We start from the raw sequence: 113447 nt of genomic DNA, 5'->3' as shown, positions 1-113447 counted from the left end.
GCTGGCACAGGCTCCTGCGCTAGCGGAGTAGAAACTTGCTCCTCTGGCTGAGGCGTACCAAAAAGGGCACGACGCATTTCTTCTTCAGTTAAATCAGAGTTCATAGAACATCTCAAAGGGACGCGTTTCGCTGGGCAAGTTTTAATAAGATTGTTGCTGACTGGTGTTCGAGGAGCCTGCGCGGACGTCAAATCCCCAGTTCGATTTCAAGACAAGAGCCTCGTAAGGCTTGCGAAAGCTTCACCTTTGGCAGCAGTGTAATGAGCCCGTCAACTAAGTTGCTAGCGTGACGTGTGTACAGCGTGATTGTGCCTGCATCAGGCGTTCGACCTGGCACGATGGCACCTACCCGCTGCTGGGCAATTTTCAGTATGCTCATGACGTCCTGACTCACCTGATTGATGGACAGGTGCTCTACCAACGGTCTGGGCGGAGGCGCGGCTCCACATTTCGATGACCGCTTGGAGTAGTCCGTCTGAGCCAAGATGCTCGAGGGCCATTTCCCATAGCTGACTTTCCTGCACCATATCCAGGCGAGGCCTAGTCATAACGGAGTTCCTGCAGCATGAGGCTCTTTCTTGATTGCGAGTTCACCCGGCTCTCAGCCACAGCGAAGCTGATATCACTCGCACTGGTAGCTGAGAATGGACGCGAATTCTACGTGGAATTGCTCGACACATGGCGAGTAGAAGACTGCAGTGATTTCGTAAAGAAAATCGTGCTTCCGCAGCTGTGGGGTGGAAGCTACGCATTGCCCATTGTTGAAGCCAGGATGTCGCTGCTCAGGTTTCTGACGTCGTTCAAAAAGGAGGTCGAGATCGTCACTGATGCTCCCCAGTACGACTGGGAGCTTTTTTGCGATCTGGTCTATGACGGCGGGCGATGGCCCAGAATCGTTCGTAATTTCCCTACTGACGCAACGACACTTACTCCGACTAGCGAGGGCGAGGAGCTGCCCCATCATGCTTTGCTCGACGCCAGGATTATCGCTGGCATGTTTGCTCAGTGATGCCAGGGTACTGTTGCGGCTCGCTAACCTTTACGACGGTGAAGTGACGTCTAAACCTCTAGTTCAGTGCAGGAATTCGTTGAGGTTACGCTTCATGGGCTGGCCATGGTGGTGAATCAGCGTGGGGGCAGCTCAGTGAAGCGAAGTCTGGGATAGATCCTCTGTTCAACCGCGCACTCGGAAATTTGCCAGAATGCCGAAAGGAGTGCTTGCTCTGACGGGCAGTGCCGCGTCATAACCTCGAACTCGTTGTAATCAAATGCCACTACACGTACACGTACATCATCCATGAAATCCAAGATCATGGCCCCGTACTCTTCATAGGTATCGCTAAACAGCTCTTTTACCACCACGACTCCTAAAAGGGGACGTGCTGCAAGATCGATTTTGAGGGGCGTACCATCAACAAGCCGCAGCGCGGGATTCCCCTCACGCTCGATAGTTGAAACTGCGCCACGTAGCTGCGATAGGCCTCCTTTCAACTGACTCAGGGCCTTCTTACGCTTTCGTTCAAGCTTTGTCCCCATCATCTCAGCTGTGTTTGGGCTGTCCTTAGCCTGTAGTAAAAGCGTGACCTCCGTCCCCAAAACAACAGCATCGGTCAGCTCTTCCCCATCGGAGACTTTCACTGGCCCATGGATGATTTGCTCCGCCGAGTAAGCACGCTGGAGCAGATAGATGATATCCAGCTCCTGTAGGTGTCCTGGCTCCGGTCGCTCAAGGTGAGTATTTGAGAAACCCCTGGAACCATGGAAGCCTTGGCGAGTGAGGTCGGTGATCAGGAAGTCGCTTGGAAATAGATCCTCCAAGAGCGTCAACGTTACTGCTCGGCTGTCGTCTTCCCTAGTCGTAAAGCTGAACCAGTCATCTGCCTGCTCCATCATGAGATGCCAGTGCTCCTTCCCCAAGGGATTGACACCCTTTGCATGCTTTCGGAGCTCTTCAAGGCTAGCGTGCGCTGTACTACTAAGAAGCTCGCGATTGTGTTCATCAAAAAAACAGACGCTAAAATGGTCAGGAAGGCTTTTCAGCCCCTCTGTAACAGGATCGCTACCCATCAGGGGTGTTTTAATAGTCAGCGGACTAATCGGGTCATCAAAGCAGGCCGTCAACAGCGTCAGGCCTTGCGCCTCATCAGACTCGTATGGCGCAAGATAGAACTTCAGCTCGCGCTTCTCACGTGCGGCGAGGATAAATTCTTTGCCCGCTTTGACCACGAGCACTGGGCCGTCAGGGCCATCTACAATCCAAAGACCACGACCGAGCGATGCAACGTCCTGAAGCACTTCGGGCTTCATGATGGTTAGGTACATTGGAGCCCCTGATGAAATTTCCCTTCGCGTTGCCGCATGGGCTTAGAACAATTTATCCAAAGGTACGAATACTGAACCTGTCTCAGCAGCCGCCCGCACTTTGCGGTCTATGACATCCGCGAATGGGATGTGCCTCTCTAAAGCATGGTTGATATCTTTTCCCGAAATGCATATCAGACTCTTGCCGCGTCCGAATGCCTCCAGCCCAACGTCAGTGAATCCGTAGTAACTGATAAAAACACCTCGTGTCCAAGCTGCCTTTTGGCTGATCTTGCCTTGAAAAATGTGCAGCTCTCCTGCACCAACAGGGTTCACTACCCACTTCGCCTCAACAAGGTAGATGTCCCCTCGGCATTGGAAGCTTCCATCTATCTGTTCCCCCGTATTCCGAAATGGTGCGCGAGGTTGGAGGTTGGATGCCTCAAACAGCTGCTGGAGGAACGTCTCGAATGCGTAGCCACGTGCTTGAGGAGCGAGCTTATGAATGTCCAATAGGGCCCTCTTCAACTGAGCTGCCTGATCAACATTTACCGGACGCACAGCTGCGAAAGGATCGCCCTTGATGACGTCGGCAGATGAGCCGGATTCCAAGCCTTGAATCAAAGTCAGAAAGCGCCCCTCGGCGTTAACCACAGGCTCATCTTTGTGTTGGTTGGCCAGCGCTGCCTGGCGATATTGCCAGAGTGCTTTGAGCGCTCGCACGCAAGTCGGTGTATCGGCAAGCGTGAGGAAGCTCCGCAGGCGCTTAGCTTTGGATGTACCATCCGCAGTGAACAGCGGATCATCAATATCGATCTCCAGTTCTCCGAGGAAGAACTGGGACATGGTGCGGTCTGAGAAGTCCAACACGTAACCCCCTTCCATCCCAAAAAGAAGGTCGATTAGCTTCATATCCAGTGGTTTGATCTTCGGCATGCCACACGTCCTTGGCTAAGCATAGGGAACCGAGCATACGATATCGCTGAAAGTGTCCAATAACTATCTGCTCCCGAAGAAGTGTTCAAAATCTCGGAGACCGGGTTCAGTGACAACGGTTCTGGGATCGAGCAGGCAACATTGTGCTGGCGTGCGAAATGACAAGCGGAGCACGCAGGCCCGATCAGGGCCGGAGATTTGAGGATGGAAGCCCGAAGGGGCCAAGTCCCGCAACAGCGGGATTGGTACACGACAGCCGTCCCCGAAGCGGGGCAAGCCCAAAACACCGATCAGCGACTACTGGAGGCGATCCGGCGTTGGCAGATACCTGTCTCCCGCTATGCGCATGAACTCATGCAAGCTACGCCGCCCGACGTCACGCCTAAACGTCGCAATGACGTACTTCGAGTTGACCGTGTTGATCACCCAAAACCTGCCTTCCTTCGTTACGGACTGAATGTCTGATGTCCGAATCAGCCTACCATCTGCAAATCGTTGGTACGGCCCAGGGCAAATGTGACCGAACACCACACCAACAGCACTGCACGCATGAATATGGACATTCACCAGGTAGGCCGTGACCAGCCCGTCGTAGTCTTGATTCACTGCTTTGGCGATGCGAAGAAGGTCGAAGTCCGAGTAGCGCTTTTCGTGTAAATCGACTGCGACTGTATTGATGTCGTCCATGGCTACACAGCCTTCGAAGCTGAGGCTACGCCGGTGGTCGCAGCACTGCGCCGATATAGCTCCCTGACCCCAACCAAGGCATCGACATCCAGGTCGCGTTGATGGGTATTGACGTACACATCACCACTCTCGACCTGCAGAACACAGATTGGCACTTCTGCCTGGTTGAACCCCATGGAAAGTGATTTCAGCATTTCCATCTTCCAGCCTGACCCTTTGTTCATCCATGCCGGGGTAACGACCTGGACATCTTCAATGACCATGCTCTCGTCTTGGGAGACCAGCAGCTCTACCAAGCGAGGCTCATCGTTCAGCATCTCTTCATAAGCTACGAACCGTCCCTCATGCCGGCGCTTGAGACTGACGTGATACCAATGAGTAACCAAGGATCGCGACAAGGCGTGAAAGTGAGCGAGACCGTCCCCAAACATACCCACCGGGCCGGCCTGGTCTTGCATGCTAATCCTGAACATCGTGCATCTCGTGTGGAGCAGGCCTGCTTAGCGCCTGCGATTAACATAAGCCGAATATTGTCTTGAGCGATGCGGTCATCTCGCGCCCTTTGCCTACCAAGGCGTACACCGTATTCCGGGTCTCGAACAGGCAAACGCCGTCGAACGACTTGCACAGGGTCGAGCGTACCCAGCCCCCTGGAGGGAACCGGCCCTGGCTGTCGTAGGTGACGCAATGGGAATAAAGGAACATTGTCTGCAGGCCTATGGCGCGTACCCTGGCGAGCGATTCAGGAGGCTCGTCCACGTGAAAGATGAGCCAGTCCTCGACCAAACAGTACGGTTTCCGACCGAAGCGATCCGCCACCAATGCCTCTATTTCGGCTTGAGGTAGCTCTGTTCCGAAGGACGATATCTCACCCTCCCGGAGCAACTCGTGCTCCGAAGAATTACCCATAAATTGATGATCCTCATGACGACAGCAAAATTCAGCGTGCGGCGCACGTGTTGATTGGCGCAGGCAGGCTGCAAATCCCATCGCTATGACTATATACATTTGAATGGGATCAATCAAACGCGGCATACCGTCTCCTTTTGGGGGAGAACAGCCTGGATGTCTTTGCGCAAGGCGTACGCAGCAACATTACAGTGGCTAAGGATGCGGCGGGGCTTATCGCAGACAGAGCTCCAAGCCCAGACCGATCAAGGGCACATCAGCCGATTGGAGGCATCGACTAGATCAGCCAGTGTCGACCTAACTGCTGATATCGCTCAGGCATTGGGGGTAACACCACTTACATTTCTCACACTGGTAGCTGCCTCCCATGAGGGTAAGACGGCACGCTCAGCTTTGAATGAGACGCTCGCTGAATTGCTCGTCTTGGGTGTTCTCGACGAGGTGCTCCCTAGTGAGCCAAACAAACTTGTAGCCCCCCAATCAGCCGCTGCTGCAGAAAAACTGAAGGCGGTACGGGAACTGAAGAATACTGGGCTTTCCCAGTTGGAAGTCAGTCGGCAGTTGGGACTGCCACGCAGCACCGTTGGTCGGCTTTGGCACATAGAGTGAATGCCGGGTGTCCAGCCTCATGCTCCTGTCGAAGTTTCTGGTAGGCAAACATCGCTACATGGGCTAAATACGGAAGTTTACATGGTTAACATCACAAAAAATCAGCATTATGTTCCTCGATTATTAATTAGAAACTTTGCTATCAAAGGCAAGGTTTGGACATACGATAGCTCTCGCGATATTCTTCGCTCCACCAAGCCTGAAGGTGTTTTGTCAGAAAACTTCTTTTACGACAAAGATAACCAAGTTGAAAATTTTCTTTGTACCGTTGAGGCGCTGGCAGCCCCTAAGATTGCTCAGATAATAGCCAGCCCAACTGAGAGAGTTCCGCGTCAGGACATCGATCTTCTTCGTTTTGTTTTGGTTCAGTTAGGCAGAACACCCGGCGCTTACGGGACGGCAAGAGGTAATTTGAAAAGCTACACAGACTCATATGTGGCCCAGCAGCTTAAAATCCTTGGTCATGATCCCAAGGAATTTGAAGGGGTATCGATAGTGCTTGAGGATGAGAAGGATCTGTTAAGGATCTCAGCAGTCGGAAGCGCTTTGAATTGGCCACTCATTCGAGATCTGGAGCCCCACGTATTTATTAACTCAACACCCTTGGATTTTGTACTTTCAGACAATCCATCCTGCTTTTATAATTGGTATTTAAAAGACGAAACTGGTATGTGTGCCACCAGCCTGACGAAGCGGGGGGTACAAATTTTTCTACCCATATCAAATCGCTTAATGCTTACCTTTTATGATAGTCGTACCTATAAGGTGGGCAATGGGCGGGATGGCTTTACCAAGTTAAACTCTACAGAAGACGTCAGGCTATTGAACTCTCTGCAGTTCCGAAGTCGGACGTCGTCAGTGATTTTTAGTTCGAGCTCTCAAGCTCAGTATGTCAAAGACAGTTGCCAAAGGCTTGAGCCAGACTCACTCTTTCAAAGCAATTGGGATACCACAGAGCCCGTACCCATCGGCGGAGATAAGCTCTCAGCCAAACATTTTGTGTGGCGCTCTCAGCTCAGGCTCAGTCGATGGCTGTCAGTGGTCAAGATTAAGAGAAAGGCAAACCGGTTCGGAGATCGCGGGCAGGATCGTGACCCGGAATTCGTAGCGGATTTTAAACTTATGATGGAGAACTTAGAGACAGTACGAGCACAACATAATGGTGGCTCCCTGATGACTTAAAGCTACCTCAAATGAGCGGCCTGCCTTGGCGTTTTTTAGGTCTGAAACAAAGTCATGAGATTTTGGTGGATGTGGTGTGCTACACCAACCTGGGCGCCATCAGTAGGATTTACTATCGAAAAATTTTAGACGACCGATGGCAGACTTTTGGTTTTCTTCTACAGGTAGCTCACAGGAGCTTTTGTGCACAATATCAACTCAAGCGGAGAGTACCTGGAGCGGCTTGTAGCCGAGATATTTCGGGCGCTGGGTTACGAGGATGTTCGCAACAACCCTCAGGCATGACTGCCTTGGAAAGGCATTATGAGATCGACGTTTCCTTTATAAGGGACGGTGAGGTTGGCGTAGCTGAAGTTAAGCACTACAGATATTTATCTCCCCCCACCCCCAGTCTATTTCTGAAGGCTCTCAGACAGGCAGATAGTGTAAGAGAGCTGGTAGGAGCCCGCGTTGCTATCCTTGCTTTTTCGTGCCCATTAACACCCAGCTTGGCGGAGGCTGCGAAGGAATTCCCTCTGGTCGAAATTTGGGATGCTGCGGAACTATTCAGACGCGCGGCTGGATTTCCAGGGCTTACACGGAAGCTGGAGCACTTCTTCGAAGCAACGACATCTCCCTACACCAAGCCAGCCTTGGCGCTAGAAACCGGTCTTTCCGAAACTAAAGAGATGCCCCAAAAGACTGGGCGCCGATTGGCCGATACACTTCTGGGTATTAGACCTGGACGAAAGATGGCGGCTGCTTTCGAGGACGCGTGCATCGCCGCTTTGAAGTATCTGTTTGAAACCGACCTTCATGGATGGCATGAGCAGTCGAATACCGATGATGAGCTTCACCGCAGGGATCTCATATGTCGAATACTTCCTAACGCTGAAATCTGGAAACTCATGCTCAATGATTTGGGCAGCCGGTACGTGATTTTTGAGTTCAAAAATTATACCGACCCAATCACTCAGAAGGAGGTGGTTACGACTGAGCGATATCTGTATCCCTCAGCCCTTAGAAAGCTTGCAATCATGATATCGCCCAAAGGGTGTGCCCCTTCAGCAGACAAGGTTATCCGAGGTGCCATGCGAGAAGGAGGAAAGCTGATTGTTTCACTCACCGTGCCCCAAATAGAGAAATTGCTCATCGCGAAGGATGATGGCGGAGACCCGAATACTTATTTATTCGAACGGGTCGACGAGTTTCTGATGGGGTTGGGCAGGTAGAAATTTTTCAGCTCGGTGGTTGCCTATGCGACGTCTTGAGACTGTGGGGGAGCGCGCAGGCCAACATGGCCGAAGGCGCGAGGATGGAAGCCCTACGGGCCATGACACTGGCGTTAGCCAGGGCATGGTCTACGACAGCAGTCCCCGTCAGGGGCGCTCCATGAATGCGTTGAGTCAGATTTCCTTCAAAAGCATCTCGAGTGTTTGATGCTCCCAGACGGAGAGCAGGGCAACAGGATCAGTCCCATATCGATCACCTGCGTCAAACGACCAGCGCCGCCCATCTGGGCTCACGCAGTTTGCGCAGTAGTCGATCTCATCGCAGTCTTTGTGAATCGAGACCTTCCAACCGTCTACATTGATCTGGAAGTGGCCGGCATAAATCTCGTCCCACGATTCATGACCCACCTTACTCATAACGGTTCGACCAAAAATGGCCTCCCTAAGTACCTGGGATACCTCTCTTGCGGAGAGCTCAGCCGCAGTGTTTTCGCTAACGCTACCTACCTGGGATGAACGCGCTGCCGCTCTGGCCTCTTTCAGCCTTCGCTCAGCGTACATAGCCGGGTCATCAGCTGGCAGCGGGTAGCCTGCAGCAGATAGAGCTTTGGCGCGATCTTCGATGAGCAGACGCTCAGGATCGCGAACCGTTTGGTAGGCTCTGCCTGGTACGCGTCGAGTTGTGTCCATTCCCGGCTCCCCAGAAGGCTGATGACTAAGAGCGACTAAATTACTTTTAGAACGATAACAGAACGCTTCTAATAGCGATGCCGAGCTCCGAATCATGAGGGTAGGATGCGTTGCGATCTATGCTTCATAGAGCCTCAGACACCAAGCAAGCGGAGCGCGCAGGCGTGAGGGATGCGAGCCCGCAGGGGCGAGACACGCCTTGGCGGGGCTCGATTCACGGCAGCCTGACGCCGCAGGCGGCATGCCATCAACGCCAACAAGAGGTAACTCACATGCCCGACGATGAACTCCGCGAACTAGAAGCCAAGAGACGAAAGGCTTTGTGGATGCTATCGAGCATATCCCCAGGCGAGTCGAAGGCGTTCGATGCCTTATCCATCCTTGATGACCTTGAACTTCAAGAGCGAAAAAACTCCCCTCATACGGTCAAGGCCTTTGAGCTCAACCAGCTTCGGGATTGTGTCACGGTGCAGCATCACCATTCCGGAATCGACATCATTTTGGAGCAGACTATTCCGCAGCCCTGGAGGGAGCGTTTCAACCAGGCAAGTATCGGCTCGACCAGGTTGCTTGATGGGCCATACGCCTCGGACTGGTATAAATTCCTGGCTTGCTGGCAATCAGAGATGCAGAATCTCAAGGCACACAGAGCTGCCTGCAGTGAGCCCAAGCTGGATTGATGCAGGCGGAGAATAGACGTGGAACGAGACAACGATGACACTGTGTATTGCGATATCCAAATGCCTGTGGCCCAAGGCCGAGAGCTACTGGAATTAGTGAACGCACTACGAGAATCGAAAGCTCATCCAAGTCTCGACAGAGTCTTCGAACACATGCAAGACGAGCTCGGTACGTCCATCGATATCGTGGACAACCCGCCAACGTGGGGGCCTTGGTGTGAGTGAAACTCCTAGTGGAGCCATCAAAGCTCCGCATCCCAGGCATCCATCGCCTCGCTCAAAGTCGCGTACCAATGGAGTCCACCGCTCTGCAAGGCATTTGCAACTTGCCTGTTGGTATTGCCGTCGACCCAAGTAGGGAGACTCTCTATGGCTTCTGTGAACAGACTGGCTGTAGCGACAGCGGATCGCCCCGTACTTGTAGACTGGAGGCACACGTAGCGCACAGCAGCGCCGGTCTGCAAGCGACGCCAAGCTACCAACTCGATACAGTCCATGGCACTTACTGGAGCCTCTACGGAGGGACTCGCTTCCTGTTCTACCAGAAGGTCTGTCGCTGCCTCGAAAGGTCTCCTAGGCACTTCTGGTTTTTGGACAAGATGCTTCAACTGCTCACGTGAGGCGATTATCTGATCTCGGAGTTCTTCAGGATCGATGGACATCCCGCCCCCCGGTGTCACCCTGAGGGTCTTCAAGGAGTTCGCCGCCAGGATGAACGGCTCTTCGCATTTAAGGGTGTAGCTGATTTCTAAACCCTCCTGACTTCAGCAAGCACCTGGCTATGTAATTGGTTAAATTTCTAAAGCCCAAGGCGGTACCTCGTAAGTGCTCAAGTCGCCCGTTGATAGCTTCTGTTGGACCGTTGCTGGTTCCTGGCCGGTCGAAGTAGGCAAGGATGCTCTCAGCGTATTTTTTCAGCGTTTCCCCCAAGCCTTTCACCTCGATGAGCGCTTTGGGCAAGTCGCTGGCTGTAATGATATTTATGACCTCTTCCATGAGTTTTTTACCACGTTTTCGATCCGGCTCGTTGTAGGCGCTGACCACCCGTTGGTACATGCTCCAGGTGCAATCCACTTCGAGGTGGTGCTCATCTGCAAACAGCTGGAACAGTTGCTTTTTGTTGGCGTCAGACAGGTAGCTGATCCGAGTCAGTAGCGTTCGACGGCTTTTGTAGAGCGGGTCATTTTTACGCCCTCTGCGGCCCAGGATGTCGTGTTGCACACGCCGGCGGCATTCATCCAGCATGTTGCTTGCCCAGCGCACGACATGGAAAGGATCCAGCACGGTTTGGGCTTGAGGCAGGGCTTCTTGCGCTGCAGATTTAAACCCCGTAAAACCGTCCATGGCAATGCTTTCGATCTGGTCACGCCACGATTTGGGGCGACTCTGTAGCCATTGCTTAAAGGCTTGTTTGGAGCGGCCTTCCAGCACATCGAGCAAGCGGGCCGGCCCGTTTTTGTTACGCACGGGCGTAAGGTCAACCACGATGGTGACGTACTTGTCACCACAGCGTGTATGTCGCCAAACATGCTCATCCACGCCCAGCACGGTCACACCGTCAAAACGTGTCGAGTCATTAAAAAGCAGGCGCCGTCCTTCGTTGATAATGGCATTATTAGCGGTGTGCCATGCAACATCAAGCTGGCTCGCAACACGAGATACCGACAGATGATCCAGCACGATGGCAGCTAATGCCCAGCGTATCGCCCCATATGAAAGCTTTGAACGTGGAGGTGCTGCACTGTTTGTATCTTCATGCCAGAAACAGCCGCAAGCACAACGCCAGCGACGGATACGCAGCAGCAATCTGGTTGGTCGTTGTCCGTAAGGTGTGTGAGCAAGATGCCTATCGACAGTACCGCGTGAAACACCAGCAGCCCCGCACTTGGGGCATGGCTCGGGTGCTTTGGTTAAACGACATTCGATGACGGCGCGCTCTGCACAAAGATGTTGTCCAGTGGCAGTCAGGCCGAGGTTATTCAGTTGGCAAAAGCTGGAAAGATCAGGGCTAGAAAAGGTAAGATTGTTCACGTCGGGGGCTTAGTTTTTGTTGGTGTGAGAGCTTACATTTTCTAAGATCCTCGACTCCTTTTCCAGCCGGTCAGATTTTTTCTACACCCTTAAATGCGAAGAGCCGGATGAACTCGCGTTCACGCGCTTTCTCCCACTCAGGGCGAAGGTCGGAGCTGATAAGGTTCCAGAAGCGTGTAAGCAGCAACAAAACGTTCTCCTGACCTAAAGCCCAAGGCTTAAATCCATTGGTTATGAACCATGGTATCTCAACACTACTGCGTGAATGATAGACCCGCCCCAGAATTCGCGGAATCATTCGCGTCCAGGCAGAATTGGAGCGATTCCTTTGACCGTTTTCTCTCTTGCAAGCTCACGAGCAAAATCATCATCCCTTAAAGCCTCAAGCTTCTCCATCTCTACGTTATACTCTTGAATTGTAAGGGTAGAGCCGAGCTGGGCCCTGAGTTTACGAGAGTATTTATCGAACTGCTCCATGGCTCGAATTAGGAAAACATTGCTAACTGTAGTGCTATACCCCTCAATCTCCTTGAATGCTGCATGTACATAGCCCATGATAGTCGCAATTGATTTCTGGCCGGTATACATCTTAACTTCCTCAAGATAGCTTTCATCAGAAAGCAACCTGACTTCAAAGTCTCCTGCGCGCCTATATCTATCCCGCTGTACAAACTCCATTACTAAGTTCGTGATAAACGAGTGGCGAAACATGTGTGCGCATGCTTGCTCCTCGATGCCAGCAAACCTGCGCACTGAACCGATCTCGTTACCAAGGGATGTTTCTGAAAGCGGAGTTCCGGTTGCTGATGATACAAATACGAAACCATGATCATTAATACTAGAGAATTTATTTCTTACAACTTTGTCTCTGTGAAACTCAATGTATGAGATCAGCTCATTGAGGAACATCTTATTTACGGGTATCTCTCTTTCCTCGCTGTCGTCGCCCTTCAGCGTGATAAACCTAAGCATAGGGTGCTTCATCTCATACGCGGTCAGGACATCTACGACCTTAAGACTCGCCACCTCTGAAAGCCTAGCCCCAGAGTTTTCCAATGTTGAGATGAATGCATGCCGCCGAATCTTGATGAACCGTGAGCCCCCCATTTCATCGACAGCGCTCCTGAGCTGGTCGACATGAACAGCAGGAATCGCATTCCGCTCGTGCCTCCTACCACCAGGTGGAAATGCGTGGTGCCAAACACTATGCACAGCATAATCACGACCACGCTTATCTTTTTTCACTGTAACGCTTTTAGTAATCTTTATTCGTCCTCCAATCGCGACGAAATTAGGTTGCTCATAAAGCCCTCCAATATACTTTAGAAAGTCTATACATACAGTCCCAACGTCTACAACGGTGAGTGTGGCCTTCTTCTTCTCACGAAGATTTTTGGGATCTACCTCCGTACCTAGATGATGAATAAACCGTGTAAAGTCGTTATCTGATAGATCTATAAAGTCAATGTTTGAAGCATAACAGAATCTAACCAACTGACTGATTTTTTGAGCGTACTCACCTATCGTCCCACCTTTTCTACCTGTACGCGCTAACCCTTTACGCTTCATCCTATTGGGGCGAACCGTAAGGGAAAGCATGTAGAGATTCGCGGCAAAACAGGGTGCCCCGTTTGGCCAATTGATGAATGTCAGATTGCTCGCATCCCTAGTCACGAGCTTCCCCAGTGCGTTGTGGTCAAACAACTCAAGCTCAGGAACCACTGAATAAAGCTTACGCTCAGGGAAATTACTCACTCCGTACTACCTTTAAAGACTGGATATTCTCGTGAGATGGAATCACGTCAAAAGGAGACTCATTAAGCGAGACTATTGCCAACAGTGCATTTACGGCTTCGCTAGCGCTTTTATTTCTAATAGCCTCACTAGAACCATCCCTGGTTTCTTTGATTCCGGAGATAGCAGTGGAAAGCCCTTGAAGCAATCTGAAATTAGCACGGCGCAGTGCGACCACCGTACATTCTAACTCGCTATTAATTTGCTCCAGCCCATGTTTGGTCTTCTTGGTGGGCTTGTTGCCCCTTTCGGCATACGCGGCAATTGCATCCTTAGCCACGCCTCTAAGACGCTCTAGCCCTGCGAAACCGTGATGACCAAGTAATTCATCGGATTTTTTTTTGAGGGTGTTCAGACTTGTGGAGTCGATAGCGTAATGCTGGCCAGCCAAATCGAACTTGTAAGAAAGCGAAGCCAAAGCCCCCTGATTTTTTAGAGCGGAAGTAACAACCTCATTTGAGACGTATTTTTTAACATCGGCAAGTACGTCCTCTAGCAGAACCTGGCGCGCCTTGATTGACTGATTGTGAACTTGAATTTCCGACCTAGGCTTACCCATGATTACGCCCCCTTTACGTGAACAAGAACCTGCATTTCCTTGCCATAAGCACCAAGAACAAATACAGGCTCAAATTTGACAATGCCTTTACTCATCAAATGCTCTAGATGCTCCGAAAAGGATTCTTGATCTACAAGACGCACATCATCCGTTCCGAACTGCTCCTTCATCAACGCACGTAACGATTTATAGTTATGCACATCACCAGTGAAGAAGTTCTCAGCAATGATTTGAGCTTCCGCCCCACGGAGGGATGCGCCATCTGTGGCATCTGTAATGTACCTCCATGCATGCTCAATATCGTTATGCCCGAGAATCCAACGCAGTGTATCTATGCGTCCTTTGCCATACGCGTGAAAAAATAACAAAGCCGCCACGCGGCGCAACTGGTGTTGCCTGACATAATACCGTAGACCTACCTCATTAACTTCACTCTCGAAGTAGTCACAAAGGAAGTCGAAACAGGTATTCATGCTTGTTTTCGTGGCAGAATATAGTACCTTTCTTCCATGGAGAGAAGGAACAGAGAAAATAGTAGGAGCTTCAGCCGAGAAGCCCGCATCAATCAGCTCCTCTTGAAGCCGCACTAATTGCGCAAGCATCTGTACCGCAAGGGGATCTATAGGCCTAGCATCATACTTACGGAGACCATACGTATTTGTTGTGCTCTTTTCTCTCCTAAACATCAGCCAGGTACTCGTGGAGTCGAATGCTTGTGCTGATGGGATCTGCAAAAGCTCATCGATTCGCCGCGCCATAAGCAAACCAACAACAAATTGAATAACACCAATATAAACATAGACAAGTTCAAGCAGGCCTACATTGGATCTTAGTCGCCCAAAATATTCCTCTTTCGCTCCCTTGCGATTTTCAAGACCACTACCATCGACATCACTTGTATTTCTGCAACCAAGCCCCAGCTTCGTTACGCCGTGACGCTCCAAATCACTGCCAATAATTGAAACAACCTGTTCGTCTGTTAGGCTTGTAAGCGACTTGTCATGCTCGTCACAGTATCGAGCCAACCTGCAAAACCCCTCAACTACGAGAGGGCCAAGCTCGTAATGAAACTCGACAGCTCCTTTGAATAACTTAAAAATAGTGCCGGAAGGCACTGTCACAAAGCGACCAGGCTTGGCTAACTCTGGCGTGTAACCTTTGATTCCATCCAAGACTCGCTCACTAGGCCCTGGCACACCAAGATTTTTAAGCAGCCCCATTCCATATAAGAAATTGTAAAACAGCCTGTACTGGGACTCAGCCATAAGACTCCCCGAACTAGAAGTAACCCTAACCCCCTCCATCTCACGTTTATAGGATTCTCCAAGCGGATAGAAACTGAGGATTTCATGCCTCGGTTTGGCCATGCTGCCACGGATCGTATTTTTGTAAATCTCGTTTGAGATACGTACGGAGTTTACCGTATAGCCAGCACCTCTATGTCCGTCGTAGTGGCCTTTATAATATAAAGCGGCCCGGATACGTGGAATATTTTCAACGGAAACATCAAGCTCGTTAGACTCGAGCTGAGTAGAACTTATCTCTAACATCGACGGATTCACTTCCAATATGGAAGATATCGTCGCGCCTGGGATCTCATTCAACAGGACTTGAGCATACTCACACAATTTCCCTGACCAATCATACAGCGCTTCGGCCACGGAGGATTCTGAAGACAGCTTGTTCAGTATCCATTTCATATCGCCTTCAGACAAACCTGCCAACCCTGCACTTAAAAGTTTAAGCTCGGTCGCGTGAATTAGCAGACAGTCAATGACACCTACCGCTGCGTGAAATTTCCTCCTTAATGTCTCAACACTTTGGGAGTTGGCCATTTCAACCAGGCTATTTCGCGTGGCGCCAATAAGGGAGTATTTAAGACCGTTCAACAGATCTAAGTTTTCGTCATCGGTAAGGTATGAATTATTGTCTAGGGCTACCTTCCAGTTGAGCAGGATAGGATCACCGTTGAAATTTACGCTCCAGATGGAGGCATTAAAATCAGTGGTTAGCCAAGAAGCCTTACGGAACGCTTCTGCCGGTGCCATGCGAGGCTCGTTGAGGAACCCAAGTTTAGATGGAGCATTCATAAACAAACCTCTCCATTGACGCTGCGCTTGCTGTTAGTGACGCCTTGTGTAGATCGCTCCGATAAGTGACATCTCGATGCTTACTGATCTCTCCCTCAAGAAAGCCTGCGTAACTCGCCCAGTAGACTGCCTTAGCATTAACCTTCTGATTGGGTGGCGCTTGTTCAACAGCCAATTTTATCGAGAGCAGCACGCTCAAAATATCGGCAGACACTAACGCATATACAGTCCCGTCGTTCTCAAGCTTTTCATGACGACCCTCTGGATCTTGAAGATACGCAGGAATATCTCCAAAAGCATGATTTACTAGGAAAGTGTCCAATTCATCCACGCTTGAAAAATTGCTTGCCCGAAATAAAAACGGGCTATCTTTAAGACTATGACAAATTAAGACCTTGTTAAATACTCGCATACGCCTTTCATGCAGGAAATCGATAATCACCTTGGGCAGATAGTGATCCATGAGGTTAGGATCGTAGCTATCATGGCCTAAAGCCTGAGATGTAGTTTCAGCGCTATGCGTCTTAATGAATATCTCGGTTACTCTGGATGCGCGTACGGAAGACGCACTCACCATCTCCAAAAACTTAACGAGATCATCTTCAGGCATGTCCGTATGAGGGCGGAACTGAGCTAAAAGATTATTTCTCAAATACGTACCAGGTTTAAGTGTCGACCTCGACCACGGCGTTATGGTGCTTTTGACAGGCGGTGAAAATGCGTTGCCGCATGTAATGAATAGCTTCCTCCATGAGGGATCACCCTGTGATTTCAGATACTCACGTAGGGGCGCAGTGATCTCAATAATTTGGTCGACCAAAGCTTTAGTTTCTGAGGTTAGCGTGATTTTTTGTTCAGACCTTCCTGCCCCCTTACGATCCTTGTACCCCACCAGCTTATATACCGACCCGTCCAGTACGTATCCAGATCTCTGCCCCTGCTTATTCCAAAGATCGAAATCACCCAAAAACTCCGACGTAATTATCGGATGCCTTAGAATAATTAGGAGCTTAAATGGCATTAGACTCCCCGTCAGAGGCATCCCCATATAGCTGGCTAAATCAGAAGCAGGAGTCTGAGAATCTTTTGTATCCACTGACAAGGAAGCGTAGTGGCTGTAAGGCTCTCCGTAGCCGTAGGTTTCGAAAATACAGCAAATATTGGGGATTATTAGTAGGTGCCCCTTCTTCCGTTTAGTCGTATCTACCAACTCCCCATTCGCAGCGAGCTGTTTACGACGAAGAACCCTACTATATAGATCTGCTATCTGAGCTTTGGCCCATCCTTCAATAATCTTCAGCCGCTTAGATATGGAAATGAATAATATCTCAATAGCTTCAGACTCAGTAACATGTAATGGCACCTCCATTACGAGCTTAACTTTTACCTCCGCACCATCATCATTTTTTCTGACATTAGTCGACTGACCATCGATTCGCTTAGCAGGTGCTAACGGCAGTTTCCCTCCCAATGGCTCGGCCCATACGCCTGGAAGAATGAAAATCTTCTCGACAAACCCAATATACTTATTCCAAGTCTTCATTTGTGCGTCGATATCCAGCCCCAGGGCTTCGCCACTCATGAAAAAACTTTCCCTAAAATCCCAGAAGAAATTGTAAATCATTGTCGAATCGTTAAACGTGTATTCAGGCCAGGAATCACTATTCTGACTCAGAAAACCAGCCATCTTATTCGGCATAGTTATCTGTGTAGTTCCATACCCTGAAATATGGAGTCGTAGCTGCTCATACAAGCCGGATGTAAAGTCATGACCATGACTGTTATGAATATTGGCAAAGTGACAATACAACTTGGTGCCTTTACGGTTTTCTACAGGCCATCCAGTCCAATAATTGACTTTACACTGGTCAACCCCAAGGAGTATTTTTTTCCACTTCGTATTATATTTTTTTCTTAGTCCACTTCCACATTCTGTCGGCGGCATGGAAGGGACGTAATTACGTGCTTCGAGCAGAATGTCTTGCAGATAAACGGAAATCTTCGCGCGCGTCACGTCAGACGTGCCGACCAAATCCTGTTCGAACAGCGCTCCTTGAAAACCCGCAACGATGTGGGTCAGCTCTGACGACGAAAGCTTCAAGAAAGACAAGGGCTGGTTGGTGATGTCACAAAAGCATTCGAGAAGCTTCAATGTCGTCGTCGACGGCACCTTCCTACGCTCAGCGCAACGCTGAAACAACTCCACCACATCAGGCGCCAGAGCTCGGAAGGGATAGGTTTCAATGGGCGATCCTTTTTTGACGATTGTCACTTTCAAAATCCGTGGCGAGCTGGCTGTAATGTCTATTCTACAGGCACTCCGAATAACTGACAAAAAAATGCGAATGGCAAAATTTGGGAATTGCTCGATGACATGCTCAACGCCCTGCTGTTCGCTCTGATCGGCATGGAGCTGTTGCTGCTACCGTTCAATTGGCTGCACGTGCTGGCGGCGAGTTTGCTGGCACTGGCGATTCTGCTTTCGCGCCTGCTGACGGTCGCGCCGGCCATCGTGCTGCTGCGGCGCTGGCGCACCGTGCCGCGCGGGACAATCCGGATTCTGACCTGGGGTGGTTTGCGCGGCGGTGTTTCGGTGGCCCTGGCCCTGGCCCTGCCGCTGGGCCCGGAGCGCGACTTGTTGCTGAGCATCACCTACATCGTGGTGCTGTCGTCGATCCTGCTGCAGGGTTTGAGCATCGGCAAACTGGTCAAGCACGTGACCCGCGATGAGCCTGCGCCAGCGGCACAGGCCGAGCATCACTGATTACTTTTTGCTCTTCTGCGGATCAGGCTCTGACGCCTGATCCGCCGTCTTCTTCGGCGGGCCGCTCTCGCTGCGGATCTGCGCGTGGCTGATCAGCGCGAAGATGAAGCTGCCGCCGATGATGTTCCCCGCCAACGTCGGCCCGGCGAACACCAGCCAGAAATCCTTCCACGGCAACTCGCCGGCAAACACCAGGTACGAGACCTCGGCCGAACCGACCACGATGTGGGTGAAATCCCCCAGCGCCATCAGGTAAGTGATGAGGATGATGATCCACATCTTGGCGCTCTCCATGGACGGGATCATCCAGACCATGGTGGCAATCATCCAGCCCGACACGATGCCTTTGGCGAACATCTGGCTGGCGTCGTTTTCCATGATCTTGCGCCCGATATCGAGGAAGGCCAGGTCGGTCTTGCTGTCGAAAATCGGCAGATGGAGCATCACGTAGGCCACGAGCAGCGTGCCGCAAAGGTTGCCGACCAGCACCACCGACCACAGGCGTAGCAATCGCCCGAAATTGTTCAGTGTGGGTTTGGTCATGATCGGCAGCACGGCCGTCAGGGTGTTCTCGGTGAACAACTGCTGACGGGCGAGGATTACCGCAAGAAAGCCAGCGCAATAGCCGAAACTGGCGATCACCTTGAAGCCTTCACCGTCCGGCAGTCGGGAATTGAGCAGTCCCATGGCCATCAGCGACAGGCCCATGGTCAGGCCGGCGGCGAGTGCCGACCACCACAAGGCGGCGACGCTGCGTTCGAGCTCCTGATCGCCCTGGGTGCGGATGATTTCATGCAGCACCGCGGCCCGCGGTGGCTGGTTTTTGTCGACGTCGTGCTGTTCTTCCGGCGACAGGTTGGGGGTCTTGCCGTCTTGCTTGATGTCCATAGCGCTCCGGAACAGGTGATGTGTCATGTAGGTACGACACGCGCGGTTCGGAGCTGTTCACTGACCGTCCAACGAAACTGGCTCTGTAGGAGCGAGGCTTTCCAGCGAAGGGTTCACCTCGGTATTGCTGGTGACACAAATGACGCCTTCGCGAGCAAGCTTCGCTCCTACGGGGGCTCGCATTACTCGCTGGCGACGTCGTCCTTGAACTGGTCTTTGACGTACTTGATCTCGGTCTGGCCGTGCGGCGCGGGCAAGCCGTCTTCACCCAGGTTGACGAAGACAATCTTATCCACCGTCAGGATGCTTTTGCGGGTGATCTTGTTGCGTACTTCGCATTTCAGGGTTATCGAGGTACGACCGAACTCGGTGGCAGTGATGCCCAGTTCGATGATGTCGCCCTGGCGCGAGGCGCTGACGAAGTTGATCTCGGAAATGTACTTGGTGACCACTCGCTGATTGCCCAGCTGGACGATGGCGTAGATCGCCGCTTCTTCGTCGAGCCAGCGCAACAGGCTACCGCCGAACAGTGTGCCGTTGGGGTTGAGGTCTTCGGGTTTTACCCATTTGCGGGTGTGGAAATTCATAGGGGGCTCCAGGATTGAGACGTTTGAGCGATAGGGTTCTGCCCCCAGCTTCAAGTTTTAAGCGCCAAGCTGCAAGTAAATGCAGATTCGCTGTTGCTTGCCGCTTGTAGCTTGTCACTTGCCACTAGCCGGACAAAGGAAGCTATAATCGCCACCGATTTAAAACGGCTACTACCGTTTTCCCGCCACCTGTCCGAGGGGCGCTGCAGCAGGTTCGACCTGTCAGGCTCGGATGGGGCGTTGACTGGCCATGATCGGCCGGACACTAAACGCACAACGGCGCCCATTCGCATACATTACGAATGGAGGCTCATCATGAGCGCTGTTATCACGCCTGCAGATTTTAACGATTACAAAGTGGCCGACATGTCCCTGGCTGCCTGGGGCCGTCGCGAAACCATCATCGCCGAATCCGAAATGCCAGCCCTGATGGGTCTGCGCCGCAAGTACGCCGGTGAGCAGCCACTCAAAGGCGCCAAGATCCTTGGCTGCATCCACATGACCATTCAGACTGCCGTGCTGATCGAAACCCTGGTTGCCCTGGGTGCCGAAGTGCGTTGGTCGTCCTGCAACATTTTCTCGACTCAAGACCAGGCCGCTGCCGCTATCGCAGCTGCCGGTATCGCGGTTTATGCCTGGAAAGGCGAAACCGAAGAAGAGTACGAGTGGTGCCTGGAGCAAACCATCCTCAAAGATGGCGCGCCTTGGGATGCCAACATGATCCTCGACGACGGCGGCGACCTGACCGAGCTGCTGCACAAGAAATACCCGGCGATCCTGGACCGCGTCCACGGCGTCACCGAAGAAACCACCACTGGCGTTCACCGCCTGCTGGACATGCTGGCCAAGGGCGAGCTGAAAATCCCGGCCATCAACGTCAACGACTCGGTGACCAAGAGCAAGAACGACAACAAGTACGGCTGCCGTCACAGCCTGAACGATGCGATCAAGCGTGGTACTGACCACCTGCTGTCCGGCAAGCAAGCGCTGGTCATCGGTTACGGTGACGTGGGCAAGGGCTCGGCTCAGTCCCTGCGTCAGGAAGGCATGATCGTCAAGGTCTCCGAAGTCGACCCGATCTGCGCCATGCAAGCCTGCATGGACGGCTACGAGCTGGTTTCGCCGTTCATCGACGGTATCAACAACGGTACTGAAGCCAGCATCGACAAAGCCCTGCTGGGCAAGATCGACCTGATCGTGACCACCACCGGCAACGTCAATGTTTGCGATGCAAACATGCTCAAAGCCCTGAAGAAGCGCGCTGTTGTCTGCAACATCGGCCACTTCGACAACGAAATCGACACCGCTTTCATGCGCAAGAACTGGGCATGGGAAGAAGTGAAGCCGCAGGTTCACAAAATTCACCGTACCGGCCCTGGCGCATTCGATGCCCAGAACGACGACTACCTGATCCTGCTGGCCGAAGGCCGTCTGGTTAACCTGGGTAACGCTACCGGTCACCCAAGCCGCATCATGGACGGTTCGTTCGCCAACCAGGTTCTGGCGCAGATCTTCCTGTTCGGCCAGAAGTACGCCGACCTGTCGCCAGCCCAGAAAGCCGAGCGCCTGACCGTTGAAGTACTGCCGAAGAAACTCGACGAAGAAGTGGCCCTGGAAATGGTCCGCGGTTTCGGCGGCGTTGTGACTCAACTGACCAAGACCCAGGCCGACTACATCGGCGTGACCGTCGAAGGTCCGTTCAAGCCGCACGCTTACCGCTACTAAGACAAAGCAGCTGCGAGCTTTAAGCTTCAAGCGGCAAGCAAGGTCAAAAGCCGAACTTGCCGCGCGAAGCTCGAGAGCTCTGCCCCTATTCCAAAACAGTTTCAGGCAGCAGGCTCCAGGCACAAGAGATCAGCGCACCTCCGCTTCTCTTGCAGCTCGCAGCTTGCAGCTTGTAGCTGGAGGTTCCCTCCATGTCCCAAGACCGTCGCTACAGCTTCGAGTTCTTCCCTACGAAGACCGACGCTGGGCATGAAAAGCTACTCGCCACTGCCCGTCAGCTGGCCACGTACAACCCCGATTTCTTCTCCTGCACTTATGGCGCTGGCGGTTCGACCCGTGATCGCACGCTCAACACCGTGTTGCAGCTCGAAAGCGAAGTCAAAGTCCCGGCTGCGCCGCATCTGTCTTGCGTTGGCGACAGCAAGGACGACCTGCGCGGCCTGCTGGCTCAATACAAGGCAGCCGGCATCAAGCGTATCGTTGCCCTGCGCGGTGACCTGCCATCCGGCATGGGCATGGCCAGCGGCGAAATGCGCCACGCCAACGACCTGGTTGAGTTCATTCGTGAAGAAACCGGCGATCACTTCCACATCGAAGTCGCCGCCTACCCGGAGATGCATCCGCAAGCGCGCAATTTCGAAGACGATCTGAACAACTTCGTGCGCAAGGCTAACGCTGGCGCCGACAGTGCGATCACCCAGTACTTCTTCAACGCCGACAGCTACTTCTACTTCGTCGAGCGTGTACGGGCGATGGGCGTAAACATTCCGATCGTGCCGGGGATCATGCCGATCACCAACTACAGCAAGCTCGCGCGTTTCTCCGACGCTTGCGGTGCGGAAATCCCGCGCTGGATCCGCAAACAGCTGGAAGCCTACGGCGACGACACCCAGAGCATTCAAGGCTTTGGTGAGCAAGTCATCACCGAAATGTGCGAACGTCTGCTGCAAGGTGGCGCACCGGGGCTGCACTTCTACACACTGAACCAGGCTGAAGCGAGCCTGGCGGTGTGGAACAACCTGAAGCTGCCGCGCTGAAACAGTGCAGCACTCCAATGAAGGCTCTGGCGCAATCCAGGGCCTTTTTTATGGATTGCGCCTCGGGCCAGAGCTTCTGGATCCGATTTCTGGCTCTTTATGACTTCTCGTCGTAATCTCAAGCCATGCCTCTGATCGCACAGTTACTCACCGTGTTTCTTTTCTCTTGCCTGAGCTTTGCCGCCCGGGGCGAGAAGTTGCGCATTGTCACCGAGCCGTGGGCGCCTTATGTCTATGAGGAAAACGGCAAATCCCTGGGCCTGGATTACGAAACCACGGCGATCGTGTTCAAACGCCTGGGGATCGAAGTGGACTGGCAGTTCCTGCCATGGAAACGCTGCCTGTCGATGCTTGAAACGGGCCAGGCGGATGGAGCGCTGGACATTTTTCACAGCGATGAACGCGACGCCACCTTGCTCTACCCCAGCGAACCGCTGTCGGAAGTCGAGTTCGTGATGTTCTACGCTAATGAGCGGCCCCATCCGTTCCGCACCCTCGACGACCTGAAAGGCCTGACCGTCGGCACCTCGCCGGGCTACCTCTATAGCAAGGATTTCAGCGAGTCGACTCTGTTCACCCGGGAGCCGGCGCCAACCCATGAAGCCAACTTCGGCAAACTGGTGCGCGGGCGGATCGACCTGCTGATCACTGATCGCCGGGTCGGGCAGCACTTGCTCGACGAATTGGGCATCCGCGACAAGATCACCGAAAACCCCACCGTCATCAGCCGCCAGAGCCAGTTTTTGGCGGTACGCCGTAACGCCGGTATGGATTTGCTGGTGCAGCGTTTCGGTGCCGAACTCAAGCGCTTCAAGCGCGAGCCCGCCTACGCTGAGCTCAGCGCCCGTTATGGCGCAGGCCCGGGGGTGCAAGCCGCCGCCACCACCACCGAAAAAACCGTTGAGCAGCAGGAAAGCGGCGCGCAGTGATTGCTCTGTTATACTCCGGCCTTCCCGCCAGGCTCACGCCCGGACGCTCGGACTTGTTCAAGGCATCTCGATCCGCTACAGCGCAGCTTTTCAGCCCGCGCGAGCGCTCCAGACGAGCTTTCAAGGCCCAGCAGGACCGGACGGGATTGCGTTCCTCTTAAACGCCATTCGCGCCAGGCAAGACTCCCATTGGGCCAAGCCCTAACTAAAACAGGATTACTCATGTCCTTTGCTTCCCTCGGTCTCTCCGAGGCTTTAGTCCGCGCCATCGAGGCAGCGGGCTATACCGAGCCTACTCCGGTGCAACAGCGGGCTATCCCCGCCGTGTTGCAAGGTCGCGACCTGATGGTCGCGGCTCAGACAGGTACTGGTAAAACCGGCGGCTTCGCCCTTCCGATTCTGGAGCGGTTGTTCCCCAACGGTCACCCGGACAAATCCCAGCGTCACGGCCCGCGCCAACCGCGCGTACTGGTCCTGACCCCTACCCGCGAACTCGCGGCTCAAGTACACGAGAGCTTCAAGGTGTATGCCCGTGACCTGAAGTTCGTCAGCGCCTGCATCTTCGGCGGCGTCGGCATGAACCCGCAGGTTCAGGCCATGTCCCGTGGTGTCGACGTGCTGGTGGCCTGCCCTGGCCGCCTGCTCGACCTCGCCGGCCAAGGCAGCGTCGATCTGTCCCACGTGGAAATCCTCGTGCTGGACGAAGCCGACCGCATGCTCGACATGGGCTTTGTCCATGACGTGAAGAAGGTCCTGGCTCGCCTGCCGAGCAAACGTCAGAACCTGCTGTTCTCGGCGACCTTCTCCAAAGACATCACCGACCTTGCCGGCAAGTTGCTGCACAACCCGGAACGCATCGAAGTTACGCCGCCGAACACCACGGTCGAGCGCATCGAGCAACGCGTCTTCCGCCTGCCAGCCAACCACAAGCGTTCGCTGTTGGCGCACCTGATCACCGCTGGCGCCTGGGAACAGGTCCTGGTGTTCACCCGCACCAAGCACGGCGCCAACCGTCTGGCCGAGTACCTGGACAAACACGGCCTCAGCGCCGTCGCGATCCACGGCAACAAGAGCCAGAACGCCCGCACCAAAGCCCTGGCCGACTTCAAGGCCGGTGAAGTGCGCATTCTGGTCGCCACCGACATCGCCGCTCGCGGCCTCGACATCGACCAGTTGCCACACGTGGTCAACTTCGAGCTGCCGAACGTCGACGAAGATTACGTTCACCGTATCGGCCGTACCGGCCGTGCCGGTCGTTCGGGCGAGGCGATCTCGCTGGTCGCCCCGGACGAAGAAAAGCTGCTGAAAAGCATCGAGCGCATGACCAAGCAGAAGATTGCCGATGGCAACCTGATGGGCTTCGACTCCAGCGCTGTAGAAGCCGAGAAACCGGAAGTTCGCGAGCGTCCGGATGTGCGTAACCCACGCAACCCACGTGGCCCGCGCGGCGACGGCCCGAACGGCACCGGCGGTGGCGGCGGTCGTAAAGACAAGGGCAAGGACAAGGGCGGCAAGGAAAAAGCGCCTGCCACTGGCCGTGGCGATCGCCCGGCCCGTGAACACAAGCCACGCGAAGGCACCCCGGCTCGCGAGCAACAGCGTCCGGCTCCTCGTGCCGCCGTTGATCGTGCTCCGGATGAGTTCCTGGACGACGATGTGGATAACTTCGGTAACCGCGTTGACTACGTGCCTCAAGCCAAACCGGCTCAGGGCCGTGGCCGCCGTCCGGGTGCTCCGGCACCAGGCGCGGCAGCCGGCGCAGGTGCTCCACGCACCGGCGGCAAGCCTCAGGGTCGCCAAAGCGGTCCGCGCAGCAGCGACGGCGCCACCACCGGCACGCCGCCGGCCAAGCGCAGTGGCCCACGTAACGGCGCTCCACGTGACGGCCAGGCCCGTCGTGAAGAGTCGCGCAACCGTCGTCCGGCTCGCACCGACGACCAGCCGCGTTCGGAACCGGCCGTGCAAAACCCGCGCGGCCCGGCACCGAAGATCATTCACAAGGAGTCGAAAACCGATCGTTTCCCGACTCCAGAGCAACTTGATCAACTGCCAGGCCGTCCACGCGGTGAGAAGCCAGCGTTGCTGACCCGCAATCGCTGATTTAGCACTGCCATAAAAAATGCCCCGGCTCTCACGACCCGGGGCATTTTTTTGGCCTGACGCAACCCCCTGTAGGAGCGAGGCTTGCCCGCGAAAGCGCCAGCCGCCTCTCCACAGAAATCCGGTTGCCCCCTTCGCGGGCAAGCCTCGCTCCTACAGGATTTTGGGTGCGACGCAGATTATGTTCGGCCATAAAAAACGCCCCCGATCGCGAGATCGGGGGCGTTTTCGTGTCAGGGGCGAAAATTACTTCGCCTTCACACCTTCAAACGAAACGTACAACTCGACGGCATCGGACGCTGGGCCCAGGTCTTTCTGCTTGCCGAAGTCGGAACGCTTGATGCTGGTGGTGCCTTCGAAGCCGGCACGGTAGCCGCCCCATGGATCCTTGCCTTCGCCCAGGAAGGTAGCCTTGACCACGACTGGCTTGGTCACGCCAAGGATGGTCAGGTCGCCGGTCACGTCGGCAGTGTCTTTGCCAGCGGCGTTTTTGCCGGTGGATTTAACGCTGGTGGAGACGAACTTGGCTTTGGACCCGTCCAGGAAGTCTTTGCTGGCGATGTGCTTGTCGCGCTCGGCATGGTTGGTGAACACACTGGCGGTGTTGACGTTGAACTCGATCTTGCTCGCTTCCGGCTTGGCCGCATCGAAGCTGAACTTGCCGTCGATGTCCTTGAAGGTACCGGTGATGTAGCTGTATCCCAAGTGGCTGATCTTGAAGTCAACGAAGGCGTGCTGGCCTTCTTTGTCGACGACGTAGTCAGCCGCCATCACGTTAGCGGACAGCAGAGCCGAACCGATTGCCACAGCAGCGAGTGTTTTTTTCAACATGCTTTCTATTCCTTTGGAGTCGAGGTTGAACTTCAGGCTTTGCGGCCCAGCATTCGATTGAGGGTCGCATCACGATCGATAAAGTGGTGCTTCAATGCTGCCAACGCGTGGAGACCGGAAAAAATTACCAGCGCCCACGCCAGATACAGATGAATCACACCGGCGGTGTCTGCCTGGTCCGGTAGTCCGGAAACCAGCGCAGGAATTTCAAACAGGCCAAACACCGAAATCCCGACACCGTCTGCGGTGGAAATCAGGTATCCGGCAATCATCACAGCAAACAGGCTGAAGTACAGGAACGAATGACCGAACTTGGCGCCGAGACGCGTCATGCGGCTATACGTTTCCAGTGTCGGCGGTGGCGGGCTGATAAAGCGCCACAACACCCGCAGGACCATGACAGCCAACAACACCAAGCCAATGCTCTTGTGCAATTCCGGCGCGTCTTTGCGCCAGGTGCTGTAGTAGTCGAGACCGACCATCCACAAGCCCAGCGCGAACAAACCGAAGACCGCCAGCGCCACGCCCCAGTGCATGAAGACGCTGACCCAACCGTAGCGGGAAGAAGAGTTACGTAGCTGCATTGCCCAAATCCTGTGAGAACTGCGACCAAGACTATCGAGTTATCTATCGAATTAAAGCGGAAAATTTCGCTTTGAAATATCGAGAAATACGATCAAGAGTCTGAAATAGAGTCGTTAAGGAAAGATTAAAGACCAATGTGTAATAAAAAATGAAGTCCAGCCATGGAACACCTGCGCCACAAGATTTATTCGATTCTTGTGATTGGTTTCTTTCAGGCATAAAAAAACGCGGCATGTCTGCCGCGTTTTTTTGAGTGCCAGAAGCTTACTGCGCTTTGGTTTCCGTCGCCGGGGTCGTAGAAGTTTTTGCCGCTGGTTTCTTCGCGGTTTCAGCCTTCTTCGCCGGTGCTTTGGCCGGCGCTTTTTTGGCTTCGGTCTTGGCAGCAGGCTTTTTCACCGGGGCTTTCTTGGCCGGCTCGGCTTTCACCGGGGCCACAGGCTTCGGCGCTTCAACCGGTGCAGGTGCTGGAGTCGGTGCCGGCGTTGGAGCAGGTGTCGGCGCCACTGGCTCTGGTGCCTTGACCGGTTCCGGCTTCTTGTCGTCATCGGACGAACCACCGAACAGGTTGGTGAAGAAGTTGCCTTTCTTCGCCGCCACCGCGCCGGCCGCTACAGCGGTCGCTGCCGGCACAACCTTCGCAGGCTCAAACGACTTGCCCGCCGCCAGGTCTTCAACCTGACTGGCTGCACGTTGACCAGTGCGCAATGCGCCTTCCAGCGTGCCTGGGTACAAGGTGTCGGTGTGTTCGCCAGCGAACGCTACGCGTTGCAGCGGGCGTTCCCACAGGCGCCAGTATTTGCTGATCTGGCCCGGGCCGAAGGCCAGGTAAGCGCCGCCCATCGACGGGTCGGTGCTGTAGCGGCGGATTTCATAACCGGTGAACGAACCGCGCGCCTGTGGATAAAACGCGTGCAGACGAATCAGCACCTGGTCGACCATCTGCTTATCGCCGAACGCCTGCATCACCCGTGCGTTGTCGCCGGACAGGTTGATCACCACGTTGGCGCCACCCTTCAGCGCCGGCTCGACCCACAACATGCCCAGGCCGGTGTTGCTGTAGATCTCGCCGGACATGCGCGCCTTGCTTTCCCACACTGGCGTCTTGAACTTCAGCATAATCTGGTCACGCCAGCCGTAGTTGGTGCCCTTGATAGCACCCAGGTGCTGGGCGTCCAGCGCCGGGATCATCTGAATCTTGTTCAGGGCGCGCAACGGCACGGCCACCACCACGTAGTCAGCCTGATAGCCAACGCTGCCGACTTTGACGGTCACACCGTCCTTGTCCTGGTTGATGGACGACACCGGAGAGCTGGTCTTGATGGTTTTCAGCTGTTTGACGAAGGCCTGGGCCAGTACCGGGCTACCACCGAGCAGACGCGAAGCGCGCAGGTCACGGTCGGAGACGCCACGGTAAACACGGCTCTGCTGTGCGAAATACAGCAACGACAGGCGCGAAGGTTCGTCGTAACGGGTACGAATCTGCTGGTTCACCAACTGACGTGCCGTGGCTGGCAGGCTCAGACGGTCGAGCCAGTTGGAAACGTTGATCTGATCCAGAGCGTGCAGCGTACTGTTGGCCGCCGGGTTCTGTGGATCTTCGATCGAACGCGCCAGATCGTCCAAGGTCTTTTCGTAGCGCTTGAGGGCTTCAGCGGTGGCCGGTTCCTTGGTGGCCAGGTCGGCGGCGGTGTAATACACGCCATCGATCAGGTAGCTCGGGGTCCGCACGAATTCAGGGGCTGGCGTGGTGCTCAGCTTGAAGGTCGATACGTATTTGTTCAGCACCGGTTGGGTCTTGTCGTTGCCGATCCACTCACTGGTGGCCATACCGGAGCGACCGCCCAGGCTCGGCTTGGCTTCCAGCAGGGTCACCTGCCAGCCTTTGTTCTGCAGTTCATAAGCGGCAGTAAGGCCCGAGAGCCCGCCGCCGATCACGATCGCCGTTTTATCCTTGGCCAGCGCAGACACGCTGAACAGCCCCAACATCACCAGCGCAAAGGCGCGCAGCCAACCAGCAGACATTCAGCGAACTCCGGAAATACACGAGGAAATAGCGGTTTTACGAGTCAGACGACTCAAAGAACCGCGAAGAATACGTCAGCCATCAAAAGGCCGCCAGCGACGTCTATCGACCTATACAAAGTAGCTCAATCGACACAATGGGTTGTCCCCGTGCGATGCATTGCATAGGCTTGCGCGATTGTTTGCCCGCGAAACCAGCGAGCCGCCTCGAGGAGACTGAACATGGGCCTGAATAATCAGTGGATGCAACGCGATCTTGCGGTGTTGTGGCATCCCTGCACCCAGATGAAAGACCACGAACAGCTGCCACTGATCCCGATCAAGCGCGGTGAAGGCGTATGGCTGGAAGACTTCGAAGGCAAACGCTACCTCGACGCCGTCAGCTCCTGGTGGGTCAACGTGTTTGGCCACGCCAACCCGCGCATCAACCAGCGCATCAAGGATCAGGTCGATCAGCTGGAGCACGTGATTCTGGCCGGTTTCAGCCATCAGCCGGTGATCGAGCTGTCGGAGCGTCTGGTGAAGATGACGCCGGAAGGCCTGACCCGGTGCTTCTATGCCGATAACGGTTCGTCCTGCATCGAAGTCGCGCTGAAAATGAGCTTTCACTACTGGCTCAACCGCGGCCAGCCGAACAAGAAGCGCTTTGTCACCCTGACCAACAGCTACCACGGCGAAACCATGGCGGCGATGTCGGTAGGCGATGTGCCGCTGTTCACCGAAACCTACAAGGCGTTGCTGCTGGACACCATCAAGGTGCCGAGCCCCGATTGCTACTTGCGCCCCGAAGGCATGAGCTGGGAAGAACACTCGCGGAACATGTTCGCGGCCATGGAACAGACGTTGGCCGAGAACCACGACACTGTCGCGGCAGTGATTGTCGAGCCGTTGATCCAGGGCGCCGGCGGCATGCGCATGTATCACCCGGTGTACCTCAAACTGCTGCGCGAAGCCTGTGATCGCTATGGCGTACACCTGATCCACGACGAAATCGCCGTCGGCTTCGGCCGCACTGGGACGATGTTCGCCTGTGAACAGGCCGGCATCCGCCCGGACTTCCTCTGCCTGTCCAAGGCCCTGACCGGCGGCTACCTGCCGCTGGCGGCCTGCGTGACGACCGAGGATGTCTACAGCGCGTTCTACGACGACTACCCGACCCTGCGCGCCTTCCTGCATTCGCACAGCTACACCGGCAACCCGCTGGCGTGCGCGGCGGCTTTGGCGACGCTGGATATCTTCGAAGAAGACAACGTCATCGAGAACAACAAGGCATTGGCGCAGCGCATGGCCAGCGCGACCGCGCACCTGGCCGATCACCCGAACGTTTCGGAAGTGCGCCAGACCGGCATGGTGCTGGCCATCGAGATGGTCAAGGACAAGGCAACAAAAGAAGCTTATCCGTGGCAAGAGCGTCGCGGTTTGAAGGTGTTCCAGCACGCGCTGGAGCGCGGCGCTTTACTTCGACCGTTGGGCAGCGTGGTGTATTTCCTGCCGCCGTATGTGATTACACCGGAGCAGATCGATTTTCTGGCCGAAGTGGCCAGTGAAGGGATCGACATCGCGACCCGTGAGGGCATCAGCGTGTCGGTGCCGAAGGACTTCCACCCCGGCTTCCGCGATCCGGGCTGAGTCACCGAAAAACCCTGTGGCGAGGGAGCTAGCTCCCGCTCGGCTGCGAAGCAGTCGTACTCCGGCTTGCGCGTTTTAACTGACAAATCGCGGTCGCCGGGTTTGGGGCTGCTTCGCAACCCAGCGGGAGCAAGCTCCCTCGCCACAAAAGCTGATTGAGCACGCTGCTATATTCGACTTTTACAGAGATCCAAGATGAGACTGTCCCGCTTCTTTATCGACGCCCCCTTGAGCACCGGCGAACACGAATTGCCCGAGGCCCAGGCCCATTACATCAGCCGCGTGCTGCGGATGGCCGAGGGTGATGCGCTGCAATTGTTCGACGGCTCAGGCCATGAGTTTCGGGCCACGCTGGTGGAGGTCGGCAAGAAGCGCGTCGTCGTGCAGATCGATGAAAGCTTCGCCGGGCAAATCGAGTCGCCCTTGCAGATCCACCTCGGTCAGGGCTTGTCCCGAGGCGAGCGCATGGATTGGGCGATTCAGAAAGCCACTGAACTGGGCGTCACCGAAATCACCCCGATCTTCAGCGACCGCTGTGAAGTCCGCCTGAAGGATGAACGCGCCGACAAACGCCTGATGCACTGGCGTCAGGTGGCGATCAGCGCGTGCGAGCAATGCGGGCGTTCAAGGGTGCCGGTGATTCATCCGCCGCTGTTGCTGGCGGACTGGTTGAAGCAGACCGAGGCCGAGTTGAAACTGGTGCTGCATCCGGTGGCTGAGCCGTTGGTGAGTCATGCCAAACCGACAACCTTGGCGTTTCTGATCGGGCCTGAGGGCGGGTTGTCCGATGCCGAAGTCGAGCAGGCCAAGGCTGGCGGTTTTCACGCCGCCCGCCTCGGTCCTCGCGTATTGCGCACCGAAACCGCACCCGTCGTGGCGTTAGCGGTGGCGCAACAACTGTGGGGCGACTTCTAGGTTCTGATCGTTCCCACGCTCCGCGTGGGAATGCAGCCCGTGACGCTCCGCGTCACTGGACGCAGAGCGTTCCTAGAGGCATTCCCACGCAGAGCGTGGGAACGATCTGTCCGCAACTACTGCACCGGATCACTCACCGGTTTGGCGATGATTGCTTTCAGTTCGCTGGTCATCGGGAATTCCAGGTTTAAGCCTTTGGGCGGGATCGGCTGTTGGAACCAGCGGTTATAGATGCCGTTGATTTCTCCCGAGCTGTACAGGTCGGCCAGCGTGGAGTTGACCAGTGCCAGGAACTGCGGATCATCCTTGCGCACCATGCAGCTGTAGATTTCCCGCGACTGCTCCTCACCCACCACCACCCACTTATGCGGATCGCGGGCCTTCGCTCGTTCACCATAGAGCAACGCGTCGTCCATATAGAACGCCGCCGCCCGACCCGACTGCAGCATCTGGAAAGCCTCGCCATGGTCCTTGGCGCTGATCACGAACATATCGATCTTGTGATCGACGTTGTAACTCTTCAGAAACCGTTCATTCGTTGTGCCCGCGGTGGTCACGACGTTCTTGCCGCGCAGGTCAGCGAAACTCTTGATGCCGCTGTCCTTCGCCGTGAGCAACTGACCCTTCACGTAGATAAACCCGTAGGAAAACGCCACTTGCTGCATGCGCTCGGCGGTCACGCCGGTGGAGCCGCACTCAAGGTCGACCGTGCCGTTCTGCACTAGCGGAATGCGCGTTTGCGAGGTCACCAGGTTGTACTTCACCTGCAGATCCGGCAGTTCAAGCTTTTGCTTGATGCGCTCGACAATCTTGCTCGCCAGGTCCACCGAATAGCCCATCGGCTGCCCCGTGTGATCACCCACGTAGGAGAACGGCACCGACGCGTCGCGATAGCCCAGCGTGATGCTCTTGGCATTGGCAACCTTGTTCAGCGTACCGGTCAGTGGCGTTTCGTTCGCCTGGACCTGACTGGCGAGCAGCAGACCGAGGGTGCAGCCGATCAACGTGATTTTTTGCATTGTTATTCTCCGTTGTGGGTTGAGCGATTAGCGGCGCGCTGCGATCACGGTGATTTCCACCAGGACCTCGGGACGGGCCAGTTGCGCCTGCAAAGTAGTGCGGGTTGGCGCTTTGCCCGGTGACAGCCACTGCGACCAGACCTCATTCATGGCGGCAAAATCGCGGCCAATGTCGTTCAGGTAAATGGTCGCGTTGAGCAGATGATCCTTGTCGCTGTCAGCTTCGGCCAGCAACGCATCGATCTTCGCCAGCACCTCGGCGGTTTGGCCGGTGACGTCGAGGCTGTCACCCGGAACCTGTCCCGAGAGAAACACCAGATCGCCAAAGGTCACCGCGCCAGAGAGCCGGCTATTGCTGTTGATACGGTTGATGCTCATCGGTTTTTCCTTTTCAAGTCAGGCGACGCGGGGGGCGAGGCCCTGCATTTCAATCGAGGGTGCGCGCCGGGCGATCAACTCGCTGAGCAACCGGGCGCTGCCGCAAGCCAGGGTAAAACCCAGGGCGCCATGGCCCAGGTTGAGCCACAGGTTGCGGTACGCCGTGGCCCCGATCAACGGCACGCCGCTGGGGGTGGCCGGGCGCATGCCGGCCCATTCGATGGCGGCGGTGTAATCGGCGGCATTGGGTAAGGTTTCCTGCGCCTGGCGCTTGATCAGCGCCAGACGTTTGGGGTCGAGCGCCGGGTCGAAACCGACGATGTCGACCATTGCCGCCACGCGCAGTTGATCACCGATGCGGGCATAAACGATCTTGCGGTTGTAATCGGTGATGCTCAGCTCCGGCGCGCGATGTTCGGTGCGCACGGGCAAGGTCAGGCTGTAGCCCTTGAGCGGATACAGCGGCAGGTGCATGCCGGGCAGCGCCAGCGCCGGACTGCGATGACCGGCGGCGATCACCAGTTGCTCGACCGGCAGCACGTGTGAACCCATTTCGACAGCCTGCACCGCGCCATCCGCGTGGCGAATGCCGGTGACCTTGCGTCCCAGCAAAAACTCGCAACGCCCCGACGCCTGGAGCCGAGCCAGCAGTTGCTGGCAGAAAGCATGGCAATCGGCGACTTCTTCATCAGGCGTATAAATCGCGCCCACAAACGGCGCCTCGGCAAGCGCAGGCTCCAACTGTGCGCATTCGGCACGCGACAGCACGTGCTGCTGTTGCGGATCGGCCAGGCCATGGCGCGCATGCTCAAAACTCGCGGCTTCACGAAACGTCACCAGTTTGCCGTTGCGCCGCCAAGCGAAGCCGTCGAGACGGTCTTCGTCCCGCCAGCCTTGCAGCGTGGACTGGCTCAGTAGCGCCAGACGCAGCAGGTGCGCGCCGTTGCGCTGATTCACAGAACGACGGCACGCCGCCAGGAAGGACCCCATCCAGCGCCATTGCGCCGGGTCCAGGCGCGGACGCAACTTCAGCGGCGAGTCACCGCGCAGCATCCAGCCAAGCGCCTGCAACGGCACGCCGGCATCGGCCAGTGGCGCGACGTAACGGTAGGACAACTGGCCGCCGTTGGCGAAACTGGTCTCGCTGCCCAGCGAATCCCGGGCCTCGATCAGCGTCACGTCGATGCCGTCGCGAACCAGTGCGTAAGCCGTCGTCAGGCCGATGACGCCGCCACCGATGATGCAAACCCGCTGAGCCATGTCTGTCCTTAACCGTTGTTGAAACAGGCTTCAGGTTAGGACCAGGTGACAGACCTTGAACAATGCATAAAGATGCCTGACCCATAAACAAAGGTTATGGACTTGCCATGCGACTGCGACACATCGAGATTTTCCAGGCCATCCGCCAGACCGGTTCGGTCAGTGGCGCCGCGCAGTTGCTGCACGTGTCGCAGCCGGCGGTGAGCAAAGTGCTGCAACACGCCGAGCAGCAACTGGGCTTCCCGTTATTTCTGCGGGTGCGCGGTAAATTGCAGGCCACGCCCGAAGCGCTGGAGCTTGAGCGCGAAGTCGACAAGGTCACCGAAAGCCTGCAAGGCGTGCGACGTCTGGCCCAGAGCCTGCGCCGCGAGCCGGGTCACAGCGTGAGGATCGGCGCGATCCCGGCGCTGGCCTTGTCGCTGCTGCCGCCGGCCATCAACGAGTGGACGCAACGCTACCCGGACATTGTCTGCGAGCTGTCCAGCGCCCACAGCCGTGAGTTGATGCAGAATTTGTTGATGCGCGAAGTGGATGTCGCGCTGACCTTGCAACCGCCTGATCATCCGGGCCTGAAGGCGCAGCCCCTGGCCTGCGGGGTGTTGGTGGCGCTGGCGCCGTTGGGCTATTGGACCGACGACGCCTTGGGCCAGCCATTACCCTTGATCGAACTGGCCGGCGCGCCGCTGATCGGCCTGTCCAGCGCCGATCCGCTGGCGGCCAGGCTCGACAGCTACCTTGAGGCGGTCGAGCCACCACCACGGGTTCGCATCGCCGTGCAGACCTATTCGCTGGCGCGGGCGATGGTTGAATCCGGTGCCGGGCTGGCGGTGATCGACCCGTTTACCGCGCTTGGCGCATCCCCCGCCACCACGGCGATTCGACCTCTGGCGCCAGCGTTACCGATCACGTTGTATGCGGTCACCCGCGCCGACGAACCGCCGCCCCATACCTTGAGCGATTTGTTGCAGGTGTTCAGCCGACGGGCGCAGGCGCAACTGGATCGCCTGTGTTCCTGAGGGAGCATGCCTGCTCGCGAATGCGGTGGATCAGTCAGCGATGATGTCGACTGACCTGGCGCTTTCGCGAGCAGGCTCGCTCCCACAGGTTTTTCATATAGCTGCGATGCGATCTACAAGACATAAAACATAATCGCCACGAAGTGCAGCAGACTCCCGGCGATCACGAACAGATGCCAGATCCCGTGGGCATGACGCAAACGACTGTCCAGCGCAAAAAAGACAATGCCCACGGTGTACAACACGCCGCCCGATGCCAGCCAGGCAAAACCTGTGCTGCCCAGCGCCGCCAGTAGCGGCTTGACCGCTACCAGCACGATCCAGCCCATCACCGCGTAGATCACGATCGACAGAATCCGCGCTTCCGAACGCGGTTTGATCTCTTGCAGGATGCCGATCAGCGCCAATCCCCAGACAATTCCGAACAAGGTCCAGCCCCACGGCCCGCGTAGCGTCACAAGACAGAATGGCGTGTAACTGCCGGCAATCAGCAGGTAGATCGAAAAGTGATCGACCTTCTGCATGATCGCTTTCTTGCGCCCGCGCACGCTGTGGTAAACGGTCGATGCGCTGTAAAGCACCATCAAGGTAAATCCGTAAATCGCCACGCTGACAATCTTCCACGGGCTGCCGTCCATGCTGGCAATCACCAGCATCCACACCACCCCGACCATCGCCGCCACCGCCCCGACCAAATGCGTCCAGGCGTTCAATCGTTCCCCGTGATACATGTGTCGCCCACCTCAACATTCGTTACAACATGGCGCAAGGCTCAGCCCTTGAGCTTAAAAGCGCAATGTTTCAGATCACAAATCCGCGCATACGTGCACAATCGAGCCATTCGACCAAGAGTCACGCCCATGCTGATCGACGAAGAGTTGACCCTGAAAAAACTCGAGGTGTTCCTCGCCTTCATGCGCACCGGCAACCTGGCCCGGGCCGCCGCCGAGTTGCAGACCAGCAACGTCAGCGTGCACCGCGCCATTCACTCGCTGGAAAGCGCCTTGCGCTGCCCGTTGTTCAAGCACGAAGGCCGCAACCTGACACCGCTGGAAAGCGCTTATGTGCTGGAAGAACGCGCCCAGAAGCTGATTCAGGACGTGGTCGAAACCGTGCGCCTGACCCGCGAAGCGGCCGGGTTCTCCGCCGAACGCTTCAAGCTCGGCTCGTTGTATTCGCTGACGGTGAAGACGGTGCCGCAGCTGATCATGGGCCTGAAAATACGTCGCAGCGAGCTCAACATCGACTTGATCCTCGGCTCGAATTTCGACCTGCTGTACAAGCTCAAGAACATGGAGGTCGACGCGATCCTGGTGTCCCTGGACGACAGCGTCAACGACCCGGACTGCGAGCAGATTCCACTGTTCTCCGATGACATCTTCCTGGCCACGCCAGCGGATTCGAAGTTTGCCCAACGGGCGGAAGTCGACCTGGCCGAAGTGCGCGACGAAACTTTCATCACACTCACTCAGGGGTTTGCCACGCATCAGGACGGCAACCGGGTGTTCAAGCAGGCGGGGTTCGAGCCGAAGGTGGCGATGCAGGTCAACGACATCTTCACCCTGCTGAGCATGGTCAGCTCGGGGGTGGGTTATGCGTTGCTGCCGGGGCGGATTGCGGCGGTGTATGAGAACCGTGTGAAGCTGATTCCGTTGCAGGAAAAGTATCGGTTGCAGCAGCACATTGGCGTGGTGTTTTTGAAAGCCAAGGAGCGCGATCCGAATCTGCTGGCGTTGTTGGCGGAGTGTCGGATGTATGCCAATCGCCAGGCCTGAGACCCTGTCGCGCCCTTCGCGGGCAAGCCTCGCTCCTACAGGTATTGCGCAGATCCTGTGGGCGCGTGGCTTACCCTCTAGCGCATCAGCCCATTAATCCGCGCATGATCAGAAACAGCAACGAAGGCCCGAGTAAACAGCCCAATGCCGTGTAGAACGCGGCGGTCAGGCAACCATAAGGCACCAGTTTCGGATCCGTGGCCGCCAACCCGCCCGCCACACCGCTGGATGTCCCCATCAAGCCCCCGAAGATCACCGCACTGCGTGGGTTGTTCAGACCAATCATCGGCGCCACGAACGGCGTCATGACCATCACCAGAATGGCTTTGATCAACCCTGCGGCAATCGACAGCGCCATGACCTCGGAACTGGCACCGATGGCAGCCCCGGTCACCGGACCGACGATATACGTCACAGCCCCGGCACCAATGGTGGTCAGGCTGACCGCATCGGTGTATCCGAAGGCCATGGCCACGGCGACACCCGCGATGAACGACGTCCCGACGCCGACGAACAACGCCAGTACTCCGACAAAACCGGCACGTTTGAGCTCATCGACACTGACGCCAAACGCCGTGGCCACAATGGCGAAATCGCGCAACATGGCACCGCCCAGCAGGCCGATCCCGGACAGCAACGGGATGTCCACCACGCCTTTCTGGCCACCGGTCAACGCACCACCGACATACGACAACAACAGGCCGAGCAAAATGGCGATGGCCGAGCCGTGCAAGCGGCCTTTGGTGAACGTATTGGAAATCCAGTAGGACACCCACATGGTCACGCCGACAATCAGAAAGCCACTGATCAGGCCGTAACCGGTAATTACCTTCATCATCGATTCGTACATGGCGATCACCCTACCGTCTTCGGAGGAATGACAGAGGCGGGTTCCTTGTTGCCGATGCGTACCAGCACCGGCACCAAGGCAAAGGCGATAACCACCGCTGCCGTCCCCGCCAGAATCGCCATCGGCCCACCCTTGAGTGCGCCATAGACGTTTTGTTGCGCCGCCATGGCGACGACGATCGGAATATAAATTGCGCTCCAGAACTCCACGCCCTGCTCTGTCTTGCCTTTGAACCAACCACTTTTATTCAGGTAACTGCCGAGGCCGATCAACAGCAGCATCGCAATACCTACACCGCCAACGTTGGCCGGTACGCCAATCAGCTTGCCGAGCAGTTCACCGACAAAAATACCCACCAGGGTACAAAAGGCGAGAAACGCCACACCATAAATAATCATTGTTGTTGTCCTCAAAGTGCATCGTCGAATGTTGTTTTTGTTGTTCGAAGGCTTGAGTCGGTGGTCTAGGGTTGGCGGCTTCCCTCCTCACGCAACAGCGCCTGCAAGGTATCGAGGCGAGCACCGTCGAAGGCAATGACGGTGCCCTGCTCGAACACCCGGCGCGCCAGCCCGGTCAGCACCGCACCGGGCGGCAGTTCGATCTGTAGACGTACGCCACGCTCGTAAGCGCTTTGCACCGTGCCGCGCCAATCCACCACGCGGCACATGTTGAAAGCCAGGTCATCGCGCAAGGCTTCGGTGTTGATGACGGGCCGGGCGCGACTGCCGCTCAGGTAACTCAATGTCGGTGTTTTCAGTTGCACATTGGCGAAGGCTTCGGCCAGGGTTTTCGCCGGAGCTTCCAGCAGCGGGCAATGGGAAGGCACGCTGACGGCCAGTCGTTTTGCCAGACCTGCACCGCGACCTCGGGCCAGTTCGGCGACAGCTTTCATCGCCGCATCGCTGCCGGCAATGACTACTTGGTTATCGGCATTGATATTGGCCAGGTAAACCGGCATATCGACGCGGTGAACCTGCGCCAGCAACCCTTCCACTGTCGCCAGATCCAGACCGATGATCGCGGTCATGCCGTAGCCCTGAGGATAAGCCTGCTGCATCAGCTCACCACGCAGGCTGACCAGATGCAGCGCATCGCTGAAGCTCAGGGCGCCCGCCACCACCGCTGCCGGGTAGGCGCCGATGGACAATCCCGCCACGTAATCCGCTGCCATTGATAACTGGCGTGAAGCCGCGACGCCGGCAATCAACAGGCAAAGCTGAACGGCCCTTGTCGATTTCAACGCCTCGGCGCAATCCAGCCGCAACACGTCTTCGCCCAGCACTTCACTGGCCTCATTCACCGTTTCGAGAGGCAAACGGTGGAGCATGCCCGGTTGCTGCGCGCCCTGACCTGGGAACACCAGCAAACTGCTCACGCTGCTTGCTCCCACGGATCAATCACCAGGCAGGCTTCACGGGCGTTTTTCAGCAAAACCCGGCGGGCAGCACCAGCCCATTCGCGCAGGGCGACGGCGCCGAAAGGCGTCTGCAACTGCATGTCTACCTGGCACGCAGCCGTGTCCAGAATCTTCACCAGCGCCTGCGCTTTCAATCGATCCAACGGTTGCGGGGTGCGCAGGATCAAGTCGAGATCACTGCCCTCGTGCAACGCCTGAACACCGCTGGCCAATTCAAACCCGGCGCTGCCGCTGACGCCCCACGCCCAACCGAAGTCATCGAGCATCGGCCGCAAATCATTGAGGGCGCGTACTGCTGGCAGATCCCGCTCGATCAAGGCATGACAAAGATCTTCCGGTCTGACGCGACGAGCAATCGCAGCGATCGACATCACCGTTGCAAACCGCTGCTCACGCAACCGCCCACGTACCCCGACCGCGACGTGATCCGGCGCACTCAACGCACGCCGAACCACCACCGGCTGACCTGCGCTGACCGACTCGATCGCCCATGCAGGCGCGTCCACCGGCAGCTGCTCCGGGGTCATCCCCCAAAGCAGGTCGTGGGCCAGAAACGTATTCACCACTGCGCTCTCAGCAATTGGCGAACGGTGCTTGATGCCGCACGGTTGGTCGCGCCCAAGCGGCTGCTCAGATCACGTCCGCTGGTGGCGACATCGCCAATGGCAAGGTTCAGGCATTCAGTCACCCGCGCCAGATCCGCCGCTGTCGGCTGCTCGATCTGCTCTACCGACAAGGTTTCCCAAAGCAATCCCAGACTCGCATAGCTGTCGATGTCATAAGCCATCGGCGGCACGCTGGAAGCCAGGGCTTCGAGTTCTTCGACGCTGCGCAACGTCACCCGCGCTGCCGATGCCTTGCCCATCGCATGGACCATCACGCCTGGATCACGCAAGGCAATCAAGCGATTGGCCTGATACCCATGGGCCAGAAACGCCCCGGACATCGCCTTGCCCACCAGCAAGCCAATCACCGCATGACCGGCCAACCGGGCGCGGGCATAACTGTCTGCCGCACCCGCCAGGGCCTGATGAATGCCGAGCGCTTCTTCGCGCCGACCGTAAGACTGGCTCGGCACATCGACGATGGCGACCAAGGCGCGTTTGTGCGGTTTATCCGTGTCTTCGGCGATGACGTCATCCACCGCCTTGGCAAGGCCCCAACCTTCCAGCAGACCGACCTCGCCATTGCGGGCGCGGACGAAACGGTTGTCGGGATCAGCCACCACCGCGATAAACCGTACAGACTGATCACCCAATACACCGTCGGCGACCTTCAACGAAGCGGGCAAACCTTCGACCGGTTTCGCGCCCGCACTCAAGGCGTTGAACCAGTTCAAACCTCTCAGGGAATACGAACTCATGAGCGCTCTCCTTGATACAGATCGCGAACCACTGACGGCTCGATTTGCGGTTCGGCGTCCAGACGGGCCAGCCGCTGCAGGAACAGATCGGCCTGACGGCTGCGTTGTTGTGCCGGCAAACCTTGCTTGAGTAACTCACCGACCTGCTGCTGAATCTGCGCCACGTCGTCGGCAACATAACGGTCCACCAAACCGCTGGCAAAACGCTGCTCGCCACCGGTCAGGCTCCAGATAAAAGGACGGTCGCGGGAGTCGTATTCCTCAAGCCCGGCTTCCTGTTCGATCACTTGCGGACCGTTGAGGCCAAGCCGCGCTTCCTGAGTCACCAGCAAATAGCTGCACAACCCGGCGGCAATCGACATCCCGCCAAAGCAACCCACGCTGCCGGCGACTACACCGATAACCGGCTGGTATTGGCGCAGGTCGACAATCGCCGCATGAATATCGGCAATCGCCGCCAGCCCAAGATTGGCTTCCTGCAAACGCACGCCGCCGGTTTCCAGCAGCAACACGGCGCGAGTGGGAATGCCATTGCGGTTGTCTTCGGCGGCGAGTTCCAGCGCACCGGCAATCTTCGCCCCGCCGACCTCACCGAGGCTGCCGCCCTGAAATGCACCTTCGATGGCGGCGATCACCACCGGCAATCCACCGATGCTGCCCTTGGCGATCACCACGCCGTCATCGGCTTGCGGCACCACGCCCTGGCGCGACAGCCATGGCGACATGACGCGCTGAAACGGGTCGAGCAATTCGCGGAAGGTGCCAGGGTCGAGCAAGGCTTTCGCCCTTTGCCGGGCGCCGAGTTCGACGAAGCTGTGCTTGTGTAGGAGTTCTTTACTGTCAGTCATGACCGATCTCCTCAAAGCCTTGTTCCAGACGCAAGCGCACCACGCCGGGGGTCGCGCCGAAATCGTGGATATCAATGGCCATCGCTGGCGGTGTCTGGCCGTCGAACATCCGTGCAAACAGGTGCTGCCAGCGTTGTTCGGCGCCATTGACCGAGGTCTGCACCTTGATCGTCAATTTGCCGGCCTGACCCGGTTCGATCAGCACTTCCAGATCGCCCGAACCGACACAGCCCACCAGCGTGCGGCCCCGTGGCGGCTGCCCGGCGGTGAATTCAAAGGATAAGGTTTCCATCAGAAAGCTCCCGACTCGATGCGGTCGATAAACAGGCAGGCGGCGAGCAAATCCGCGGCACCGCCGGGCGACGCATTCAATGCGATTAATTGTTCGTCCAATTCGTGCAGACGGCGGCGACCGGCGAGGCTGGCGCTGCCGCCCGCATCGAGTACCGCTTGGGCACCAAGCTGCATGGTTTGCAGGCCGTGTTCGCCGGCGCGGTAGAGCACGCAGGTGTCGGCCAGGTTCGTCATGATTGCGAGCAAGGCGTCGAGCCGGGCGTTCTGCTCGCCATGGCCCAAGGCGCGGCTGCGTTTGAGTTGTGGCAGTGCGCGTTGCAGCACCGAAGGAAAGCCGAGTTGGGCTTCTTCACGGGCACCGCGAGCGCCGTAGCGTTGGGCAACCTGGGCGCCATGGCTGAGTGGACGTGGTGCGTAACGGTCGTCGATTAACGCGAGTCGGGCAGCACGCAAAGCAATCGGGCCTGCGGCACTGGATTCAGGCTCAAGCGCGCAGGCGGTGACCAAAAGACCCAAGGCCCAGATCGCCCCGCGATGGGTGTTCACGCCAGCCGTCGTGGCGAGCATCGCTTGCTCCCCTTCCCGACCGATCCGTCCAACGGCTTCACGCAGCGGCACACCAACTTCGCCAGATTCAATGGCCGCTTGCGCCATTTCCTTGAATGCAGGCCACAACGACAGCGCCGAGGCGTGCATCAGCCCGAGGTGCAAATCGGTATGAGCGCCATTGCCACGACGGTCGACCAACGCCGGTTTCGGCGACAGGTCCGCTTCGCCGATCAATGCGTCCACCGCCAGGTCCGCCAGCCGTTCAGCCAGGGAAAGCGTTTTCGGTTGCAGGTTGAATGCGTGCATTACCAGCTCCTGAACTTGGCGGGCGGGTTGTAGAGGCCACCGGACCACTCGACCAGATCAGCCACGCTCTTGGCCGCGAGCAATTCGCGGGTGGCGTCGGTGCGGCGGATGCCGAGGTCTTCGGGCAAGGCGATCAAGCCTTCACGGCGCATGCGTGCGGTGTCTTTCGGGTTGTGGCGCAGGCCGATGGCGGTCACTCCGGCGACGGCGGCGATCATCGCCTGGCGCTCTTCAAGGGAGCGGGCCTTGTACAAATAGGCGATGCCTTCTTCGGTCAGCAGGTGAGTGACGTCGTCGCCGTAGACCATGATCGGCGCCAGCGGCATGCCGCTTTTCTTCGCCACTTCTATTGCATCGAGGGTTTCGACGAAGGTCGGTTTCCCACCCTCCTGGAAGGTCTCGACCATTTGCACCACGAGTTTTTTACCGCGTTCGAGCAACGCTTCGGGCGCGTCGTCATGGCGCATGTCGAGCCAGGCCGGCGTGCTATGACGGCGACCGCGCGGGTCGTGGCCCATGTTCGGCGCGCCGCCGAAACCGGCCAGGCGCCCACGGGTCACGGTGGAAGAATGACCGTCGCCATCGACTTGCAGGGTTGCGCCGATGAACAGGTCCACCGCGTATTGCCCGGCGAGTTGGCAGAACATCCGATTGGATCGCAGAGAGCCGTCGCGCCCGGTGAAGAACACGTCCGGCCGAGCGGCGATGTAGTTTTCCATGCCCAGTTCTGTGCCGAAGCAATGCACGCTTTCGACCCAGCCGCTTTCAATCGCCGGGATCAGCGTCGGGTGCGGATTGAGCGTCCAGTTGCGGCAGATCTTGCCCTTCAGGCCTAGGGATTCGCCGTAGGTCGGCAGGATCAATTCGATAGCGGCGGTGTTGAAACCGATGCCGTGGTTCAGCGACTGAACGTTGTGTTTTTCGTAGATCCCACGGATCGCCATCATCGCCATCAGCACGTGCACAGGCTTGATGTGCCGTGGGTCGCGGGTGAACAGCGGTTCGATATAGAACGGCTTGTCCGCCACCACCACGAAATCGACCCACGACGCGGGAATGTCGACGCGTGGCAGGTCGCTGACATCGTCCACCAGTTGGTTGACCTGGACGATGACAATGCCATCGCTGAAGGCGGCCGGCTCGATCAAGGCGGGGGTGTCTTCGGTGCTCGGGCCGGTGTAGATGTTGCCAGCGCGGTCGGCCATGAAACCGGCCGAGAGCACGACGTTGGGAATCAGGTCGACCACCAGCCGCGCATAGAGCTCGATGTAGGTGTGGATCGCACCGATTTCCAGCAGGCCGTCTTCCAGCAATTGGCTGATGCGCAGGCTCTGGGTGCCGGCGAAGGAGAAGTCGAGCTTGCGGGCGATGCCGCGCTCGAACAGGTCCAGGTGCTCGGAGCGGCCGACGCTGGGCATGATCATGTGCAAATCATGCAGCTTGGCGGGATCGGCCTTGGCCAGGGAGCGAGACAGGAAATCCGCCTGCTTCTGGTTATTGCCTTCCAGCACCACGCGGTCGCCGGGCAGGATCAGAGCTTCCAGTGCCGCGACGATGTTGTCGGTGGGCAGGACCACACCGTCGGCAAGATCCTTGACCAACGCCAGACGCCGCTGCTTTTCGCTGCGCCGCCGCGTCCATCGCGAGTCGGGGGATATTGTTGTTGTCATGACCACTCCACGGGTTCGCTGTCGTGGGAGTCACCTTAGGAGGGTTGAGTGGGGAGCATCAATCAAGCACAGAGACGGATCGTTACGATCAGGGTAATGGTTGACCATGCCGACGCCATCGCGAGCAGGCTCGCTCCCACAGGAGAGCGCATTTCAATGTGGGAGCGAGCCTGCTCGCGAAGAGGCCAGAACGATCACTGCAGTTTTCAACGAGTAATAATTTCAGCCCAGCCATCTGCTGCTGCACACGAATGGCTTTCAGCCCACCGCTACGTAACAGGTTTTCCAGATTCTCGTTGCTGCCCATCCTTGGACTCCAAAGGGTTTTCCCCCATCAGGTTGATCTTGTCCTGCTGCGCTACCCGCACGACGAAGCTGTTTTCAGCCGCCAGTTTTGCGGCCCAGTCTTCGGGGGTGTAGAGCGTCGGATTAAGGACGCGGCCTAATTGCTCCTCCAGAGGCATAAGCCGCTCCATCACTTCACTGTAGTGCAGGCCTTCACCGATCAGCATGAGATCAATGTCACTGGATGCGTTTGCCGAGTCCTTGGCGATTGAACCGTACACAAATGCCCAGGTGATCTGTTCGGCAAAGGGTTGAAGCGCCTGACGCAGAGGCTCGGCAATGCCAAAAGTCTTGCGGGCGATGCCCAACAGCTCAGCATAAATCGGGCACTGCGGATTGGCCTGATAGTGGGTCTGGTTGCCTTGGCGGCTCAGGGTCAACACGCCTGCCTGTTGCAACCGATCCAGCTCTCGCATGAGGCTGCCTTTACCCACTTGAGCCCAGCGGGCGATTTCGTTGGCGTAAAAACTTCGATCGGGTTTGCCGAACAACAAGCCCAGCACTTTTTGCTGAGTGGTCGTGAACAAGGCTTCGCTCAGGGAAAGGTTTTTCACAGTGGCAACCGATGATTCCCAAAAAGGGAACGATAGGTCCCTTTTTGGGAATCTTCAACTTTTGCCGGTCGATTGGAGATTTGTGTTTAAAAGTTTGTCCGCTGCAAGGGTGGGAGGCTACACGGCGTGACGTCGCCACCTACAGCAATGCCGGAAGCCGCTGACTGGTGGGGTTTTGCGCTGAGCTTTATCGTTTGTGAGTCGCTGCCAAATCAGCGATAGGGGCTGGAAACCCCATAAGTGACGGGGCGCAAAAGCGTCCTTCATAACGTATGCTTGCGCACCTTTATTGTGTGCACTCCGTTATGGCGGCTGTGCGCGGGAGACTTAACCGTCTGCCGGGTTTCTCCGTTACCCCGGGTTTCCAGCCGCGTACAGCTGCCACCTATTCGCGTGGAAACCGAATGGGTCAGCCTCAACCCCTGACGGAGATTCACAATGTTCAAAGCCACTCCCAATCCCCCGGAAACCGACACCGATCCCGAGGCAGTCCTCGAAGCCGAAAAACTCAAGGAAGCCGCCGACCGCGCCTTCGCCCATTACTTCCCTCCCGCTCACGAAAAACCGGCCAAACGCCGCAAACACCCTCTCTTCACCGTCTCCCCCGACATCGACACCGAAGCCCTTTTGGCCAACGCCTCCGAAGACTTGCTGTCGATCAGCGCCATTGCGGCCGATCTGGCGGACGATGTTGAAGGTTCGCGCCGGTCGGTAGCCTTGGCGCTCAGTCGAATGGCCGATGGGGTGCAGTTGTTGGTGGAGCGGGCGCTGGATCATAACGAGGCGTTGCAGATGCAGATGCGCGCCAAAGTCTAGTGCACACCCCCTGTGGCGAGGGAGCTTGCTCCCGTTCGGCTGCGCAGCAGTCGCTAAATAATCGGTTCGCCGGAGATTTTGGGGCTGCTTCGCAACCCAGCGGGAGCAAGCTCCCTCGCCACAGGATACGGGTCAGACTAGCCCGGCACTCACCAACAACTCCTCCAGCGCCAGCAAATCAGGCACCTTCGCCACTTGCTCCCCCACCTGCACCGCCGCCTGCTCCAGCGGACACAACGGCACATCGACGTAACTCAACTGACTGTCGAGCTTGTACGACCGCGGAATCCCCTGCACCAACAGCGCAATGAACTTCAGCTCCGGCCGCCCACCGAGGGCATTGAGAATCACGATGCGCGCGCGCTCGCCGATGACGATTTTATTGCCGCACGCCGACTCGAAACTCAGCAACGGAATCTGCCGGTCCCGCCACGTCACCAACCCCAGGTACCACGGCGGTGTGTCCAGATCGAACGCCCCCGGTTGATAGTCAATCAACTCCGCCACCGCCACGTTGGGCAGAATCAGGTTGCGGTCAGCCAGGGGCAGCAGCAGGCCGGTGAGATTGCTGGTGCGATGCTCAAGCATGGGTTTTGCTCCACAACGCGATGCTGTCGAGCAGCACCGATTCCTGGTACGGCTTGCCGAGGTAGTCGTTGACGCCGATGGCCATGGCGCGGTCGCGGTGTTTCTGGCCGGTGCGGGAGGTGATCATGATGATCGGTAAATGCTGCAAACGTTCGTCGCTGCGCACCTGAGTCGCCACTTCGAAGCCGTCCATGCGCGGCATCTCGATGTCGAGCAGCATAACGTCGGGCATATGTTCTTCGAGCAGCAGCATGGCGTCGACCCCATCCTTGGCAGTCAGCACGTTCATGCCGTGACGTTCGAGCAGGCGGCTGGTGACCTTGCGCACGGTGACCGAATCGTCGACCACCAGCACCAGCAGCGGTTTATGCGGCTCGACCTCAACGTCCTGTGTCGCCGACTGTTGCGGCACTCGGGCCTGCATGGCGCGGATCGGCGCCAGCAAATCGAGAATCAGCACCACCCGGCCATCGCCCAGAATCGTCGCCCCGGATAACCCCTGCACCGACGCAAATTGCGGGCCGAGGCTTTTGACCACGATCTCCCGCGTGCCGGCCGTGGAATCCACCTGCACGGCGATGTGCCGCTCGTTGCATTGCACCAGCAACACTGGCAGCGGCAGGCTCTGGCCCAACAGTTTCGGGCGGGTGCTGGTTTTCAGCAGCTCGCCCAGATAACACAGTTCATAACGCTGCCCGGCGTATTCATAAGTCGGCGGATCGAGCCGGTAATGCCCTTCGAGCTCGTTGGGCAGCACGCGAACGATGCCGTCGATGGTGTTCAACGGGATCGCGTATTGATCCTCCAGACACTGCACCATCAGCGCGCGGTTGACCGACACGGTGAACGGGAGGCGAATCCGAAAGTGCACGCCCTGCCCCGGTGTCGAGTCGATGACCATGGTGCCACCGAGCTGCCGGACTTCTTCGTGAACCACGTCCATGCCCACGCCACGCCCGGAAATCTGAGTGATTTTCTCGGCGGTGGAGAACCCCGGTTGCAGGATGAATTGCAGCACATCGCGGTCGCTGACCTCGGCGTCCGGGGCCAGCAAGCCGCGCTTGATCGCCTTGCGCCGCACCGCGTCCAGCGGCACGCCTGCGCCGTCGTCGCGGATGTCGAAAATCATGTCGCCGCCCTCACGGGACAGGTCGAGAGTGATTCGTCCCTGGGCCGGTTTGCCGGCCGCAATACGCACCTCGGCCGATTCCAGGCCGTGGTCCACGGCGTTGCGCAGCATGTGTTCCAGCGGCGCCGCCATGCGCTCAAGCACGTTGCGATCCATCTCGCCTTCGGCGTTGCCGACCACGAACTCAACGTCTTTACCCAGTTCACTGGAGACCTGGCGGACGATGCGCCTCAAGCGCGGCAGCATGCGCTCGAACGGCACCATGCGCGTGCGCATCAGGCCTTCCTGCAATTCGGTGTTGATGCGGCCCTGCTGTTGCAGCAGGTTTTCCGCATCCTGATTGCGTCGATCGAGGGTTTCCTTGAGGTCGAGCAGGTCGGAGGCGGATTCGAACAGCGCCCGCGACAACTGCTGCAACTGCGAGTGACGGTCCATTTCCAGCGGATCAAACTCCTCGTAGCCCAGACGTTCCGCTTCGACTTGCTGGCGGCTGAGAATCCGTCCCTGGGTTTCGGTGTCGAGCCGTCGCAACTGATCGCGCATCCGCTCGATGGTGGTTTCCATCTCGCTCAGGGCCACCCGCGCATCGTTGACCTGTTGCTCGATACGGCCACGGAAGATCGAGGTTTCACCGGCCAGGTTGACCAGATCGTCGAGCAGTTCTGCCGAGACCTTGACCATGTCGACGCCCACTTCGGCTTGCGCCACCGGGGCGTCGGGTTTCGGCGTGGCGGGCACGATCACCGGCGTATCAAGAACAGCGGGATGGCTGAAGTTCTTGATCGCGTCGATCAACCGATCAGCCGGCGGCAAGGGCTGGCCGGCGCGGGCGGCGTCGAGCATTTGCGCCAGTCGGTCATGACTGCTTTGCAGCAGGGCGAACAGCGCCGGGGTCGGTTGCAGCACGCCAGCAGACAGACCTTCGTAGAGAAATTCCAGCTCATGGGCGAGGTCGCCGATGGGGGCAATTTCCACCATCCGCGCACCACCCTTGAGCGTGTGCAGGTCGCGCAGCAGGGTTTCCACTTCCTGACGGTTCGACGGTTCGGCTTGCCAGCGCACCAGCGCCGCGCCGGAGTTTTCGATGATGTCGAAACCTTCCTCAAGGAAGATCTCCAGCAGCTCGGGGTCATGCCCCGGCGAGTCATTGGCCGGCGCAGGTTCCGCCACTTCGGCGGTGTTGGCATTGCCTTGACGGAACTCGCGAATCGCTTCGATCAGCTCGCTCGGGGCGCCCAGGGTGTGCTGGTTTTTCAGCTGTTCGAGCAACACCGCGAGCCGGTCATGGCTCTGTTGCAGCAACTGCGCAAGGGTTTCGCTGTAGCTGTAACGGTGGTCCACCAGGCCTTCGTAAAGACTTTCCAATTCATGGGCCAGGTCGCCGACCGGCTCGACCTCGGCCATCCGCGCGCCGCCCTTGAGAGTATGCAAGTCCCGCTGCAAGGACGACAGCGGCGCGGCGTTGTCCGGGTCGTTCAGCCAGCGCTGCAAGGCCTGGCCAGCACTCTCGAGAATATCCACCGCTTCTTCGAGAAAGATCGAAACGATCTCATCGTCCAGCTCGACCTGAGTCGCGGTCTGTTCCAGTTCTGCGGTGGCGCTGCCCAGTTCGCGGATGCTCAGGGTGCGGCTGCCATCGCTGCGGATCAGGCCCATGGACGATGGATCAAGGCTTTCATCGAGCAGGCCGCGCAAGGCCCGGATGCGTTCCGGTTGCGGGCTGACTTCCTGGCCGGCGGCCAGTTCATCGAGCATATTGATCAGCGCTTCGTGGGCACTTTGCGCCTCGTGGAAAAACCGGTCGCTGACTGCCAGGCTGCTCTCTTCCACCGCGCCGTACAGGTCGAGCAACGCTTCGCACAATTCATCCACCGGATGCAGATCGGCGAGGTGCGCGCCTTCGCCCAAGGTGGTCAATTCGTCCAGCAACGCGCTGAGTTCCTGGCGCTCGCCGGGGTGCTGCTGCCAGCGCTGCAACAGGCTTTCGGCGTCCAGCAGGATGTCCATGCCCTGGGCCAGGAAGTTGTTGATCAGTTGCGGATCACGCTTGATTCGCAGCGCGGTGTTCGGCGCTTTCAACAGCGCATCCAGACGCTCAGCGAGCAGCGCCTTGGTGCGCTCGATCAGCAAATCGGCATCCGGTATTGCGGCCAGCGGATCAGTCTTGAGTTGCCGCAGCCCGAGACGGAACAGACCTTCGGCTTCCAGCAGCAGTTCGACTTCGTCGAGGTCGAGGGCGATCAGGTGCGCTTTGTATTCGCGGGCCAGTTGATCCAGCGGCGTCGCCAGCTCGGCGATCGGCAATACGCCGGCCATCGAGGCGCTGCCCTTCAAGGTATGCAACGCCCGCTGCAACTCGTCACTGGCTTGCAGCGGCACGTGCTCGGCGGCTTGATCGAGGAAACGGTTGAGGCTGGCGAGATGGGTCTCGGCTTCCTTGCGGAAGATCTCCAGCAACAGCGGATCGAGGGCAGCGACGTCCTGGGTGTCCTCATCGCTGGCGGGCGTATCGCCCTTGGCGAGGGCATGGGCGCGAGCGGCCAGTTGGTCGACCTGGTTGTTCTGGCGCTGGGCATTGGCGGCAAACTCGGCCACCAGTTGCGGCAGCAGCTCCAGTGTATCGAGGAGCAATTGTTGCACTGCCGCCCCAGGCGCAACGCTACGCTCCAGCACGCGGTTGAGCAGGTTTTCCACCGCCCACGCCAGCTCGCCCAGCACCAGCGCACGGACCATCCGGCCACTGCCTTTCAAGGTGTGGAAAGCCCGGCGCAATTCACTCAACGCGGCGTTATCGTCCGGGTTGGCCGTCCAGCGCGGCAAGTACTCCCGGAGGATTTCCAGGACTTCATCGGTTTCTTCGAGGAAGACTTCCCGCAGCTCTTCGTCCACCGGTTCTTCGCCGGCGGGCGGTGGCAGCAGGCTGCCCGGAATGGTCAGCGCCGGCGGATTGACCGAAGACACCGGGCTGGCCAGGACATCGGCCAGCGACTGCACGGTATCGGGGTCATCGAGTTCTTGCAGGTCCTGCATCACCTGAGCTTCACTCGGGCTCAGCACATCCTCAAGCATCGGCACCTGTTGTTCACTGGGGAAAAACCCAAGGGACGCCAGGCTCTTTTCCGCCACGTCGAGCAGTTGTTCACCGGGTGCCTCGGGGTCGTCGCTGAGACGCTCCAGGTAATACTCGATGCTGGTGATGACGTCGGCCAGGCTGTCCAGTTCCTGCCAGCCGGGCTGGCCCGGGTCCAGCAGCAGATGCTCGCGAATGAAGTGGTTGCAGGCTTCGATCAGGCTCGCCGCACGACCCAACGGAATCATCGACAGCGCACCGCGTACCTGGGTCAGCAACGCCGGCAAGGCCTGCAAATGCTGGCGATCCCAGTCGGCGTCGATGTAGTCGACGATCATGTCCTTGGCCTGTTGCAGGCAGATGCGCGCTTCCTTGATCACGATCTGGTGGATCTGCGTCAGATCGGTGGTCGGCAGGTGGCTTTCTTCCTGGCTCTCCGGCTCTACGGTGCCGACCATGCCGGCCAGCGTTGCTTCGACGTAGAGCAAGGCCCCGGCAACGTCCATGAGAATGGCGTCGTTGGGTTCACGCTGGCCCTGGGCGAGGCTCAGCACCACCGCCAGTTGATCGATGATGACTTTGCGCGGCTGGCCGAAACCCAACACCGCCAGGGTGTCGGCGATTTGCCGCAACGGCGCCAGCAGGGTTTCGAGGTCCGAGGTGTGCTGGCGGTCGCTGCGCACAAACAGGTCCAGGCGTTCCTTGACCCGCACCAGCTCTTCACACAGCGCGGCCAGCACCGAGCGCATGGCGTCACGGTCCGGTCCGGCCAGGCGGGCGCGTTCTTCGTCGACCATTGCGCTGTCAGGCAGCGCGTCGTCCAGTGAGTAACGATCTTTCATGGTCAGCATCTGCCCGGTGGGATGTTCGGCCTTGGCAATGTAGAACAGCAAACTCTTGAGCAACTCCGGCGGCGCCGGCTGATTGATGCCGCGTATGCCCTGTTCGAGCAAGCGCTTGAGTTCTTTGTCGGCGTCCTTGAACAGGCTGCGCAGCGCCGGGCTGTTGGCAATCGAGCCGCCGCGCATGCCTTCGACCAGCGCCGAGGCGACTTGCCACAACGGGCTCAAAGGCGCGTTGCCGCACAGTCCTTCCAGGCGTGAAAAAACCTTGGTCAGATAGCCAAGGTTAGTCTCGTCATCCTGCTCGCGCAGCAACCCGACCAACGCCATTTGCAGCATCTGCCGCAACTTGCGCAGCACATTGGCAAAATCCGCCGGTTCCAGCAGGGCCAGCGATTCTTCGCCCAACACCGGCAGGTCGAGCAATTGCGGGCTGAACAGGCTGGTTTCCGACAACAGGCTTTCGCCCCGGGCACTGCGTAAATCGTTGATCAGCGGCAGCACCACCAAGGGCAGGTCACGGCGCGCGCCTTGCACCCGGTCGAGGTAGATCGGCAGTTGCCCGAGGGCTTGCAACAGCAGATGAAGCGCCTCGTCGCGATGGTTGATGCGGTCTTGCTGCAAGGCGGTGGCGAGGTGTTCCATTTCTTCGGCGAGCAGGGCCGCGCCGTAGAATTCGACCATCTGCAAACTGCCGTGGACCTGATGGATGCACGCCAGGCAATCGCTCAGGGCGTGCGTCGCCTGGGGATCATCAAGCAGGGTTTCGATCGCTTGATGAGCCACTTTCAGCGTTTCGGCAATCTCGCCTTTGACCCACTCGAGGGCCACATAGTCGTGCCGATCACCCATAACCACTCCAAATCACTGCTCTACTCAAAAAAACCCGAACGCCTGCGGGCGCTTCACACTTTATCCGCCGCCTGCGCCTTGGCCGCCGGCAAGGTGAAACCGGACACCGAGCGCCGCAGCTGACTGGCCATTTTCGCCAGGTTGCCAATGCTCTCGGCGGTGGCGGTCGAGCCCGACGAAGTCTGCGTGGTGATCTGCTGGATCACGTTCATGGTCAGGGAAATCTGACCGGCTGAAGACGTCTGCTGCTGCGCAGCGTTGGAAATACTCTGGATCAACGCCGCCAGGGTCTTCGACACGCCTTCGATTTCTTCCAGGGCCACACCGGCATCCTGCGCCAGACGCGCGCCGCGCACCACTTCGGTGGTGGTCTGTTCCATGGAAATCACGGCTTCGTTGGTGTCGGTCTGGATCGCTCGCACCAGGGTTTCGATCTGCCGGGTAGCGGCGGACGAACGCTCGGCCAGACGCTGCACTTCGTCGGCTACCACTGCAAAACCGCGCCCGGCATCACCGGCCATCGAGGCCTGGATCGCCGCGTTGAGCGCAAGGATGTTGGTCTGATCGGCAATGTCATCGATCAGGCTGACAATGTCGCCGATTTCCTGAGAGGACTCGCCCAGACGCTTGATGCGCTTGGCAGTGTCCTGGATCTGCTCGCGAATGTTGTCCATGCCGTGGATCGTGTTGTGCACCACCTCGTTGCCCTTGTTGGCGATTTCCACCGAACGTTCCGCCACCGCCGAGGACTCGGCAGCGTTGGCGGAGACCTGGTCGATGGACTGGGCCATGTCGTTGATCGCGGTGGAGGCTTCGCTGATCTGTTGCGCCTGATGTTCCGACGCCTGGGCCAGGTGCATGGCGGTGGCCTGGGTTTCCTGCACGGCGGCGGCGACCTGGCCGGCGGTGAGGTTGATGGTCGCCACCAGGTCGCGCAGTTGATCGACGGAATAGTTGATCGAGTCGGCGATGGTCCCGGTGAAGTCTTCGGTCACCGAGGCCGTCACGGTAAGGTCGCCGTCGGCGAGGTCTTCGATCTCGTCGAGCAGGCGCATGATCGCGGTCTGGTTGCGCTCGTTTTTCTCGGCGGTTTCGCGCAGCTGGCGGTTGGTTTCGCGCACCATCACCAGGCCGATAAGAATGATCGACATCAGCGCCAACAAGCCCAGCACGTAGCCGCCAATGGTGTCGGTGTCGCGCCCGCCGGCAAGGTTTTCGAACCCGCTGGCCAGGTGCGAGGCTTCGTCGAGCAGGGTCTGTGACAAGGTGAAGATGTTGGTCGCCGATTCGCGAACCTTGAACAGCTCCGGCGAGGTTTCGAGGATTTCATCCACAGAGCCGGAAACGAATTCGAACAGCTCGGAAATCTCGGTCAAGCGGGCCCGCGCATCGCGGTCTTCGACCTGGCTGACCCGCAGCGACGTATTGCCCTGGAGCATGCCATTGAGTACCTGGCCGAATCGGGCAGCGTCGCGACCGAACGCGTCGGCGGCCTGTTGTGAATTTTCATCGCCGGACAGCACGGTGTTCACCGCGCCCAGGATGCGTTCGGCCAGCAGCGACTGACGCTGGGCCATGGCCACCTGAGCGGCCGGCGCGCCGCGCTGCAAGAGGATTTCGACGACTTTTTCGTATTCGACCTGCAACTGCGGCACGGTTTCGGCCAGCGTCGCGGCGACCTGATGCAGCGAGAGTACGGTCTGCTCGCTGGAGAGGATGGCGTCAGTGTTTTTCAGCAGCCGTTCCCAGTCCAGCTGAACGGCGCGCATTTCCGGGCGCACGGCGGACGGCGCTGGCGGCAGGCCGGTGGCCGGGTCGCCCTTCTTCAAGTAACCCCAGCGTTGGGCGAAGTCGTTGCGTGCATCGCTCAGCAGCTTGAACGCTGCCGCCTTGCCGGCAGCGGCTTCGGTGGCGTTTTTGGCGATGCGTTGGGACAGCACGCGCAGTTCGCCGGCGTGGCCGATGTACTGTTTGTCATACGTGGCTTGCGTGTTGAGGTAAGCGAAGTTGGCAAACAGCAGCATGATGAAGATGATCAGCGCGATGAACAGCACGATGATCTGCGAGCGGCTGCGCGATCCTTCTGGCTTGCCTGTTTTTGTTTTTATCATCGGTCCTCGCCTGTACTGCCTGATTCAACGACGCCCTTGTAAGAGCGAGGCTTGCCCGCGAAGCAGGCGCTACGGTCTTACGGGAACACCGCGTTTTCGTTCTTCGCGGGCAAGCCTCGCTCCTACAGGATTGCGGCGTCGCCTTGATTACAGCGCTACATGCATAAAGCTTTGCGACTGCGCCAGCGTAAACGGGCTGAATATTTGCCACGTCTGCTCACGCTGAAACCGGCCCTGGACGAACGCGGCAATCGGCCCGTGCAGATCGGCCATCGACACCGGTTCCAGACTGTCCTGGGCAAAGTGCTGCAAGCCGAAGACTTCGTCGACCATCAACCCGGCAAACACTTCACCGTGCTCCACCACCAACACCCGCCGCTGTTTGCGCAGGGTCGACTGCTCATGTCCGAAGAAGCTGCACAAATCCATGATCGGCAGCAATCGTCCGCGCAAGTTGGCCACACCCTTGACCCAGGGTTTGACGCCCGGCAACTGGGTGAAACGCGGTTCGTGCAGGACCTCGCTGACTTCGCCCATGGGCGCGACGTACCAGTTTTCGCCCAAGCGAAAGCCGATGCCGCTCCAGCGGTCCTGTCGGGTTGGCTGGGATGGCAGATCCGCCGCCAGCAGACGACAGCGCTGATCAATCTGCAGCAGCAGTTCGAAAGCCGTCAGCGACTCGGTCATGGCCGGACGATCAACCGGCCAGCACGTTGTTCAGGGTTTTGATCAGGGTCTCTTCGTCGACCGGTTTGGTCAGGTAATCCTTGGCGCCCTGGCGTGTGCCCCAGACTTTGTCGGTTTCCTGATCCTTGGTGGTGATGATGATCACCGGGATATGCCCGGTTTCCGGGTCTTTGGTCAACTGGCGGGTCGCCTGGAAACCGTTGAGGCCGGGCATGACGATGTCCATGAGCACCGCGTCGGGTTTTTCCTGACGGGCCAGGGCCACGCCGTCGGCGCCGTTTTCGGCTTTCAACACTTCATGACCGTGCTTTTCCAGCATGCCGGTCAGTTTGTACATTTCGGTCGGCGAATCATCGACGATCAGAATACGTGCCATGGTCTTCCCCATTCTTGTCAACGCCGGGCCCGCTGGCCGAGCGTCACTGTGCGTGTCCTACTGCGGCAAAACGGCGGCGAAGCCCGGTACATGGGCCTGGATCGCGTTCAGCAGTTCTTCCTTGCTGAAAGGCTTGGTCAAAAACTGGTCGGAGCCGACGATGCGCCCCTTGGCCTTGTCGAACAGCCCGTCCTTGGACGACAGCATAATCACTGGCGTGGACTTGAACGCACTGTGGTTCTTGATCAACGCGCAGGTCTGATAGCCATCCAGGCGCGGCATCATGATGTCGACAAAGATGATGCCAGGATGGTTATCGGCAATCTTGGCCAGGGCATCGAAACCATCGATGGCCGTGATGACTTCACAACCCACGTTTTTCAACAGCGTTTCGGCGGTACGACGAATCGTCTTCGAATCGTCGATCACCATGACCTTCAAGGCGCTGGAATGCTGTTCCATAAATGCTCTACCGTCGCCTTTGCGAATCAAATTGTCCGTTTACGGACCTTCGGTGGCTCGAAACCCTTGATGTTCAAGGGCCAGCACGACATGGCAGCCTTTTTAGCACAGTCTCCAACACCAATCTATCGGGCGACTGACACGGTGGTTTTTCCTTGACCGGGAACACACTGGGCGCCAATCTGACGCCACTTTTTCGTGTCCATCCGGACCACCCCAATTCGAGGAAAAACCCATGAGCGTTCGCGTCGGGATTGTCATGGACCCTATTGCCAGCATCTCCTATAAAAAGGATAGCTCGCTGGCCATGCTGCTGGCCGCACAGAAGCGCGGCTGGGAACTGTTCTATATGGAACAGAGCGATTTGTACCAGGCCGAAGGTGAAGCCCGAGCGCGGATGCGTCCGCTGAAAGTCTTCGCCAACCCGGAAAAATGGTTCGAACTGGAAGCCGAGACCGACGCGCTGCTGAGCGATCTTGACGTGATCCTGATGCGCAAGGATCCGCCATTCGACATGGAGTTCGTCTACTCCACGTACCTGCTGGAGCAAGCCGAGCGCGCTGGCGTGCTGGTGGTCAACAAGCCGCAAAGCCTGCGCGATTGCAACGAAAAGCTGTTCGCCACGCTGTTCCCGCAGTGCACGCCGCCGACCATCGTCAGCCGTCGCCCGGACGTGCTGCGCGAGTTCGCCGATCACCACGGCGATGTGATCCTCAAGCCGCTGGACGGCATGGGCGGTTCGTCGATCTTCCGTCACACCGTCGGCCACCCGAACCTGTCGGTGATCCTCGAAACCCTGACCTTGCATGGCAAGCAGCAGATCATGATCCAGGGTTACTTGCCGGCAATCATCGATGGCGACAAACGCATCCTGATGATCGACGGCGAACCGGTGGATTACTGCCTGGCACGCATCCCGGCCGCCGGTGAAACCCGTGGCAACCTGGCGGCCGGCGGTCGTGGCGAAGCCCGCCCGTTGACCGACAAGGATCGCTGGATCGCTGCTCAGGTCGGCCCGACCCTGCGTGAGAAAGGCCTGCTGTTCGTGGGTCTGGACGTGATTGGTGAGCACCTCACCGAAATCAACGTCACCAGCCCGACCTGCATTCGCGAGATTGATAATGCGTTTGGCACCGACATCGGCGGCATGCTGATGGATGCCATAGAGAAGCAGCTGCAAGCCGCAAGCCGCAAGCCGCAAGCTTGAAGCTGACGCCCTACAGCTTGTCGCTTGATACTTGTAGCTTGAAGCTAAAAACCAACATTGCGTTATCATGCCGAGCCCGTAAAAACGCGATGTTGGTTTTTTTGTCATGACACTTCCGTCCGATCTGCCCCCTGAACTCGCCCATCGTGGCGTGCGCCCGGCCGATCGCCTCGGATTTACCCTGTTTCTAGCGGCGCTGATTCACCTGGCCTTGCTGTTGGGCGTCGGGTTCACGATGGTCGAACCCAAGCAGATCAGCAAAACCCTGGAAATCACCCTCGCCACCTTCAAAAGCGAAAAGAAGCCTGCGAAAGCTGATTTCCTTGCCCAGGAAAATCAGGAAGGCAGCGGCACCCTGGATAAAAAGGCGATTCCCAAGACCACCGAGGTCGCGCCCTTCCAGGACAACAAGGTGCAGAAAGTCACGCCACCGCCGGCCGCCAAGCCGCCAGTGCCGGAAGCTGCGCCCAAGGCTGCCGTGACCACGGTCGCGCCGAAGCCGAAAAAAGCCCCGGCCAAGAACGAAGAGATCAAGCCGATAACCAAGCCTGCGGTGGCGGCGCCGACGTTCGACACTGAACAGCTGTCCAGCGACATCGCCAGCCTGGAAGCGGAACTGGCCAACGAACAACAGCTGTACGCCAAGCGCCCGCGCATCCACCGCCTGAGCGCTGCTTCGACCATGAAAGACAAGGGCGCCTGGTATAAGGACGAATGGCGCAAGAAGGTCGAGCGCATCGGCAACCTGAATTACCCCGACGAAGCGCGGCGCAAGCAGATCTACGGCAATTTGCGCCTGATGGTTTCGATCAACCGCGATGGCTCGCTGTATGAAGTGCTGGTGCTGGAATCCTCCGGGCAACCGTTGCTGGATCAGGCGGCGCAGCGGATTGTGCGGCTGGCGGCACCGTTTTCACCGTTTACCGGGGATTTGTCGGACATTGATCGGCTGGAGATCATCCGCACGTGGAAATTCGCCCGTGGGGACCGGTTGTCCAGTAATTGATCAATTGATTTGTAGTGATTGAGCCGGCGCCTTCGCGTGCAAGCCTCGCGTCTACAGGTCATGCGCCACTTTTGCGGTACATACCGAACCTGTAGGAGCGAGGCTTGCCCGCGAAGAGGCCCTCAAGCAAAACCCGGATCAAAAGACACCCGCCCAGGCATTTCCTGTGCATCCCCAGCTTGTCAGTTCGCCCCTCCAACGCCACACTAGCGCTCATGAAGAACGTCAGCCCCAGCTACCTCAAGCATCACTTCCTGATCGCCATGCCTCACATGGCCGACCCGAACTTTGCGCACACCTTGACCTACATCGTCGAGCATACGGCCAATGGTGCCATGGGGCTGGTGGTCAACCGCCCGCAAGACCTGAATCTGGCCGATATCCTCGAGCAATTGCGCCCCGACATCGAACCGCCGGTGCTCTGCCAGCATGTGCCGATCTTCATCGGCGGCCCGGTGCAGACCGACCGTGGTTTTGTCCTGCACCCTTCGGGCAAGACCTTCCAGGCGACCGTTGATCTGGAAGGCGATCTTTCCTTGTCCACCTCCCAGGACGTGCTGTTCGCCATCGCTGACGGTGTCGGCCCGGCCAAAAGCGTCATTGCCCTCGGTTACGCTGGCTGGGAAGCCGGACAGCTTGAAGCCGAACTGGCGCAGAACGCCTGGCTGACCTGTCCGTTTGACGCCGACATCCTGTTCAACACCAGCAGCGAACTGCGCCTGGATGCAGCGGCCAAGCACCTCGGGGTCAATCTCAGCCTGCTGACCAGCCAGGCGGGCCACGCCTGATGGCTCTGCGACTGATTCTGGGTTTTGACTACGGCACCAAACAGATCGGCGTTGCGGTCGGCCAGGTGATTACCGGTCAGGCCCGCGAGCTGTGCACCTTGAAGGCGCAAAACGGTATTCCCGACTGGAACCAGGTCGAAGCCCTCATTAAAGAGTGGAAGCCTGACGCCGTGGTCGTCGGCCTGCCCCTGAACATGGACGGCACGCCGAGCGACATGTGCCTGCGCGCGGAGAAATTCGCCCGCCGGCTCAATGGCCGCTACAACCTGCCCTTCTATACGCACGACGAACGCCTGACCACCTTCGAAGCCAAAGGCGAGCGGCGTGATCGCGGCGGGCAAAAAGGCAGTTACCGCGACAACCCGGTCGACGCCATCGCCGCCGCCCTGCTATTGCAAGGCTGGCTCGACGAAAACACCGCACTGTTCGAATCCTGAAGCGCCGTCACAGCGTCTCTCTTAGCTAGAACCCGAGCCAAACCCCGCACGCACCGGCTCGGGCCCAAGAAGGAGCAACCATGAGCCTGCCCAATCCCGCCGAACTGATCAGCCAGATGGCGATCCGTCTCAAGGCACATCTGGAACACCGTGGCATCAGCGAACCGCGTTACATCGGCATTCGTACCGGCGGCGTCTGGGTCGCCCAGGCGTTGCTCGATGAACTGGGCAGTGATGCGCCCCTCGGCACCCTGGACGTGTCCTTCTACCGCGACGATTTCAGCCAGAACGGCCTGCACCCGCAAGTGCGCCCGTCCGCCCTGCCGTTCGAAATCGAAGGCCAGCACTTGGTGCTGATCGACGACGTGTTGATGAGCGGTCGAACCATCCGCGCCGCCATGAATGAACTGTTCGACTACGGCCGCCCGGCCAGCGTGACGCTGGTGTGCCTGCTGGACCTGGACGCCGGCGAGTTGCCGATCCGCCCGAACGTGGTCGGTGCGACGCTGACGCTTGCGGCCCACGAGCGGGTAAAGCTGTCCGGCCCGGAGCTCAAGCTCGAACTGCAAGACCTCGCCCTTTAATCCGCCCTATTGAGAGTCCCCCTCGCGATGACGCCTCTAGAAACCAAGCGCCCGCTGCAGCTCAATGATCAGGGCCAGCTGCGCCACTTCCTCTCGCTCGACGGTTTGCGCCGCGAGTTGCTGACGGAAATCCTCGACACCGCCGACTCGTTCCTCGAAGTCGGCGCCCGGGCGGTGAAGAAAGTCCCGTTGCTGCGCGGCAAGACCGTGTGCAACGTGTTCTTCGAGAACTCCACCCGCACCCGCACCACCTTCGAGCTGGCGGCCCAACGGCTATCGGCCGACGTCATCACGCTGAACGTGTCGACCTCGTCGGCGAGCAAGGGCGAAACCCTGCTCGACACCCTGCGCAACCTGGAAGCCATGGCCGCCGACATGTTCGTCGTGCGCCACGGTGATTCCGGTGCGGCGCACTTCATTGCCGAACATGTCTGCCCGCAAGTGGCGATCATCAACGGCGGCGACGGCCGTCATGCGCACCCGACCCAAGGCATGCTCGACATGCTGACGATCCGCCGGCACAAGGGCGGCTTTGAAAACCTCTCCGTGGCCATCGTCGGCGACATCCTGCACTCGCGGGTGGCGCGCTCGAACATGCTGGCGCTGAAAACCCTCGGCTGCCCGGACATCCGTGTGATCGCGCCGAAAACCCTGCTGCCGATCGGCATCGAGCAATACGGCGTGAAGGTGTACACCGACATGACCGAAGGCCTGAAAGACGTCGATGTGGTGATCATGCTGCGCCTGCAACGCGAACGCATGACCGGCGGCCTGCTACCGAGCGAGGGCGAGTTCTACCGCCTGTTCGGCCTGACCACCGCGCGCCTGGCCGGGGCCAAGCCGGACTGCATCGTCATGCACCCGGGGCCGATCAACCGTGGGGTGGAGATTGAGTCGGCGGTGGCCGACGGTCCGCACTCGGTGATCCTCAACCAGGTCACCTACGGCATCGCGATTCGTATGGCCGTGTTGTCCATGGCCATGAGCGGGCAGACTGCGCAACGTCAATTCGAGCAGGAGAACGCCCAGTGAAGCTCAGCATTCTCGGCGCACGTGTCATCGATCCGGCCACAGGCCTGGATCAAGTTACCGATATTCATATTGAAGCCTGCAAAGTCGTTGCCCTGGGCGCCGCACCCGCCGGTTTTGTGCCCGTCGACACCATTGACGCCAAAGGCCTGGTGGCCGCCCCTGGCCTGGTTGACCTGAACGTCGCCCTGCGCGAGCCGGGCTACAGCCGCAAAGGCTCGATCATCAGCGAAACCCGCGCCGCTGCGGCCGGTGGCGTGACCAGCCTGTGCTGCCCGCCGAAAACCAAACCGGTGCTCGATACTTCGGCCGTGGCCGAACTGATCCTCGACCGCGCCCGAGAGGCCGGGAACACCAAAGTCTTCCCGATCGGCGCCCTGAGCAAAGGCCTGGACGGCGAACAGCTGGCCGAACTGGTCGCCTTGCGCGATGCCGGCTGCGTGGCCTTCGGCAACGGTCTGGAGAGCTTCCGCAACACCCGCACGTTGTGCCGGGCGCTGGAATACGCGGCGACCTTCGACCTGACGGTGATTTTCAACTCTCAGGATCATGATCTGGCCGAAGGTGGCTTGGCCCACGAAGGCCCGACCGCCAGTTTCCTCGGCTTGCCGGGCATTCCGGAAACCGCCGAGACCGTGGCCCTGGCCCGGGACCTGCTGCTGGTCGAGCAAAGCGGCGTGCGTGCGCACTTCAGCCAGCTCACCAGCGCTCGCGGCGTGGCGCTGATCGCTCAGGCCCAGGCCCGTGGCCTGCCGGTGACCGCCGATGTGGCGTTGTATCAACTGATCCTGACCGACGAAGCGCTGATCGACTTCAGCAGCCTCTATCACGTCCAGCCGCCGCTGCGCACCCGCGCCGACCGCGATGGCTTGCGTGCAGCGGTGAAGTCGGGCGTGGTTTCGGCCATCTCCAGCCATCACCAGCCCCACGAACGGGATGCCAAACTGGCACCGTTTGGCGCGACCGAGCCGGGCATCAGCAGCGTTGAACTGCTGCTGCCGCTGGCGATGACACTGGTGGAGGATGGGTTGCTGGATCTGCCAACGTTGTTGGCGCGCCTCAGCACCGGGCCTGCCGAGGCGTTGCGCTTGCCGGCGGGCAAGTTAGCCGTAGGCGGGCCGGCGGACATCGTGCTGTTTGATCCAGCGGCTTCGACCGTGGCCGGTGAGACCTGGCTGTCCAAGGGTGAAAACTGCCCGTTCATTGGGCATAGCCTGCCAGGCGTCGTGCGCTACACCCTGGTGGATGGGCGGATCAGCCACCAGTCTTGAGACTGAGCTGTCCCAATCGCTAGCAGGGCTAGCTCCCACGCAGGATCTGTGAACAACACAAATCCCCTGTGGGAGCTAGCCTGCTGGCGATGGCTTACTGGAAAGTGCCGCGATTCTGCGCGTTACGCACAGACACCTGGTCATTCAGCGTCCAGAAGTCATACAAAACCCCCAGAAAGAACAACCCGCCCGTCACCAGGTACAGCAATCCGCTGAGCCACTTCCCCTGATACATCCGGTGTACGCCGAAGACACCGAGAAACGTCAGCAGAATCCACGCCACGTTGTACTCGATGGGCCCGGCGGTAAAACGCAGGTCCGCTTCACGGTCCATGGCCGGGATCAGGAAGATGTCGATCAGCCAGCCAATACCCAGCAAACCGAAGGTGAAAAACCAGATCGTCCCGGTCACCGGCTTGCCGTAATAGAAGCGGTGAGCCCCGGTAAAACCAAAAATCCACAGCAGGTAGCCGATCACTTTGCTGTGTGTATCTTGCTGCTGGCCAGCCTGTTGATAGGTGTTCATGAAGGACCTCGATTCACACGATAGATAAATATTCTTGAATTCTTTGTGACTTTTTTACAGATTGCCGACGTATGGCACATGCTACCTTCGGTTGCGTCAAAGCCTTATACCACCTGACTTCTGTCCGACAATTGCGTCCATTTGCCGCTTATTTGGTTCCGTTGACCACAAGTTGAATCGACCAACGGCCTCGGAAGGGCAAAAAAAGCTGTTATAAAGTTGCGCGCTAACCCATATGAGCCTTGCCTAATGCGTCCATTTTTCAAGACATGGCTAACCATTTGCCTTTTGATGCCACTGGCCGCCCACGCCACCAATCGTGAGCAACGTCTTCCAAACGTTAATGGTTACACCCAAAAATCCCATGTTTCTGCTCCTTCGAGCAAAAACAAGAAAACCGAAAAACGTGCTCCACAGCTGGCTAGTAAAAGCAGCCTTGTTCCGCCGATGGCGACCAAGGAAAGCAGCAACGTGCTGAGTCGCGCCGTCAACGTCCTCGGTACACCTTACCGTTGGGGCGGCAGCAGCCCAAGTAAAGGGTTCGATTGCAGCGGCCTGGTGAAATACGCGTTCAACGACGCCACGTTCGACCTGCCACGCACGTCCAATGCCATGGCCAGCGGTCATGGCGAGAAAGTCGATCGCAAGGATCTGAAGCCGGGCGACCTGATTTTCTTCAACATCAAGAGCCGTCGGGTCAATCACGTTGCCATCTACCTGGGCAACGACCGTTTTATCCACGCACCGCGCCGTGGCAAGTCGGTGACCATCGACACCTTGAAGAAACCGTACTGGGAAAGCCACTACGTGGTTGCCAAGCGGGTTCTGCCGAAAGAGAAGAACACACTTCAGGTTGTTCAGCGCTGATCTGAAGTCCCGGGGTCAGACCCGGCACTTGCTTCGGTCATGACGCCCTCTTCGCGGGCAAGCCTCGCTCCTACAGGTCACGTGCCATTTTTTGCGGCACATGCCTGACCTGTAGGAGCGAGGCTTGCCCGCGAAGGCGTTTCTGGCCTCCTCAGAAGTTATCCGGCGTCCGCGCCTTCTCCCGGGCATGCTCCCGGCTGATCAAGCCCTTGGTCACCAAATCCTTTAAGCACATGTCCAGCGTCTGCATCCCCAGGCTGCCCCCGGTCTGAATCGAGGAGTACATCTGCGCCACCTTGTCTTCGCGGATCAGGTTACGGATCGCCGACGTGCCGAGCATGATTTCGTGCGCCGCAATGCGCCCACCGCCGATCTTCTTGATCAGGGTCTGCGACACCACCGCCAGTAACGACTCGGACAGCATCGACCGCACCATCGATTTCTCGTCCCCCGGAAACACGTCCACCACCCGGTCGATGGTCTTCGCCGCTGACGTGGTGTGCAGCGTGCCGAACACCAAGTGACCGGTCTCGGCGGCGGTCAATGCCAGGCGAATGGTCTCCAGGTCACGCATTTCCCCCACCAGAATCACGTCGGGGTCTTCCCGCAGCGCCGAGCGCAGGGCCGTGGCGAAGCTACGGGTATCACGGTGGACTTCGCGCTGATTGATCAGGCATTTACGCGATTCATGGACGAATTCGATGGGGTCTTCGATGGTGAGGATGTGGTGATGGCGATGGTTGTTCAGGTAATCGATCATCGCCGCCAGGGTGGTGGACTTGCCGGAACCGGTGGGGCCGGTCACCAGCACCAGGCCGCGCGGCGCCTCGGTGATCTTGCGAAACACCTCGCCCATGCCGAGGTCGTCCATGCTCAGGACTTTCGACGGGATGGTCCGGAATACCGCACCCGCCCCCCGGTTCTGGTTGAAGGCGTTGACCCGGAAACGCGCCACGCCGGGCACTTCGAAGGAAAAATCAGTCTCCAGGTGTTTCTCGAAGTCCACCCGCTGGGTGTCGTTCATGATGTCGTAGATCAGCTCATGCACCTGTTTGTGGTCCAGGGCCGGCAGGTTGATGCGCCGCACGTCGCCGTCGACGCGAATCATCGGTGGCAGGCCGGCAGACAGGTGCAGGTCGGACGCGCCCTGTTTAGCGCTGAAGGCCAGCAGCTCAGTGATATCCATAGCGCTCCTCAATTCCAGTAGAATGCCGCCAACCTTCAAACCGCCGGCGCCTCTTTGATGTCCACGATAGCAGACAACATTCTTCAGGTTAGTTCGCGCATCCGCGCCGCCGCCCTTGCCGCCCACCGCGACGAGCACAGCGTTCAACTGCTGGCGGTGAGCAAGACCAAGCCTGCCGAGGCCGTGCGCGAGGCGTATGCCGCAGGCGTGAGCGATTTTGGCGAGAACTACTTGCAGGAAGCCTTGGGCAAACAGCTCGAATTGGCCGACCTGCCCTTGATCTGGCACTTCATCGGCCCCATTCAATCGAACAAGACTCGCGCTATCGCCGAGCACTTCGCCTGGGTGCATTCCGTGGATCGCTTGAAAATCGCACAACGCCTGTCCGAACAACGCCCTGCCGATCTGCCGCCCCTGAACATCTGCATCCAGGTCAATGTCAGCGGTGAAGCCAGCAAATCCGGCTGCACCCCGGCCGACCTGCCGGCCCTGGCCAAGTCCATCAGCGAATTGCCGCGCATCAAGTTGCGAGGGCTGATGGCGATCCCTGAGCCGACTGAAGATCGCGCCGCCCAGGATGCCGCTTTTGCTGCCGTGCAAAGCCTGCAAGCCAGCCTGAATCTGCCGCTAGACACACTTTCCATGGGCATGAGCCACGACCTCGAGTCGGCCATCGCCCAGGGTGCCACTTGGGTCCGCATCGGTACGGCCCTGTTTGGCGCCCGCGACTACGGTCAACCATGACAATGGCTGACGCCTCTCTTGATAAGGACCTGACATGAGCAAGACTCGTATTGCCTTTATCGGTGCCGGAAACATGGCCGCCAGCCTCATCGGCGGTCTTCGCGCCAAAGGCCTGGACGCCGCACAGATCCGCGCCAGCGATCCGGGCGCCGAAACCCGCGCCAAGGTGCAGGCTGAACATGGCGTTGAAGTATTCGCCGACAATGCCGATGCCATTCAAGACGCTGACGTTGTGGTGCTGGCGGTCAAGCCGCAGGCCATGAAAGCGGTGTGCGAAGCGATTCGCCCAAGCCTGAAACCGAATCAACTGGTGGTTTCGATTGCGGCCGGCATCACCTGCGCCAGCATGAACAACTGGCTCGGCGCCCAGCCGATCGTGCGCTGCATGCCCAACACCCCGGCGCTGCTGCGTCAGGGCGTGAGCGGTTTGTTTGCCACGGCCGAAGTAAACGCTGAGCAACGTCAGCAAGCCGAAGAGCTGTTGTCGGCCGTCGGCATTGCCCTGTGGCTGAACGAAGAGCAGCAACTGGACGCGGTCACCGCCGTTTCCGGCTCGGGTCCGGCGTACTTCTTCCTGCTGATCGAAGCCATGACCGCCGCTGGCGTGAAACTCGGCCTGCCAGCGGACATCGCCGCACAATTGACGGTACAAACCGCGTTGGGTGCCGCACACATGGCGGTTGCCAGTGATGTCGACGCTGCTGAATTACGCCGTCGCGTGACGTCCCCGGCGGGCACCACGGAAGCAGCAATCAAATCGTTCCAGGCCGGCGGCTTTGAAGCGCTGGTCGAAAAAGCACTCGGCGCCGCTGCGCACCGTTCGGCCGAGATGGCTGAGCAACTTGGCCGCTAATCAGCTCTTACAAAGGAATTAATGATGCTTGGACTCAATGACGCTGCCATTTTCATAATTAAAACCCTGGGCAGCCTGTACCTGCTGATCGTACTGATGCGCTTCATCCTGCAACTGGTTCGGGCGAACTTCTACAACCCGCTCTGCCAGTTCATCGTTAAGGCCACCCAACCGCTGCTCAAGCCGCTGCGCCGGGTCATCCCGAGCATGTTCGGGCTGGACATGTCGTCACTGGTATTGGCTCTGATCATTCAAATGCTGCTGATCGCGGTGATCCTGCTGCTCAAAGGCTTCATGGTCGACTGGCTGTTCCTGGTGCCATGGGCCCTGATCGCGCTCTTCTCTCTGTTCTTGAACATTATTTTCTGGGCGATGATCATCAGCGTGATTCTGTCCTGGGTCGCCCCAGGCAGCCACAACCCAGGTGCAGAACTGGTCACGCAGATCACTGAACCGGTACTCGCCCCGTTTCGTCGGATCATTCCGAACCTGGGTGGCCTCGACATCTCGCCGATCTTCGCGTTTATCGTGATCCAGTTGCTGCAAAGCTGGCTGATCCCGCGCCTTGCGAACTTCGCCCTGATGCCGATGGGGCTGCTCGGCCTGATCTGATGAGCTACTTTCGCTGGGACGGTGATGATCTGATTCTGGAATGTCACCTGCAACCGGCAGCCCGCAGCGATGACTTCTGCGGGCTGCACGGGGATCGGCTGAAGATTCGCCTGACCGCACCGCCGGTCGAAGGCAAGGCCAACGCGTATTTGATGGCGTTTCTGGCCAAGGCGTTTGGGGTGTCCAAGAGTCAGGTCAGTTTGATCAGCGGGGAGTTGAACCGGCAGAAGCGGGTGCGGATCTGTTCGCCGAAGAAGCTGCCGGATTTGCCGGATCTGCTGCGTCCGGCGGGTTAACCGCGTCATCGTTCTTCGCGGGCAAGCCTCGCGCCTACAAGTTGACGCAATCCCTGTAGGAGCGAGGCTTGCCCGCGAATGCCGCGTCTCGGTCCAGCTGAATGAAATCAGGCCCGCCCTTTGCTTGCCGCTGACCCCACCGGTCTTTAGACTTACGCCTCATTTCAACGAGAGCAGGGTCGATGCCAACTGCCTTTCCCGCCGATTCTGTTGGTCTGGTGACGCCGCAAGTGGCGCACTTCAGTGAACCCCTGGCCCTGGCCTGTGGCCGTTCGCTCCCAGCTTATGACCTCATTTACGAAACCTACGGCACGCTGAACGCCACGGCGAGCAACGCCGTGCTGATCTGCCACGCCTTGTCGGGTCACCATCACGCTGCCGGCTTCCACAGCCCCGACGACCGCAAACCCGGTTGGTGGGACAGTTGCATCGGCCCCGGCAAGCCGATCGACACCAACAAATTCTTCGTGGTCAGCCTGAACAACCTCGGCGGCTGCAACGGCTCCACCGGCCCCAGCAGCATCAATCCGGAGACCGGCAAGCCGTTTGGCGCTGACTTCCCGGTCCTGACCGTGGAAGACTGGGTGCACAGCCAGGCGCGCCTGGCCGACCTGCTCGGCATTCGCCAATGGGCCGCCGTAATCGGCGGCAGCCTCGGCGGCATGCAGGCGATGCAGTGGAGCATCACCTACCCCGACCGCATTCGTCATTGTCTGGCCATCGCCTCGGCCCCCAAGTTGTCGGCGCAGAACATCGCCTTCAACGAAGTGGCGCGCCAGGCGATCCTCACCGACCCCGATTTCCACGGAGGCTCGTTCCAAGAGGCGGGCGTGATCCCCAAGCGCGGTTTGATGCTGGCGCGGATGGTCGGGCACATCACCTACCTGTCGGATGACTCGATGGGTGAGAAATTCGGTCGTGGCCTCAAGAGCGAAAAGCTCAACTACGACTTCCACAGCGTCGAATTCCAGGTTGAAAGCTACCTGCGTTATCAGGGCGAAGAGTTCTCCGGGCGTTTCGACGCCAACACGTACCTGCTGATGACCAAGGCGCTGGACTACTTCGACCCGGCAGCCAACTTCGACGATGACCTGGCGAAAACCTTCGCCAATGCCCAGGCCAAGTTCTGCGTGATGTCTTTCACCACCGACTGGCGCTTCTCCCCTGCCCGCTCGCGGGAACTGGTGAATGCGCTAATGGCGGCCAAGAAGGACGTTTGCTACCTCGAGATCGACGCTCCGCAAGGCCACGACGCCTTCCTGATTCCGATCCCGCGTTACTTGCAGGCCTTCAGCAATTACATGAACCGCATTACGTTGTGAGAAAGCCATGAGAGCTGATCTGGAAATCATCCAGGAATGGATCCCCGCTGGCAGCCGCGTGCTCGACCTCGGTTGCGGTGACGGCGAACTGCTGACCTGGCTGCGCGATAACAAACAAGTGACGGGCTATGGCCTGGAAAACGATCCGGACAACATCGCCGAATGCGTGGCCAAGGGCATCAACGTGATCGAGCAGGACCTGGACAAGGGCCTCGGCAACTTCGCCAGCAACAGCTTCGACGTCGTGGTCATGACCCAGGCGCTGCAAGCCGTGCATTACCCGGACAGGATCCTCGACGAAATGCTGCGGGTCGGCCGCCAGTGCATCATCACCTTCCCCAACTTCGGTCACTGGCGCTGCCGCTGGTACCTGGCGAGCAAGGGCCGGATGCCGGTGTCGGAGTTTCTGCCATACACCTGGTACAACACGCCGAACATCCACTTCTGCACCTTCGAAGACTTTGAAGCGTTGTGTCGCGAACGTGAAGCCAAGGTCATTGATCGGCTGGCCGTGGATCAACAACACCGCCACGGGTGGGCCAGTAAGCTATGGCCTAATCTATTAGGTGAAATCGGTATTTACCGCGTCAGCAGCCCAGGGTTGCAGGATCACAAAATCGCGGTCTGAACCACGACATTCCAAGGAGAACGATCATGGGTCGTCTAGCGCTGTTTGTACTTACTGCCTGCCTGAGCGTCACGGCCATGGCCGCCGACGTCATCAAAGGTGATCGTCAGGAGAAGTTTGGTGATGTGACGGTGCATTACAACACCTTCAACTCTACCTTTCTGACCCCTGATATCGCTAAAGCCGCGGAGCTCACCCGCAGCAAGAATCAAGGCGTGATCAACGTGTCGGTAATCAAGGAAGGCAAACCCCAGATGGCTCAGGTCAGCGGGACGGTCAAAGACCTGACCAGCCAAAGTGTGCCGCTGAAATTCAAACAGATCACCGAACAGGGCGCGATCTACTACATCGCCCAGTTCCCGGTGGATCAGCAGGAAGTCCGCACCTTCGAGATCAAGGTGCAGAACGGCGATAAAATCAACACCATCAATTTCAACCAAGAGCTTTTCCCCGGCGAATGATGAACTTCACGCAACTCGTACTGGCCAGCCATAACGCCGGCAAACTCAAGGAACTCCAGGCCATGCTCGGCGAGTCGGTGCAACTGCGCTCGATCGGCGAGTTCAGCAGCGTCGAGCCTGAAGAAACCGGCCTGTCGTTCGTCGAGAATGCCATCCTCAAGGCCCGCAACGCCGCGCGCATCTCCGGTTTGCCGGCGCTGGCCGACGATTCCGGGCTAGCGGTGGATTTCCTTGGCGGTGCGCCGGGTATCTATTCGGCTCGTTACGCGGATGGCCAGGGTGATGCGGCGAACAACGCCAAACTGCTCGAAGCGTTGAAGGATGTGCCGGAATCTGAGCGCGGCGCACAGTTCGTCTGCGTGCTGGCGCTGGTGCGACATGCCGACGATCCGCTGCCGATCCTCTGCGAAGGCCTGTGGCACGGGCGCATCTTGACGGCGGCCAGCGGTGAACACGGGTTTGGCTACGACCCGCTGTTCTGGGTGCCGTCGCGCGATTGCTCCAGCGCCGAGCTGAGCCCGAGCGAGAAGAACCTCATCAGCCACCGCGCCCGTGCAATGGATCTGCTGCGCCAGCGTCTAGGCCTGATATGACCCACGACTCATCCGCGTCACCGCTGATTTTCGGCGGTGCCGCCCCCTCGCCTCGGGCCGCGCTCCCCGTGCTGCCGCCCCTTGCGTTGTACATCCACATTCCGTGGTGTGTGCGCAAATGCCCTTATTGCGACTTCAACTCCCACACTGCCAGCCCGGTGCTGCCGGAAGAAGAGTACGTCGACGCGTTGCTGGCCGACCTCGATCAGGACCTGCATGCGGTTTACGGTCGTGAGCTGAGCTCGATTTTCTTCGGTGGCGGCACGCCGAGCCTGTTCAGCGCCGAAGCCCTGGGTCGTTTGCTCAAAGGCGTCGAGCAGCGGATTGCGTTCGCCAGCGACATCGAAATCACCCTGGAAGCCAATCCGGGAACGTTCGAGCAAGAGAAATTCGTCGCCTACCGCGCGCTGGGCATCAATCGCCTGTCGATCGGCATCCAGAGTTTTCAGGAAGAGAAGCTCAAGGCCTTGGGGCGGATTCACAACGGCGACGAAGCGGTGCGTGCTGCCGGCATGGCGCGTCAGGCCGGGTTCGATAACTTCAACCTGGACTTGATGCACGGCTTGCCGGATCAGTCGCTGGACGATGCGTTGAACGACCTGCGCCAGGCCATCGCCCTGAAGCCGACGCATTTGTCCTGGTATCAACTGACGCTGGAGCCGAACACGGTGTTCTGGAACCAGCCGCCGACGCTGCCGGAAGACGACACGCTGTGGGACATTCAGGAAGCCGGTCAGGCGCTGCTTGCCGAACACGGTTACACGCAATACGAAGTCTCGGCTTATGCTCAGCCTGGTCGCCCGGCGCGGCATAACCTCAATTACTGGAGTTTCGGCGACTTCATCGGCATCGGTGCCGGTGCCCACGGCAAGCTGAGCCATCCGGACGGGCGCATCGTGCGCACCTGGAAAACGCGCCTGCCGAAGGATTACCTGAACCCGGCGAAAAGCTTCAAGGCCGGAGAGAAAGCGCTGACCAACGACGAGCTGCCGTTCGACTTCCTGATGAACGCCCTGCGCCTGACTGAAGGCGTGGAATCGCGCCTGTATCCGGAGCGCACCGGACTGCCGCTGGAAAGCCTCGCCGAAGGCCGGCGGGAAGCCGAACAAAGCGGCCTGTTGCGGGTCGAACCGTCACGTCTGGCGGCGACTGATCGCGGACAGCTGTTTCTCAATGACTTGCTGCAAACATTTCTGAGCTGATTTCAGCCTTAGGGGAAAACGAATGGATTTGATACTCGACCTGCTCGCCACCGTCTCCCGCTGGAGCCGCAGCAACCTGTCGGAAATCTCTCTGGCGCTGGTGGGCTGCCTGCTGGTGTTGTTTGGCGCCGATATCAAAGGCTGGGTCGACCAGCGCCTGGGCAGCATCGCCGGCGCCTTGCGCGTCCCGCTGATGGCATTGGTGTGCATGGTCGGCAGCGGCGTCGCGTTGATCTACGCCACCCCGTGGATCATCAAAGGCCTGAGCCAGTTCAACAACTACAGCCTGGCGCCGGTGTTGTTGGTGGTGCTGGTGCTGATCGGCGTCGTCGCCGACCGCCGCTGACCTTTGACTACACCCAAAACAACTGTGGGAGCGAGCCTGCTCGCGATGACGTCATAACATTCAACATCTTCGTTGACTGTCAGAACGCCATCGCTGGCAAGCCCGCTCCCACATTTTTTGTATTGCGAATGCCCTTTATGGCTTGCCCACGGACTTGGCTTCGCTTCGGATCCTGGCACTGATCCCCATAAAGTCGTGGCAGCCCAACGCTTCGGCCTTGTCCAGATACACAACATTCTGACGGTCGAGCCTGCCACTCTCATTGACTCGGCTCATTGCCAGAATGTAATTGGCCTCGGCCCGGTACTGATCTTCGGTCAGCATCAATGCGACAGCACGCGCCTGCAAGGACCCTATCACTCGTTCTTTTGACAAGCCTGGCTGCAAGTCCTGAAAGCACAGGGCGCGCTTGGCCGGCATCGGATAAAAATCAGCAAAAATATCTGGCTCCTGAAGCAGCTCCTCAAGCGTCTGCAGATATTTCAAGTGTCCGGCATCGCGTCGATCAGACTTCATCGAGTCCTGATCGCACCGATGGAAGTAGGCGACGGCTGCCGCCAAAAAGCCTTGATCCATGGCTTTTTCATAAAGCTCACAGGTTTCCCTGCGCTGTTGTTCGGTAGGGCCCGGTTTGCTCAGGGTATTAGCCAGCAAATAGCTCGCGATGGGATGCCCACCGTCAGACGCCATCTTCAAATTGTATTTGAAGGCCTCCAGATCACCTTCCATGTTGCCTATTTGCTCGGGCTTGTTCTTGAAATCCAACTCCCCGCTTGCTTCCAGCCTGACCAACTCATCCGCGTTACGTTTGATTTGATCAGCTGCATCCTGGGCACGTTGAAAGTAGTCGTCGATCGTCAGCGTCTGTCCGTGAGCCATTGAAGGCAGGGCGATGAACAACAGGATGCAGACGAGGATGAATTTCAAAACCTTGTCTTCCTTTACAATTGGGGGCATAGAGCTTTCGGCGGCCAGACGCCGATCTTGAACACTGCATAAAGCAAATGTGGGAGCAGCCTGCTCGCGAAGGCGTCGTCACATTCAACATTATCGTTGACTGTCAGATCGCTTTCGCGAGCAGGCTCGCTCCCACAGTTTGTAGTGCGTAGGGCTCAGGACTGTTTTTCGAACTTCAGGTCCCAAACGCCATGCCCAAGTCGCTCGCCGCGGCGTTCGAACTTGGTGATCGGGCGTTCGGTCGGGCGCGGGACGCATTTGCCGTCTTCAGCCAGGTTCCGATAACCCGGGGCGACGTTCATCACTTCCAGCATGTACTCGGCGTAGGGCTCCCAGTCGGTGGCCATGTGCAGAATGCCACCGACTTTCAGCTTGCTGCGCACCAGCTCAGCGAACGACGCCTGAACGATACGACGCTTGTGGTGACGACTCTTGTGCCATGGATCCGGGAAAAACAGCATCAGGCGATCGAGGCTGTTGTCGGCCACGCAACGGTTGAGCACTTCGATTGCATCGCAATCGTAGACCCGCAGGTTGGTCAAGCCCTGCGTCAGAACGCCATTGAGCAGCGCGCCGACACCCGGACGGTGCACTTCCACGCCAATGAAATCCTGTTCTGGCGAGGCCGCGGCCATTTCCAGCAGCGAATGGCCCATGCCGAAACCGATTTCCAGCGAGCGCGGCGCCGAGCGACCGAACACTTGGTCGAAGTCTACCGGCGCGTCGGCCAATGGCAGCACGAACAGCGGCGTGCCCTGGTCCAGACCGCGTTGCTGGCCTTCGGTCATGCGCCCGGCGCGCATCACGAAACTCTTGATGCGGCGGTGTTGGCGCTCGTCGCCTTCTTCCGTCTGGATTGGCGTGTCGTTTGATTCAGTCATCAATGGCTCTTACTTGATCAGACCATCCAGCGGCGAGGAGGCGCTGGCATAGAGTTTTTTCGGCATGCGACCGGCGAGGTAGGCCAGGCGGCCCGCGACGATGGCGTGTTTCATGGCTTCAGCCATCATGATCGGCTGCTGGGCGTGGGCGATGGCCGAGTTCATCAGCACGGCTTCGCAACCCAGTTCCATGGCGATGGTGGCGTCGGAAGCGGTACCGACACCGGCATCCACCAGCACGGGAATCTTGGCTTCTTCGAGGATGATCTGCAGGTTGTACGGGTTGCAGATCCCCAGGCCCGAACCGATCAGACCGGCGAGCGGCATGACCGCGATGCAGCCGATTTCCGCCAATTGACGGGCGATGATCGGGTCATCGCTGGTATAGACCATCACGTCGAAGCCTTCCTTGACCAGCGTTTCGGCGGCCTTGAGGGTTTCGATCACGTTGGGGAACAGGGTTTTCTGGTCGGCCAGCACTTCCAGCTTCACCAGATTGTGCCCATCGAGCAGCTCACGGGCCAGGCGGCAGGTGCGCACGGCTTCGATGGCGTCGTAGCAACCCGCGGTGTTCGGCAGGAAGGTGTAGCGATCCGGCGACAGCACTTCGAGCAGGTTCGGCTCGCCTTCGATCTGGCCCAGATTGGTACGGCGCACGGCGAAGGTGACGATCTCGGCACCCGAAGCTTCGATGGCCAGGCGGGTTTCTTCCATGTCGCGGTACTTGCCGGTGCCTACCAGCAAACGCGACTGGTAAGTACGACCGGCCAGGACGAAGGGCTTGTCGCTACGAACGATGCTCATGGGAAATCCTCTGTAGGGGTGAGGTTCTTGCAGAATTCTGTGCCCTTGCGGGCCGGGCGACTAGCCGCCGCCGATGGCGTGGACCACTTCGACGGAATCGCCATCGTTGAGCGTGGTTTCTGCATGCTGGCTGCGCGGGACGATATCCAGATTGAGTTCGACCGCCACCCGGCGTCCGGTCAGTTCCAGACGGGTCAGCAGGGCCGCAACGGTTTCACCGTCGGGCAGTTCAAGGGATTCGCCGTTCAACTGAATGCGCATACCGAATGCCGCCATCATTTTTAGGGGCTGGCATTCTAGCCCGATCAGTCTTGGCGACCCAAGCCATTCGTCATGAAATGGACTGCCCGGTCAGCTCAACCGCCAGGCGGCAAGCCCCAGGCAGAACCAGCCGACCAGGAATGCCAGGCCGCCGAAGGGGGTGACGATCCCCAGCTTGCTGACGCCGGTCAGGGTCAGCAAGTACAGGCTGCCGGAAAACAGCAGGATGCCGATGGCAAACGAAGCGCCGGCCCAAGTGATCAAGCGTCCCGGAATCTGCGTGGCCAGCAGCGCCACACCCAGCAACGCCAGGGTGTGCACCAGTTGGTAGGTGACGCCGGTATGGAAAATCGCCAGGTACTCGGGAGTCAGACGGTTTTTCAGGCCGTGGGCTGCGAACGCGCCAAGGGCAACGCCGGTGAAGCCGAAGAAAGCGGCCAGCATCAGAAAGCCACGCAGCATGAAGAACTCCAGTCAGACTCGATCCACAGGGTCTGTATAATGGCCCGCTCAACGGGTTCGGCCAAGTCATCTCTATGCTGCGTTTATTTTTAAGACGATTTACCAAGGCCGTGCTCTGGTTCGCGGGCGGCAGCGTGCTGCTGGTACTGATCTTTCGCGTGGTCCCGCCACCGGGAACGGCATTGATGGTCGAGCGCAAGGTCGAATCCTGGTTCGACGGCGAGCCCATTGACTTGCAGCGCACCTGGAAGCCCTGGGATGAAATCTCTGACGACCTGAAAGTCGCGGTGATCGCGGGCGAGGATCAGAAATTCCCGGAACACTGGGGTTTTGACTTTGGTGCGATCCAGAAAGCCCTGGCCCATAACGAGCTCGGTGGTTCGATTCGCGGTGCCAGCACTCTGAGCCAGCAAGTCTCGAAGAATCTGTTTTTGTGGTCCGGCCGCAGTTGGCTGCGTAAAGGCCTGGAGGCGTGGTTCACCGGGTTGATCGAGGTGCTCTGGCCCAAGCAGCGGATTCTTGAGGTGTACCTGAACAGCGTCGAGTGGGATGACGGGGTGTTTGGCGCGGAAGCGGCGGCCCGGCATCACTTTGGTGTGAGCGCTAAAGGTCTTAGTCGCCAGCAATCGAGCTTGCTCGCGGCGGTGCTGCCAAACCCGCGGGTGTGGAGTGCAAGTCATCCGACCAACTATGTTGCGCGTCGGGCCGGGTGGATTCGGCAGCAGATGAGCCAGTTGGGTGGCGATAGCTATCTGGTTGGCATTAATGATTCACGCCGGGCACCTTGGTCCCAATAACGAGTCCGAGACGACGCAAATCACCCGTAGGAGCGAGGCTTGCCCGCGAAGGCGGTATGTCAGCCAACCCCTTCATCGACTGATACACCGCCTTCGCGGGCAAGGCTCGCTCCTACAGGAGGCGGCTTGTCACTAGTAGGCACACACAAAAACGCCCCGATCATCACTGATCGGGGCGTTTTTTATTGCCGCTTCGCAGGTCAGGCGGCGATCGACAACTTGAGCTTGTTCATCGCGCTCTTTTCAAGCTGACGAATACGCTCGGCCGACACGTTGTACTTCTGCGCCAGGTCGTGCAGCGTGGCTTTTTCTTCCGCCAGCCAGCGCTGGTAGAGGATGTCACGGCTGCGGTCGTCCAGCACTTCGAGCGCTTCGTGCAGGTTGTGGTTGGAGTTGTCGCTCCAGTCGGCATCTTCCAGTTGACGCGCCGGGTCGTACCGGTGGTCTTCCAGGTAGTTGGCCGGCGACTGGAAAGCGCTGTCGTCGTCCGCTTCCGCGGCCGGGTCGAAGGCCATGTCATGGCCGGTCAGGCGACTTTCCATCTCGCGCACTTCCCGCGGCTCTACGCCGAGGCTTTCCGCCACACGGTGGACTTCCTCGTTGTTCAGCCACGCCAGACGTTTCTTCTGGCTGCGCAGGTTGAAGAACAGCTTGCGCTGGGCCTTGGTGGTCGCGACTTTCACAATGCGCCAGTTGCGCAGGATGAACTCGTGAATTTCCGCCTTGATCCAGTGCACTGCGAACGAAACCAGACGCACACCCATTTCCGGGTTGAAGCGCTTCACCGCCTTCATCAGACCGACGTTACCTTCCTGGATCAGGTCAGCCTGAGCCAGGCCGTAGCCGGAATAGCTACGGGCGATATGTACAACAAAACGCAGGTGGGCGAGCACCATCTGCCGAGCCGCCCCCAAATCCTGCTCATAATAGAGACTCTCGGCCAGTTCACGCTCCTGCTCCGGAGTCAGCAATGGAATGCTGTTCACGGTGTGCACATAGGCCTCCAGGTTCGCACCCGGGACCAGAGCATATGCAGGTTGCAAAGAATTGGTCATACGAAAAAACCTCCGACTTACATAACTCGTGCAGTTCAGCACTGCGAAAATTGACCGGAAACCGAAAGACAAGTTCCCATAAACGCTGAAAGGTCAATACGAGCAAAATGATACTACTTAGGCGCAAGCTCCCTCAGGTGGCGTGCGACTGCAATCCATGCACCGATATACCCCAACAGCACCGCGCCAAGCAAGAGAGACAGACCGTCGGCAACTGGCACTCCGGCCAGCGCAAAATCACTGCCATACAAACCGGCCAGCCCGACAACTGCGTCGTTCAGCCAATCAAGGCCAAACGCCAATACACCCCAGGAAAGAATCCCCGCACCGAAGCCATAAAGCGCACCCATGTACAGAAAGGGCCTGCGCACATAGCTGTCCGTGCCGCCGACGAGTTTAATCACTTCTATCTCTGTGCGGCGGTTTTCAATATGAAGACGAATGGTATTGCCTATCACCAAAAGTAATGCAGAAACCAGAAGCACGGTCAGACCGAAGACAAAACGGTCACCCAGCTTGAGGATCGCTGCCAGACGCTCGACCCAGACTAGATCAAGTTGAGCCTGTTGTACCTTGGGCAGCTCGGAAAGTTTTTGTCGTAATGCTTCAAGCGCGGGCTTGTCGACTTCGTTCGGGGTCACCAGCACCACGCCTGGCAGCGGGTTTTCCGGCAGTTCCTTAAGCGCCTCGCCCAGTCCGGACTGCTGCTGAAACTCCTCCAGCGCCTGATCTCGGCCGATATATTCAGCATCGGCTACGCCAGGCATGCCTTTGATCTGCTCGCGCAACGACTCGCCTTCAGCCGGGTTGGCCTCGAGTTGCAGGTACAGGGAAATCTGCGCCGCTCGCTGCCAGGAACCGCCGAGACGCTCGACGTTACTCAGCAAAAGTGACAGGCCCATCGGCAAGCTCAGGGCGACCGCCATCACCATGCAGGTGAAAAAGCTCCCGATTGGCTGTTTACCCAACCGACGCAAGCTGTCCAGCAGACTGGCGCGATGGCTTTCAACCCAGGCACGAAACAACGTGGCGAAATCCGGGCCGTCGTCATCGTTTCGCTTTTTCTTCTGCGGTTGCGGATCGGCGGCTTTCGGCGCCACGCGCTCGGAAACCTTGGGGCTGCGTGTCGCACTCATACGCCCGCCTCCCCGTCGCCGATCAATCGGCCGCGTTGCAGGGTCAGCATCCGATGACGCATGCGGGCGATCAAGGCCAGGTCGTGACTGGCGATCAGCACGCTGGTGCCCAGGCGGTTGATGTCTTCGAACACGCCCATGATCTCGGCCGCCAGACGCGGATCGAGGTTACCGGTAGGTTCGTCCGCCAGCAGCAAGGCCGGACGGTGGACGATAGCGCGAGCGATGCCGACGCGCTGTTGCTGCCCGGTGGACAGGTCGCCGGGGTACAGATCGGTTTTATCCGACAGCGCGACACGCTCAAGCGCCGAATCCACACGTTTGACGATCTCGGCCTTGGACAGCCCAAGAATCTGTAACGGCAGAGCGACGTTGTTGAACACCGTGCGATCAAATAGCAGTTGGTGGTTCTGGAACACCACGCCAATCTGCCGGCGCAAGTACGGAATCTGCGCATTGCTGATGGTGGCGAGGTCCTGGCCGGCCAGCAGCAATTTGCCGGTGGTCGGACGCTCCATCGCCAGCAGCAGCCGCAACAAGGTGCTTTTACCGGCGCCGGAATGGCCGGTTACAAACAAGAATTCGCCCCGACGGACTCGAAAGCTCAGCTCATGCAAGCCGACGTGACCGTTCGGGTAGCGTTTACCGACCTGTTCGAAACGAATCATGAACGCTCCCGCTCGGCAAACAGTGCCTGGACAAAGGGTTCTGCTTCAAAAGTACGCAAGTCATCGATGCCTTCACCGACGCCGATGTAGCGAATCGGCAAACCAAATTGCTTGGCCAGGGCGAAAATCACCCCGCCCTTGGCGGTGCCGTCGAGCTTGGTCAGCGCCAGGCCGGTCAGTTCGACGGTCTGGTTGAATTGCTTGGCTTGGCTGATTGCGTTCTGGCCAGTACCGGCGTCGAGCACCAGGAGCACTTCGTGCGGCGCGTCGGCGTCGAGTTTGCTGATAACCCGGCGAACCTTTTTCAGCTCTTCCATCAAATTGTCTTTGGTGTGCAGGCGACCGGCGGTGTCGGCGATCAGCACATCAATGCCACGGGACTTGGCGGCCTGTACGGCGTCGAAGATAACCGAAGCGGAGTCGGCACCGGTGTGCTGGGCGATGACCGGGATCTTGTTGCGCTCGCCCCAGACCTGCAATTGCTCAACGGCGGCGGCGCGGAAGGTGTCACCGGCCGCGAGCATGACTTTCTTGCCTTCGAGTTGCAGCTTCTTCGCCAGTTTGCCAATGGTGGTGGTTTTGCCGGCACCGTTGACGCCGACCACCAGAATCACGAAAGGCTTGTTCTGCGAGGTGATTTTCAGCGGCTGCTCGACAGGCTTGAGCATCGCGGCGAGTTCAGCCTGCAGGGATTTGTACAGCGCGTCGGCATCGGCCAGCTCCTTGCGCGCAACCTTTTGGGTCAGGCGCTGGATGATGACCGAGGTCGCCTCGACCCCGACGTCGGCGGTCAGCAGACGGGTTTCGATGTCTTCGAGCAGTTCGTCATCGATGATTTTCTTGCCCAGGAACAGGCTGGCCATGCCTTCGCCAATGCTGGCGCTGGTCTTGGACAGGCCTTGCTTGAGGCGGGCGAAGAAACCGGCTTTGGTTTCTTCGCTACGCGGCGGCTCGGCCGGGACTTCGGCGGGAACTGCGGGCGCGGCGACTACCGGAGCAATGACAGGAGCAGGCGCAGGCGCAGGTGCTTCAACCACAGGAGCGACGAACGCAGGAATCACAGACTCTGGAACAACCGGCTCCGGCTCGGCCACGATAACCGGCGCAACGACAGGCTCAATGACCGGCGTTTGAACAGGCTCAGGTGCAAAAGCAGTCGGTGCAGGAATCGTCGGCGTCACATGCGGCGCCAGCTCATCTTCGACCAAGGCCACCGGCTCTTCCGCCACTGGCAACGTCAGCCACGGCTCTGGAGCGGGTGCCAGCGGATGCTCGGCAATGACTTCGGGTTCAGCCTCGGCGACCGGCTGCAGCACCGGCTCGGCCATCGGCAAGACAACCGGCGCCGGTGCTTCTTCTATTACCGGCGCGGGTGTTGGCTCAGGAATTGGCTGTGGCTGTTCGACGACGGGTTCCTGCGGCTTTTTGCGCAGCCATCCGAACAGGCTTTTCTTCTCGCCAGCCGCAGCTGGGGTCTTCTTGTCGTCGTTGGAACCAAACATGGAGGACGGCTATCTCACGGTAGCGACGCGCCAAAGGGCGCCCCGGCAAATAAATATTCGATGCAGAACAGACTGCGATTGACCCAGCTTGTTCACGCGCAACATTTTGTCGAGGTGCAAACAGCACCTCAAAGGTTGACTAATACGAAGGACTGGTACGGCATCTTCTGCGAAAACGCAGAGTTTAGCTGACAAAACCAAGGTTCCGCAGGTAACCCATGCAACCGTCCGGCCGATCAAAGGCCTGATAGACGTGGCCGCCAGTAATACGGACCAGTATCCTAGCACCCTCTCGCCCGCCGACGCTAAGCCAAGCGGGCAGCTCAACAGGTTTAAAAACGAATGAATGCTTTAGCCCGCCGCGCTGCAGGCCTGCTGCTCAGCACAGTTTGTCTGCCCCTCTCGGCCCTGGCTGCCGATCCACAACCCACCCACGAATTCACTCTGGATAACGGCCTGAAGGTCGTTGTCCGCGAAGACCATCGTGCGCCCGTGGTGGTTTCCCAAGTCTGGTACAAGGTCGGCTCGAGTTACGAGACGCCGGGCCAGACCGGTTTGTCCCACGCCCTCGAACACATGATGTTCAAGGGCAGCGAGAAAGTCGGCCCCGGCGAAGCGTCGCTGATCCTGCGCGACCTCGGTGCCGAAGAGAACGCGTTCACCAGCGATGACTTCACCGCGTATTACCAAGTGCTGGCCCGCGACCGCTTGGGCGTGGCCTTCGAACTGGAAGCCGACCGCATGGCCACCCTGCGCCTGCCGGCCGACGAGTTCGCCCGCGAGATCGAAGTCATCAAGGAAGAACGTCGCCTGCGCACCGACGATAAACCGATGTCCAAGGCCTACGAACGCTTCAAGGCCATGGCTTTCCCGGCCAGCGGTTACCACACGCCGACCATCGGCTGGATGGCTGACCTGGACCGCATGAAAGTCGAAGAGCTGCGCCACTGGTACCAATCCTGGTACGTGCCGAACAACGCCACGCTGGTGGTGGTCGGCGACGTGACCCCGGACGAAGTCAAAACCCTGGCCCAGCGCTATTTCGGCCCGATCGCCAAACGCGATGTGCCAGCGGCGAAAATCCCGCTGGAACTGGCCGAGCCTGGCGAACGCCAGATCACCCTTCACGTACAGACCCAGTTGCCGAGCCTGATGCTGGGCTTCAACGTGCCGAGCATCGCCACCGCCGAAGACAAGCGCTCGGTGAATGCCTTGCGCCTGATCTCGGCCCTGCTCGACGGCGGCTACAGCGGACGCATCCCGACGCAACTGGAACGCGGCGAAGAACTGGTGTCCGGTGGTTCGTCGAGTTACGACGCTTACACTCGCGGCGACAGTCTGTTTACCCTGTCGGCCACGCCGAACACCCAGAAAAAGAAAACCATGGCCCAGGTCGAAGCGGGCCTGTGGAAGCTGCTCGATCAGCTGAAAACCACTGCGCCGTCCGCCGAAGAACTGGAACGCGTCCGCGCCCAGGTCATCGCCGGCCTGGTCTACGAGCGTGATTCGATCACCAGTCAGGCCACCTCCATCGGCCAATTGGAAACCGTCGGCCTGTCCTGGAAACTCATGGACACCGAACTCGCCGACCTGGAAAGCGTGACACCGCAAGACATCCAGAAAGCCGCCAAGCTGTATTTCACCCGCGAACGTCTCAGCGTCGCCCATGTACTGCCACTGGAGACGACTCATGAGTGAGCGTAAAAAATCCCGTCTGGTCCTGATCGGCCTGATCGCAGTCGCCCTGATCGGCTCTGCTGCGTTCTATTTGTCGAAAAGCGAAGACTCCACGGCCAGCGAAGCCCTCGACAAGGCCAAGTCCAGCCAGAAGCTGCAATCGCTGAGTGAACTCGACGGCAAGGCGCCGAGCCACCGTTCGCTCGACGTACAGACCTGGAACACCGCCGAAGGCGCCAAGGTGATGTTCGTCGAAGCCCGCGAGCTGCCGATGTTCGACCTGCGCCTGATTTTCGCCGCCGGCAGCAGCCAGGACGGCAACGCGCCCGGTCTGGCACTGCTGACCAACGCGATGCTCAACGAAGGTGTGGCCGGAAAAGATGTCGGCGCCATCGCTCAAGGCTTCGAGGGCCTGGGCGCAGACTTTGGCAACGGCGCCTTTAAAGACATGGCACTGGCTTCCCTGCGCAGCCTCAGCGCCGCAGACAAGCGCGAACCGGCGCTGAAACTGTTCTCCGACGTCGTCGGCAAACCAACCTTCCCTGCCGACTCCTTTGCGCGCATCAAGAACCAGATGCTTGCCGGTTTCGAATACCAGAAGCAGAACCCGGGCAAACTGGCGAGCCTGGAGCTGATGAACCGCTTGTACGGCGATCACCCCTACGCGCATTCCAGCGACGGCACGGCGACAACCGTCCCGGCGATTACCGTGGCGCAAGTCAAGGCGTTCCACGAGAAAGCCTACGCAGCCGGCAACGTGGTGATTGCGCTGGTGGGTGATTTGTCCCGCGCCGAAGCCGAGGCGATTGCCGCGCAAGTCTCCAGCGCGTTGCCGAAAGGCCCGGCACTGGCGAAAATTGCGCAGCCTGAAGAACCGAAAGCCAGCATCGGCCACATCGAGTTCCCGTCCAAGCAGACCAACCTGATGCTTGCGCAACTGGGCATCGACCGTGACGATCCGGACTACGCCGCACTGTCCCTGGGCAACCAGATCCTCGGCGGCGGTGGTTTCGGCACCCGATTGATGAGTGAAGTGCGCGAGAAACGTGGCCTGGCCTACGGCGTCTATTCGGGCTTCACCCCGATGCAGGCACGCGGCCCGTTCATGATCAACTTGCAAACCCGCGCCGAGATGAGTGAAGGCACGTTGAAACTGGTGCAGGACGTGCTCGCCGACTACCTTAAAATCGGCCCGACCCAGAAAGAACTCGACGACGCCAAGCGTGAACTGGCAGGCAGCTTCCCGCTGTCCACGGCCAGCAACGCCGACATCGTCGGCCAGCTCGGCGCCATGGGTTTCTACAACCTGCCGCTGAGTTATCTGAATGACTTCATGCGTGAGTCGCAGAGCCTGACTGTCGAACAGGTCAAAGCCGCACTGAACAAACACTTGAGCACGGACAAAATGGTCATCGTGAGCGCTGGCCCGACCGTGCCGCAAAAGCCGTTACCGGCCCCTACTGATAAACCTGCCGAGCAGCCGCTCGGGGTTCCGGAGCATTGATGGCCACTCGTCCTAAGAAACCTGTTCACAACGTCCACAACGGCGTGAACCAATTGCGCATCATCGGCGGCGAATGGGGCAGCCGGAAGCTGAGCTTCCCCGACGCCCCGGGCCTGCGCCCAACCCCGGACCGGGTGCGTGAAACCCTGTTCAACTGGCTCGCGCCTTACATCGCGGGCGCCAAGGTGCTTGATCCATTCGCCGGCAGCGGCGCGTTGTTCCTTGAGGCGCTGTCCCGTGGCGCGGCGATGGGCCAGGCACTGGACGCCAGCAACATCGCGGTCTCAAGCATCAAGGAACATCTGGGCACCCTGCGCTGCACCACCGGCCAGATTCAGACGGCCGATGCCTTGCGCTATCTGGAGACCCAGACCGCGACCGCCTACGACGTGGTGTTCCTCGACCCACCGTTCAATCAGAACCTGTTGCCGGCCGTTTGCACGCTGCTGGAAGAGCGCCAATGGCTGGCGGACGATGCGTGGGTTTACACCGAAAGCGAAACAGCACCCTCGACGCTCGGCCTGCCGGCCAACTGGCGCCTGCACCGTGAGCAGAAATCCGGGCGCGTCTACTATTCGTTGTGGCAGCGAAGCACTGAAATATCTTCTTAAAAGAGTAACCTGGACAGGTGAACCGCCTGTCCAGGGTGCCCTCCCGTTTTTTCAAACAGCAACATAACCAGTTTGCTTAGTTCTTTTCCTTTCGTTCACTGTGAACCTGCGAAACAACTCGCATGGACGCAAAGGACTGTTAACGGAATGAAAGCATCAGCTAACGAGACAACTTCCAGTTCAACTACCGAGTTCACACTCGACAATGGCCTCAAGGTCATCGTGCGCGAGGATCATCGGGCACCGGTGGTAGCTTCCCAGGTCTGGTACAAGGTCGGCGCCAGCTACGAGCCTCCGGGTCAGACCGGCTTGTCCCACGCTCTGGAACACATGATGTTCATGGGCAGCAAAAAAGTCGGCCCAGGCAAAATCTTGCCGCTCCTGCGCGAGCTCGGTATCCAATTCAACGCCTTCACCAGCAGCGACTCCACCGCGTACTACCAGACGCTGGCTCGAGATCGTCTGAGCGTGGCCTTCGAACTGGAAGCGGACCGCATGGCCAATCTGCTCCTGCCGGTCGACGAGTTCGTCCGGGAGATTGAAGTCATTAAAGAAGAACGTCGCCTGACCACTGATGACAAACCAATGGACAATGCCTACGAACGCTTCAAAGCGATGGCCTACCCGTCCAGCGGTTATCACACGCCGACCATCGGCTGGATGGCGGACCTCGACCGGATGAAGATCGAAGAGCTGCGCCACTGGTATCAATCCTGGTATGCGCCGAACAACGCCACGCTGGTGGTGGTCGGCGACGTGACCCCGCACGAAGTCAAAGCCCAGGCCCAGCGCTACTTCGGCGCGATCGCCAGACGCGATGTGCCGGCCGCGAAAAGACCGCTGGAACTGGCCAAGCCCGGCCAACGCCAAATCACTCTGCACGTGAAGACCCCACTGCCCAGCTTGATGCTGGCCTTCAACGTGCCGAGCATCGCCACCGCCGAAGATAAACGCTCAGTGAATGCCTTGCGTATGATTTCGGCCCTGCTCGGCAACGGCCATAGCTCACGCATCCCAATGCAACTGCAACGCGTTGAAGAGCTGGTGTCCGACGGTTCGTCGAGTTATAGCGCTTACACCCGGGGTGACAGCCTGTTCCTCCTGTCGGCAACACCCAACAGCCGTAAAAACAAAACCATCGCCCAGGCCGAAGCCGGTTTGTGGAGGCTGCTCGAACAGCTGAAAATCACTGCGCCGTCCACTGAAGAACTGGGACGCGTACGCGCGCAGGTCATCGCCGGGCTGGTTTACGAGCGCGACTCAATCACCCGCCAGGCCACCGCTATCGGTCGACTGGAAACCTTCGGCCTGTCGTGGAAACTGATGGACACCGAACTGGCCGAACTGGAAAGCGTAACGCCAGAAGACATTCAGAAAGCCGCCAAGCTGTATTTCACCCGCGAGCGGCTCAGCGTCGCCCATGTACTGCCGATGGAGGTGGATAAAGAGGATGGAGATGAGTCCGGCGCCGGCAAAGTACCAGACAAGGAAAACTCCGACCAAGGGCTGCAATCGCTGGCTGAGCTCGACGGTCAGGCGCCAAGTCCCCGCACGCTTGATATTCAGGCTTGGAATACTGCCGAAGGCGCCAAAGTGTTGTTCGCCGAAGCCCGAGGGTTACCGATGTTCGACATGCGCCTGACCTTCGCAGCCGGCAGCAGCCAGGATGGAGGCACTCCGGGTCTGGCCATGCTGACAAACTTGATGCTCAACGAAGGTGTTGCCGGCAGGGATGCCAACGCTATTGCCCAAGATTTCGAAAGCCTGGGCGCACAGTATGCCCCCAGCACTGGTCTGGATACGGCGCAGGTCTCCCTGCGCTGCCTCAGCGCCAAGGATAAACGCGATCCGGCATTGACACTCTTCGCCGAAGTCGCAGGCAAGCCGACCTTCCCTGGCGATTCGTATGCACGCCTTCGCAATCAGACCCTCGCCGCTTTCATAGATAAGCAGCATGACCCGAGCAAACTGGCGAGCCTTGAGTTGATGAACCGTCTGTATGGCGATCATCCTTACGCGCACGCCAGCGATGGCATGGCGCAAGCCATTCAGTCCGTCACCCCGACACAGCTGCGCGCGTTCCACGAAAAAGCCTACGCGGCTGGCAACGTGGTGATCGCGTTGGTGGGCGACTTGTCCCGTGCCGAAGCTGAAGCCATTGCCGCGCAGGTATCCGCTACCCTGCCCCAAGGCCCGGCCCTGGCGAAAATCCCGCAACCGATCGAACCCAACGCCAGCATCAGCCACATCGAATTCCCATCGAAACAGACCATTCTGATGCTCGCGCAACTGGGCATCGACCGTGACAATCCAGACTACGCGGCACTGTCCATGGGCAATCAGATCCTTGGCGGCGGCTTTGGCACTCGACTGATGAGCGAAGTGCGCGAGAAACGTGGCCTGACTTACGGCGTGGTTTCGACCTTCACCCCGATGCAGGCGCGCGGTCCGTTCATGATCAAGTTGCAGACCCGCTCCGAAATGAGCGAAGGCACTCTGAAACTGGTACAGGACGTGCTCGCCGACTACCTTAAAACCGGCCCGACCGAAAAAGAACTTGATGATGCCAAGCGCGAGTTGGCTGGCAGCTTCCCGCAGTCCACTGCCAGCAACGCACAAATCGTCTCGAAACTGGCGTCCATCGGCTTTTATAACCTGCCATTGAATCACCTGGACGACTTCATGCAGCAGTCCCAGCGTCTAACCGTAGAGCAAGTCAAAAGCGCATTGAACAAACACCTGAGCATGGACAAATTAGTCATCATCAGCACAGGACCGACCGTCCCGCAAAAGCCATTGCCAGAGCCTACTGGCAAACCTTCCAGGTAATCGCTCAAACTGTCAGGAAACCTGCACCGCATCGGAAAGCAGAAATCCGGGCAAGTGTATTACGCGTTGTGGCAACGTATGGCAGAGATCGCCGGTTAACCGACCGGCCTGAAAAAGGTGCGCACCGGTTGCGCACCGCTGCATCGAGAGCAATCGTGTCCTTTCCGTCAGAACGCTTCACCCCCGCCTTCGGCCTCGGCAACCCGCACCTGCAAACCTTGTGGGGACCGCTGTGGCGCAAAACCACGCACATCGAACGCGAGCGCGAACGCTTGTGGCTTGAGGATGGCGACTTTCTCGATATGGACTGGCACGGCCCGCACACTGCCGATGCGCCGCTGGTGCTGGTGCTGCACGGGCTGACCGGCTCTTCGAATTCGCCCTACGTGGCCGGTGTGCAAAAGGCGTTCGCTGCCCAGGGTTGGGCCAGCGTCGCGTTGAACTGGCGCGGATGCTCCGGCGAGCCGAATCTGTTGCCACGCAGCTACCATTCCGGCGCCAGTGAAGACCTGGCCGAAGCCATCAGGCACCTGCGGGCCAAGCGCCCTCTCGCACCGCTGTATGCGGTCGGCTATTCCCTGGGCGGCAATGTCTTGCTCAAGCATTTGGGCGAGACTGGCAGTGACAGCGGCGTGTCAGGCGCGGTGGCAGTGTCGGTACCGTTTCGTCTCGATCAATGCGCTGATCGCATCGGGCAAGGTTTCTCGAAGGTCTATCAGGCGCATTTCATGCGCGAGATGGTGGCCTACATCAAAAACAAGCAGCGCCAGTTTCAACATGACGGGCGCGAGGATGGACTGGCGGCGTTGGCGGCACTGGGCTCGCTGGAGAACATGCGCACCTTCTGGGATTTCGACGGCCGGGTCACGGCGCCGCTGAACGGTTTCGTCGATGCCGAGGATTACTATCGCCGCGCTTCGAGCCGGTATTTCCTTGGAGAAATTCGCACACCGACCCTGATCATTCAGGCGGCCGACGACCCCTTCGTGTTCCCCCATAGCCTGCCGCAGGCGATGGAGCTGTCCGCCTCCACTCAATTCGAGTTGCAAGCCAAGGGCGGGCATGTCGGTTTTGTCGATGGCTCGTTCCGCCAGCCAGGTTATTACCTGGAACGCCGCATTCCGCAGTGGCTGAGCGCCGTGGGTCGCGGGTAAGCCATGGATGCCGACCAAGGCGAGTCGATCCGATTCTGGCAAACGGCGCCATTGGCCGGCGTCGAGTTATTGTCCGCGCGCTACATCGAACATCGCTTCGCGCCCCACGTGCATGACGGTTATGTGATCGGCATGATCATGGCCGGCGCCCAGCGCTACCGCTATCGCGGCGCCGAACACCTGGCCGGCAGCGGCACGCTGGTGTTGATCAATCCTGATGAACTGCACACCGGCCACAAAGGGACGGAGGATGGCTGGTTGTACCGGGCGTTTTATCCAGACAGCGGGCAGATTCTCTCGCTGCTGGACGAACTGGAGCTGCCGACCAACAACCTGCCGGGGTTTGGCGCGACGTTGTATCGCGACCCGGATCTGGTGAAGGGGTTCTGCCAACTGCATCGCTTGCTGGAAAGTCCGTCCACCGCCTTGCAACAGCAAATGGTCTGGCGCGAGATGATGCTGTTGCTACTACAACGTCACGCCGCCGTGCCGATCGCCGGCAAACCCGGCAAGGAGCACCGGGCAGTCACGCTGGCCAAGGATGTGCTGCATGCACAATTGGCGGCGCCGCCTTCGCTGGAAGAACTGGCGGCACTGGTCAACCTTTCACCGTTCCACTTCGCCCGGGTCTTTCGCCGCGCCACGGGCATGCCGCCGCATACCTGGCTGATGCAGCAACGCATCGCGCAGGCAAGGGCGCTGTTACAGAACGGATGTTTGCCGCTGGAAGTCGCGATGCAATTGGGGTTTGCCGACCAGAGTCATCTGAGTCGGCAGTTCAAGCAGGTTTACGGGGTTGGGCCGGGGGCGTATCGCAGCGCCCGGCAATTATCAGGAAGTTGAGCTCGACACAGGTCCAAAAGTGGGAGCGAGCCTGCTCGCGATGGCGGCGGGTCAGTCAGCACTGATGTTGACTGACCCGCCACCATCGCGAGCAGGCTCGCTCCTACAGGAGAGCAGCGTTTATTCGCCGATGGCGATGCCGTGCGCAGGATCGTTGATCCACTCGCTCCACGACCCGGCATACAACGAGCCCAACGGATAACCCGCCAGGCACAGCGCGAACAGGTTATGGCACGCCGTCACGCCGGATCCGCAATACGCCACCAGATCGGTCGGCGCACGATCGCCGAGTTTCGCGGCAAAGCGCTGCTTGAGCTGATCGGCCGGCAGGAAACGTCCGTCACTGCCCAGGTTCTCGGTGAAGGCTGCGCATTGCGCACCGGGGATGTGCCCGGCAACCGGGTCGATCGGTTCGACTTCGCCCTTGAAACGCGGCAAGGCGCGAGCATCAAGCAAGGTCAGCGCGGGTTGGCCGAGACGTTTTTGAAGCTGTTCGGCGCTCAAGATCAGCGCGTCGTCCGGCGTCCCGGTAAAGGTGCCGCGCGGGGTGTCGCACGCATCCAGGCTCAGCGGCAACCCGGCGGCGTGCCAGGCCTTGAGCCCGCCATCGAGAATAAACACGCCGTCACGCTTGCCCAGCCAGACCAGCAACCACCAGGCCCGCGCCGCGTAGGCACCGGGGCCGTCATCGTACAAAACCACTTCGCTGTCGGCGTTGATGCCCCAGGCTTGCAGACGCTCGATCAACTCTTCAGGTTCAGGCAACGGATGGCGCCCGGTCACACCCTTGACCACTGTCCCGCTCAAATCACGCTCAAGATCGGCAAAACTCGACCCGGCGATATGCCCTTCGGCATAACTACGCTGGCCGTAATCCGGGTCTTCGAGGGCAAAACGACAATCCAGAATCACCAGCCCAGGTGCATCCTTTTTCAGGTCCAACGCTTGCGGGCTGATCAGTTGCGCAATGGGCATAACGGGCTCCTGTGATTAAGTCGGTCTTGAATCCTACTGCACTTCTTCCAGCGCCTGGGCCAGTGGCACGTAAAACTCTTCGTACAGCGCGTTGACCGCGTCGCGAGACTGTTCCGTGACGAAACCGGCCTCAAGCACCAGCACCTGATACACCCCACGTTTAATCGCCTGCTCACTCAAGTGATTGGAGTTTTCCCGCGTGGTGCACAGAAAACGCACCCAGGACGTCAGGATAATCCAGGCATTGAGCGTCAGGGATTCGATCTGGACTTTATCCATTTTGAGGATGCCGGCGTCGACGAAGGCGGCGTAGATGTGGGTGCCATGGATCAGGCAGCGCTGGGAGAAACGCCGATAACGGGCAGCCAGTTCGGGATCGCTGTCTAGCAAATGCTCAAGATCGCGATGCAAAAACCGATAGCGCCACATCGCCGCCAGCAGTTCCTGAAGGTAGAAGCGTTTGTCTTCCACCGTGGACGCTCGGCCCTGGGGCGGGCGCAGGAAGCTGTCCACCAGGCTTTCGTACTCACTGAACAGCACGGCGATGATCGCCTGCTTGTTGGGGAAGTGGTAGTACAGGTTGCCCGGAGAAATCTCCATGTGGGCAGCAATGTGGTTGGTGCTGATGCTGCGCTCGCCCTGTTGATTAAACAGCTCCAGGCTGTTCTGCACGATGCGCTCGCTGGTTTTGATCCGAGGGGCCATGGCTTGAGCTTTAATTCAGAGTGCGTTGGCAGGCATCTTACGACCTATCGGCGAGTGGATAAAACAATGCTGCGCCAGGATGCCATTTGACTTTATAGAGCTTAGACTCTAAAAAGTGCCTCATTACAACAAAAACCGGAGCCGATCATGACCGCCGACATCGCTTATCTGCAGAACCTGCAACAGCCGCTGGACGAGCTTCAGGCCCTGTTCGATGCGCAGCGTGCGGCGTATGCGGCCAACCCGATGCCACCGGCCGCCCAGCGCCAGCAATGGCTCAAAGCCCTGCGTGATCTGCTGAGCAACGAACGCCAGTCCTTGATCGATGCGATCAGCCAGGATTTCAGCCACCGCAGCGCCGATGAAACCCTGCTCGCCGAACTGATGCCGAGCCTGCACGGCATTCACTACGCCAGTCAGCACCTCAAAGGCTGGATGAAGGCCTCGCGGCGCAAGGTCGGTATCGCGTTTCAGCCGGCTTCGGCGAAAGTGGTTTACCAGCCGCTGGGCGTGGTCGGCGTGATCGTGCCGTGGAACTACCCGCTTTATCTGGCTATCGGGCCGCTGGTGGGTGCGTTGTCGGCGGGCAATCGGGTGATGCTCAAACTCAGTGAGTCGACCCCCGCCACCGGCTTGCTGCTCAAGGAACTGCTGGGCCGGATCTTCCCGCAAGACCTGGTCTGCGTGGTGCTGGGCGAAGCCGATATCGGTGTCGCGTTCTCCCGACTGCGTTTCGATCACCTGCTGTTTACCGGCGCCACCAGCATCGGCAAGCACGTGATGCGCGCGGCAGCCGAGAACCTGACGCCGGTGACCCTTGAGCTGGGTGGCAAGTCCCCGGCCATTGTGTCCCTCGACGTGCCGCTCAAGGACGCCGCCGAACGCATCGCGTTCGGCAAGACGCTCAATGCCGGGCAAACCTGCGTGGCCCCGGACTACGTGCTGGTGCCGGAAGATCGTATCGGCGCTTTCGTCGAAGCCTATCGCCACGCGGTTCGCGGGTTTTATCCGACACTGGCCGACAACCCGGACTACACGGCAATCATCAATGACCGGCAACTGGCGCGACTCAATAACTACGTCAGCGACGCCACCAGCAAGGGCGCGCTGCTGATTCCGCTGTTTGATCAGGGCCAGGGCCGGCGCATGGGTCATAGCGTGCTGCTCAACGTCAGCGACGACATGACCGTGATGCAGGATGAAATCTTCGGCCCGCTGCTGCCGATCGTGCCGTACAAGACGCTTGATCAGGCGTTTGCCTACATCAATCAACGACCTCGTCCGCTGGCGCTGTATTACTTCGGCTACGACAAGCACGAACAAAATCGTGTACTCCACGAAACCCATTCCGGCGGTGTTTGCCTCAACGACACCTTGCTGCACGTGGCGCAGGACGATATGCCGTTCGGTGGTATCGGCGCCTCGGGCATGGGCCATTACCACGGCCACGAAGGTTTCCTGACCTTCAGCAAGGCCAAAGGCGTACTGATCAAGCAGCGCTTCAACGCGGCGAAGCTGATTTACCCGCCTTATGGAAAATCCATTCAGAAACTGATTCAGAAGCTGTTTATCCGCTAACAATCGCACCCTCGGGTAATAACAATAATGAGCCCAAGCCTGTCCGATACACCCGCGCTGTCGCGGCGCGGCCTGCTTAAATTCAGCCTCGGCGCGAGTGCTTTCCTGGCCACGGCCGGATTGGGCGCGAGCCTCAGCGGCTGCTCATCGAGCATCCCGGCTAACGGTTTCGCGACCCTGCGCAGCGGCGATCTGTTGTTTCTGCGGGCATTGGTCCCGGTAATGCTCGAAGGCGCCGTGGCCGCCGAAAAAATGCCGGCCGCCGTCGATGGCACCCTGAAAACCCTGGATAACGGCCTGAATCACCTGTCGCCGGAAATGCTCAAGCTCACTCGGCAATTGTTCGACGTGCTGGGGATGGCGGTGACCCGCGGGCCGCTGACCGGGATCTGGGGCAGCTGGGAAAACGCCAGTGCCGATGAGATCCGGCACTTTCTCGATCGCTGGGAAAACAGCTCGTTGAACCTGTTGCGCATGGGGCACAGCTCGTTGCTGCAACTGGTGATGATGGCGTGGTACAGCCGCGCGGAATCGTGGGTACATTGCGGGTATCCGGGGCCGCCTGCCGTTTAAGACTGGGTCGACCCCTTCGCGGGCAAGCCTCGCTCCTACAACGGCTTACGCGGTTCTGTAGGAGCGAGGCTTGCCCGCGAAGGCATCCTCATGAACACCACTGCATCCAAAACCATAACAACTAGAGAACCCGAAGATGCCCGTACCCGACCCGTTCCGCGAAGGCATGGCCCGTGGCTGGAAAACCTACAACGGCTCGCAACTGACCCAGGACCTGACCCTGGACGCGGACGTGGCAATCATCGGCAGCGGCGCGGGCGGCGGGACCACCGCGGAAATTCTCAGCGCCGCCGGCTACAAGGTGTTGCTGATCGAAGAAGGCCCGCTCAAGACCAGCAGCGACTTCAAGATGCTCGAAGACCAGGCCTACACCAGCCTCTATCAGGAAGGCATCGGCCGCATGAGCAAGGACGGCGCGATCACCATCCTCCAGGGCCGCGCGGTGGGCGGCACCACGCTGATCAACTGGACATCGAGCTTTCGCACGCCCGACCCGACGCTTGAGCATTGGGCCAGGGAACACAACGTCAAAGGCCACAGCCCGGCCGAGATGGCGCCTTGGTTCGAGAAAATGGAACAGCGCCTGGGCGTTGCGCCCTGGATGGTGCCGCCCAACGCCAACAACGACGTGATCCGCAAAGGCTGTGAGCAGCTCGGCTACACCTGGCATGTGATCCCGCGCAACGTGCGCGGGTGCTGGAACCTTGGCTATTGCGGCATGGGCTGCCCGACCAACGCCAAGCAGTCGATGATGGTCACGACCATCCCCGCGACCCTGGAAAAAGGCGGCGAGCTGCTGTATCTGGCCCGCGCCGAAACGCTCTCGATCAAGGACGGCAAGGTCACGGGCCTGCAATGTGTGGCGATGGACGACCGTTGCGTCGCACCTACCGGACGTACGATCACGGTCAAGGCGCGGCATTACGTGCTGGCGGGCGGCGGGATCAACAGCCCGGCGCTGCTCCTGCGCTCGGAGGCGCCCGATCCGCACCAGCGGCTGGGCAAACGCACATTCCTGCACCTGGTGAACATGTCCGCCGGGCTGTTCGATGAGGTGATCAACCCGTTCTACGGTGCGCCGCAGTCGATCTATTCCGACCACTTCCAATGGCAGGACGGCACCACCGGCAAGATGTCCTACAAACTGGAGGTGCCGCCACTGCACCCGGCGCTGGCCTCCACCCTGCTCGGCGGTTTTGGCAAGGAAAACGCCGGGCACATGGAAAATCTGCCCCACACCCACGCGATGCTGGCGCTGTTGCGCGATGGTTTCCACCCGGACAGCCCCGGCGGCAGTGTCGAATTGCGCGGCGACAACACGCCGGTGCTCGACTATCAAGTTTCACCCTACGCCTGGGACGGCTTGCGCCGGGCCTTTCACAGCATGGCCGAGATCCAGTTCGCCGGCGGCGCCAACGCGGTCATGCCGATGCACGCCGACGCGCGCTACGTGAAAACCCTGGCCGAAGCGCGCACGTTGATCGACGGTTTGAGCCTTGAGTTGTATCGCACCCGCCTGGGCAGCGCTCATGTGATGGGCGGTTGTGCCATGGGTGAAGATCCGAAAAACGCCGTGACCGACAGCCTTGGCCGGCATCACCAGATCAGCAATCTGTCGATCCACGATGGTTCGCTGTTCCCCACCAGCATTGGCGCAAACCCGCAATTGTCGGTCTACGGATTGACGGCGCAACTGGCGACTTCTCTGGCCGAACGTTTGAAAAACCCATGAAAACGGAGAATATTCCAATCGTCTATAGTGCTTTCTTACCCAACAGGCGACTTGGCCGACCGGGAAGGCTGCGATACCATCCGACTCCCCAACGGACTCCCGCCAGGACGACGCGATGAACCGAGTGTTGTACCCAGGTACCTTCGACCCTATTACCAAGGGCCATGGCGACTTGGTCGAACGCGCCGCGCGCCTGTTCGATCATGTGATCATCGCCGTCGCTGCCAGCCCGAAGAAAAACCCGTTGTTTCCCCTGGAACAACGTGTGGAGCTGGCCCGCGAGGTCACTAAACATCTGCCCAACGTTGAAGTCGTCGGCTTCTCGACGCTGTTGGCGCATTTCGCCAAAGAGAAGAACGCCAATGTGTTCCTGCGTGGTTTGCGCGCGGTGTCGGACTTCGAATACGAGTTCCAGCTGGCTAACATGAACCGCCAACTGGCGCCGGATGTGGAAAGTCTGTTTCTCACACCGTCCGAGCGTTATTCGTTCATTTCCTCGACGCTGGTCCGTGAAATCGCAGCGTTGGGCGGCGATATCACCAAGTTCGTCCACCCTGCGGTGGCGGATGCCCTCACCGAACGCTTCAAGAAGTAACGACCGCTCAAGCGGCGCCCGCGTGCACTGCGGGCGCCAATGCGGCACAATTGCGCGCATTGGTTTATTGCGCCCGGGCCGTCCGCCCTGGCTGGAGTTAGCATGTCCCTGATCATCACCGACGATTGCATCAACTGCGACGTCTGCGAACCCGAGTGCCCGAACGCCGCTATTTCCCAAGGCGAAGAGATCTACGTGATCGACCCGAACCTGTGCACGCAGTGCGTCGGCCACTACGACGAACCTCAGTGCCAGCAAGTGTGCCCGGTGGATTGCATTCCGCTGGATGAAGCGCATCCGGAGACTGAAGAGCAGTTGATGGCGAAGTATCGGATTATTACCGGGAAGGCTTGAGGCAGGCATTTTTGTAGTGCCTGTGCCGGCCTCATCGCGAGCAGGCTCGCTCCCACAGTGGGTTTGTGGTGCTCACATCATTTGATTCACAACACAAATCAACTGTGGGAGTGAGCCTGCTCGCGATGAAGCCATCAGGTACACCGAACATGTAACTGATTCACTCCCGCTGCTCAAACCCCTCCCCGATACACCCCAGGCACCGCACAAATGCGGCTTTCGCCGGATCAACCACCAGCGCCTGTCCCGCATCGCCGATGCCGCCGCCCAAGGCCGTGAACGGCAACGACACCACAAACGCCCCGGCACCGATCACCGTCGCCACCACCAGCAACGGTCTGGCGATCAGCAAGTCACCGAGCATGGCGTAGGCCGGGGGATTCTGGATGGTGTAACGCGGATCACCGCTGCCGCTGCTAGCCGCCAGCGCGGGCGCACCGACGCTCAGCAGCAGCGCAACAACAAGGGTTCGAAACGAATTCATGGCGCGGTCCTTCGGCTAGGCAGTGAGAACACTGACTATAGACCGTCGCACGTATCAGCTCTGGCAGCGTGGGCAAAAGACGCTGGCGCGCTGCCCCAGTTTCACTTCGCGCAGTTCAGTGCCACAGACTTTGCAGGGCTCACTGCCCCGGCCGTAGACAAACAATTCCTGCTGGAAATACCCCGGCTGACCGTCGCCGCCGATAAAGTCCCGCAGCGTCGTACCGCCCCGCTCAATGGCCGCGGCCAGAATGCGTTTGATCTCGATCGCCAGCTTCAAATAGCGCGCCCGGGAAATGCTCTTGGCCTCGCGACGCGGGTCGATGCCGGCGGCGAACAGGGCTTCGGTCGCGTAGATGTTGCCGACGCCGACCACCACCGCGTTATCCATGATGAACGGCTTGACCGCCATGGATCGTCCGCGGGACTGCTGAAACAAGCGATCGCCATCAAACAGGTCGGTCAACGGCTCCGGCCCCAGGCGAATCAACAGTTCGTGGTTGAGCGGATCGAGACTCCAGAGCATCGCACCAAACCGGCGTGGGTCGGTATAGCGCAGGGCCAGGCCGGACTCGAGTTCGATGTCCACATGCTCATGCTTCGCCGCCGGCATACCGACTTCAACCAATCGCAGGTTGCCCGACATACCCAAGTGACTGATCAGCGTGCCCACTTCAGCATTGATCAGCAGGTACTTGGCGCGGCGCTCCACCAGCACGATGCGCTGGCCGGACAGGCGCACATCGAGGTCTTCAGGAATCGGCCAGCGCAATCGGCGGTCACGCACGATCACCCGGCTGACGCGCTGGCCTTCCAGGTGCGGCGCAATCCCGCGGCGGGTGGTTTCGACTTCCGGCAGTTCAGGCATGGTGTTCTCGAATCAGGGCGCTCGAATAAATGCAGCAGCCGATGTTCAGCGGTGGGCGCCGAGGTCACGAATCGTTTGCTTGAGGGTCTCGAAGTCGTAGTCCGAGAGGCCGACATAATCGAGCACCAGATGCCCGATGCTGTTCCATTCGTGGTCTTCGGTCTGATTACCCAGCACCCGGTAGGACGCACAAATGTGCTCGGCCATCTTCAGGATCGCCAGCAGGTTCTTGAGCTGAGCGTTGCGCGAAGATTCGTCGCTGAAGATCGCCAAGGCGTTGTGGTGATTGGCGATCGCGGCGGTCACATGCTCCGGCAGGCGCCAGGACTTGGCCGTGTAATAACCGACCACCGCGTGGTTGGTGTTGAACACCCGGTTCTCGGTGTCGACCACCCGGCATTCGGCACTGGCGTTGGCGTAGGCCTCTTCCAGAACGGTCATGTAGTTGGGGAACCGTTGCAGCATCAGCGGCACGCCGCAGTCGTGGAACAGACCCAACGCGTACGCTTCGTCACCGGCCTGGGCGCCGATGCGCTTGGCCAGCGTCAGACAGGTCATCGCCACGTCCTGAGCCGTATCCCAGAACCGGTTCAGGGTGACGATGGTGTCGTCGTTCATCTCGCCCTTGATCGACTGCGCGTTGATCAGGTTGATGATCGAACGGCTGCCCAGCAGGTTCACCGCACGCTGGATCGAGGCGATCTTGTTGCTCAAGCCGTAATACGGCGAGTTGACGATCTTCAGCAAGGCACCAGAGAGCCCTGGGTCCTGGGAGATCAGCTTCGCGATCACTTCCAGGTCCGGGTCGGGCATGTACTGCTCCATCTGCAAATCCACCATGATTTGCGGCTGGGCAGGCACACTGATGCCTTGCAGGGACTGTTGAATCTGTTCGGAAGTCAGCTCTTGGGACATAAGTACACACTCTGGGCCAGGGGGCGATTCTAACCTTTATAAAGTTGGATCCGACACACCGGCCGACACATTGGCGAAATGTTTCATTTCTGCATAGCCATCGAAATCGCTTTCGCGGGCAAGCCTTGCGCCTGCAGATTCACACGATCCAGCAGGAGCGAGGCTTGCCCGCGAGGAGTCCATCAGCGTTTCATCGCCCGCCCGGCCCGCCGCAAGCCTCAACACGCTATACTCCCGCTCTTTTTTCCGGAGCGACGTCATGTCCCTGCCTAGCCTGCGCCTCAAAGCCAACGCCGACCGTCGCCTGCGAAACGGCCACTTGTGGGTCTATAGCAACGAAATCGATGTAGCGGCGACCCCTTTGCACGGTTTTCAAGCCGGCGACCAGGCGATCCTCGAAGCCGCCGGCGGCAAGACGCTGGGCATCGTGGCCATGAGCCCGAACAACCTGATCTGCGCCCGTCTGCTGTCGCGCGACATCAAGTTGCCGCTGGACAAGTCGCTACTGGTCCATCGCCTGAACGTTGCCCTGTCCCTGCGTGATCGCCTGTTCGACAAGCCGTTCTATCGCCTGGTCTACGGCGACTCCGATTTGCTGCCAGGCCTGGTGGTCGACCGCTTCGGCGACATCCTGGTGGTGCAGATCGCTTCGGCGACCATGGAAGCCCATAAAGAAGACGTGATCGCGGCGCTGACCCAAGTGCTCAAGCCAAGCGGCATTCTGTTCAAGAATGACTCCGCTGCCCGTGACGCCGAAGGCCTTAACCGTTATGTCGAAACCGTGTTCGGCCTGGTGCCGGAGTGGGTCGCGCTGGAAGAAAACGGCGTGAAGTTCGAAGCACCGGTCATCCAGGGCCAGAAAACCGGCTGGTTCTACGACCACCGCATGAACCGCGCACGCCTGGCTCCTTATGCCAAAGGCAAACGCGTACTGGACCTGTACAGCTACATCGGCGGCTGGGGTGTGCAAGCGGCCGCGTTCGGCGCCAGTGAAGTGTTCTGCGTCGACGCGTCGGCCTTCGCCCTCGACGGCGTCGAGCGCAACGCCGCGCTGAACGGTTTCGCCGAAAAAATGACCTGCATCGAAGGCGACGTGTTCGAAGCCCTGAAAGAGCTGAAAGCCAGCGAAGAACGCTTCGACGTGATCGTTGCCGATCCACCCGCCTTCATCAAGCGCAAGAAAGACATGAAGAACGGTGAAGGCGCCTACCGCCGCCTGAACGAGCAAGCCATGCGCCTGCTCAGCAAGGACGGCATCCTGGTCAGCGCGTCGTGCTCGATGCACCTGCCGGAAGACGATCTGCAGAACATCCTGCTGACCAGCGCCCGCCACCTGGACCGCAACATCCAGATGCTTGAGCGCGGCGGTCAGGGCCCGGACCACCCGGTCCACCCGGCCATCGCCGAAACCCGCTACATCAAGAGCATCACCTGCCGGTTGCTGCCAAACAGCTGATGACACCGGTTTGACGGGGAGCCAGAGGGCTCCCCGTTTTATTATCTGTTATTGAATTCCGTTCAAACTTCCTACACTTGCGATCCTACGGACTTGCAGGACGTTTCCCTGCGCCTTTCACTATTCAGCATTCAACTGACAAAACTTGTTCATACCCAAGATCGATCCGACGAAATTACTGGAAGTTTCCTACCCAATATCGCCTTGATAAGCGCTCATTACACTCTATGATTGAACGTGTCACCACGAAGTGACTCTTACTTTCAATTACAAGGAGTTCCAAATGAAAGCAATTACTCTGGAAGCTAACAGCATCGCCAACCTGGCTTTCCTGGTCGCCCCTAAAGCCCGCTAAGTAAATGAGACGCTGGGGAGTGCCGGCTACCCAGCGTTTTCTATGGCATTGCCCAGAGCGAACCGCCCATCATGCAGATCAGTCCTCATTTATTCATACTTCCACGCACGCCTGGTCAAATAGTCTGGGATTACAAGAATCACAAACAGTTTGAACTGAACCTGAAGTATTCAACCCGACTGGCAGAACTTATCGACAACCCCGAAAAGTTCAACGAACGCAATACAATTGACACCCAGCTACTTGACGCTGGAATACTGACAACTGCAATAACAGATACTACAGACTGGGGCTGGGACGAACTGTCGAAGATATTCCATATCGGCACCAAGAACATTCCGTGCGAACACGTTCCGCAAAATATCAATGAATGGTCAAAACAATACCTTGATCATTGCAGCGACGTCCTGAGCACGCCCTCGCCGAAAGCCAGGCGCTCGGAACGCCTGGGATGCGAGCTGATTACCCTGCCAAAGCCTTCCTGCCTGCCGGAAGGTTCCCTGGCAAACGCCCTGGTCAATCGGAAAACCTGCCGCACCTTCACGGGTGAAGCCGTTTCCCTCGAAGCCGTCAGTACATTGCTGTACCTATCCCTCGGCTATCTGCATGAGCGCGAAAACGACGTCGACGAAAGCATCGTCGAAGGTCTCGGCGCCCGGCGCAGCAGCCCGTCCGGAGGCGGACTGAATGCCTGCGAAGGCTTTCTGCTGGTGCAAAACGTCCGCGGCCTGCCACCCGGTGTCTACGCCTATCACCCCACCGGGCACGCGCTGAGTCTGGTTAATCCGCTGCCTCCCCAGCCTTTAGGGCAACTGATGTGCGGACAACACTTCATCAACAACCTGCCCGCAGGCCTGTTCATCACAAGCCGATTCGACAAGCTGTGGTGGAAATATGAACACTCGCGGGCCTACCGAATGGCCTACGTCGAGGCCGGCCATATTTCCCAGACCTTTCAACTGGCGGCCACCGCGCTGGGATTGAACACCTGGCTGACCGGTGCATTGACGGACGACCAGGTCGAAGCGCTGCTGGGACTTGAGAACAGCGCAGAGCAACCGCTGTTCTTTGTCGGCTGCGGCCAGAGCGACGGGCAAGTGATGTGCAAGGAATTGAAAGCACTGCTGAGCAGTCGGGGGGCGGAACAATGACCGAGCCCCTCATCGACCCCGCGTCAGCCTCTGCCTCATGGGCCCATCGCTTCACCCTTGGAGACTGGAACACCCGAGCCTCGGTGCGGATCAGCGAACACACCTACCAATTGCCACCGGACCTGAAACGGCAACTGGAAACCCGCCACTGGTTTGCGCCGGAATTTCTGCCCTACCTGAATCATCCGGCAATCAAAGCAGCAGGCAGAGCAATCACTCATCGCCTGTCCGCCAACCATCTGGTGTATTTCCTCGACTACACCACCCTGCTGGAACACCGCATCGTCAACCGTTCCGTGGAAACCATCGTCCACAACGAACTGGGGGTATCCATCCCCCCACGGATGAAAACCGCCGCGCTGCAGCTCTATACGGATGAGGCTTATCACGCACTGTTTTCCAACAGCCTCGCCGAGCAGATTGCCGATATTTACGACATGACAGATCGCCCGGTCGTGCCCCACCGGATAGCCCGGCTGAACGCCCTGCTCAATCGCACACCGGACAAGCACAAGGCACTGGCGTGGTTTCTCGTCGGCTTCGTCTCGGAAACGATTATCGCCAAGGAACTGCTCGACGTTTGCCGTGACACGCTGGTGAGCAGCGTTCAGGAAATGCTCAGGGATCACCTGGCCGACGAAGCGCGTCACAGTCGCTACTTTTGCGAAGTATTCCACCATCTGTGGGTGCAATTGAACTGCGGCCAACGCACGTTCACCGCGAGGTCGCTCGCGGAAATCCTGCTGATTTTCTTTGAGATAGATGAACGCTGGCTTGGGGAAAGCCTGCGCAGCGCCGGCCTGAGTGAAGCGTCTGTCGCGCAGATCCTTGGGGATCTTACCGGCTCGCAAGCACAGCGCCTGCGCGTCCGATCGAGTGCTGGTGCCACGCTCAACGCAATGAAAAAAGCCGGGTTCTTCGATCTGCCTGCCAATCGCCAACTTTTCTCCAGGGCAGGGCTGTTCGATGAATGACGGAAAACAGGTAGCCCGGGGCGAACAACGTGCCATGGTCATTCTGTTGATGACCATGACGCTGCTCGGCGTCTTTCCCCTGGATGTGGTGCTCCCCTCCTTTCCCGATCTTTCTGACTACTTTCGGACCTCACCGTCCGACATCGCCCTGTCGGTGAGCGTGTTCGCCATTGGCCTGGCGTTGTCCGTGGTGCTGGTCGGACCATTGTCGGATTTGTGGGGACGCAAGAAACTCCTGCTGGCCGGTATCGCAATTGCGGTGGTGGGAGCGACAGGGTGTGTGGTGTCCAGCGAATACAGCTGGTTTTTGTTCTTCCGGGTGATCCAGGCCGTTGGTTGCGGGTCATTCGTCCTGTCACAGGCGTTGGTTCAGGATCTGTTCGTCGGCAAGGAACAGGAGCGAATCAGAATCTGGATGGTGACCGGCGGCGGGGTATTCATTTCGATTTCGCCGCTGCTGGGGACGTGGTTGCAATTGCAGCTAGGCTGGCAGGGCAGCTTTTATGTGTTTATCAGCCTGGCCGTCATTGTCTGGCTTAAAGCCTTCTTTCTGCTCAGGGAAAACCCTCACCTTCATACCACGGCACCTGAACGTTTTTTCAGCGCCTATTGGCGGCTGTGTTCGGATTTGCGCTTCATGGGGTATTGGTTGATTTCAGCCTTGGCTTTTGCCTGCCATTTCTCGTTCATCGTCATTTCACCGATCATTTTCATGGAGCGGCTGGCGCTGTCGCCTTACGCATTTGCCTGGGCGTTGCTGCTGTATGGCGTGGCTTATGTGTTTGGCGGGATTGTCGCCAGCGCGCTGCATCGGTACCTGCAGGCCAACACACAAATAGTTATTGGCCTGGGGCTGATCGCTTTGTCAGGGCTGGTGATGCTGTGGTTGGCGGAACAGTTCGGGCTCTCTGCGGCAGCGGTGCTGATACCCATGTTGATTTGTACGGCAGGCACCACCATTGCCCGGCCCATCGCCAACTCCAAAGCCATGAGTCTCTACCCCCGGAATGCCGGAACCTCGACCTCGGTAGGCGGCGTGCTGATTTTCATGTGCGGCGGTGTGATCAGCGTGGTGATCAACCTTGCCTCCGAAGACCTGACCACAGCACTAGCCCTGTGCTTCCTGAGCTTGAGTGCTACGGGCCTTGGCCTGAATGTCTTGATTACACGACGGCATCTGGCGCTGAAGGCGGGCTGAAACCTGCCAGTCGTCATCCCGCACGTTGTGTCAGCGCCGGATCAACGCTTCCCGGCATTCCCTCCTGACGCCAGCCGTGTAGAATCGCGACATTCATCGCCAGTCATCCCCCGGCGGGTTTATGAGCTCAAGCTGAAGCGCGCGGCGATCCCGCAAAGTTATCGGCAACTTCCGGACACACGGCCATTTCTGGGTGTTCCAGACGTCAATAGAAGCTCACTTCCCTTTTGATACCTGATTAGCCGCCCGGAGTGCTTCATGCCTGATTACCGCTCGAAAACATCCACCCACGGCCGCAACATGGCCGGCGCCCGCGCACTGTGGCGCGCCACGGGGATGAAAGATGACGACTTCAAAAAGCCGATCATCGCCATTGCCAACTCGTTCACCCAGTTCGTACCGGGCCACGTCCACCTCAAGGACCTGGGCCAGCTGGTCGCCCGCGAAATCGAACGCGCTGGCGGTGTGGCAAAAGAATTCAACACCATCGCCGTGGATGACGGCATCGCCATGGGCCACGACGGCATGCTCTATTCGCTGCCGAGCCGCGAGATCATCGCCGACTCCGTCGAATACATGGTCAACGCCCACTGCGCCGACGCCATCGTCTGCATCTCCAACTGCGACAAGATCACCCCTGGCATGCTGATGGCCGCCCTGCGCCTGAACATCCCGGTGATCTTCGTTTCCGGCGGCCCGATGGAAGCCGGCAAGACCAAACTCGCCTCCCACGGCCTCGACCTCGTCGACGCCATGGTGATCGCCGCCGACTCCAGCGCTTCTGACGAGAAAGTCGCTGAGTACGAGCGCAGCGCCTGCCCGACCTGCGGCTCGTGCTCCGGCATGTTCACCGCCAACTCGATGAACTGCCTGGTCGAAGCCCTGGGCCTGGCATTGCCGGGCAACGGTTCGACCCTGGCGACCCACAGCGATCGCGAACAGCTGTTCCTGCAGGCCGGCCGTACCATCGTCGAGCTGTGCAAGCGTTACTACGGTGAGAACGATGAGTCGGTACTGCCGCGCAACATCGCCAACTTCAAGGCGTTCGAAAACGCCATGACCTTGGACATCGCCATGGGCGGCTCCACCAACACCATCCTGCACTTGCTGGCCGCCGCCCAGGAAGCCGAGATGGAGTTCGACCTGCGCGACATCGACCGCCTGTCCCGATTCGTGCCGCAACTGTGCAAAGTCGCTCCGAATATCCAGAAATACCATATGGAAGACGTGCACCGCGCTGGCGGGATCTTCAGCATCCTCGGCTCGCTGGCCCGTGGCGGCCTGTTGCACACCGACCTGCCGACCGTGCACAGCAAGACCCTGGCCGAAGGCATCGCCAAGTGGGACATCACCCAGACCGACGATGAAGCCGTGCATCACTTCTTCAAAGCCGGCCCGGCGGGCATCCCGACGCAAACGGCATTCAGCCAGTCGACCCGTTGGGAAACCCTGGACGACGACCGTGAAAACGGCTGCATCCGCAGTGTTGAGCATGCCTACTCGAAAGAAGGCGGCCTGGCCGTTCTCTACGGCAACATCGCACTGGACGGCTGTGTGGTGAAAACCGCTGGCGTCGACGAATCGATCCACGTGTTCGAAGGCAACGCGAAGATCTTCGAAAGCCAGGACAGCGCCGTTCGCGGCATCCTCGCCGACGAAGTGAAGGCCGGCGACATCGTGATCATCCGTTACGAAGGTCCGAAAGGCGGCCCGGGCATGCAGGAAATGCTCTATCCGACGTCGTACCTGAAATCCAAAGGCCTGGGCAAAGCCTGCGCCCTGCTCACCGACGGCCGCTTCTCCGGCGGCACCTCGGGCCTGTCCATCGGTCATGCTTCGCCGGAAGCCGCTGCAGGCGGCGCGATTGGTCTGGTGCAGGACGGTGACAAGGTGCTGATCGACATTCCGAACCGCTCGATCAATCTGTTGATCAGCGACGAAGAAATGGCTGGCCGCCGTGCCGAGCAGGATCAGAAAGGCTGGAAGCCTGTGGAAAAACGTCCACGCAAAGTGACCACTGCACTGAAGGCCTACGCCCTGCTGGCGACCAGCGCCGACAAGGGTGCCGTGCGTAACAAGGCAATGCTCGACGGGCTGTAAGGCTTAACCGTCGAACAAAAAATGCCCCGCCAAGTGCGGGGCATTTTTTTGACCACGATCCCCCAAACACTGGAGATCAACTGTAGGAGTGAGCCTGCTCGCGATAGCGGTATGTCTGTCACCATTGATGTCGTCTGACACTGCGCTATCGCGAGCAGGCTCACTCCTACATTGGATTTTTGGTGCTTACTGGATTTCCTCCGGTTTCACGATCACCCAGTTCTTGTCCGCCGTCACCGGCAACCCTTCCTTGGCCTGTGCTGCCGCGTGCTTGGCCATCATGCCGTTAATCTGGGTCATGTATTTGTCCTTGCGGTTGATCCACAAGTGAATGCCGCCCTTGGCCACGTCGACGCTGTGGAACAGCATGAAGCCGTCGCTGGTCGGTGTGTCGCCGCCGACGAGCACCGGTTTTTTCCATTCATCGATGTAGGTCAGGATCGCCGCTTGCTTACCCGCCATCCAGGTCGCCGGGGTCCACAGGTACGGGGTCAGTTCGAGGCCAAGGTTGGCCTTCTCGTCATACTTGCCCGCAGTGATTTGCTTACGCGCCGAGGTCAATTCACCGGACTTCGGGTCCTTGAGCAGCAGGCTCACACCAATGACGTTTTGCGGTTTGACGTTGTAGCCGTACTTCGGATCGGAAGCGACCATGCGCACCAGTTCTTCCGAGGCGGCGGTCATCACGTAGACCTCGATGCCGTTCTCCATCAGCTTGTTGTAGAGCTCTTTCTGACCGGTGAAGATTTTCGGCGGGTTGACGTCGAGGTTCTTGACCACATCGCCTTCGTAATAGGTCGCCGGCACTGGCTTGTCCAAGGCCATCAGCTCATCGACGTAGCCTTTGAGTTCCTGGAGGGTGAAACCGGAGAACACTTGCGCGACCCATGGATAGCACACCATGTCGTCGAGTTCGCAGAGGCGATAGTAGTAGCTGAACAGGCTTTCCTTATGGTCGGCGGTGTCCTTGAACGGGATCAGTTTCAGGGAGGGGTCGAGTTTCTCGCGGGTGATCAGGCCTTTGCTTTCCATGTACGGCAGCAACGACTCTTCGAGGTCGTAGCGGTAACTGGTGTTGTCCATGTCGAACACCGCGTAGTTACCTTTGTTCGCGTTGGCTGCAATCATCGCGTCCAGCGCCTTGGCCTGATCGGCTGGCCAGTGCTTCAAATCCGTGGCGAAGACCTGGCCGGCGAGGCCAAGACAGAGTACTGCTGCGAGAAATTTTGGTGCGAGCTTCATCGGCGGTTTCTCCCTGATCCAAAGATATCGACGCTAACAAATAAGTGTGACAACTCTCGTCCACTAGCGACCGCACACGTCCCTTTCGCGTCAAGTGCATCCCCGACAGCGACACCGGCTTATTCCAAAAACGACAGTTATCAGACTTTTTTGATATTAATTCTTTGTAAATCAAGCTGTTAGGCTTGCCGGTTCGCAGCTGCCCCGGAAGGTGGCTGGCACAAGTCACTTTCGGAGTTCTCATGAATCTGCCGCTGATCCTCAATCTGCTGGTGTTCCTCGCGTTACTGTTTGGCCTCGCGCAAACCCGCCACACGACCTGGAGCCTGGCGAAAAAAGTCCTGCTCGCGTTGGTATTGGGCGTGGTGTTCGGTGTCGCGTTGCACACGATTTACGGTGCCGGCAACCCGGTGCTGAAAGCCTCGATCGGCTGGTTCGATCTGGTGGGCAACGGGTACGTGCAGTTGCTGCAAATGATCGTCATCCCGCTGGTGTTCGCCTCGATCCTCAGCGCCGTAGCCCGTCTGCACAACGCCTCGTCGCTGGGCAAGATCAGCTTCCTGACCATCGGCACGCTGCTGTTCACCACGGCCATTGCGGCGCTGATCGGTATCGGCTTGACCAACCTGTTCGGCCTGACCGCCGAAGGCCTGATCGCCGGCACCCAGGAAATGGCTCGCCTGCAAACCATCCAGACCGACTATGCCGGCAAGGTTGCCGACCTGAATGTGCCGCAGCTGCTGCTGTCGTTCATTCCGCAAAACCCGTTCGCCGACCTCGCTCGCGCCAAGCCGACGTCGATCATCAGCGTGGTGATCTTCGCCGCGTTCCTCGGTGTCGCGGCGCTGCAACTGCTCAAGGATGACGTCGAGAAAGGTCAGAAAGTGATCAACGCCATCGACACCCTGCAAGCCTGGGTGATGCGTCTGGTGCGTCTGGTGATGAAGCTGACCCCCTACGGCGTATTGGCGCTGATGACCAAAGTGGTCGCCGGTTCCAACCTGCAAGACATCATCAAGCTCGGCAGTTTCGTGGTGGTTTCCTACATCGGCCTGGGCCTGATGTTTGTGGTCCATGGCCTGTTGGTGTCGGCGGCCGGGATCAACCCGCTGCGGTTCTTCCGCAAGATCTGGCCGGTGCTGACGTTCGCGTTCACTAGCCGCTCCAGCGCCGCGACGATTCCACTGAGCATAGAAGCGCAGACCAGCCGCCTGGGCATCCCGCAATCCATCGCCAGTTTCGCCGCGTCGTTCGGCGCGACCATTGGCCAGAATGGCTGTGCCGGTCTGTACCCGGCGATGTTGGCGGTGATGGTGGCGCCGACTGTCGGCATCAACCCGCTGGACCCGCAGTGGATCGCAACACTGGTGGCGATTGTGACCTTGAGTTCAGCCGGTGTGGCGGGCGTGGGCGGCGGTGCGACGTTTGCCGCGCTGATCGTGCTGCCGGCGATGGGTTTGCCGGTGTCATTGGTGGCGTTGCTGATTTCGGTTGAGCCGCTGATCGATATGGGCCGCACGGCGTTGAACGTGAGTGGTTCGATCACGGCCGGGGCGATTACCAGCCAGATCATGCAGCAGACGGATAAAGCACTGCTGGATGCCGATGAGCATGCGGAGTTGGCGCACGCTTAAGTTTTTTAGCGTCTGAGCTGGCCTCTTCGCGGGCAAGCCTCGCTCCTACCAGAATTTGTGTCGTACGCAATTTTCGCGATCGACACAAACCCTGTAGGAGCGAGGCTTGCCCGCGAAGCTTTTAGACTTTCTCCCAAACTTCAAAGTCGTACGCTGGTTTGTCGCCTTCAGCCGGATTCTGGGTGTTGGACACCAATGTCCACTGCCCCAAATCAAACTCCGGAAACCACGCATCCCCTTCCGGGCTCAACGCCACTCGGGTCAGATACAACCGATCCGCCTGCGCCATCCCCTGCGCATACAATTGCGCGCCGCCAATCAGCATCACCTCATTGACGCCCTGCTCGTTCGCCCATTCCTGCGCGCGAGCCACGGCCGCCTCCAGCGATGGATAAACCTCCGCGCCTTCCAACACCAGATCCGCCTGACGGCTGACCACAATGTTCAATCGGCCCGGCAGCGGCCGGCCGAGGGAATCCCAGGTCTTGCGACCCATGATGATCGGTTTGCCGAGGGTGGTGGCCTTGAAGTATTTGAAGTCCCCCGGCAAGTGCCAGGGCATGCTGTTGTCGACGCCGATCACACGGTTTTCACCGAGGGCTGCGATCAGGCTGAGGGGGAGTGATTTAGTCATGCCGGCGAGGATACCAGAGCCTCCCGTACCCCGATAAGCGCCACAGCGGTTATGCTCACAGCTCATTTGAGCGACGGGATGCCGCGTGACTGAACTGACTCCACTGCAAAACCTCTGGCTGACCGAGACGGTGCGCCTGCGTGAAGAACACGCCGGCCCCCTGGAGGATCTGGAAGCCAACCGGCTGGCCCGCAGCGCCGGCGGCGACTTGCCGACGCGAATTCAGCGCCGTGCCGTGTGGCTGGCCGAGCGCGACGGTTTGTCCGACGCCCTCAAGCATTGGCTGCAAGGCGCGCGACTGGCGCTGATCGTCATGGCGGTGCTGGCCATCGTCAGCGGTGCTGGCCTGGCGTTTGCCGCACTGGGTGATGGCCAGACCCCGGTAAATGTGTTCTGGGCCCTGGGCAGTCTGCTTGGGCTCAATCTGATTCTGCTGCTGAGCTGGGCGTTGGGCCTGGTGTTTGCCGGTGAGCACGGTGCCAGCCTTGGACGTTTATGGCTGTGGCTCAGCGAAAAACTCGCTCGTGATGCCAAAGCCGCGCAACTGGCACCCGCCCTGCTGCTGTTATTGCAGCGACGCAAACTCAATCGCTGGGCGATCGGCGTGCTGGTCAACGGCTTGTGGTTGCTGGCGTTGCTCAGTGCGCTGGTTATCGTGCTGATGCTGATGGCGACCCGGCGCTACGGCTTTGTCTGGGAAACCACCATTCTGCGCGGCGACACCTTCGTCGCCATGACCCAGGCTCTCGGCACCCTGCCGGCCTTGCTCGGTTTCAGCGTGCCCAGCGTGGAGATGATCCGCGCCAGCGGCGATGCCGCGCTGAACATCGAAAGCGCTCGTCAGGCCTGGGCCGCTTGGCTGGTGGGCGTGTTGCTGGTCTACGGGGTGTTGCCGCGTTTGTTGCTGATGCTGTTCTGCCGCTGGCGCTGGACCTCCGGCCAAGCCGCTTTGCGCCTGGATTTGAACCTGGCCGGTTACGCCCAATTGCGCGAACGGCTGATGCCCACCAGCGAACGCCTCGGCATCAGTGATGCCGCGCCTGCGCAACTGCATCGTGTCGAAAGCGGCGTCAGTGAGCAGCAAAGCGACGGCGCGTTGCTGGTGGCCATCGAGCTGGACGATCAACGCCCGTGGCCGCCGCAACTGCCGAAAACCGTGAACAACGCCGGCATCCTCGACAGTCGCGAATCGCGCAACAAACTGCTCGAACAGTTGAGTCGTTTCCCTCCGGCACGCCTGGCGATTGCCTGCGATCCGCGACGTTCGCCCGACCGTGGCAGCCTGGCCCTGATCGCCGAACTGGCGCGCAATGCCGCTGCCACCCGTGTCTGGCTGCTGCAAGCGCCGCCCGGCGAAGCACTGGATGCCGAACGTCTCGGCGACTGGCACGTGGCGCTGCAACAGCTGGACCTGCCGTTCGCCGATTGCGCGCCCGTGAACTGGCTGGAGACCGGCCATGACTAATGCCTGGAAAGCGCCCTTGAAGCTGGCCGTGGTGGGCCACACCAATGTCGGCAAAACCTCGTTGCTGCGCACGCTCACCCGGGACGTCGGTTTCGGTGACGTGTCCCATCGCCCCAGCACCACCCGCCATGTCGAAGGCGCGCGGTTGTCGGTGGACGGCGAGCCGTTGCTCGATCTCTACGACACGCCCGGCCTTGAAGACGCCATCGCCCTGCTCGACTACCTCGAGCGCCTGGAACGTCCCGGCGAACGCCTCGACGGCCCGGCACGGTTGGCCCGATTCCTCGACGGCAGCGAAGCCCGGCAGCGCTTTGAACAGGAAGCCAAAGTACTGCGCCAATTGCTCGCCTCGGACGCCGGCCTCTATGTGATCGACGCCCGGGAGCCGGTCCTGGCCAAGTACCGCGACGAACTGGAAGTGTTGGCCAGTTGCGGCAAACCGCTGCTGCCGGTGCTGAATTTCGTCAGCAGCGCCAACCATCGCGAGCCGGATTGGCGTGAAGCCCTGGCGCGCTTGGGCCTGCATGCCCTGGTGCGTTTCGACAGCGTTGCACCGCCCGAAGATGGCGAACGTCGACTCTATGAAAGCCTCGCCTTGCTGCTGGAAAACTCCCGCGAACAATTGGAGCGCCTGATCGCCGATCAACAGGCTCAACGCCTGGCTCGCCAACAGAGTGCGGCGCGATTGATTGCCGAGTTGCTGATCGATTGCGCCGCGTGCAGGCGCAGCGTGGTCAGCGACGCGGAGCAGGAACAACAGGCGATCAGCGAACTGCGCAAAGCCGTTCGCCAACGGGAACAGCGCTGCGTTGAAGGCTTGCTCAAACTCTATGCCTTCCGCCCACAGGACGCGGCGGCCAGTGAACTGCCGCTGCTCGATGGCCGCTGGGGCGATGATTTGTTCAACCCGGAAACCCTCAAGCAATTGGGCGTGCGGGTCGGCGGTGGCATCGCGGCCGGCGCGGCGGCCGGTGCCGGGGTTGATTTACTGGTGGGCGGCCTGACCCTCGGCGCGGCGGCACTGGCCGGCGCCATTGCCGGCGGCGCCCTGCAAACCGCCCGCAGTTATGGCAGCCGGTTAATGGGCAAGATCAGGGGTCAACGAGAATTGACGGTCGACGACAGCGTGTTGAGGCTGTTGGCCTTGCGTCAGCGCCAATTGCTGCATGCGCTGAATGCCCGTGGGCATGCGGCGATGGACAGCATCCAGGTGGCCACGCCACAGGACAAGACCTGGCGCGAAGGCAAACTGCCCGAAGCCCTGAACAAGGCCCGGGCGCATCCGCAGTGGTCGTCGCTGAATCCGCAGGCGAAGTTGAGTCAGGCGGAACGGCAAGAGCAGGTTGAGGTGTTGGCGCAGCAGTTGTAAACCTTGGTTATTGGGGTGTCCGGGCTGGCCCCTTCGCGAGCAGGCTCGCTCCCACATTGGAATGCGTTCCCCTGTGGGAGCGAGCCTGCTCGCGATGGCAGCGACCCGGTTTCGAGCTATTACGCAGCCAACAGCCGCAACGCCTTATCCTTCAACACCCCCAGATCCATCACCGGCACGCCCATGTCCTTGGCCTGTTCATCCCACTGGCGCATCCGCAAACTGGCCTTGCATAACGGATCCTTCTCGAAGGCTTCAGCCTCTTCCGCGGTCATCACCCCACCCTGGTATTCCAGGGTCCGGCGACTGGCTTCGCTCAATCGCTCGTAGTACCCGGGCTCTTTAAGCGTCAGATAACGCTTGGCCTGAACGTGGTATTCCACCAGCCGCGCCAGGCGCTCGCTGAAACCGGCCCGACGCAAGTAATCGGCGCCCAGACGTTCGTGGCTGACCACACCAAAACCACCCATGTTCTCGGCGCTCCCGCCACAGATATGCCCGATGTCATGGAAGAACGCGGCCAGCACCACTTCGTCATCAAAGCCCTCGGCCATGGCCAGTTCGGCGGCCTGGGACATGTGTTCGATCTGCGACACCGGCTCGCCGATGTAATCGCTGTCGCCAAAGCGTTCGTACAGCCCAAACACCTCGGCGATCACTTGCTCATTGCTGTCCATCAATGCTCTCCCAATAAGGTGGCGACGTTACGTTCGGCCAGCGCCGGGCCGACGCTCATGCCGACACCGGTGTGCATCAGCGCCACGCTCACACCCGGCATCGGGAGCAGGAACGAGAACGGCCCCGGCCCCCGTGAACCATAGACGCCCTGCCAGCGCTCGACCACCTGCACCTTGCACCCCAGGGTTTGTTCAGCGAGTCCGATCATCCAGTCATCGACCTGCTCGGCATTGAACGGCGATGGATCGCGGCCGTAATGGTGGGAGTCGCCGATGATCAACTCACCGTAAGGCGTCGGGCTGATCAGCAGGTGGATGCCGTTTTCATGCAAGTGTGGCTCCTCGCGCAGAATCTGCGCCTGCACCGCTGCCGCTTCCGGCAGATCGGCGAAGGCGCCGTAATGCACGCAACTTAAACCGGTGAGCAATGCGTGTTGCAGGTTGAGGTTGATCTGCGGCCGGGCGCGGAGCATTTGCAGGCGGCAGATTTGCGGGTTGAGCGCGGCGATCGGCTCGGCCAGCAAGGTCTGATAATCGTGCCCGGAGCAGACGATGATCTGATCGGCGCTGAACGTGCCGGCCGTGCTGCGCAGGCGACCCGGCTCGATATCGCGCACCAGGGTAGAGAAGTGAAACGCGACGCCGAGCTCGCGGCGCAAGTAGTCGATCAACGTCGGAATCGCTTCACGGGAATACAGTTGCTGATCGTCCAGGCCGTGCAACGCCGCGCGGTGATGGCGGAACTGACCGCCGTAGAGATCGCGCAAGGCAGCACCGCGCAGCAGGTCGACGCGGTAACCGTATTCCACGGCGCGGCCGGTGCAGAAGGCTTCGAGCAGGTGTTCTTCGGCTTCGCTGCGAGCGAACAAATACGAGCCGTTGCGCTTGAGTTGCAACCCGGCCAGTTGTGCCCATTGGCCCCAGATCTCGCGGCTGGCCCTGGCCAGTTCGAGCATCGGGCCCGGGGGTTGGCCGGTGACGAGGGCCTGGCCGAAGTTGCGGACCGAGGCGCCCAAGGGGGTTTCGCTGCGTTCGAAAACCGTGACC

General features: G+C 59.0%; 110 protein-coding genes, 3 pseudogenes and 1 riboswitch (2 of these 114 only partly in view). Of the genes and pseudogenes, 55 read left to right on the top strand and 58 right to left on the bottom strand.

Annotated elements, in window-relative coordinates; all coding sequences use genetic code 11:
• Positions 1–104, bottom strand: partial view of a hypothetical protein gene (locus BLU63_RS12600; protein WP_083375571.1) — the start only. Its footprint begins 232 nt before the window's first position; the window shows 104 of its 336 coding nt (coding positions 1–104); its start codon is at positions 102–104; its stop codon lies beyond the left edge, outside the window.
• 461 nt (positions 105–565) lie between these two features.
• On the opposite strand from BLU63_RS12600, the gene BLU63_RS12590 reads away from it, so the two are divergent.
• A complete protein-coding gene (locus BLU63_RS12590) occupies positions 566–1009 on the top strand; it encodes a 3'-5' exonuclease family protein (RefSeq protein WP_054090282.1) in 444 nt (147 codons plus the stop codon).
• Between the two features lie 116 nt (positions 1010–1125).
• Here BLU63_RS12590 and BLU63_RS33325 read toward each other — a convergent pair whose 3' ends face one another.
• The 5 genes from BLU63_RS33325 to BLU63_RS12560 all read right to left on the bottom strand — a co-directional run bounded on the left by BLU63_RS33325 (position 1126) and on the right by BLU63_RS12560 (position 4833).
• Positions 1126–2322 carry a hypothetical protein gene (locus BLU63_RS33325; RefSeq protein ID WP_231990956.1) on the bottom strand — a complete coding sequence of 399 codons (1197 nt, stop codon included), beginning with the start codon at positions 2320–2322 and terminating at the stop codon, positions 1126–1128.
• Between the two features lie 42 nt (positions 2323–2364).
• Positions 2365–3237 carry a restriction endonuclease gene (locus tag BLU63_RS12575; RefSeq protein ID WP_083375569.1) on the bottom strand — a complete coding sequence of 291 codons (873 nt, stop codon included), beginning with the start codon at positions 3235–3237 and terminating at the stop codon, positions 2365–2367.
• A gap of 297 nt (positions 3238–3534) precedes the next feature.
• Positions 3535–3924: a hypothetical protein gene (locus tag BLU63_RS12570; RefSeq protein WP_083375568.1), complete on the bottom strand. Its 390-nt coding sequence runs from the start codon at positions 3922–3924 to the stop codon at positions 3535–3537.
• Between the two features lie 2 nt (positions 3925–3926).
• Positions 3927–4397 (bottom strand): hypothetical protein, encoded by a 471-nt coding sequence (locus tag BLU63_RS12565; RefSeq protein WP_083375567.1) that lies wholly within the window; start codon positions 4395–4397, stop codon positions 3927–3929.
• Positions 4398–4437: 40 nt separating this feature from the next.
• Complete coding sequence (locus tag BLU63_RS12560) at positions 4438–4833, bottom strand: DUF6957 family protein (RefSeq protein WP_020308628.1); 396 nt, start codon at positions 4831–4833, stop codon at positions 4438–4440.
• A gap of 156 nt (positions 4834–4989) precedes the next feature.
• Here BLU63_RS12560 and BLU63_RS12555 point away from each other — a divergent pair, with 156 nt between their 5' ends.
• From BLU63_RS12555 to BLU63_RS12545, 3 genes are all read left to right on the top strand, one after another.
• The gene (locus BLU63_RS12555) at positions 4990–5442 is read left to right on the top strand and encodes a helix-turn-helix domain-containing protein (RefSeq protein ID WP_054092762.1); all 453 of its coding nucleotides are present in this window, start codon (positions 4990–4992) and stop codon (positions 5440–5442) included.
• 81 nt (positions 5443–5523) lie between these two features.
• Positions 5524–6624 carry a DUF4238 domain-containing protein gene (locus BLU63_RS12550; RefSeq protein WP_159454574.1) on the top strand — a complete coding sequence of 367 codons (1101 nt, stop codon included), beginning with the start codon at positions 5524–5526 and terminating at the stop codon, positions 6622–6624.
• Between the two features lie 281 nt (positions 6625–6905).
• Positions 6906–7835 (top strand): hypothetical protein, encoded by a 930-nt coding sequence (locus BLU63_RS12545; protein WP_083375565.1) that lies wholly within the window; start codon positions 6906–6908, stop codon positions 7833–7835.
• A 174-nt stretch (positions 7836–8009) separates the two neighbouring features.
• On the opposite strand, the gene BLU63_RS33615 is transcribed toward BLU63_RS12545, so the two are convergent.
• The gene (locus BLU63_RS33615; RefSeq protein ID WP_307634399.1) at positions 8010–8525 is read right to left on the bottom strand and encodes a DUF7693 family protein; all 516 of its coding nucleotides are present in this window, start codon (positions 8523–8525) and stop codon (positions 8010–8012) included.
• A gap of 272 nt (positions 8526–8797) precedes the next feature.
• On the opposite strand from BLU63_RS33615, the gene BLU63_RS12535 reads away from it, so the two are divergent.
• Both BLU63_RS12535 and BLU63_RS33320 read left to right on the top strand, forming a co-directional pair.
• A complete protein-coding gene (locus BLU63_RS12535; RefSeq protein WP_144443494.1) occupies positions 8798–9205 on the top strand; it encodes a hypothetical protein in 408 nt (135 codons plus the stop codon).
• A gap of 18 nt (positions 9206–9223) precedes the next feature.
• Positions 9224–9430, top strand: a complete 207-nt coding sequence (locus BLU63_RS33320) for a hypothetical protein (RefSeq protein ID WP_083375563.1) — start codon at positions 9224–9226, stop codon at positions 9428–9430.
• Positions 9431–9934: 504 nt separating this feature from the next.
• Here BLU63_RS33320 and BLU63_RS12520 read toward each other — a convergent pair.
• The 5 genes from BLU63_RS12520 to BLU63_RS12495 form a co-directional block, all read right to left on the bottom strand.
• Positions 9935–11236, bottom strand: a complete 1302-nt coding sequence (locus BLU63_RS12520; RefSeq protein WP_011920678.1) for an ISL3-like element IS1411 family transposase — start codon at positions 11234–11236, stop codon at positions 9935–9937.
• A gap of 294 nt (positions 11237–11530) precedes the next feature.
• Positions 11531–12991 (bottom strand): tyrosine-type recombinase/integrase, encoded by a 1461-nt coding sequence (locus BLU63_RS12510; protein ID WP_084315802.1) that lies wholly within the window; start codon positions 12989–12991, stop codon positions 11531–11533.
• Entirely contained in the window at positions 12984–13589 is a 606-nt protein-coding gene (locus tag BLU63_RS12505) for a hypothetical protein (protein ID WP_083375559.1), read from the bottom strand. The genes BLU63_RS12510 and BLU63_RS12505 overlap by 8 nt, the downstream gene beginning before the upstream one ends.
• Before the next feature lie 2 nt (positions 13590–13591).
• On the bottom strand, positions 13592–15679 hold the full coding sequence (locus tag BLU63_RS12500) for a hypothetical protein (protein WP_084315803.1): 2088 nt from the start codon (positions 15677–15679) through the stop codon (positions 13592–13594).
• Complete coding sequence (locus BLU63_RS12495) at positions 15663–17951, bottom strand: hypothetical protein (protein WP_083375557.1); 2289 nt, start codon at positions 17949–17951, stop codon at positions 15663–15665. Before BLU63_RS12495 ends, BLU63_RS12500 begins: the two co-directional genes overlap by 17 nt.
• Positions 17952–18035: 84 nt before the next feature.
• On the opposite strand from BLU63_RS12495, the pseudogene BLU63_RS12490 reads away from it, so the two are divergent.
• A pseudogene (locus BLU63_RS12490) lies at positions 18036–18443 on the top strand (cation:proton antiporter domain-containing protein); the annotation flags it as partial.
• On the opposite strand, the gene BLU63_RS12485 reads toward BLU63_RS12490, so the two are convergent.
• Both BLU63_RS12485 and BLU63_RS12480 read right to left on the bottom strand, forming a co-directional pair.
• The gene (locus BLU63_RS12485) at positions 18444–19331 is read right to left on the bottom strand and encodes a formate/nitrite transporter family protein (RefSeq protein WP_077747243.1); all 888 of its coding nucleotides are present in this window, start codon (positions 19329–19331) and stop codon (positions 18444–18446) included.
• 182 nt (positions 19332–19513) lie between these two features.
• Positions 19514–19918, bottom strand: coding sequence for an acyl-CoA thioesterase (locus BLU63_RS12480; RefSeq protein WP_010466921.1), 405 nt, complete (start codon positions 19916–19918; stop codon positions 19514–19516).
• A gap of 189 nt (positions 19919–20107) precedes the next feature.
• A riboswitch (S-adenosyl-L-homocysteine riboswitch) is annotated at positions 20108–20210 on the top strand.
• Between the two features lie 23 nt (positions 20211–20233).
• Here BLU63_RS12480 and ahcY point away from each other — a divergent pair.
• The 4 genes from ahcY (at position 20234) to BLU63_RS12460 (ending at position 25709) form a co-directional block, all read left to right on the top strand.
• Positions 20234–21643: an adenosylhomocysteinase gene (gene ahcY, locus BLU63_RS12475; protein ID WP_077747242.1), complete on the top strand. Its 1410-nt coding sequence runs from the start codon at positions 20234–20236 to the stop codon at positions 21641–21643.
• A gap of 191 nt (positions 21644–21834) precedes the next feature.
• Positions 21835–22680: a methylenetetrahydrofolate reductase [NAD(P)H] gene (gene metF, locus BLU63_RS12470; RefSeq protein ID WP_010466919.1), complete on the top strand. Its 846-nt coding sequence runs from the start codon at positions 21835–21837 to the stop codon at positions 22678–22680.
• 125 nt (positions 22681–22805) lie between these two features.
• Positions 22806–23609, top strand: a complete 804-nt coding sequence (locus tag BLU63_RS12465; RefSeq protein WP_010466917.1) for a substrate-binding periplasmic protein — start codon at positions 22806–22808, stop codon at positions 23607–23609.
• A 222-nt stretch (positions 23610–23831) separates the two neighbouring features.
• On the top strand, positions 23832–25709 hold the full coding sequence (locus BLU63_RS12460; RefSeq protein WP_010466915.1) for a DEAD/DEAH box helicase: 1878 nt from the start codon (positions 23832–23834) through the stop codon (positions 25707–25709).
• 246 nt (positions 25710–25955) lie between these two features.
• Here the strand turns inward: BLU63_RS12460 and BLU63_RS12455 are convergent, their stop codons facing one another.
• From BLU63_RS12455 to BLU63_RS12445, 3 genes are all read right to left on the bottom strand, one after another.
• Complete coding sequence (locus BLU63_RS12455; RefSeq protein WP_010466914.1) at positions 25956–26540, bottom strand: YceI family protein; 585 nt, start codon at positions 26538–26540, stop codon at positions 25956–25958.
• 32 nt (positions 26541–26572) lie between these two features.
• Complete coding sequence (locus tag BLU63_RS12450) at positions 26573–27124, bottom strand: cytochrome b (protein ID WP_010466911.1); 552 nt, start codon at positions 27122–27124, stop codon at positions 26573–26575.
• Between the two features lie 265 nt (positions 27125–27389).
• A complete protein-coding gene (locus BLU63_RS12445; RefSeq protein WP_083375556.1) occupies positions 27390–29147 on the bottom strand; it encodes a flavin monoamine oxidase family protein in 1758 nt (585 codons plus the stop codon).
• Positions 29148–29369: 222 nt separating this feature from the next.
• On the opposite strand from BLU63_RS12445, the gene BLU63_RS12440 reads away from it, so the two are divergent.
• Positions 29370–30776, top strand: a complete 1407-nt coding sequence (locus BLU63_RS12440; protein WP_077747239.1) for an adenosylmethionine--8-amino-7-oxononanoate transaminase — start codon at positions 29370–29372, stop codon at positions 30774–30776.
• Between the two features lie 195 nt (positions 30777–30971).
• Positions 30972–31691, top strand: a complete 720-nt coding sequence (locus tag BLU63_RS12435; RefSeq protein ID WP_010466899.1) for a 16S rRNA (uracil(1498)-N(3))-methyltransferase — start codon at positions 30972–30974, stop codon at positions 31689–31691.
• Positions 31692–31807: 116 nt separating this feature from the next.
• On the opposite strand, the gene BLU63_RS12430 is transcribed toward BLU63_RS12435, so the two are convergent.
• From BLU63_RS12430 to BLU63_RS12420, 3 genes are read right to left on the bottom strand one after another with little or no spacing between them, the layout of a single operon-like run.
• Entirely contained in the window at positions 31808–32710 is a 903-nt protein-coding gene (locus BLU63_RS12430; protein ID WP_017341248.1) for a transporter substrate-binding domain-containing protein, read from the bottom strand.
• A 27-nt stretch (positions 32711–32737) separates the two neighbouring features.
• The gene (locus tag BLU63_RS12425; protein WP_010466895.1) at positions 32738–33088 is read right to left on the bottom strand and encodes a RidA family protein; all 351 of its coding nucleotides are present in this window, start codon (positions 33086–33088) and stop codon (positions 32738–32740) included.
• An 18-nt stretch (positions 33089–33106) separates the two neighbouring features.
• A complete protein-coding gene (locus BLU63_RS12420) occupies positions 33107–34348 on the bottom strand; it encodes a D-amino acid dehydrogenase (protein WP_077747238.1) in 1242 nt (413 codons plus the stop codon).
• Positions 34349–34455: 107 nt separating this feature from the next.
• Here BLU63_RS12420 and BLU63_RS12415 point away from each other — a divergent pair, with 107 nt between their 5' ends.
• Positions 34456–35364 (top strand): LysR family transcriptional regulator, encoded by a 909-nt coding sequence (locus tag BLU63_RS12415; RefSeq protein ID WP_077747237.1) that lies wholly within the window; start codon positions 34456–34458, stop codon positions 35362–35364.
• Positions 35365–35477: 113 nt separating this feature from the next.
• On the opposite strand, the gene trhA is transcribed toward BLU63_RS12415, so the two are convergent.
• Entirely contained in the window at positions 35478–36095 is a 618-nt protein-coding gene (trhA, locus tag BLU63_RS12410; protein ID WP_010466891.1) for a PAQR family membrane homeostasis protein TrhA, read from the bottom strand.
• Positions 36096–36224: 129 nt separating this feature from the next.
• Between trhA and BLU63_RS12405 the strand changes: the two genes are divergently transcribed.
• Entirely contained in the window at positions 36225–37139 is a 915-nt protein-coding gene (locus tag BLU63_RS12405) for a LysR family transcriptional regulator (protein WP_077747236.1), read from the top strand.
• Between the two features lie 85 nt (positions 37140–37224).
• On the opposite strand, the gene madM is transcribed toward BLU63_RS12405, so the two are convergent.
• From madM to BLU63_RS12355, 10 genes are all read right to left on the bottom strand, one after another.
• Positions 37225–37989 (bottom strand): malonate transporter subunit MadM, encoded by a 765-nt coding sequence (gene madM / locus BLU63_RS12400; protein ID WP_010466889.1) that lies wholly within the window; start codon positions 37987–37989, stop codon positions 37225–37227.
• Positions 37990–37994: 5 nt separating this feature from the next.
• Complete coding sequence (madL, locus tag BLU63_RS12395; protein WP_010466888.1) at positions 37995–38387, bottom strand: malonate transporter subunit MadL; 393 nt, start codon at positions 38385–38387, stop codon at positions 37995–37997.
• Between the two features lie 65 nt (positions 38388–38452).
• Positions 38453–39364 carry a malonate decarboxylase subunit epsilon gene (gene mdcH / locus BLU63_RS12390; protein ID WP_083375555.1) on the bottom strand — a complete coding sequence of 304 codons (912 nt, stop codon included), beginning with the start codon at positions 39362–39364 and terminating at the stop codon, positions 38453–38455.
• A complete protein-coding gene (locus BLU63_RS12385; protein WP_083375554.1) occupies positions 39361–39972 on the bottom strand; it encodes a malonate decarboxylase holo-ACP synthase in 612 nt (203 codons plus the stop codon). The genes mdcH and BLU63_RS12385 overlap by 4 nt, the downstream gene beginning before the upstream one ends.
• On the bottom strand, positions 39966–40769 hold the full coding sequence (gene mdcE, locus BLU63_RS12380; protein WP_083375553.1) for a biotin-independent malonate decarboxylase subunit gamma: 804 nt from the start codon (positions 40767–40769) through the stop codon (positions 39966–39968). The genes BLU63_RS12385 and mdcE overlap by 7 nt, the downstream gene beginning before the upstream one ends.
• A complete protein-coding gene (locus BLU63_RS12375; protein ID WP_010466884.1) occupies positions 40766–41617 on the bottom strand; it encodes a biotin-independent malonate decarboxylase subunit beta in 852 nt (283 codons plus the stop codon). Before BLU63_RS12375 ends, mdcE begins: the two co-directional genes overlap by 4 nt.
• Complete coding sequence (locus BLU63_RS12370; RefSeq protein WP_083375552.1) at positions 41610–41909, bottom strand: malonate decarboxylase subunit delta; 300 nt, start codon at positions 41907–41909, stop codon at positions 41610–41612. Before BLU63_RS12370 ends, BLU63_RS12375 begins: the two co-directional genes overlap by 8 nt.
• The gene (locus BLU63_RS12365; RefSeq protein ID WP_083375551.1) at positions 41909–42766 is read right to left on the bottom strand and encodes a triphosphoribosyl-dephospho-CoA synthase; all 858 of its coding nucleotides are present in this window, start codon (positions 42764–42766) and stop codon (positions 41909–41911) included. The genes BLU63_RS12370 and BLU63_RS12365 overlap by 1 nt, the downstream gene beginning before the upstream one ends.
• A complete protein-coding gene (mdcA, locus tag BLU63_RS12360; protein ID WP_077747234.1) occupies positions 42766–44436 on the bottom strand; it encodes a malonate decarboxylase subunit alpha in 1671 nt (556 codons plus the stop codon). Before mdcA ends, BLU63_RS12365 begins: the two co-directional genes overlap by 1 nt.
• 269 nt (positions 44437–44705) lie before the next feature.
• The gene (locus tag BLU63_RS12355; RefSeq protein WP_083375550.1) at positions 44706–45335 is read right to left on the bottom strand and encodes a nucleotidyltransferase domain-containing protein; all 630 of its coding nucleotides are present in this window, start codon (positions 45333–45335) and stop codon (positions 44706–44708) included.
• Between the two features lie 438 nt (positions 45336–45773).
• On the opposite strand from BLU63_RS12355, the gene BLU63_RS12350 reads away from it, so the two are divergent.
• Entirely contained in the window at positions 45774–46151 is a 378-nt protein-coding gene (locus BLU63_RS12350) for a DUF6124 family protein (RefSeq protein WP_083375549.1), read from the top strand.
• A gap of 132 nt (positions 46152–46283) precedes the next feature.
• Here the strand turns inward: BLU63_RS12350 and BLU63_RS12345 are convergent, their stop codons facing one another.
• The 6 genes from BLU63_RS12345 to pilG form a co-directional block, all read right to left on the bottom strand.
• Positions 46284–46739 (bottom strand): chemotaxis protein CheW, encoded by a 456-nt coding sequence (locus BLU63_RS12345; protein WP_083375548.1) that lies wholly within the window; start codon positions 46737–46739, stop codon positions 46284–46286.
• Positions 46732–52632 (bottom strand): Hpt domain-containing protein, encoded by a 5901-nt coding sequence (locus BLU63_RS12340; RefSeq protein WP_083375547.1) that lies wholly within the window; start codon positions 52630–52632, stop codon positions 46732–46734. Before BLU63_RS12340 ends, BLU63_RS12345 begins: the two co-directional genes overlap by 8 nt.
• A gap of 53 nt (positions 52633–52685) precedes the next feature.
• On the bottom strand, positions 52686–54743 hold the full coding sequence (locus BLU63_RS12335; RefSeq protein WP_010466865.1) for a methyl-accepting chemotaxis protein: 2058 nt from the start codon (positions 54741–54743) through the stop codon (positions 52686–52688).
• A gap of 147 nt (positions 54744–54890) precedes the next feature.
• Complete coding sequence (locus BLU63_RS12330) at positions 54891–55430, bottom strand: chemotaxis protein CheW (RefSeq protein WP_010466863.1); 540 nt, start codon at positions 55428–55430, stop codon at positions 54891–54893.
• 10 nt (positions 55431–55440) lie between these two features.
• Positions 55441–55806, bottom strand: a complete 366-nt coding sequence (gene pilH / locus BLU63_RS12325) for a twitching motility response regulator PilH (RefSeq protein WP_008068134.1) — start codon at positions 55804–55806, stop codon at positions 55441–55443.
• Between the two features lie 57 nt (positions 55807–55863).
• On the bottom strand, positions 55864–56268 hold the full coding sequence (gene pilG, locus BLU63_RS12320; RefSeq protein WP_010466861.1) for a twitching motility response regulator PilG: 405 nt from the start codon (positions 56266–56268) through the stop codon (positions 55864–55866).
• A 235-nt stretch (positions 56269–56503) separates the two neighbouring features.
• On the opposite strand from pilG, the gene gshB reads away from it, so the two are divergent.
• From gshB to BLU63_RS12285, 7 genes are all read left to right on the top strand, one after another.
• A complete protein-coding gene (gene gshB / locus BLU63_RS12315; protein WP_083375546.1) occupies positions 56504–57475 on the top strand; it encodes a glutathione synthase in 972 nt (323 codons plus the stop codon).
• 106 nt (positions 57476–57581) lie between these two features.
• Complete coding sequence (locus tag BLU63_RS12310) at positions 57582–58481, top strand: energy transducer TonB (protein ID WP_083375545.1); 900 nt, start codon at positions 57582–57584, stop codon at positions 58479–58481.
• Positions 58482–58696: 215 nt separating this feature from the next.
• On the top strand, positions 58697–59269 hold the full coding sequence (locus BLU63_RS12305) for a YqgE/AlgH family protein (RefSeq protein WP_077747229.1): 573 nt from the start codon (positions 58697–58699) through the stop codon (positions 59267–59269).
• Positions 59269–59706, top strand: a complete 438-nt coding sequence (gene ruvX / locus BLU63_RS12300) for a Holliday junction resolvase RuvX (protein WP_005792259.1) — start codon at positions 59269–59271, stop codon at positions 59704–59706. The genes BLU63_RS12305 and ruvX overlap by 1 nt, the downstream gene beginning before the upstream one ends.
• Positions 59707–59786: 80 nt before the next feature.
• Positions 59787–60290 (top strand): bifunctional pyr operon transcriptional regulator/uracil phosphoribosyltransferase PyrR, encoded by a 504-nt coding sequence (pyrR, locus tag BLU63_RS12295; RefSeq protein WP_010466851.1) that lies wholly within the window; start codon positions 59787–59789, stop codon positions 60288–60290.
• Between the two features lie 27 nt (positions 60291–60317).
• A complete protein-coding gene (locus tag BLU63_RS12290) occupies positions 60318–61322 on the top strand; it encodes an aspartate carbamoyltransferase catalytic subunit (protein ID WP_007897943.1) in 1005 nt (334 codons plus the stop codon).
• Positions 61319–62590: a dihydroorotase gene (locus tag BLU63_RS12285; protein WP_010466848.1), complete on the top strand. Its 1272-nt coding sequence runs from the start codon at positions 61319–61321 to the stop codon at positions 62588–62590. The genes BLU63_RS12290 and BLU63_RS12285 overlap by 4 nt, the downstream gene beginning before the upstream one ends.
• Positions 62591–62684: 94 nt before the next feature.
• On the opposite strand, the gene BLU63_RS12280 is transcribed toward BLU63_RS12285, so the two are convergent.
• Positions 62685–63116, bottom strand: a complete 432-nt coding sequence (locus BLU63_RS12280) for an NINE protein (RefSeq protein ID WP_010466845.1) — start codon at positions 63114–63116, stop codon at positions 62685–62687.
• A gap of 249 nt (positions 63117–63365) precedes the next feature.
• Here BLU63_RS12280 and BLU63_RS12275 point away from each other — a divergent pair, with 249 nt between their 5' ends.
• Positions 63366–63983 (top strand): C40 family peptidase, encoded by a 618-nt coding sequence (locus BLU63_RS12275; protein WP_077747226.1) that lies wholly within the window; start codon positions 63366–63368, stop codon positions 63981–63983.
• A gap of 151 nt (positions 63984–64134) precedes the next feature.
• Here BLU63_RS12275 and BLU63_RS12270 read toward each other — a convergent pair whose 3' ends face one another.
• The gene (locus BLU63_RS12270) at positions 64135–65169 is read right to left on the bottom strand and encodes a type IV pilus twitching motility protein PilT (protein ID WP_010466841.1); all 1035 of its coding nucleotides are present in this window, start codon (positions 65167–65169) and stop codon (positions 64135–64137) included.
• Positions 65170–65226: 57 nt separating this feature from the next.
• On the opposite strand from BLU63_RS12270, the gene BLU63_RS12265 reads away from it, so the two are divergent.
• The 10 genes from BLU63_RS12265 (at position 65227) to BLU63_RS12220 (ending at position 72226) form a co-directional block, all read left to right on the top strand.
• Entirely contained in the window at positions 65227–65913 is a 687-nt protein-coding gene (locus BLU63_RS12265) for a YggS family pyridoxal phosphate-dependent enzyme (protein WP_010466839.1), read from the top strand.
• Positions 65914–65947: 34 nt separating this feature from the next.
• Complete coding sequence (gene proC / locus BLU63_RS12260) at positions 65948–66766, top strand: pyrroline-5-carboxylate reductase (RefSeq protein WP_010466837.1); 819 nt, start codon at positions 65948–65950, stop codon at positions 66764–66766.
• 24 nt (positions 66767–66790) lie between these two features.
• Positions 66791–67378, top strand: a complete 588-nt coding sequence (locus BLU63_RS12255) for a YggT family protein (protein ID WP_083375544.1) — start codon at positions 66791–66793, stop codon at positions 67376–67378.
• Entirely contained in the window at positions 67378–67674 is a 297-nt protein-coding gene (locus BLU63_RS12250; RefSeq protein ID WP_008007416.1) for a DUF167 domain-containing protein, read from the top strand. The genes BLU63_RS12255 and BLU63_RS12250 overlap by 1 nt, the downstream gene beginning before the upstream one ends.
• Before the next feature lie 182 nt (positions 67675–67856).
• Entirely contained in the window at positions 67857–68996 is a 1140-nt protein-coding gene (metX, locus tag BLU63_RS12245; RefSeq protein WP_010466830.1) for a homoserine O-succinyltransferase MetX, read from the top strand.
• A 7-nt stretch (positions 68997–69003) separates the two neighbouring features.
• Entirely contained in the window at positions 69004–69624 is a 621-nt protein-coding gene (gene metW, locus BLU63_RS12240) for a methionine biosynthesis protein MetW (RefSeq protein ID WP_010466828.1), read from the top strand.
• Positions 69625–69650: 26 nt separating this feature from the next.
• Positions 69651–70085 carry a DUF4426 domain-containing protein gene (locus tag BLU63_RS12235; RefSeq protein WP_077747223.1) on the top strand — a complete coding sequence of 145 codons (435 nt, stop codon included), beginning with the start codon at positions 69651–69653 and terminating at the stop codon, positions 70083–70085.
• Positions 70082–70678, top strand: a complete 597-nt coding sequence (gene rdgB / locus BLU63_RS12230) for an RdgB/HAM1 family non-canonical purine NTP pyrophosphatase (protein ID WP_083375543.1) — start codon at positions 70082–70084, stop codon at positions 70676–70678. The genes BLU63_RS12235 and rdgB overlap by 4 nt, the downstream gene beginning before the upstream one ends.
• Entirely contained in the window at positions 70675–71880 is a 1206-nt protein-coding gene (gene hemW, locus BLU63_RS12225; RefSeq protein WP_083375542.1) for a radical SAM family heme chaperone HemW, read from the top strand. The genes rdgB and hemW overlap by 4 nt, the downstream gene beginning before the upstream one ends.
• Positions 71881–71902: 22 nt before the next feature.
• Positions 71903–72226 carry a DUF3392 domain-containing protein gene (locus BLU63_RS12220; protein WP_010466821.1) on the top strand — a complete coding sequence of 108 codons (324 nt, stop codon included), beginning with the start codon at positions 71903–71905 and terminating at the stop codon, positions 72224–72226.
• A 135-nt stretch (positions 72227–72361) separates the two neighbouring features.
• On the opposite strand, the gene BLU63_RS12215 is transcribed toward BLU63_RS12220, so the two are convergent.
• From BLU63_RS12215 to BLU63_RS12195, 5 genes are all read right to left on the bottom strand, one after another.
• Positions 72362–73153, bottom strand: a complete 792-nt coding sequence (locus tag BLU63_RS12215; protein WP_010466819.1) for a hypothetical protein — start codon at positions 73151–73153, stop codon at positions 72362–72364.
• Between the two features lie 185 nt (positions 73154–73338).
• Positions 73339–74064 (bottom strand): tRNA (guanosine(46)-N7)-methyltransferase TrmB, encoded by a 726-nt coding sequence (gene trmB / locus BLU63_RS12210; protein ID WP_083375541.1) that lies wholly within the window; start codon positions 74062–74064, stop codon positions 73339–73341.
• Positions 74065–74073: 9 nt separating this feature from the next.
• Positions 74074–74868, bottom strand: coding sequence for a thiazole synthase (locus BLU63_RS12205; RefSeq protein ID WP_010466815.1), 795 nt, complete (start codon positions 74866–74868; stop codon positions 74074–74076).
• 60 nt (positions 74869–74928) lie between these two features.
• Complete coding sequence (gene thiS / locus BLU63_RS12200; RefSeq protein ID WP_007897898.1) at positions 74929–75129, bottom strand: sulfur carrier protein ThiS; 201 nt, start codon at positions 75127–75129, stop codon at positions 74929–74931.
• A gap of 90 nt (positions 75130–75219) precedes the next feature.
• Positions 75220–75591: a DUF423 domain-containing protein gene (locus BLU63_RS12195; RefSeq protein ID WP_010466813.1), complete on the bottom strand. Its 372-nt coding sequence runs from the start codon at positions 75589–75591 to the stop codon at positions 75220–75222.
• Between the two features lie 74 nt (positions 75592–75665).
• Here BLU63_RS12195 and mtgA point away from each other — a divergent pair, with 74 nt between their 5' ends.
• On the top strand, positions 75666–76388 hold the full coding sequence (gene mtgA, locus BLU63_RS12190) for a monofunctional biosynthetic peptidoglycan transglycosylase (protein ID WP_083375540.1): 723 nt from the start codon (positions 75666–75668) through the stop codon (positions 76386–76388).
• A 200-nt stretch (positions 76389–76588) separates the two neighbouring features.
• On the opposite strand, the gene rpoH is transcribed toward mtgA, so the two are convergent.
• The 4 genes from rpoH to ftsY form a co-directional block, all read right to left on the bottom strand.
• Complete coding sequence (gene rpoH, locus BLU63_RS12185) at positions 76589–77443, bottom strand: RNA polymerase sigma factor RpoH (protein WP_007897890.1); 855 nt, start codon at positions 77441–77443, stop codon at positions 76589–76591.
• Positions 77444–77556: 113 nt separating this feature from the next.
• Positions 77557–78579 carry a permease-like cell division protein FtsX gene (gene ftsX / locus BLU63_RS12180; protein WP_083375539.1) on the bottom strand — a complete coding sequence of 341 codons (1023 nt, stop codon included), beginning with the start codon at positions 78577–78579 and terminating at the stop codon, positions 77557–77559.
• A complete protein-coding gene (ftsE, locus tag BLU63_RS12175; protein WP_010466809.1) occupies positions 78576–79247 on the bottom strand; it encodes a cell division ATP-binding protein FtsE in 672 nt (223 codons plus the stop codon). Before ftsE ends, ftsX begins: the two co-directional genes overlap by 4 nt.
• Positions 79244–80749 (bottom strand): signal recognition particle-docking protein FtsY, encoded by a 1506-nt coding sequence (gene ftsY / locus BLU63_RS12170; protein WP_083375538.1) that lies wholly within the window; start codon positions 80747–80749, stop codon positions 79244–79246. The genes ftsE and ftsY overlap by 4 nt, the downstream gene beginning before the upstream one ends.
• A gap of 342 nt (positions 80750–81091) precedes the next feature.
• Here ftsY and BLU63_RS12160 point away from each other — a divergent pair, with 342 nt between their 5' ends.
• From BLU63_RS12160 to BLU63_RS12135, 7 genes and pseudogenes are all read left to right on the top strand, one after another.
• A complete protein-coding gene (locus tag BLU63_RS12160; protein ID WP_010466807.1) occupies positions 81092–82447 on the top strand; it encodes a M16 family metallopeptidase in 1356 nt (451 codons plus the stop codon).
• The gene (locus BLU63_RS12155) at positions 82440–83930 is read left to right on the top strand and encodes a M16 family metallopeptidase (RefSeq protein ID WP_083375537.1); all 1491 of its coding nucleotides are present in this window, start codon (positions 82440–82442) and stop codon (positions 83928–83930) included. The genes BLU63_RS12160 and BLU63_RS12155 overlap by 8 nt, the downstream gene beginning before the upstream one ends.
• Complete coding sequence (gene rsmD, locus BLU63_RS12150; protein ID WP_010466805.1) at positions 83930–84541, top strand: 16S rRNA (guanine(966)-N(2))-methyltransferase RsmD; 612 nt, start codon at positions 83930–83932, stop codon at positions 84539–84541. Before BLU63_RS12155 ends, rsmD begins: the two co-directional genes overlap by 1 nt.
• 147 nt (positions 84542–84688) lie before the next feature.
• A pseudogene (locus BLU63_RS32745) lies at positions 84689–85990 on the top strand (M16 family metallopeptidase); the annotation flags it as partial.
• 33 nt (positions 85991–86023) lie between these two features.
• A pseudogene (locus BLU63_RS12145) lies at positions 86024–87370 on the top strand (M16 family metallopeptidase); the annotation flags it as partial.
• Between the two features lie 155 nt (positions 87371–87525).
• Entirely contained in the window at positions 87526–88524 is a 999-nt protein-coding gene (locus BLU63_RS12140; RefSeq protein ID WP_077747218.1) for a hydrolase, read from the top strand.
• Between the two features lie 3 nt (positions 88525–88527).
• The gene (locus tag BLU63_RS12135; protein WP_077747217.1) at positions 88528–89367 is read left to right on the top strand and encodes an AraC family transcriptional regulator; all 840 of its coding nucleotides are present in this window, start codon (positions 88528–88530) and stop codon (positions 89365–89367) included.
• 120 nt (positions 89368–89487) lie between these two features.
• On the opposite strand, the gene BLU63_RS12130 is transcribed toward BLU63_RS12135, so the two are convergent.
• Positions 89488–90342 (bottom strand): sulfurtransferase, encoded by an 855-nt coding sequence (locus BLU63_RS12130; RefSeq protein WP_083375536.1) that lies wholly within the window; start codon positions 90340–90342, stop codon positions 89488–89490.
• A gap of 33 nt (positions 90343–90375) precedes the next feature.
• Positions 90376–91047 carry a TetR/AcrR family transcriptional regulator gene (locus tag BLU63_RS12125; protein ID WP_010466800.1) on the bottom strand — a complete coding sequence of 224 codons (672 nt, stop codon included), beginning with the start codon at positions 91045–91047 and terminating at the stop codon, positions 90376–90378.
• A gap of 147 nt (positions 91048–91194) precedes the next feature.
• Between BLU63_RS12125 and BLU63_RS12120 the strand changes: the two genes are divergently transcribed.
• The 5 genes from BLU63_RS12120 (at position 91195) to BLU63_RS12100 (ending at position 95879) form a co-directional block, all read left to right on the top strand.
• The gene (locus tag BLU63_RS12120; protein WP_083375535.1) at positions 91195–92625 is read left to right on the top strand and encodes a coniferyl aldehyde dehydrogenase; all 1431 of its coding nucleotides are present in this window, start codon (positions 91195–91197) and stop codon (positions 92623–92625) included.
• A 27-nt stretch (positions 92626–92652) separates the two neighbouring features.
• On the top strand, positions 92653–93198 hold the full coding sequence (locus tag BLU63_RS12115; RefSeq protein WP_083375534.1) for a twin-arginine translocation pathway signal protein: 546 nt from the start codon (positions 92653–92655) through the stop codon (positions 93196–93198).
• Between the two features lie 136 nt (positions 93199–93334).
• Positions 93335–94930, top strand: a complete 1596-nt coding sequence (locus BLU63_RS12110; RefSeq protein ID WP_077747214.1) for a GMC family oxidoreductase — start codon at positions 93335–93337, stop codon at positions 94928–94930.
• Positions 94931–95045: 115 nt separating this feature from the next.
• Positions 95046–95525, top strand: a complete 480-nt coding sequence (gene coaD, locus BLU63_RS12105; RefSeq protein ID WP_007945531.1) for a pantetheine-phosphate adenylyltransferase — start codon at positions 95046–95048, stop codon at positions 95523–95525.
• Positions 95526–95627: 102 nt separating this feature from the next.
• Entirely contained in the window at positions 95628–95879 is a 252-nt protein-coding gene (locus tag BLU63_RS12100) for a YfhL family 4Fe-4S dicluster ferredoxin (protein WP_010466792.1), read from the top strand.
• Between the two features lie 160 nt (positions 95880–96039).
• Here the strand turns inward: BLU63_RS12100 and BLU63_RS12095 are convergent, their stop codons facing one another.
• From BLU63_RS12095 to BLU63_RS32735, 4 genes are all read right to left on the bottom strand, one after another.
• Positions 96040–96363: a multidrug transporter gene (locus tag BLU63_RS12095; protein WP_010466790.1), complete on the bottom strand. Its 324-nt coding sequence runs from the start codon at positions 96361–96363 to the stop codon at positions 96040–96042.
• Between the two features lie 54 nt (positions 96364–96417).
• Positions 96418–97230, bottom strand: coding sequence for a bifunctional DNA-formamidopyrimidine glycosylase/DNA-(apurinic or apyrimidinic site) lyase (gene mutM / locus BLU63_RS12090; RefSeq protein WP_010466788.1), 813 nt, complete (start codon positions 97228–97230; stop codon positions 96418–96420).
• Between the two features lie 45 nt (positions 97231–97275).
• Positions 97276–98091 (bottom strand): HDOD domain-containing protein, encoded by an 816-nt coding sequence (locus BLU63_RS12085; RefSeq protein ID WP_169857237.1) that lies wholly within the window; start codon positions 98089–98091, stop codon positions 97276–97278.
• Between the two features lie 90 nt (positions 98092–98181).
• Positions 98182–98406 (bottom strand): hypothetical protein, encoded by a 225-nt coding sequence (locus BLU63_RS32735; protein ID WP_144443429.1) that lies wholly within the window; start codon positions 98404–98406, stop codon positions 98182–98184.
• Between BLU63_RS32735 and BLU63_RS12080 the strand changes: the two genes are divergently transcribed.
• The 5 genes from BLU63_RS12080 (at position 98405) to ilvD (ending at position 105379) form a co-directional block, all read left to right on the top strand.
• Positions 98405–99601: a class I SAM-dependent rRNA methyltransferase gene (locus BLU63_RS12080; protein ID WP_003195152.1), complete on the top strand. Its 1197-nt coding sequence runs from the start codon at positions 98405–98407 to the stop codon at positions 99599–99601. The genes BLU63_RS32735 and BLU63_RS12080 overlap by 2 nt on opposite strands.
• Before the next feature lie 426 nt (positions 99602–100027).
• The gene (locus tag BLU63_RS12075; RefSeq protein ID WP_010466779.1) at positions 100028–101107 is read left to right on the top strand and encodes a SagB family peptide dehydrogenase; all 1080 of its coding nucleotides are present in this window, start codon (positions 100028–100030) and stop codon (positions 101105–101107) included.
• A complete protein-coding gene (locus tag BLU63_RS12070) occupies positions 101104–102081 on the top strand; it encodes a diiron oxygenase (RefSeq protein WP_010466777.1) in 978 nt (325 codons plus the stop codon). The genes BLU63_RS12075 and BLU63_RS12070 overlap by 4 nt, the downstream gene beginning before the upstream one ends.
• Positions 102074–103279 (top strand): MFS transporter, encoded by a 1206-nt coding sequence (locus tag BLU63_RS12065; RefSeq protein WP_083375533.1) that lies wholly within the window; start codon positions 102074–102076, stop codon positions 103277–103279. Before BLU63_RS12070 ends, BLU63_RS12065 begins: the two co-directional genes overlap by 8 nt.
• Positions 103280–103537: 258 nt before the next feature.
• On the top strand, positions 103538–105379 hold the full coding sequence (ilvD, locus tag BLU63_RS12060; RefSeq protein WP_010466773.1) for a dihydroxy-acid dehydratase: 1842 nt from the start codon (positions 103538–103540) through the stop codon (positions 105377–105379).
• A 186-nt stretch (positions 105380–105565) separates the two neighbouring features.
• Here ilvD and BLU63_RS12055 read toward each other — a convergent pair whose 3' ends face one another.
• Positions 105566–106621 carry an HAD family hydrolase gene (locus tag BLU63_RS12055; protein ID WP_083375532.1) on the bottom strand — a complete coding sequence of 352 codons (1056 nt, stop codon included), beginning with the start codon at positions 106619–106621 and terminating at the stop codon, positions 105566–105568.
• Positions 106622–106863: 242 nt separating this feature from the next.
• On the opposite strand from BLU63_RS12055, the gene BLU63_RS12050 reads away from it, so the two are divergent.
• The gene (locus BLU63_RS12050) at positions 106864–108255 is read left to right on the top strand and encodes an L-cystine transporter (RefSeq protein ID WP_083375531.1); all 1392 of its coding nucleotides are present in this window, start codon (positions 106864–106866) and stop codon (positions 108253–108255) included.
• Positions 108256–108376: 121 nt separating this feature from the next.
• Here the strand turns inward: BLU63_RS12050 and BLU63_RS12045 are convergent, their stop codons facing one another.
• Entirely contained in the window at positions 108377–108889 is a 513-nt protein-coding gene (locus tag BLU63_RS12045) for a dihydrofolate reductase (protein WP_083375530.1), read from the bottom strand.
• 85 nt (positions 108890–108974) lie between these two features.
• Between BLU63_RS12045 and BLU63_RS12040 the strand changes: the two genes are divergently transcribed.
• Together BLU63_RS12040 and BLU63_RS12035 are read left to right on the top strand one after the other, a co-directional pair.
• Positions 108975–110354 carry a DUF2868 domain-containing protein gene (locus BLU63_RS12040; protein WP_083375529.1) on the top strand — a complete coding sequence of 460 codons (1380 nt, stop codon included), beginning with the start codon at positions 108975–108977 and terminating at the stop codon, positions 110352–110354.
• On the top strand, positions 110347–111723 hold the full coding sequence (locus BLU63_RS12035) for a GTPase/DUF3482 domain-containing protein (protein WP_083375528.1): 1377 nt from the start codon (positions 110347–110349) through the stop codon (positions 111721–111723). The genes BLU63_RS12040 and BLU63_RS12035 overlap by 8 nt, the downstream gene beginning before the upstream one ends.
• A gap of 119 nt (positions 111724–111842) precedes the next feature.
• On the opposite strand, the gene BLU63_RS12030 is transcribed toward BLU63_RS12035, so the two are convergent.
• Positions 111843–112400, bottom strand: a complete 558-nt coding sequence (locus BLU63_RS12030) for a phosphonate degradation HD-domain oxygenase (RefSeq protein ID WP_010466760.1) — start codon at positions 112398–112400, stop codon at positions 111843–111845.
• Positions 112400–113447, bottom strand: partial view of a TIGR03364 family FAD-dependent oxidoreductase gene (locus BLU63_RS12025; protein WP_010466758.1) — the 3' portion only. It continues 86 nt past the right edge of the window; 1048 of the gene's 1134 nt are visible here — the last part of the coding sequence; its start codon lies off the right edge, out of view; its stop codon occupies positions 112400–112402. Before BLU63_RS12025 ends, BLU63_RS12030 begins: the two co-directional genes overlap by 1 nt.

Source organism: Pseudomonas mandelii (genome assembly GCF_900106065.1).
GTDB lineage: Bacteria > Pseudomonadota > Gammaproteobacteria > Pseudomonadales > Pseudomonadaceae > Aquipseudomonas > Aquipseudomonas mandelii.
This window is presented reverse-complemented; position numbering and strand designations above follow the sequence as displayed.

Coding starts and splice junctions, on each gene's coding strand:
- BLU63_RS12590 (WP_054090282.1), top strand. CDS start 566: ATGAGGCTCTTTCTTGATTGCGAGTTCACCCGGCTCTCAGCCACAGCG.
- BLU63_RS33325 (WP_231990956.1), bottom strand. CDS start 2,322: ATGTACCTAACCATCATGAAGCCCGAAGTGCTTCAGGACGTTGCATCG.
- BLU63_RS12575 (WP_083375569.1), bottom strand. CDS start 3,237: ATGCCGAAGATCAAACCACTGGATATGAAGCTAATCGACCTTCTTTTT.
- BLU63_RS12570 (WP_083375568.1), bottom strand. CDS start 3,924: ATGGACGACATCAATACAGTCGCAGTCGATTTACACGAAAAGCGCTAC.
- BLU63_RS12565 (WP_083375567.1), bottom strand. CDS start 4,397: ATGTTCAGGATTAGCATGCAAGACCAGGCCGGCCCGGTGGGTATGTTT.
- BLU63_RS12560 (WP_020308628.1), bottom strand. CDS start 4,833: ATGGGTAATTCTTCGGAGCACGAGTTGCTCCGGGAGGGTGAGATATCG.
- BLU63_RS12555 (WP_054092762.1), top strand. CDS start 4,990: ATGTCTTTGCGCAAGGCGTACGCAGCAACATTACAGTGGCTAAGGATG.
- BLU63_RS12550 (WP_159454574.1), top strand. CDS start 5,524: ATGGTTAACATCACAAAAAATCAGCATTATGTTCCTCGATTATTAATT.
- BLU63_RS12545 (WP_083375565.1), top strand. CDS start 6,906: ATGACTGCCTTGGAAAGGCATTATGAGATCGACGTTTCCTTTATAAGG.
- BLU63_RS33615 (WP_307634399.1), bottom strand. CDS start 8,525: ATGGACACAACTCGACGCGTACCAGGCAGAGCCTACCAAACGGTTCGC.
- BLU63_RS12535 (WP_144443494.1), top strand. CDS start 8,798: ATGCCCGACGATGAACTCCGCGAACTAGAAGCCAAGAGACGAAAGGCT.
- BLU63_RS12505 (WP_083375559.1), bottom strand. CDS start 13,589: ATGGGTAAGCCTAGGTCGGAAATTCAAGTTCACAATCAGTCAATCAAG.
- BLU63_RS12500 (WP_084315803.1), bottom strand. CDS start 15,679: ATGAATGCTCCATCTAAACTTGGGTTCCTCAACGAGCCTCGCATGGCA.
- BLU63_RS12485 (WP_077747243.1), bottom strand. CDS start 19,331: ATGGACATCAAGCAAGACGGCAAGACCCCCAACCTGTCGCCGGAAGAA.
- BLU63_RS12480 (WP_010466921.1), bottom strand. CDS start 19,918: ATGAATTTCCACACCCGCAAATGGGTAAAACCCGAAGACCTCAACCCC.
- ahcY (WP_077747242.1), top strand. CDS start 20,234: ATGAGCGCTGTTATCACGCCTGCAGATTTTAACGATTACAAAGTGGCC.
- metF (WP_010466919.1), top strand. CDS start 21,835: ATGTCCCAAGACCGTCGCTACAGCTTCGAGTTCTTCCCTACGAAGACC.
- BLU63_RS12465 (WP_010466917.1), top strand. CDS start 22,806: ATGCCTCTGATCGCACAGTTACTCACCGTGTTTCTTTTCTCTTGCCTG.
- BLU63_RS12460 (WP_010466915.1), top strand. CDS start 23,832: ATGTCCTTTGCTTCCCTCGGTCTCTCCGAGGCTTTAGTCCGCGCCATC.
- BLU63_RS12455 (WP_010466914.1), bottom strand. CDS start 26,540: ATGTTGAAAAAAACACTCGCTGCTGTGGCAATCGGTTCGGCTCTGCTG.
- BLU63_RS12450 (WP_010466911.1), bottom strand. CDS start 27,124: ATGCAGCTACGTAACTCTTCTTCCCGCTACGGTTGGGTCAGCGTCTTC.
- BLU63_RS12445 (WP_083375556.1), bottom strand. CDS start 29,147: ATGTCTGCTGGTTGGCTGCGCGCCTTTGCGCTGGTGATGTTGGGGCTG.
- BLU63_RS12440 (WP_077747239.1), top strand. CDS start 29,370: ATGGGCCTGAATAATCAGTGGATGCAACGCGATCTTGCGGTGTTGTGG.
- BLU63_RS12435 (WP_010466899.1), top strand. CDS start 30,972: ATGAGACTGTCCCGCTTCTTTATCGACGCCCCCTTGAGCACCGGCGAA.
- BLU63_RS12430 (WP_017341248.1), bottom strand. CDS start 32,710: ATGCAAAAAATCACGTTGATCGGCTGCACCCTCGGTCTGCTGCTCGCC.
- BLU63_RS12425 (WP_010466895.1), bottom strand. CDS start 33,088: ATGAGCATCAACCGTATCAACAGCAATAGCCGGCTCTCTGGCGCGGTG.
- BLU63_RS12420 (WP_077747238.1), bottom strand. CDS start 34,348: ATGGCTCAGCGGGTTTGCATCATCGGTGGCGGCGTCATCGGCCTGACG.
- BLU63_RS12415 (WP_077747237.1), top strand. CDS start 34,456: ATGCGACTGCGACACATCGAGATTTTCCAGGCCATCCGCCAGACCGGT.
- trhA (WP_010466891.1), bottom strand. CDS start 36,095: ATGTATCACGGGGAACGATTGAACGCCTGGACGCATTTGGTCGGGGCG.
- BLU63_RS12405 (WP_077747236.1), top strand. CDS start 36,225: ATGCTGATCGACGAAGAGTTGACCCTGAAAAAACTCGAGGTGTTCCTC.
- madM (WP_010466889.1), bottom strand. CDS start 37,989: ATGTACGAATCGATGATGAAGGTAATTACCGGTTACGGCCTGATCAGT.
- madL (WP_010466888.1), bottom strand. CDS start 38,387: ATGATTATTTATGGTGTGGCGTTTCTCGCCTTTTGTACCCTGGTGGGT.
- mdcE (WP_083375553.1), bottom strand. CDS start 40,769: ATGAGTTCGTATTCCCTGAGAGGTTTGAACTGGTTCAACGCCTTGAGT.
- BLU63_RS12375 (WP_010466884.1), bottom strand. CDS start 41,617: ATGACTGACAGTAAAGAACTCCTACACAAGCACAGCTTCGTCGAACTC.
- BLU63_RS12370 (WP_083375552.1), bottom strand. CDS start 41,909: ATGGAAACCTTATCCTTTGAATTCACCGCCGGGCAGCCGCCACGGGGC.
- BLU63_RS12365 (WP_083375551.1), bottom strand. CDS start 42,766: ATGCACGCATTCAACCTGCAACCGAAAACGCTTTCCCTGGCTGAACGG.
- mdcA (WP_077747234.1), bottom strand. CDS start 44,436: ATGACAACAACAATATCCCCCGACTCGCGATGGACGCGGCGGCGCAGC.
- BLU63_RS12350 (WP_083375549.1), top strand. CDS start 45,774: ATGTTCAAAGCCACTCCCAATCCCCCGGAAACCGACACCGATCCCGAG.
- BLU63_RS12345 (WP_083375548.1), bottom strand. CDS start 46,739: ATGCTTGAGCATCGCACCAGCAATCTCACCGGCCTGCTGCTGCCCCTG.
- BLU63_RS12340 (WP_083375547.1), bottom strand. CDS start 52,632: ATGGGTGATCGGCACGACTATGTGGCCCTCGAGTGGGTCAAAGGCGAG.
- BLU63_RS12335 (WP_010466865.1), bottom strand. CDS start 54,743: ATGATAAAAACAAAAACAGGCAAGCCAGAAGGATCGCGCAGCCGCTCG.
- BLU63_RS12330 (WP_010466863.1), bottom strand. CDS start 55,430: ATGACCGAGTCGCTGACGGCTTTCGAACTGCTGCTGCAGATTGATCAG.
- pilH (WP_008068134.1), bottom strand. CDS start 55,806: ATGGCACGTATTCTGATCGTCGATGATTCGCCGACCGAAATGTACAAA.
- pilG (WP_010466861.1), bottom strand. CDS start 56,268: ATGGAACAGCATTCCAGCGCCTTGAAGGTCATGGTGATCGACGATTCG.
- gshB (WP_083375546.1), top strand. CDS start 56,504: ATGAGCGTTCGCGTCGGGATTGTCATGGACCCTATTGCCAGCATCTCC.
- BLU63_RS12310 (WP_083375545.1), top strand. CDS start 57,582: ATGACACTTCCGTCCGATCTGCCCCCTGAACTCGCCCATCGTGGCGTG.
- BLU63_RS12305 (WP_077747229.1), top strand. CDS start 58,697: ATGAAGAACGTCAGCCCCAGCTACCTCAAGCATCACTTCCTGATCGCC.
- ruvX (WP_005792259.1), top strand. CDS start 59,269: ATGGCTCTGCGACTGATTCTGGGTTTTGACTACGGCACCAAACAGATC.
- pyrR (WP_010466851.1), top strand. CDS start 59,787: ATGAGCCTGCCCAATCCCGCCGAACTGATCAGCCAGATGGCGATCCGT.
- BLU63_RS12290 (WP_007897943.1), top strand. CDS start 60,318: ATGACGCCTCTAGAAACCAAGCGCCCGCTGCAGCTCAATGATCAGGGC.
- BLU63_RS12280 (WP_010466845.1), bottom strand. CDS start 63,116: ATGAACACCTATCAACAGGCTGGCCAGCAGCAAGATACACACAGCAAA.
- BLU63_RS12275 (WP_077747226.1), top strand. CDS start 63,366: ATGCGTCCATTTTTCAAGACATGGCTAACCATTTGCCTTTTGATGCCA.
- BLU63_RS12270 (WP_010466841.1), bottom strand. CDS start 65,169: ATGGATATCACTGAGCTGCTGGCCTTCAGCGCTAAACAGGGCGCGTCC.
- BLU63_RS12265 (WP_010466839.1), top strand. CDS start 65,227: ATGTCCACGATAGCAGACAACATTCTTCAGGTTAGTTCGCGCATCCGC.
- proC (WP_010466837.1), top strand. CDS start 65,948: ATGAGCAAGACTCGTATTGCCTTTATCGGTGCCGGAAACATGGCCGCC.
- BLU63_RS12255 (WP_083375544.1), top strand. CDS start 66,791: ATGCTTGGACTCAATGACGCTGCCATTTTCATAATTAAAACCCTGGGC.
- BLU63_RS12250 (WP_008007416.1), top strand. CDS start 67,378: ATGAGCTACTTTCGCTGGGACGGTGATGATCTGATTCTGGAATGTCAC.
- metX (WP_010466830.1), top strand. CDS start 67,857: ATGCCAACTGCCTTTCCCGCCGATTCTGTTGGTCTGGTGACGCCGCAA.
- metW (WP_010466828.1), top strand. CDS start 69,004: ATGAGAGCTGATCTGGAAATCATCCAGGAATGGATCCCCGCTGGCAGC.
- BLU63_RS12235 (WP_077747223.1), top strand. CDS start 69,651: ATGGGTCGTCTAGCGCTGTTTGTACTTACTGCCTGCCTGAGCGTCACG.
- rdgB (WP_083375543.1), top strand. CDS start 70,082: ATGATGAACTTCACGCAACTCGTACTGGCCAGCCATAACGCCGGCAAA.
- hemW (WP_083375542.1), top strand. CDS start 70,675: ATGACCCACGACTCATCCGCGTCACCGCTGATTTTCGGCGGTGCCGCC.
- BLU63_RS12220 (WP_010466821.1), top strand. CDS start 71,903: ATGGATTTGATACTCGACCTGCTCGCCACCGTCTCCCGCTGGAGCCGC.
- trmB (WP_083375541.1), bottom strand. CDS start 74,064: ATGACTGAATCAAACGACACGCCAATCCAGACGGAAGAAGGCGACGAG.
- BLU63_RS12205 (WP_010466815.1), bottom strand. CDS start 74,868: ATGAGCATCGTTCGTAGCGACAAGCCCTTCGTCCTGGCCGGTCGTACT.
- thiS (WP_007897898.1), bottom strand. CDS start 75,129: ATGCGCATTCAGTTGAACGGCGAATCCCTTGAACTGCCCGACGGTGAA.
- BLU63_RS12195 (WP_010466813.1), bottom strand. CDS start 75,591: ATGCTGCGTGGCTTTCTGATGCTGGCCGCTTTCTTCGGCTTCACCGGC.
- mtgA (WP_083375540.1), top strand. CDS start 75,666: ATGCTGCGTTTATTTTTAAGACGATTTACCAAGGCCGTGCTCTGGTTC.
- rpoH (WP_007897890.1), bottom strand. CDS start 77,443: ATGACCAATTCTTTGCAACCTGCATATGCTCTGGTCCCGGGTGCGAAC.
- ftsX (WP_083375539.1), bottom strand. CDS start 78,579: ATGAGTGCGACACGCAGCCCCAAGGTTTCCGAGCGCGTGGCGCCGAAA.
- ftsE (WP_010466809.1), bottom strand. CDS start 79,247: ATGATTCGTTTCGAACAGGTCGGTAAACGCTACCCGAACGGTCACGTC.
- ftsY (WP_083375538.1), bottom strand. CDS start 80,749: ATGTTTGGTTCCAACGACGACAAGAAGACCCCAGCTGCGGCTGGCGAG.
- BLU63_RS12160 (WP_010466807.1), top strand. CDS start 81,092: ATGAATGCTTTAGCCCGCCGCGCTGCAGGCCTGCTGCTCAGCACAGTT.
- BLU63_RS12155 (WP_083375537.1), top strand. CDS start 82,440: ATGAGTGAGCGTAAAAAATCCCGTCTGGTCCTGATCGGCCTGATCGCA.
- rsmD (WP_010466805.1), top strand. CDS start 83,930: ATGGCCACTCGTCCTAAGAAACCTGTTCACAACGTCCACAACGGCGTG.
- BLU63_RS12135 (WP_077747217.1), top strand. CDS start 88,528: ATGGATGCCGACCAAGGCGAGTCGATCCGATTCTGGCAAACGGCGCCA.
- BLU63_RS12130 (WP_083375536.1), bottom strand. CDS start 90,342: ATGCCCATTGCGCAACTGATCAGCCCGCAAGCGTTGGACCTGAAAAAG.
- BLU63_RS12125 (WP_010466800.1), bottom strand. CDS start 91,047: ATGGCCCCTCGGATCAAAACCAGCGAGCGCATCGTGCAGAACAGCCTG.
- BLU63_RS12120 (WP_083375535.1), top strand. CDS start 91,195: ATGACCGCCGACATCGCTTATCTGCAGAACCTGCAACAGCCGCTGGAC.
- BLU63_RS12115 (WP_083375534.1), top strand. CDS start 92,653: ATGAGCCCAAGCCTGTCCGATACACCCGCGCTGTCGCGGCGCGGCCTG.
- BLU63_RS12110 (WP_077747214.1), top strand. CDS start 93,335: ATGCCCGTACCCGACCCGTTCCGCGAAGGCATGGCCCGTGGCTGGAAA.
- coaD (WP_007945531.1), top strand. CDS start 95,046: ATGAACCGAGTGTTGTACCCAGGTACCTTCGACCCTATTACCAAGGGC.
- BLU63_RS12100 (WP_010466792.1), top strand. CDS start 95,628: ATGTCCCTGATCATCACCGACGATTGCATCAACTGCGACGTCTGCGAA.
- BLU63_RS12095 (WP_010466790.1), bottom strand. CDS start 96,363: ATGAATTCGTTTCGAACCCTTGTTGTTGCGCTGCTGCTGAGCGTCGGT.
- mutM (WP_010466788.1), bottom strand. CDS start 97,230: ATGCCTGAACTGCCGGAAGTCGAAACCACCCGCCGCGGGATTGCGCCG.
- BLU63_RS12080 (WP_003195152.1), top strand. CDS start 98,405: ATGTCCCTGCCTAGCCTGCGCCTCAAAGCCAACGCCGACCGTCGCCTG.
- BLU63_RS32735 (WP_144443429.1), bottom strand. CDS start 98,406: ATGACGTCGCTCCGGAAAAAAGAGCGGGAGTATAGCGTGTTGAGGCTT.
- BLU63_RS12075 (WP_010466779.1), top strand. CDS start 100,028: ATGCAGATCAGTCCTCATTTATTCATACTTCCACGCACGCCTGGTCAA.
- BLU63_RS12070 (WP_010466777.1), top strand. CDS start 101,104: ATGACCGAGCCCCTCATCGACCCCGCGTCAGCCTCTGCCTCATGGGCC.
- BLU63_RS12065 (WP_083375533.1), top strand. CDS start 102,074: ATGAATGACGGAAAACAGGTAGCCCGGGGCGAACAACGTGCCATGGTC.
- ilvD (WP_010466773.1), top strand. CDS start 103,538: ATGCCTGATTACCGCTCGAAAACATCCACCCACGGCCGCAACATGGCC.
- BLU63_RS12055 (WP_083375532.1), bottom strand. CDS start 106,621: ATGAAGCTCGCACCAAAATTTCTCGCAGCAGTACTCTGTCTTGGCCTC.
- BLU63_RS12050 (WP_083375531.1), top strand. CDS start 106,864: ATGAATCTGCCGCTGATCCTCAATCTGCTGGTGTTCCTCGCGTTACTG.
- BLU63_RS12045 (WP_083375530.1), bottom strand. CDS start 108,889: ATGACTAAATCACTCCCCCTCAGCCTGATCGCAGCCCTCGGTGAAAAC.
- BLU63_RS12035 (WP_083375528.1), top strand. CDS start 110,347: ATGACTAATGCCTGGAAAGCGCCCTTGAAGCTGGCCGTGGTGGGCCAC.
- BLU63_RS12030 (WP_010466760.1), bottom strand. CDS start 112,400: ATGGACAGCAATGAGCAAGTGATCGCCGAGGTGTTTGGGCTGTACGAA.